Origin of the sequence: Paenibacillus intestini (genome assembly GCF_030803945.1) — a bacterium.
Classification (GTDB): domain Bacteria; phylum Bacillota; class Bacilli; order Paenibacillales; family Paenibacillaceae; genus Paenibacillus; species Paenibacillus polysaccharolyticus.
This window is the reverse complement of record NZ_JAURUN010000006.1, coordinates 115344-230686: the sequence shown is the minus strand read 5'-3', so window position 1 is coordinate 230686 and position 115343 is coordinate 115344. Positions and strand designations below refer to the sequence as shown.

At 46.7% G+C, this 115343-nt stretch carries 106 protein-coding genes (2 of these 106 cut by a window edge); 74 read left to right on the top strand and 32 right to left on the bottom strand.

Annotated features, from left to right (window positions below; all coding sequences use genetic code 11):
• Positions 1–296, bottom strand: partial view of a hypothetical protein gene (locus tag J2T16_RS17795; RefSeq protein ID WP_186809756.1) — the 5' portion only. 76 nt of this gene lie to the left of the window's left edge; the window shows 296 of its 372 coding nt (coding positions 1–296); it begins with the start codon at positions 294–296; the stop codon falls past the left edge of the window.
• Positions 297–430: 134 nt separating this feature from the next.
• Positions 431–592: a hypothetical protein gene (locus J2T16_RS17790; RefSeq protein ID WP_017690239.1), complete on the bottom strand. Its 162-nt coding sequence runs from the start codon at positions 590–592 to the stop codon at positions 431–433.
• Positions 593–736: 144 nt separating this feature from the next.
• Here J2T16_RS17790 and J2T16_RS17785 point away from each other — a divergent pair, with 144 nt between their 5' ends.
• Together J2T16_RS17785 and J2T16_RS17780 are read left to right on the top strand one after the other, a co-directional pair.
• A complete protein-coding gene (locus tag J2T16_RS17785; protein ID WP_090917871.1) occupies positions 737–1018 on the top strand; it encodes a hypothetical protein in 282 nt (93 codons plus the stop codon).
• A gap of 153 nt (positions 1019–1171) precedes the next feature.
• Positions 1172–3073: an ATP-binding protein gene (locus tag J2T16_RS17780; protein ID WP_341181701.1), complete on the top strand. Its 1902-nt coding sequence runs from the start codon at positions 1172–1174 to the stop codon at positions 3071–3073.
• A gap of 60 nt (positions 3074–3133) precedes the next feature.
• Here J2T16_RS17780 and J2T16_RS17775 read toward each other — a convergent pair whose 3' ends face one another.
• The gene (locus tag J2T16_RS17775) at positions 3134–3379 is read right to left on the bottom strand and encodes an NHLP leader peptide family RiPP precursor (RefSeq protein ID WP_123063138.1); all 246 of its coding nucleotides are present in this window, start codon (positions 3377–3379) and stop codon (positions 3134–3136) included.
• Positions 3380–3404: 25 nt separating this feature from the next.
• Positions 3405–4382, bottom strand: coding sequence for a hypothetical protein (locus J2T16_RS17770; protein WP_154890761.1), 978 nt, complete (start codon positions 4380–4382; stop codon positions 3405–3407).
• A 216-nt stretch (positions 4383–4598) separates the two neighbouring features.
• Between J2T16_RS17770 and J2T16_RS17765 the strand changes: the two genes are divergently transcribed.
• Positions 4599–5333 (top strand): hypothetical protein, encoded by a 735-nt coding sequence (locus J2T16_RS17765; protein WP_154890762.1) that lies wholly within the window; start codon positions 4599–4601, stop codon positions 5331–5333.
• 93 nt (positions 5334–5426) lie between these two features.
• Here the strand turns inward: J2T16_RS17765 and J2T16_RS17760 are convergent, their stop codons facing one another.
• Both J2T16_RS17760 and J2T16_RS17755 read right to left on the bottom strand, forming a co-directional pair.
• Positions 5427–6668: an acyltransferase gene (locus J2T16_RS17760; RefSeq protein ID WP_499018938.1), complete on the bottom strand. Its 1242-nt coding sequence runs from the start codon at positions 6666–6668 to the stop codon at positions 5427–5429.
• Positions 6669–6785: 117 nt separating this feature from the next.
• On the bottom strand, positions 6786–7811 hold the full coding sequence (locus J2T16_RS17755) for an LCP family protein (protein ID WP_154890764.1): 1026 nt from the start codon (positions 7809–7811) through the stop codon (positions 6786–6788).
• A 364-nt stretch (positions 7812–8175) separates the two neighbouring features.
• Here J2T16_RS17755 and J2T16_RS17750 point away from each other — a divergent pair, with 364 nt between their 5' ends.
• The 5 genes from J2T16_RS17750 (at position 8176) to J2T16_RS17730 (ending at position 17913) form a co-directional block, all read left to right on the top strand.
• A complete protein-coding gene (locus J2T16_RS17750) occupies positions 8176–9912 on the top strand; it encodes a methyl-accepting chemotaxis protein (protein ID WP_260510757.1) in 1737 nt (578 codons plus the stop codon).
• 337 nt (positions 9913–10249) lie between these two features.
• On the top strand, positions 10250–13171 hold the full coding sequence (locus J2T16_RS17745; RefSeq protein WP_499018936.1) for a glycoside hydrolase family 9 protein: 2922 nt from the start codon (positions 10250–10252) through the stop codon (positions 13169–13171).
• A 96-nt stretch (positions 13172–13267) separates the two neighbouring features.
• Positions 13268–16543 (top strand): glycoside hydrolase family 48 protein, encoded by a 3276-nt coding sequence (locus J2T16_RS17740; RefSeq protein WP_499018935.1) that lies wholly within the window; start codon positions 13268–13270, stop codon positions 16541–16543.
• Positions 16525–16746, top strand: a complete 222-nt coding sequence (locus J2T16_RS17735) for a hypothetical protein (protein ID WP_499018934.1) — start codon at positions 16525–16527, stop codon at positions 16744–16746. The genes J2T16_RS17740 and J2T16_RS17735 overlap by 19 nt, the downstream gene beginning before the upstream one ends.
• Before the next feature lie 339 nt (positions 16747–17085).
• Complete coding sequence (locus J2T16_RS17730) at positions 17086–17913, top strand: C40 family peptidase (RefSeq protein WP_154890766.1); 828 nt, start codon at positions 17086–17088, stop codon at positions 17911–17913.
• A 77-nt stretch (positions 17914–17990) separates the two neighbouring features.
• Here J2T16_RS17730 and J2T16_RS17725 read toward each other — a convergent pair whose 3' ends face one another.
• Positions 17991–18911 (bottom strand): ArsR/SmtB family transcription factor, encoded by a 921-nt coding sequence (locus J2T16_RS17725; RefSeq protein ID WP_499018985.1) that lies wholly within the window; start codon positions 18909–18911, stop codon positions 17991–17993.
• A gap of 182 nt (positions 18912–19093) precedes the next feature.
• Between J2T16_RS17725 and arfA the strand changes: the two genes are divergently transcribed.
• Positions 19094–20599: an arabinosylfuranosidase ArfA gene (gene arfA / locus J2T16_RS17720; protein WP_499018933.1), complete on the top strand. Its 1506-nt coding sequence runs from the start codon at positions 19094–19096 to the stop codon at positions 20597–20599.
• Positions 20600–21064: 465 nt separating this feature from the next.
• Here the strand turns inward: arfA and J2T16_RS17715 are convergent, their stop codons facing one another.
• The 3 genes from J2T16_RS17715 to J2T16_RS17705 all read right to left on the bottom strand — a co-directional run bounded on the left by J2T16_RS17715 (position 21065) and on the right by J2T16_RS17705 (position 23250).
• The gene (locus J2T16_RS17715; protein ID WP_499018932.1) at positions 21065–21928 is read right to left on the bottom strand and encodes an IS3 family transposase; all 864 of its coding nucleotides are present in this window, start codon (positions 21926–21928) and stop codon (positions 21065–21067) included.
• A gap of 11 nt (positions 21929–21939) precedes the next feature.
• Complete coding sequence (locus J2T16_RS17710) at positions 21940–22257, bottom strand: transposase (protein ID WP_482912101.1); 318 nt, start codon at positions 22255–22257, stop codon at positions 21940–21942.
• 240 nt (positions 22258–22497) lie between these two features.
• Positions 22498–23250, bottom strand: a complete 753-nt coding sequence (locus tag J2T16_RS17705) for an MBL fold metallo-hydrolase (protein ID WP_499018931.1) — start codon at positions 23248–23250, stop codon at positions 22498–22500.
• 131 nt (positions 23251–23381) lie between these two features.
• Here J2T16_RS17705 and J2T16_RS17700 point away from each other — a divergent pair, with 131 nt between their 5' ends.
• A complete protein-coding gene (locus J2T16_RS17700; RefSeq protein WP_499018930.1) occupies positions 23382–23816 on the top strand; it encodes an Lrp/AsnC family transcriptional regulator in 435 nt (144 codons plus the stop codon).
• 20 nt (positions 23817–23836) lie between these two features.
• Here J2T16_RS17700 and J2T16_RS17695 read toward each other — a convergent pair whose 3' ends face one another.
• From J2T16_RS17695 to J2T16_RS17685, 3 genes are all read right to left on the bottom strand, one after another.
• Entirely contained in the window at positions 23837–24343 is a 507-nt protein-coding gene (locus J2T16_RS17695; protein WP_499018929.1) for a hypothetical protein, read from the bottom strand.
• 216 nt (positions 24344–24559) lie between these two features.
• Positions 24560–26305, bottom strand: coding sequence for an ABC transporter ATP-binding protein (locus J2T16_RS17690; protein ID WP_499018984.1), 1746 nt, complete (start codon positions 26303–26305; stop codon positions 24560–24562).
• 157 nt (positions 26306–26462) lie between these two features.
• Entirely contained in the window at positions 26463–28205 is a 1743-nt protein-coding gene (locus J2T16_RS17685; protein ID WP_499018928.1) for an ABC transporter ATP-binding protein, read from the bottom strand.
• A 596-nt stretch (positions 28206–28801) separates the two neighbouring features.
• On the opposite strand from J2T16_RS17685, the gene J2T16_RS17680 reads away from it, so the two are divergent.
• Positions 28802–29725 (top strand): S-layer homology domain-containing protein, encoded by a 924-nt coding sequence (locus tag J2T16_RS17680; RefSeq protein ID WP_499018926.1) that lies wholly within the window; start codon positions 28802–28804, stop codon positions 29723–29725.
• A 408-nt stretch (positions 29726–30133) separates the two neighbouring features.
• On the opposite strand, the gene J2T16_RS17675 is transcribed toward J2T16_RS17680, so the two are convergent.
• The 5 genes from J2T16_RS17675 to J2T16_RS17655 all read right to left on the bottom strand — a co-directional run bounded on the left by J2T16_RS17675 (position 30134) and on the right by J2T16_RS17655 (position 33673).
• Complete coding sequence (locus J2T16_RS17675) at positions 30134–30298, bottom strand: hypothetical protein (protein ID WP_221787755.1); 165 nt, start codon at positions 30296–30298, stop codon at positions 30134–30136.
• A gap of 47 nt (positions 30299–30345) precedes the next feature.
• A complete protein-coding gene (locus tag J2T16_RS17670) occupies positions 30346–30927 on the bottom strand; it encodes a YdeI/OmpD-associated family protein (protein ID WP_499018925.1) in 582 nt (193 codons plus the stop codon).
• Positions 30928–31049: 122 nt separating this feature from the next.
• Positions 31050–31562, bottom strand: a complete 513-nt coding sequence (locus tag J2T16_RS17665; protein ID WP_499018924.1) for a DinB family protein — start codon at positions 31560–31562, stop codon at positions 31050–31052.
• A gap of 142 nt (positions 31563–31704) precedes the next feature.
• On the bottom strand, positions 31705–32628 hold the full coding sequence (locus tag J2T16_RS17660) for a helix-turn-helix transcriptional regulator (RefSeq protein WP_499018983.1): 924 nt from the start codon (positions 32626–32628) through the stop codon (positions 31705–31707).
• Positions 32629–32755: 127 nt separating this feature from the next.
• Entirely contained in the window at positions 32756–33673 is a 918-nt protein-coding gene (locus tag J2T16_RS17655) for an ArsR/SmtB family transcription factor (protein WP_090918400.1), read from the bottom strand.
• A 468-nt stretch (positions 33674–34141) separates the two neighbouring features.
• Between J2T16_RS17655 and abnA the strand changes: the two genes are divergently transcribed.
• The 8 genes from abnA (at position 34142) to J2T16_RS17615 (ending at position 43590) form a co-directional block, all read left to right on the top strand.
• On the top strand, positions 34142–35053 hold the full coding sequence (gene abnA, locus J2T16_RS17650) for an arabinan endo-1,5-alpha-L-arabinosidase AbnA (protein ID WP_499018981.1): 912 nt from the start codon (positions 34142–34144) through the stop codon (positions 35051–35053).
• Between the two features lie 139 nt (positions 35054–35192).
• The gene (locus tag J2T16_RS17645; protein ID WP_090918398.1) at positions 35193–36539 is read left to right on the top strand and encodes an ABC transporter substrate-binding protein; all 1347 of its coding nucleotides are present in this window, start codon (positions 35193–35195) and stop codon (positions 36537–36539) included.
• Between the two features lie 242 nt (positions 36540–36781).
• The gene (locus J2T16_RS17640) at positions 36782–37672 is read left to right on the top strand and encodes a carbohydrate ABC transporter permease (protein ID WP_090918396.1); all 891 of its coding nucleotides are present in this window, start codon (positions 36782–36784) and stop codon (positions 37670–37672) included.
• A 27-nt stretch (positions 37673–37699) separates the two neighbouring features.
• Complete coding sequence (locus J2T16_RS17635) at positions 37700–38542, top strand: carbohydrate ABC transporter permease (protein ID WP_090918394.1); 843 nt, start codon at positions 37700–37702, stop codon at positions 38540–38542.
• A gap of 161 nt (positions 38543–38703) precedes the next feature.
• Positions 38704–40119 carry an arabinan endo-1,5-alpha-L-arabinosidase gene (locus J2T16_RS17630; protein ID WP_221787918.1) on the top strand — a complete coding sequence of 472 codons (1416 nt, stop codon included), beginning with the start codon at positions 38704–38706 and terminating at the stop codon, positions 40117–40119.
• 105 nt (positions 40120–40224) lie between these two features.
• Entirely contained in the window at positions 40225–40419 is a 195-nt protein-coding gene (locus tag J2T16_RS17625; RefSeq protein ID WP_499018922.1) for a hypothetical protein, read from the top strand.
• A 655-nt stretch (positions 40420–41074) separates the two neighbouring features.
• A complete protein-coding gene (locus J2T16_RS17620; protein WP_499018921.1) occupies positions 41075–42055 on the top strand; it encodes a glycoside hydrolase family 43 protein in 981 nt (326 codons plus the stop codon).
• Between the two features lie 686 nt (positions 42056–42741).
• Positions 42742–43590, top strand: coding sequence for an EcsC family protein (locus J2T16_RS17615; protein WP_336120925.1), 849 nt, complete (start codon positions 42742–42744; stop codon positions 43588–43590).
• A 217-nt stretch (positions 43591–43807) separates the two neighbouring features.
• On the opposite strand, the gene J2T16_RS17610 is transcribed toward J2T16_RS17615, so the two are convergent.
• A complete protein-coding gene (locus tag J2T16_RS17610; RefSeq protein ID WP_090918386.1) occupies positions 43808–45082 on the bottom strand; it encodes an MFS transporter in 1275 nt (424 codons plus the stop codon).
• Positions 45083–45429: 347 nt separating this feature from the next.
• On the opposite strand from J2T16_RS17610, the gene J2T16_RS17605 reads away from it, so the two are divergent.
• Positions 45430–45546, top strand: a complete 117-nt coding sequence (locus tag J2T16_RS17605; protein WP_222125695.1) for a putative holin-like toxin — start codon at positions 45430–45432, stop codon at positions 45544–45546.
• Positions 45547–45872: 326 nt separating this feature from the next.
• Here J2T16_RS17605 and queF read toward each other — a convergent pair whose 3' ends face one another.
• The 6 genes from queF to J2T16_RS17575 all read right to left on the bottom strand — a co-directional run bounded on the left by queF (position 45873) and on the right by J2T16_RS17575 (position 49928).
• Entirely contained in the window at positions 45873–46364 is a 492-nt protein-coding gene (gene queF / locus J2T16_RS17600; protein ID WP_110897191.1) for a preQ(1) synthase, read from the bottom strand.
• Between the two features lie 64 nt (positions 46365–46428).
• Positions 46429–47166, bottom strand: coding sequence for a 7-carboxy-7-deazaguanine synthase QueE (gene queE, locus J2T16_RS17595; RefSeq protein WP_499018920.1), 738 nt, complete (start codon positions 47164–47166; stop codon positions 46429–46431).
• Positions 47159–47650: a 6-carboxytetrahydropterin synthase QueD gene (gene queD, locus J2T16_RS17590; protein WP_499018918.1), complete on the bottom strand. Its 492-nt coding sequence runs from the start codon at positions 47648–47650 to the stop codon at positions 47159–47161. Before queD ends, queE begins: the two co-directional genes overlap by 8 nt.
• Positions 47647–48339 (bottom strand): 7-cyano-7-deazaguanine synthase QueC, encoded by a 693-nt coding sequence (gene queC / locus J2T16_RS17585; protein ID WP_499018978.1) that lies wholly within the window; start codon positions 48337–48339, stop codon positions 47647–47649. Before queC ends, queD begins: the two co-directional genes overlap by 4 nt.
• Before the next feature lie 410 nt (positions 48340–48749).
• Positions 48750–49454, bottom strand: coding sequence for an AIM24 family protein (locus J2T16_RS17580; protein ID WP_499018917.1), 705 nt, complete (start codon positions 49452–49454; stop codon positions 48750–48752).
• A gap of 18 nt (positions 49455–49472) precedes the next feature.
• Entirely contained in the window at positions 49473–49928 is a 456-nt protein-coding gene (locus J2T16_RS17575) for a hypothetical protein (protein ID WP_221787763.1), read from the bottom strand.
• A 332-nt stretch (positions 49929–50260) separates the two neighbouring features.
• On the opposite strand from J2T16_RS17575, the gene J2T16_RS17570 reads away from it, so the two are divergent.
• The 3 genes from J2T16_RS17570 to J2T16_RS17560 all read left to right on the top strand — a co-directional run bounded on the left by J2T16_RS17570 (position 50261) and on the right by J2T16_RS17560 (position 52468).
• A complete protein-coding gene (locus J2T16_RS17570; RefSeq protein ID WP_167375691.1) occupies positions 50261–50428 on the top strand; it encodes a hypothetical protein in 168 nt (55 codons plus the stop codon).
• A 207-nt stretch (positions 50429–50635) separates the two neighbouring features.
• Entirely contained in the window at positions 50636–51331 is a 696-nt protein-coding gene (locus J2T16_RS17565) for a hypothetical protein (protein WP_154890781.1), read from the top strand.
• 165 nt (positions 51332–51496) lie between these two features.
• Entirely contained in the window at positions 51497–52468 is a 972-nt protein-coding gene (locus J2T16_RS17560; protein WP_499018914.1) for a helix-turn-helix transcriptional regulator, read from the top strand.
• 35 nt (positions 52469–52503) lie between these two features.
• On the opposite strand, the gene J2T16_RS17555 is transcribed toward J2T16_RS17560, so the two are convergent.
• Positions 52504–53178, bottom strand: a complete 675-nt coding sequence (locus tag J2T16_RS17555) for a 3'-5' exonuclease (protein WP_090918371.1) — start codon at positions 53176–53178, stop codon at positions 52504–52506.
• A 550-nt stretch (positions 53179–53728) separates the two neighbouring features.
• Between J2T16_RS17555 and J2T16_RS17550 the strand changes: the two genes are divergently transcribed.
• Complete coding sequence (locus J2T16_RS17550; RefSeq protein WP_499018912.1) at positions 53729–55465, top strand: proline--tRNA ligase; 1737 nt, start codon at positions 53729–53731, stop codon at positions 55463–55465.
• 500 nt (positions 55466–55965) lie between these two features.
• Here J2T16_RS17550 and J2T16_RS17545 read toward each other — a convergent pair whose 3' ends face one another.
• The 3 genes from J2T16_RS17545 to J2T16_RS17535 all read right to left on the bottom strand — a co-directional run bounded on the left by J2T16_RS17545 (position 55966) and on the right by J2T16_RS17535 (position 58845).
• The gene (locus J2T16_RS17545) at positions 55966–57789 is read right to left on the bottom strand and encodes a 5'-nucleotidase C-terminal domain-containing protein (RefSeq protein WP_499018911.1); all 1824 of its coding nucleotides are present in this window, start codon (positions 57787–57789) and stop codon (positions 55966–55968) included.
• 176 nt (positions 57790–57965) lie between these two features.
• Complete coding sequence (locus tag J2T16_RS17540) at positions 57966–58382, bottom strand: ImmA/IrrE family metallo-endopeptidase (RefSeq protein ID WP_090918365.1); 417 nt, start codon at positions 58380–58382, stop codon at positions 57966–57968.
• Positions 58383–58428: 46 nt separating this feature from the next.
• Positions 58429–58845, bottom strand: a complete 417-nt coding sequence (locus J2T16_RS17535; protein ID WP_090918477.1) for a helix-turn-helix domain-containing protein — start codon at positions 58843–58845, stop codon at positions 58429–58431.
• 713 nt (positions 58846–59558) lie between these two features.
• Between J2T16_RS17535 and J2T16_RS17530 the strand changes: the two genes are divergently transcribed.
• From J2T16_RS17530 to J2T16_RS17495, 8 genes are all read left to right on the top strand, one after another.
• Positions 59559–60041: an ArpU family phage packaging/lysis transcriptional regulator gene (locus tag J2T16_RS17530; RefSeq protein ID WP_221787920.1), complete on the top strand. Its 483-nt coding sequence runs from the start codon at positions 59559–59561 to the stop codon at positions 60039–60041.
• Positions 60042–60136: 95 nt separating this feature from the next.
• Positions 60137–61810 (top strand): GAF domain-containing sensor histidine kinase, encoded by a 1674-nt coding sequence (locus J2T16_RS17525; RefSeq protein WP_221787771.1) that lies wholly within the window; start codon positions 60137–60139, stop codon positions 61808–61810.
• Positions 61811–61829: 19 nt separating this feature from the next.
• A complete protein-coding gene (locus J2T16_RS17520) occupies positions 61830–62657 on the top strand; it encodes a response regulator (protein WP_221787773.1) in 828 nt (275 codons plus the stop codon).
• A 211-nt stretch (positions 62658–62868) separates the two neighbouring features.
• On the top strand, positions 62869–63435 hold the full coding sequence (locus J2T16_RS17515; protein ID WP_154958579.1) for an NAD(P)H-dependent oxidoreductase: 567 nt from the start codon (positions 62869–62871) through the stop codon (positions 63433–63435).
• A 38-nt stretch (positions 63436–63473) separates the two neighbouring features.
• Positions 63474–63932 (top strand): VOC family protein, encoded by a 459-nt coding sequence (locus tag J2T16_RS17510; RefSeq protein WP_154890789.1) that lies wholly within the window; start codon positions 63474–63476, stop codon positions 63930–63932.
• Complete coding sequence (locus J2T16_RS17505; RefSeq protein ID WP_222592185.1) at positions 63902–64639, top strand: VOC family protein; 738 nt, start codon at positions 63902–63904, stop codon at positions 64637–64639. Before J2T16_RS17510 ends, J2T16_RS17505 begins: the two co-directional genes overlap by 31 nt.
• A gap of 144 nt (positions 64640–64783) precedes the next feature.
• Positions 64784–65734: a hypothetical protein gene (locus J2T16_RS17500; protein ID WP_499018910.1), complete on the top strand. Its 951-nt coding sequence runs from the start codon at positions 64784–64786 to the stop codon at positions 65732–65734.
• Positions 65735–66142: 408 nt separating this feature from the next.
• Positions 66143–67846, top strand: coding sequence for a DUF4127 family protein (locus J2T16_RS17495; RefSeq protein WP_221787779.1), 1704 nt, complete (start codon positions 66143–66145; stop codon positions 67844–67846).
• Positions 67847–67941: 95 nt separating this feature from the next.
• Here the strand turns inward: J2T16_RS17495 and J2T16_RS17490 are convergent, their stop codons facing one another.
• Positions 67942–68418: a hypothetical protein gene (locus J2T16_RS17490; RefSeq protein ID WP_090918349.1), complete on the bottom strand. Its 477-nt coding sequence runs from the start codon at positions 68416–68418 to the stop codon at positions 67942–67944.
• A gap of 406 nt (positions 68419–68824) precedes the next feature.
• Between J2T16_RS17490 and J2T16_RS17485 the strand changes: the two genes are divergently transcribed.
• The 38 genes from J2T16_RS17485 (at position 68825) to J2T16_RS17300 (ending at position 107972) form a co-directional block, all read left to right on the top strand.
• The gene (locus tag J2T16_RS17485; protein ID WP_154890793.1) at positions 68825–69733 is read left to right on the top strand and encodes a hypothetical protein; all 909 of its coding nucleotides are present in this window, start codon (positions 68825–68827) and stop codon (positions 69731–69733) included.
• A 195-nt stretch (positions 69734–69928) separates the two neighbouring features.
• The gene (locus J2T16_RS17480) at positions 69929–70117 is read left to right on the top strand and encodes a YqzN/YkzM domain-containing protein (protein WP_499018909.1); all 189 of its coding nucleotides are present in this window, start codon (positions 69929–69931) and stop codon (positions 70115–70117) included.
• Complete coding sequence (locus J2T16_RS17475; RefSeq protein ID WP_499018908.1) at positions 70117–71580, top strand: phage tail sheath subtilisin-like domain-containing protein; 1464 nt, start codon at positions 70117–70119, stop codon at positions 71578–71580. The genes J2T16_RS17480 and J2T16_RS17475 overlap by 1 nt, the downstream gene beginning before the upstream one ends.
• A gap of 199 nt (positions 71581–71779) precedes the next feature.
• Positions 71780–72187: a phage tail tube protein gene (locus J2T16_RS17470; protein ID WP_123063182.1), complete on the top strand. Its 408-nt coding sequence runs from the start codon at positions 71780–71782 to the stop codon at positions 72185–72187.
• Between the two features lie 154 nt (positions 72188–72341).
• Entirely contained in the window at positions 72342–72776 is a 435-nt protein-coding gene (locus J2T16_RS17465; protein WP_090918338.1) for a phage tail assembly chaperone, read from the top strand.
• A 14-nt stretch (positions 72777–72790) separates the two neighbouring features.
• The gene (locus J2T16_RS17460) at positions 72791–72934 is read left to right on the top strand and encodes a hypothetical protein (RefSeq protein WP_186811683.1); all 144 of its coding nucleotides are present in this window, start codon (positions 72791–72793) and stop codon (positions 72932–72934) included.
• A gap of 25 nt (positions 72935–72959) precedes the next feature.
• Positions 72960–74774 (top strand): hypothetical protein, encoded by a 1815-nt coding sequence (locus J2T16_RS17455; RefSeq protein ID WP_499018906.1) that lies wholly within the window; start codon positions 72960–72962, stop codon positions 74772–74774.
• A gap of 56 nt (positions 74775–74830) precedes the next feature.
• Positions 74831–75463, top strand: a complete 633-nt coding sequence (locus J2T16_RS17450) for a LysM peptidoglycan-binding domain-containing protein (RefSeq protein ID WP_499018977.1) — start codon at positions 74831–74833, stop codon at positions 75461–75463.
• Entirely contained in the window at positions 75460–76449 is a 990-nt protein-coding gene (locus J2T16_RS17445) for an XkdQ/YqbQ family protein (RefSeq protein WP_429351429.1), read from the top strand. Before J2T16_RS17450 ends, J2T16_RS17445 begins: the two co-directional genes overlap by 4 nt.
• Positions 76442–76852 (top strand): hypothetical protein, encoded by a 411-nt coding sequence (locus tag J2T16_RS17440; protein WP_499018904.1) that lies wholly within the window; start codon positions 76442–76444, stop codon positions 76850–76852. The genes J2T16_RS17445 and J2T16_RS17440 overlap by 8 nt, the downstream gene beginning before the upstream one ends.
• A complete protein-coding gene (locus J2T16_RS17435) occupies positions 76845–77300 on the top strand; it encodes a DUF2634 domain-containing protein (protein WP_090918333.1) in 456 nt (151 codons plus the stop codon). The genes J2T16_RS17440 and J2T16_RS17435 overlap by 8 nt, the downstream gene beginning before the upstream one ends.
• A 4-nt stretch (positions 77301–77304) precedes the next feature.
• Entirely contained in the window at positions 77305–78444 is a 1140-nt protein-coding gene (locus J2T16_RS17430) for a baseplate J/gp47 family protein (protein ID WP_336120912.1), read from the top strand.
• Complete coding sequence (locus J2T16_RS17425; RefSeq protein WP_499018903.1) at positions 78437–79012, top strand: YmfQ family protein; 576 nt, start codon at positions 78437–78439, stop codon at positions 79010–79012. Before J2T16_RS17430 ends, J2T16_RS17425 begins: the two co-directional genes overlap by 8 nt.
• Positions 79012–80403, top strand: coding sequence for a tail fiber protein (locus tag J2T16_RS17420; RefSeq protein WP_499018902.1), 1392 nt, complete (start codon positions 79012–79014; stop codon positions 80401–80403). The genes J2T16_RS17425 and J2T16_RS17420 overlap by 1 nt, the downstream gene beginning before the upstream one ends.
• 122 nt (positions 80404–80525) lie before the next feature.
• Complete coding sequence (locus J2T16_RS17415; protein ID WP_499018901.1) at positions 80526–80945, top strand: phage tail terminator family protein; 420 nt, start codon at positions 80526–80528, stop codon at positions 80943–80945.
• 30 nt (positions 80946–80975) lie between these two features.
• Positions 80976–81221, top strand: a complete 246-nt coding sequence (locus J2T16_RS17410) for a YqzN/YkzM domain-containing protein (protein WP_499018899.1) — start codon at positions 80976–80978, stop codon at positions 81219–81221.
• A complete protein-coding gene (locus J2T16_RS17405) occupies positions 81221–82537 on the top strand; it encodes a phage tail sheath family protein (protein WP_499018897.1) in 1317 nt (438 codons plus the stop codon). Before J2T16_RS17410 ends, J2T16_RS17405 begins: the two co-directional genes overlap by 1 nt.
• A gap of 1 nt (position 82538) precedes the next feature.
• Entirely contained in the window at positions 82539–82997 is a 459-nt protein-coding gene (locus J2T16_RS17400) for a phage tail tube protein (RefSeq protein ID WP_336120909.1), read from the top strand.
• A 228-nt stretch (positions 82998–83225) separates the two neighbouring features.
• Entirely contained in the window at positions 83226–83648 is a 423-nt protein-coding gene (locus J2T16_RS17395) for a phage tail assembly chaperone (RefSeq protein ID WP_336120908.1), read from the top strand.
• A 199-nt stretch (positions 83649–83847) separates the two neighbouring features.
• Positions 83848–85926: a phage tail tape measure protein gene (locus J2T16_RS17390; protein WP_336120907.1), complete on the top strand. Its 2079-nt coding sequence runs from the start codon at positions 83848–83850 to the stop codon at positions 85924–85926.
• Positions 85927–86625, top strand: a complete 699-nt coding sequence (locus J2T16_RS17385; protein WP_336120906.1) for a LysM peptidoglycan-binding domain-containing protein — start codon at positions 85927–85929, stop codon at positions 86623–86625.
• A 13-nt stretch (positions 86626–86638) separates the two neighbouring features.
• Complete coding sequence (locus J2T16_RS17380) at positions 86639–87649, top strand: XkdQ/YqbQ family protein (RefSeq protein ID WP_336120905.1); 1011 nt, start codon at positions 86639–86641, stop codon at positions 87647–87649.
• Between the two features lie 6 nt (positions 87650–87655).
• Positions 87656–87913: a DUF2577 family protein gene (locus tag J2T16_RS17375; RefSeq protein WP_186812186.1), complete on the top strand. Its 258-nt coding sequence runs from the start codon at positions 87656–87658 to the stop codon at positions 87911–87913.
• Entirely contained in the window at positions 87910–88326 is a 417-nt protein-coding gene (locus J2T16_RS17370) for a DUF2634 domain-containing protein (RefSeq protein ID WP_336120904.1), read from the top strand. Before J2T16_RS17375 ends, J2T16_RS17370 begins: the two co-directional genes overlap by 4 nt.
• On the top strand, positions 88319–89377 hold the full coding sequence (locus J2T16_RS17365) for a baseplate J/gp47 family protein (RefSeq protein ID WP_499018893.1): 1059 nt from the start codon (positions 88319–88321) through the stop codon (positions 89375–89377). The genes J2T16_RS17370 and J2T16_RS17365 overlap by 8 nt, the downstream gene beginning before the upstream one ends.
• Positions 89374–89919 (top strand): putative phage tail protein, encoded by a 546-nt coding sequence (locus J2T16_RS17360; protein ID WP_221787798.1) that lies wholly within the window; start codon positions 89374–89376, stop codon positions 89917–89919. Before J2T16_RS17365 ends, J2T16_RS17360 begins: the two co-directional genes overlap by 4 nt.
• Positions 89919–92570, top strand: coding sequence for a hypothetical protein (locus J2T16_RS17355; protein ID WP_221787799.1), 2652 nt, complete (start codon positions 89919–89921; stop codon positions 92568–92570). The genes J2T16_RS17360 and J2T16_RS17355 overlap by 1 nt, the downstream gene beginning before the upstream one ends.
• A gap of 12 nt (positions 92571–92582) precedes the next feature.
• Positions 92583–93080: a hypothetical protein gene (locus J2T16_RS17350; RefSeq protein WP_221787800.1), complete on the top strand. Its 498-nt coding sequence runs from the start codon at positions 92583–92585 to the stop codon at positions 93078–93080.
• A gap of 219 nt (positions 93081–93299) precedes the next feature.
• Positions 93300–93842 (top strand): phage holin family protein, encoded by a 543-nt coding sequence (locus J2T16_RS17345; protein WP_260510764.1) that lies wholly within the window; start codon positions 93300–93302, stop codon positions 93840–93842.
• Positions 93843–94105: 263 nt separating this feature from the next.
• On the top strand, positions 94106–95086 hold the full coding sequence (locus tag J2T16_RS17340) for a glycoside hydrolase family 25 protein (RefSeq protein ID WP_221787801.1): 981 nt from the start codon (positions 94106–94108) through the stop codon (positions 95084–95086).
• Between the two features lie 831 nt (positions 95087–95917).
• Positions 95918–97567 (top strand): ABC transporter substrate-binding protein, encoded by a 1650-nt coding sequence (locus J2T16_RS17335; RefSeq protein WP_499018889.1) that lies wholly within the window; start codon positions 95918–95920, stop codon positions 97565–97567.
• Between the two features lie 189 nt (positions 97568–97756).
• Entirely contained in the window at positions 97757–98761 is a 1005-nt protein-coding gene (locus J2T16_RS17330) for an ABC transporter permease (protein ID WP_499018887.1), read from the top strand.
• A gap of 133 nt (positions 98762–98894) precedes the next feature.
• Positions 98895–99794, top strand: a complete 900-nt coding sequence (gene nikC / locus J2T16_RS17325; protein WP_499018884.1) for a nickel transporter permease — start codon at positions 98895–98897, stop codon at positions 99792–99794.
• A 340-nt stretch (positions 99795–100134) separates the two neighbouring features.
• Positions 100135–102018, top strand: coding sequence for a molecular chaperone HtpG (htpG, locus tag J2T16_RS17320; RefSeq protein ID WP_499018882.1), 1884 nt, complete (start codon positions 100135–100137; stop codon positions 102016–102018).
• Between the two features lie 301 nt (positions 102019–102319).
• Positions 102320–103735: a deoxyguanosinetriphosphate triphosphohydrolase family protein gene (locus tag J2T16_RS17315; RefSeq protein ID WP_499018880.1), complete on the top strand. Its 1416-nt coding sequence runs from the start codon at positions 102320–102322 to the stop codon at positions 103733–103735.
• 44 nt (positions 103736–103779) lie between these two features.
• Entirely contained in the window at positions 103780–104838 is a 1059-nt protein-coding gene (locus J2T16_RS17310) for an MsnO8 family LLM class oxidoreductase (RefSeq protein WP_499018878.1), read from the top strand.
• 292 nt (positions 104839–105130) lie between these two features.
• Positions 105131–106843 (top strand): HAMP domain-containing methyl-accepting chemotaxis protein, encoded by a 1713-nt coding sequence (locus J2T16_RS17305; RefSeq protein ID WP_499018876.1) that lies wholly within the window; start codon positions 105131–105133, stop codon positions 106841–106843.
• A 181-nt stretch (positions 106844–107024) separates the two neighbouring features.
• The gene (locus J2T16_RS17300; protein ID WP_499018875.1) at positions 107025–107972 is read left to right on the top strand and encodes a TRM11 family SAM-dependent methyltransferase; all 948 of its coding nucleotides are present in this window, start codon (positions 107025–107027) and stop codon (positions 107970–107972) included.
• Positions 107973–108122: 150 nt separating this feature from the next.
• Here the strand turns inward: J2T16_RS17300 and J2T16_RS17295 are convergent, their stop codons facing one another.
• Positions 108123–109079, bottom strand: coding sequence for a D-2-hydroxyacid dehydrogenase (locus J2T16_RS17295; RefSeq protein WP_499018873.1), 957 nt, complete (start codon positions 109077–109079; stop codon positions 108123–108125).
• Between the two features lie 199 nt (positions 109080–109278).
• Here J2T16_RS17295 and thpR point away from each other — a divergent pair, with 199 nt between their 5' ends.
• Both thpR and J2T16_RS17285 read left to right on the top strand, forming a co-directional pair.
• Positions 109279–109881, top strand: coding sequence for an RNA 2',3'-cyclic phosphodiesterase (thpR, locus tag J2T16_RS17290; protein WP_499018871.1), 603 nt, complete (start codon positions 109279–109281; stop codon positions 109879–109881).
• Positions 109882–110011: 130 nt separating this feature from the next.
• Positions 110012–110869: a cell wall hydrolase gene (locus J2T16_RS17285; RefSeq protein WP_221787810.1), complete on the top strand. Its 858-nt coding sequence runs from the start codon at positions 110012–110014 to the stop codon at positions 110867–110869.
• A 289-nt stretch (positions 110870–111158) separates the two neighbouring features.
• Here J2T16_RS17285 and J2T16_RS17280 read toward each other — a convergent pair whose 3' ends face one another.
• The gene (locus J2T16_RS17280; protein ID WP_154958554.1) at positions 111159–112376 is read right to left on the bottom strand and encodes an MGDG synthase family glycosyltransferase; all 1218 of its coding nucleotides are present in this window, start codon (positions 112374–112376) and stop codon (positions 111159–111161) included.
• Between the two features lie 409 nt (positions 112377–112785).
• Between J2T16_RS17280 and J2T16_RS17275 the strand changes: the two genes are divergently transcribed.
• Both J2T16_RS17275 and J2T16_RS17270 read left to right on the top strand, forming a co-directional pair.
• Positions 112786–113376 (top strand): TetR/AcrR family transcriptional regulator, encoded by a 591-nt coding sequence (locus J2T16_RS17275; protein WP_090918298.1) that lies wholly within the window; start codon positions 112786–112788, stop codon positions 113374–113376.
• A 158-nt stretch (positions 113377–113534) separates the two neighbouring features.
• Positions 113535–115343, top strand: the 5' portion of a protein-coding gene (locus J2T16_RS17270; RefSeq protein WP_499018869.1) for a YhgE/Pip family protein. It continues 474 nt past the right edge of the window; 1809 of the gene's 2283 nt are visible here — the first part of the coding sequence; the start codon lies at positions 113535–113537; the stop codon falls past the right edge of the window.

Here is a 115343-nt window from a genome sequence, read left to right as displayed (position 1 = left end):
GCATCGGGGTCGGGTGCGGCAGGATCAACCGGGCTGCCCGGTTGCACCAGATCTGCATCGGGTACGGCTTCCAGTGGAGTTTCCGCCAAGCGGGATTCCAAACCTTCTTCGTCTACAGCAGATGCAGGTGGAAGCTCCGAATCTTCCATCTCTATTTCAATGCGGCGTCCAGAAACTTCATCAAAGGTATCCATGTCGCCTTCGGGTACTTCGGTTTCAGGCGGAATATCACGGGACCTCTGGTAACGGTCATAATAGCGTTCACTTTCCACGTTGCTAATGGGTTTATCAGACATCATCAGCACTTCCTTTCATAACTTGTTTATAGTACGACCAATTTAAACAATGTAATGGCATCATTTCAGCATTTTATCGTTCTTCCAAGCATGATATTGTCCCCGTAAACAGACCAGATTATGTCAGGATTTCGTTAAAATTTCGGGAATACATATTTCACAAGGAAGTAGAGAAATCCGAAAAAGATAATGATATATGCGGCATATTTAATAAATGTAGAGGCGACCATACTTGAATCCGATTTGTGTTGTACATCCTTATGTTCAACTTCTACCGTGCGATGAGGCTCATTCATCATAATCATCTCCTTGTTTAGTGAGTTTGCTTTGAAAAACCATTACACATGATCCACTGGATTGAATCGTGCCAGCCGTTTTTCCAGCATTTCTTGTTTTTCCTATGTTATGATGAAGCATGACTACTCAAGGAGGGGTGCAACGTGGACTGGTATACATTAGGCAATATGATCACACGTATTCGGATCGGACAGAAAGCGTCCACACCCGGATTTTCTCGTACAGTCATTCGTCGTCCGGATGGATTGTTCTGGGTTGGCGGTATATGGTCTGGACAGGTTGTTCAGTTACGTGATTTTTTATTCTCTGATATATGGACAATTTACGATGATGAAGAAACGGAGCAGTGGTTGGAGTTTCGTACGAAAGTGGAACAGAAGGAACGTGAAATGATCGAAAACCAGTTTGAGGACTTGCGAAATTAACGGCTTTTATAACAATAAAATGGAAAAAAGACTATAAATCTACTTATATGTGAATTTTAAATTTGTGTAAGAAGGTGACATGATAAACGGTGGCGAATTGATAGGGTGAGGGAGAAATGAAGAAGCGAAAATAAAAACTTTGAGGTGCTGTGAATGAGAAATGTGCCCAAAGCTATTATCATCTTGTGGATGACGATATGCACGATTCTGTGTATGCCGCATGGACTCGTGCTTGCCGCACCAGAAGAGATTCGGCAGCCTGTAGCCATTACAGGATGGGAAGTGAAATGGGGGAACGCTGGAGATCAGGGCTTCATTAGTGAAGTTATGGGCCAGGATGAAATATGGGAGAAACGTAGTGTTGAGCGAATTGTAGACAGTACGAAAGAACCATCAGGTTCTTTGTGGACACGTTTGACAATTCCCCGTTTGCATGACGGAAGTTCAGCGATTCGTTTCGAAAATATTAAAGGTACTCATATTGTGATCTATCTTGAAGATCGGAAAGTATATGAGAATTACCATTATAATTACGACAATAATGCCGTTTTTTTACCGCTATCTGCAGAAAATTCGGGTAGTACACTCTATGTTTGGGCGCAAAATGAGAGAGGATGGTTGGGCATTCAAGGTGATGTCCAGGTCGGGCCATATGCCATGTTGCAGGAGAAGTATCTCCATAATGGGTTAATGGATATCATTTTGGGTTCAACTTTTGTATTTACCTCGCTTATTATGCTGAGTTGCACATTTTTTCTGGGTCAGTTTCATAAAGGACTATGGATATCACTGTGTGTCGTGATGGGTTCCATCGGGACAATGGTGATCACTTATTCTCAATTCTTGTACACTTTCTATCAAGTGTATGGGGACCTGTATTCTATTCTGTTTGATTTGGCCATGTTACTCGGAATGCCTGCACTTTGTTATTTCTTTGAACAAGTTATTGGCCCCGGTGTACACGGGATATTCACTAAATTAAGGAAGGCTCAATGGGCCTATTCCATCGTTTCTGTGTTTTCATTGTTTGTATATGTAGTATCGGGTGGGCAATGGGATCTATTGTACAGTCTTCTTGTACAGCATGTGGTGGGCTTTATACTGGTTATTGTGCTGACCATCCTGCTGGTTGGTACGATAGCCCGGGCGCTACAACGTAACCGTGAAGCGATCCTGTTAGCAGTTGGTTTCGGCACCTTTTCGTTGATTAGTGTCATGGAACTTCTTTGGTACTATCAGCGAAGCGGGGCATATCACCTGCTCTGGTGGAAGTGGTCGATGGTTGCATTTGTCATCTCATTGATTGCTATTCTTGGTAGCCGGTTTGCTGAAAAACATAACAAAGTGTTAGAGTACTCCAAGGAACTGGAACTATTCAACAACGAGTTGCAGCGATCTGAAAAAATGGAAATCATTAGCGAACTTGCCGCTTCAGTTGCTCACGAGGTGCGTAACCCGCTTCAGGTGACGAGAGGGTTTCTTCAGCTTATGACAGAGCAGGAAGATAACAAGAACAAAGGATATGTACGTATTGCATTGGAAGAACTCGACCGGGCTTCCGGTATTATTACGGATTTTCTGACTTTTGCAAAACCGGAATTTGATCACATTATTTCATTGAATATTTCAGATGAATTTGATCATATCGAAGGTATACTGGTACCGATGGCCAATCTGGAAGGTGGAAAAATTACAACGGATATCCCGCCTAATATTTATATTCGTGGAAATTCTTCGAAGTTCAAGCAGGCCTTTATCAACATTATTAAAAATAGTATTGAGGCATTTCAGGGAGGACAAGGTCAGATTGATATCTGGGCATACTCACAGGATGGCAAAGTTAAAGTGCATGTCAGAGATAATGGTGAAGGGATGAGTGAGGAAGCCTTGTCCCGACTGGGAGAACCGTATTTCTCTAATAAAATCAAAGGCACTGGGCTAGGTATGATGGTTACCTTCCGCATCGTGGAAGCGATGAATGGACAGATCAGTTTTACAAGCACAAAAGGGGTAGGAACAGAAGCTGTTGTATCTTTTCCCGAGTTCGTTAAATGACGGACTCGGGGAGGATATCCAGTTTAATGTTCTACCCCTGATTTTTTTATTTAGCTAAGATTAAAACGATCTCCACGGTCCGCAATTGACGTCATAATTGACTTTGGAAGGGTTAGGTGGAATGACCAGAACATAATCATTTTGTTGCTCCTCGACTGTGCGAATCTTGATATGATCAGGAATCGTAATACCAAACGCCTCGCGAAGTGCCTGCTTAGGATTAGAATGGAGTTGTTGTCTGAAGTGTTCATCTGTCCAAGCTTTCTCAATAATATCCTCATGCAACGTTTTTTCTGACACCATCATCGTCAACATTCCCTTCATATTTAAATTAAACTGAATCGGCTTGTCCCGTATTAGAAGGCCCGGATTGTGGTTCGCTGATCCAGTAGTGAAACCCACCTCGGTAAAGTCTTTTTTTACGTTGTTCTATTTCCTGAATTGCTTGTACCAATGAGTTGCACAGATAAGAATTCAGGGCAATGAATTGTGGAAACTCCAAGTTAGAAGATGCAATGATGTCATTGAAGTGTTGAGCTACGTCTGCATAACTGTTCATCAATTGTGAGTTATATACATTGTGGTGTATAGATTCGTTAAGTACATGACTCGTCGGATATTCCTGTTGGAGAGCTGTGGATAGGTGAGAGAGGTAGCTATTGTAGTTGCCGTTTACAGCATCCATTTTCGTGTCTGTAAAGTCATCTGTCATCTGTAGAGTCATGAGAACGATATTCAGTGCACCGCAGACCGAAGAGATTCGAGCCGGTTGCTCTAGTAAAATCAAGGAACCAATGACTCCTAATTGCGTTGGTGAAGCTTTCTGGGCGATGAGAAGTGGGTTATGCTGAAAATAATCCACGTGTAATTCACCATTTACGCTTACTGCCCAGTCCTGAATAACGTGTCTGAAATGGTTCCAGAAGACAGAAGAGGGTTCAAATAATGCGTTATAGACTTGAAGGGCATCCACATAGCAAAGATTCCCCAGAGATAACTTCAGCACCGCATCCTCAGTTGGCTCATCCATGACATCATCCAGATTAAGAAAATACATCATGTGTAACAGGCAAGCTGTGCTAAGCTGATGAGCTTGATCGGAGGGGAGTCCCTCTGTGTACTGCATCCATAGCGGAGTGATGTAACCGATGCAACTGTGTCCCGGATCTCCCCTGAAGGGGTTAAGCAAACGGAGTTGTTCAAGCGCATGCCCTGCCAGTGAATCAGGGTATTGCCGAAGACGCTCTTCAACGGAATCAAACACGGCCTTCACGTCAAGCATATACGGATCTAGCCATTCTCGATGCATGATATGAAAACGTCCCTCCTGCATTAAATGTTGGAATATGCAGTAAGATCAAGAAGTTAAATACAGTATAGCTTAAGTTAGTTGAAAAAAATAGGATTTTTTGTGATCATTTGTGAGAAATTTGATGACATTTTGGATTTTATAGCATAAAAAGTTGCAATTTGGGTTCAGACTAAGAAGGCAGAGGATATCGAGACAAAGAAAGGTGGATAAAGAATGAAGATAAATTGGAAATCATGGCTGGCCGCCAGCGCAGCTGTTATCATTTTTGCTGTTGCACCAGGCCAGATGGCTTTAGCTGATCCCGCTGCTCCTGCGGAGCAGCAAGATGAAAACCTGGCTGAATCTGCCGGTGGGAACCAAAAGCCTTGTATGCAGGCAGGCCATGGTCTGTTTATGATCGGAGAAACAGCCGATTTGCTCGGAATTGGACTCCGTGATTTGAAGCAGCAGATGCAACTTGGCAAGACCTTAACCCAGATCGCGAAGGAACGCAAAGGATTCAGTGAGGAACAGTTACTGCAAAAATTAAAGCCCACGCTGTCAGAGCGCTTGGATCTGGCCGTGAAAGAAGGTTGTCTCACCAAGGAACAAGCTGCAGCAGCGAAAGCCAATATGGATGTGAAGTTAAAAAAAGTAGTGAATACCCCGCTTGCCGAATTACGACGTGAATTTACGCACCATGGAAAACATCCGATGGTAGATAAAGGGGCAATAGCGAAATACATCGGGATTACACCTGAACAATTGCAAGAACAACTGCATGCGGGCAAGTCTTTGGTTGAAATTGCGCAAACGAAGGGCATCAGTGAAACGCAGCTGGTGAATCAGTTAAAAGAACAATTAACAGGTGATCTGCAAAAGTTCGTTCATCAAAAACGGCACAGTCATTCCATTCCAGTTCATCCGGGACACGTGCCTGGCCGATCCACCTCAACCGAAGTGAAATGATCAACTTCATAGAACAAGATGACTGATCTACTGAGCAAGATGAGGAAGAAATTCAAGAGCGTCCTCCGCAGGGGAGCACGCTCTTTGTTTGTTTTACACGTCTGAGGGCCTAAGGGGCGAATTTTGATTCGGGGTGCGTCTTCCAGAACCCGCTAATGGATCACTAAAAGCAGAAGCTTGCCGAGCCTTGCTACGTGTCAATCCAACCATGAAACGAGAGCCTGGCAATTTAGACAGTGTCCAGCTAATGCCAAGAGCGATCACAACGGTGACTATGAATGAGATTATCGTTACAGGCAGATGCCACCCGCTAAGGTGCAATGGTCTGGTAACATATGCTATGGCATAAATTACCAAGGCATGGACTAGATAACCGCCGAAGGAGTAGCGTCCAATCCAAGTGAGAAGACGCTGAAACCATAGGTTTTTACCATGTAGCAGAACAAGGAAACCGTAGAGCATTAACATCTGAGCCATAATACTGATGAACGTACTAGGTTTTAGGTACGTAGAGATATTGAGGTTCATCGTATCTTCTGACCCGCGCAGTACAGTGTACCCCATCCAGATATACATCGCGACAAAGACCGCAATCATGCAAGGGAGCATTCTCATCGTCCAATTCCTCCAGCTTTCCACCGTCCAGGCGCATACCGCGCCAAGGAAAAAGTAGAACCAATACATGAGCCATGAATATGAACGATATTCCAGCATGCTAGACCAGGGCTCTGGCCACCATTGTGTCCAGTCAGCCATATCATAATAAGACCATTTCATAAGCCAGAGATAAAATAGGGCTGCAACGAGTATGATGGTTAAAGTCACCTGTTTCGGCGTAAAACGCTTGAGGTTATCGAGCCTTTTACGAACAGCATGAGCCCCCGCGAGAAATAAAGGAAACAGGATATAAAATTGGAACACCATCAGCACAAACCACAGGTGATATCCTGTCTGCGGTATAAATAACTCATGTACAAAGCTTCCCAGATCCGGCATACCGGAAGTCCAGAACGTAGGAGTAAACACACGTACAGCTAACCAGTAGATGAGCGTCCATATGAAGAAAGGCATATAAATATCACCAAATCGCTTCCCGATGAAGCGGGGATAATCCGGCTTCGTATGGCGATGGTGATAGAACAACAACACACCCGACAGAAATACAAAAGTAGGTGTGCCAAACCTTGTCAAATGATAAATCATGGTCAGCATCACGGAATCAGGTTGCTCAATATCTGGCCGATAGATGTATTCAGCAATGTTATGCTGCATGACGATAGCCAGAAAAGCTAATCCGCGAAGTTCGGTCCATTCGGCTATTTTCTGCTTTTTCATTTACATTCCTCCCTTATGTAGCCAGGGTCATCATATAAGACTACCCTCCAAACATTAAGGCTGCATTAAATGGCGAAAAAAGGAATCAAAAAAAGGACGGCCTAAGCCGTCCTTTTACTAGTTATGATGTGATAGTTCCTCATTTGATTCTCCAGTTACTGAGCTATCAGAGGAAGACTGGTTATCTTCTTCAAATAACTTCTGAATGTAAGCTTGAAGCTTGGGCACATTCACACCTAATACCTGAGCAGATCCAGCCCGCTCATTTGTAAGCAACTTGTTCGGTGGAATCTGTTGCTGATCGATCTCGTTCACACGAATATCAAAGCCGAGTGAAGCGAGCTTCAGCATTTGGGTTGGGCTTAGATCTGTTTTGATATAAGGAGCAATGGCTTCCAGCATCTCAGGGATTTTAAAGAGCGAAGTGGTGCTCTGCATCTTCTTGGCAAGTTCGGTCATAAAGATGCGCTGCCGCTCTGTACGTGTGAAATCGGAGGTTGCATCATGCCGGAAACGGACATACTGGAGGGCTGTCTTGCCATCCATATGTTGCAGCCCTTTTTTCAAATCAATATCATACATGTGTTTATCCGCTTTGCTTGTGTAGTACATATCTTTTTCCACATCAATATCGATACCATCCAGCGCATCAACGAGAGCCATGAAGCCTGTAAAGTCCGTGTAGACATAATGCTGAATCGGTATACCGAGCAGATCGCTGACCGTCTGTTTGGTTAATTCGGCTCCCCCGAAGGAATAGGCGGCGTTAAGGCGGCTTTTGCCATGGCCTGGGATGTTAACGTAGGTGTCGCGAAGTACGGAGAACAGGTGGGCCTTTTTGGAAACTGGATCAATCGAAGCAACCATCACCGAGTCTGAACGCCCTGCGTCATCCCCTCTCGAGTCACCACCAATTAATAAGATATTTACTCTCTCTTTGCCGTCCCACTTCGGAATGACCACTTTGGGTGTATCGGAGCTTTCCGCGTGGTTTGAATCAAGGTTTGAAGCAGGTGAATCGCTGGATGCAGCGGTCGAAATGCTATTAGCAAAATGAACGATTGAATATCCGTAGTAGACAATGACTCCTGTTACAACAAGTGCCAAGGTCAGGGCTGTACCCCATAACCATTTTTTAAACATAATCTCACCTTTCTTATGTAGAACTGATAGATCCCCAAACTAGTTTAACAAAAAGAAAGTAAAATGTCCTCCTTGATTCCGAAAATACATTTAATTTCGATATTTTTTTACGAATAGTTTGTGAGTTGGAGTTGGAACACTCATTAAGGAGTTTCACCGCTTTCTTGAAAAATTTTCGACTTTCCACAGGCGGTGGATATCTGCTCTGTTAGCTAATTGAAATTATGGTCTGTTAGATATACTTATTTCATTGTTAAGAGAAACTTTCTTGAAATTAAGATTTTATATATTCACTCGAAGAATATCTATGTCGATATATTATACAGATGTACTAGTTATTGGGGGAAGTTGGAGGAGTGGGAACATGGAAAAAATGCGAGGGAACGCATCGGGGAAAGTGAAATTTTCAATTCGTGGCAAATTATTAACGGGCTTCTTGATTGTTTTGGCTTTGCTTATCTTTGTTAGCGTGTACACACTGACTCAGGTTTTTACAATGGCTGACCAATCAAGACAGATCGACCAGAAATCGATGCCAAGTGTAAGTTTGCTCGGGATTATGAACGGTGATGTGTCCGATGTGGAAAGGTTGGCACTAGCCATCATTGTAGAACAGAATCCGAGTGAGACGGAGAAACTGAACGAAGCGTTGAAAGTGTTGCTTGCCAAGCTTGAAGATGAGCGCAAACAATTGCTTACTTTCATTAAGGGTGATCCTCAAGCGGAGCAACTGTATGAACAGTTTTCCACCAATTATGATTCGTATTTGCAGAAAATGCCGGAGTTTGTCGATTATGGTCTGAAAAATGACTATACTACGGCCAGCATGCTACATACAGCAGCCTATCCAATGTGGTATACAGCCAACGATCTGATTACTCAATTAATCAATCTTGGCAATAGTGGAGCAAAAGAAATTGCTGCTGGATCGGTCAAGCTAGCTGAGAATGCTTTTAACATCATTTTAGTTGTAGCGATTGTTGCAACATTGTTATCCTTATTCATTGCACTTTTCATCGCAAGTATGATCTCTCGTCCGGTTAAAAAGATGAGTGAAGCTGCCGCAGCGATTGCTGAAGGTGACCTGACAGGTGAGGCAATTACATTGAAGAACCGGGATGAGCTGGGTGTCCTGGCAGAATCCTTCAATACAATGAGTCAAAATCTGCGTTCGATGATTCAATCCGTATCGGAAACATCGGAGCAAGTTGCGGCTTCATCCGAAGAACTTCTCGCAAGTGCAGAGCAAAACGCGAAAGCTTCGGAGCAAATTACTGAAACGGTGGAAGAATTGTCTGTAGGAACATCGAATCAGGTTGATATCGTGAAGCGTTCTTCGCAGGCAATGAATGAGATGGCTTTGGGTTCAGAACAGATTGCCGAACTGGCTCAAAGTGTATCCGTATCCGCTGTGGATGCGGCGAATCAATCATCGGAAGGAAACAAAATCATTCAGCAAGCGGTTGAACAGATGGGATCGGTTCGTAACTCCATCGCTTCCTTGAGAGAACTGGTTACAGGACTCGGCGAACGTTCTGCCGAGATTGGCACGATCACTGAAGTGATCAATAACATCGCCCGTCAAACCAATTTGCTCGCTTTGAATGCAGCGATTGAAGCCGCAAGAGCAGGGGAGCACGGTAGAGGCTTTGCTGTCGTTGCAGGAGAGGTGCGCAAGCTGGCGGAAGAATCCTCCGCTTCTGCACAGCAGATCACACAGATTGTACAACTGATTCAGCAAGATACGGATCATGCGGTACAAGCCGTGAAAGTAAACAGTAATGAAACAGAAACCGGCATTGAACTGGTTGCTGCAGCTGGTCAAGCCTTCGAACAGATTTCGGACGCTGCCAACAAGGTCGCTGGTGAGATTCAAGAAGTATCTGCCGGTTCTGAGGAGATGTCGGCTAGCACAAATGAGGTTGTAAGTTACGTAGGTCAAATCTCCAATATTGCTTCGGAGGCTGCGGGTTCTGTACACAACGTATCTGCTGCAACCGAGGAGCAATTAGCTTCCATGGAAGAGATTGCTTCCTCGGCTGGATTGTTATCCAAAATGGCGGAGGAATTGCAGGGACAAGTGAACAAGTTCAAAGTATAGATTGCAAAAGCAAATCGTCAAAAAGGCTGTTTCTCCCGGATATATCCGGAGAAGAAACAGCTTTTTTGTCATCTCACGCTAATCAAGTCACAACAATGTTATTTCAGAAGTCACCAATGTTGATATTTCAAGTCAAACAAACGACTATAATGGTAATTAATGGTGGAAATTACATCGAGTTACCACCATGGAGAGGAGCGAGGTCACTCAGAATATTGGGAAGCATTCATCTGGAACTTTCGAGAAAAGGAGATGAACATGATTTATGAAAGGGCGCTGGTGGAGACGCGTTGCTATGGTAACGTTATCGGCAGGACTTCTCGCAGGGAGCTTTTCTATGAATACAGGATTACGTCAGGCGGATGCGGCCGCCGGAGATCATAACTATGCCGAAGCACTACAGAAGGCTATTTATTTCTATGAAGCGCAACGCTCAGGCCCGTTGCCTGCCAATAATCGGGTTGAATGGCGGGGTGACTCGGGACTGCAGGATGGCGCCGATGTCGGTGTCGATCTGACCGGCGGCTGGTATGATGCTGGAGATCATGTGAAATTTGGATTTCCAATGGCTGCTTCGGCAACCATGCTAGCCTGGTCTGTCGTTGAGTATGCCGACGGCTATGAGCAAGCCGGACAACTGGAGGAAATCAAAGATAATATCCGGTGGGCAACCGACTATTTTATGAAAGCGCATACCAAGCCAAATGAATTATGGGGACAAGTCGGAGGTGGCAATATCGATCATGCTTGGTGGGGGCCTGCAGAGGTGATGCAGATGAACCGGCCTTCGTTCAAGATCGATGCTTCCTGTCCGGGAAGTGATCTGGCAGCAGAAACAGCTGCTGCACTGGCGGCAGCGTCCATCGTATTTGCAGATGATGATCCAACCTATTCGACGAAGATGCTTCAGCACGCGAAAGAACTGTACAACTTTGCAGATACATATCGGGGAAAATACACCGATTGTATTACCGATGCTGCTGCATTTTATAATTCGTGGACGGGATATGAGGATGAGCTTGCGTGGGGCGGAGCATGGCTTTATTTAGCTACCAATGATAACGCTTACTTGTCCAAGGCGATGGCAGCTGCAGATCGGTGGTCTACAAGCGGAGGTTCCGCGAACTGGCCCTATACCTGGACACAGGGCTGGGATAGTAAACATTACGGCGCCCAGATTCTGCTTGCCCGAATCACCTCCAGTTTGAATATGCCGGAGGCAACAAAGTTCATCCAATCAACCGAGCGCAATCTCGATTACTGGACGGTTGGCACGAATGGAGGGCGTGTGACTTACACCCCGGGCGGATTGGCGTGGCTGGATCAGTGGGGTTCACTCCGATATACAGCCAATGCAGCATTCATTGCATTCGTGTACTCCGATTGGGTTAGTGACCCTGTGAAAAAATCCAGATATCAAAACTTTGCGACTTCACAGATGAATTACATTTTAGGAGATAATCCTCGTCAGAGCAGTTATGTTGTGGGGTACGGAAAAAATCCGCCACAGCATCCGCATCATCGTACCGCTCATAGTTCATGGATGAACAACGAAGATATTCCGGCAAATCACCGTCATATTTTATACGGCGCCATGGTGGGAGGACCCAATGCGTCAGATCAATATACGGACGATATCTCGGACTATGTGAGCAATGAGGTGGCGACGGATTATAATGCGGGCTTCACGGGTGCACTCGCCAAGATGAATCTGCTCTATGGACAGAATCATCAACCTCTGGCGAATTTCCCTGCTCCTGAAGTCAAAGGTGACGAGTACTTTGTAGAGGCTGCCGTGCGGTCATCAGGCTCCAATTATACGGAAATCCGCGGATTGCTTAACAACCGCTCAGGTTGGCCTGCACGGATGGGAGATAAGCTTTCCTTCAAATATTTCCTCGATTTGAGTGAAGTGTATGCTGCGGGACGCACCGTATCCGATGTTCAAGTCACAGTATCCTCTACTGAAGGTGCAACCGTTTCTCAACCTGTCGTCGTGGATGTCGCCAAGCGGATCTACGCCGTTACAGCAGACTTCAGTAATACCAAAATTTATCCAGGCGGAGAGGGGAATTATCGCAAGGAAGTTCAGTTCCGGATTACCGGACCGCAAGGGGCATGGAATCCAGCGAATGATCCTTCCTACCAGAACCTGACGACAGGAACTCCGGTAAAAAGTGCACACATTCCTGTATATGATGCTGGAGTGAAGGTATATGGACAGGAGCCGGGTGTTACACCCGTGACCGTGCCAGTCGCTCCTATTGGAGTGCAAGCTTCGCCTGGCAACAATCAGGTGACGCTGAGCTGGACTGCCTCCGCTGGGGCTGTATCGTACACGGTGAAGCGTGCCGAGGTTAGTGGTGGCCCGTACACAACCGTTGCGACAGGTGTGAATGGATTGACTTACACCAACACAGGATTGACGAATGGCAAGGCGTATTATTACGTGGTGACCGCTGTAAACGCAGCCGGCGAATCGCCAGCTTCTGTTCAAGTGCTCGGGACGCCGCAGGCCGGTTCAACTGTGCCAGGAGCTCTTACTTTAAGTGGAACAGCTGGCAACAATCAAACGGTGTTGTCATGGACAGCAGCATCTGGAGCTGCCAGCTACAAGGTACAACGTGCCGCTGCCAATGGTACGTATGCGGATGTGGCGACCGGGCTGACTGTGTTGACCTACACGGACAACACAGCGCTTAACGGAACTGCGTATAGTTACCGGGTTGTTGCCGTAAACCCAAGTGGGCAATCGTTATCTAACGTGGTTGTACTGACACCTTCGGGACCGCCTGTGTCAACGGGTACGCTGGAAGTGCAGTATCGAAGCGGAGGGTCCGGGAATTCCAGCAATGCGGTAACCCCCCAGTTTAATGTGAAGAACACAGGCACACAGCCTATTGATTTGAGCACGGTGAAAATCCGGTACTACTTTACCAAAGATGGCACAGAGGATCTGACCTTCTGGTGTGATTACGCCGTGGTGGGTACAGCCAATGTGCAAGGCAAGTTTGTGAACGTGAATCCGGCAAAAGGAACGGCGGATACGTACCTGGAGATCAGTTTTACCTCTGGAGCGGGAAGTTTGGCAGCCGGAGCAGAAACGGGCGTGATTCAGGGACGTTTTTCAAAAAATAACTGGAGTAACTTCGATCAGAGCAATGACTACTCCTATGATGGTTCCAAGACTGCTTTTGCTGCATGGAACAAAGTGACCGCGTATCAAGGCAGTACCCAAGTATGGGGGCTAGAGCCGTAAATCAAAGAACTTTGACAGGCAAGAGGCCAAAGAACAGCATGGGCAGACCAGCAGCATCGATATTAAATTTCCACTATTCCAGGGAGGTATATATTCATGTTGAAAACAGCTGCAAAAAAGAGTTTAACTGCCATGCTGGCAGGAACCGTCATGCTGACGGGATACACGGGACTCTGGGCTGGTCCTGAAACGGCACATGCTGCCGATCAGGCGATTGAAATTCAGGCCGATGGAGTGAATGAAGCTCGCTTTTTGCAATTATACGGTCAATTAAAAGACCCGGCGAACGGATACTTTTCTCCAGAAGGGATTCCTTATCACTCCATTGAAACGTTGCTGAGTGAGGCACCGGATTATGGACATATGTCTACGTCGGAGGCGTACAGTTACTGGTTGTGGCTAGAAACGATGTATGGTCACTACACGGGCGATTGGAGCAAACTGGAAGCAGCCTGGGATAACATGGAGAAGTATATTATTCCGGTGAATGAAGGGGACGGCAAGGAAGAGCAACCAACGATGAGTTTCTATAATCCAAACAGTCCTGCAACATATGCAGCGGAAAAACCATTCCCTGACCAGTATCCTTCCAATCTGAATGGTCAGTATGCAGCAGGTAAGGACCCACTCGATGCCGAGCTCAAGGCAACCTATGGTAATAATCAGACGTATCTGATGCACTGGCTGATCGACGTGGATGACTGGTATGGATACGGAAATCTGCTGAATCCTTCTCATACAACAACGTATGTGAATACGTTCCAGCGTGGGGAGCAGGAGTCCGTGTGGGAGGCTGTTCCTCATCCATCCCAGGATGATAAATCATTTGGTAAAGCAGGCGAAGGGTTCATGAGTCTGTTTACGAAGGAAAATCAGGCTCCATCGGCACAGTGGCGTTATACCAATGCAACGGATGCGGATGCGCGTGCAGTACAGGTACTGTACTGGGCGAAAGAGATGGGCTATAACAATACGGAGTATCTTGATAAAGCCAAAAAGATGGGTGACTATCTGCGGTACGGGATGTACGACAAGTATTTCCAGAAGGTTGGAAGTGCGAAGAACGGTACACCAACCCCAGGTACAGGTAAAGACTCCAACATGTATCTCATGGCTTGGTATACGTCATGGGGCGGTGGATTGGGTCAAGGCGGGGATTGGGCATGGCGTATTGGGGCAAGTCACACGCACCAAGCCTATCAAAACCCGGTTGCAGCATATGCCCTGTCTGATCCGGCAGGCGGCTTGATTCCAGAGTCACCTACAGCCAAAGCGGACTGGAATGCGACGTTAAAACGTCAGCTCGAATTCTACACATGGTTGCAATCCCATGAAGGTGCAGTTGGCGGCGGGGCAACCAACAGCATTGGTGGTTCCTACGCATCTTACCCGGCAGGTGTGAGCACGTTCTATGATATGGCTTATCAGGAAGCACCAGTATATCGCGACCCGGATTCCAACACGTGGTTCGGATTCCAGGCATGGCCGCTGGAGCGTGTGGCGGAGATGTATTACATCTTGGCAGAGAGCGGTGACTTGACCTCTGAGAACTTCAAGATGGCTAAACAGGTCATTACAAAATGGGTGGACTGGACCAAAGATTATGTGTTTGCTGGTGAGCGCCCTGTAACGGATGCTCAAGGCTACTATTTGAATGCTGCAGGACAGCGTATTCTCGGTGGAAAAAATGTTCAGGTAGCAACAACTCCGGCTCCAGGCGAGTTCTGGATTCCAGGTGGTCAGGAATGGCAGGGACAGCCGGATAAATGGAATGGATTCAGCACCTATACGAATAATCCAAACTTCCATGCCATTACTAAAGATCCAGTACAGGATACAGGGGTACTGGGAAGTTATATCAAAGCATTGACGTTCTTCGCAGCTGGAACTGAGGCAGAGAACGGTACGCTCAGTGTGAAAGGTCAGGAAGCCAAAGACTTGGCTCAGACGTTGCTCGATACAGCTTGGGATTACAATGATGGTGTAGGTATTGTTACAGAGGAAGAGCGTAAAGATTACTTCCGTTACTTCGCGAAAGAGATCTATCTCCCGGCGAACTGGACGGGTACGTTCGGTCAAGGTAATACGATTCCAGGCACCGCAGGTGTACCTTCCGATCCGGCAAAAGGCGGGAATGGCGTGTACATCGGATACTCCGATCTGCGTCCTGCAATTAAGCAAGATCCGGCTTGGGCTTATCTGGAGAACAAGTACAAAACATCTTACAACCCGACCACGAAGCAGTGGGAAAATGGTGCACCGACCTTTACGTATCACCGTTTCTGGTCACAGGTTGATATGGCTACCGCTTATGGAGAGTTCGACCGTCTCCTTGGTGACAGCGAAACACCAGGCGTGGAAGCACCTGCCGCTCCTGCAGGCGTAACTGCTGCAGGCGGTGACAAACAAGTGGTCTTGAACTGGAATGCTGCGGCGAGAGCAACTTCCTATACCGTAAAACGTGCCGAAGTGAACGGTGGCCCGTATACTTCTGTAGCAACTGGCGTTAGCGGTTCTACGTTTACAGACACCGGACTGACGAATGGAAAAGCATACTATTATGTCATTACCGCTGTAAATAGTGCTGGTGAGTCCGCGCCATCTGCGCAGGTTACGGCAACACCGCAGGCCGGAGTAGCTATACCAGGAGCCTTTACCCTGAGTGGAACAGCAGGGGATGCAAAAGCTGTGCTGAACTGGACGGCTTCAACCGGAACGGCAACCTATAACGTGCAGCGTTCGACAGGTACAGGTGCGTATGCCAATCTTGCGACAGGGCTGACGGCACTGACGTATACCGATGCAACAGCAGTGAATGGTACGGCCTATAACTACAGAGTGGTTGCCATCAATGCCGATGGACAGACGAACTCGAATGTGATTGTGTTGACACCGATGGCTGCTCCGATTTCAACAGGAACACTTGAAGTGCAGTATCGCAATGGAGGCTCGGGTGCTTCAGGCAACTCTCTTACACCACAATTCAATGTGAAGAATACAGGTACGACGGCCGTCGATCTGAGCAAAGTGAAACTTCGTTATTACTTTACGAAAGATAGTGCCGCTGATCTGAGCTTCTGGTGTGACTATGCACAGGTTGGCAGTGCCAATGTGCAGGGCAAATTTGTAGCTGTGGAGCCGGCAAAAGGTACGGCAGATACGTATCTGGAGATCAGCTTCACTGCCGGAGCAGGTAGTCTGGCGGCTGGTGCTGAGACAGGAATCATTCAAACACGTTCCTCCAAAAACAACTGGACGAATTTTGATCAATCGAATGATTACTCCTTCGACGCTACACAAACCGCATTTGGTGCATGGACAAAAGTAACAGCATACCAGGATGGCGTGAAGGTATGGGGAATGGAGCCATAATTGAATCAGCAAGCGGAGCATGGAATGAAGGGAAAGGGTTAGTTTCAGGAATTGGGGCCGGGAACGGAAAGCCTGATCTTTTATTCCAATCTGCTGTTGATTATACTTCCGATGAAAGGCCGGGGAAAAATCCCCGGTTTTTTCTCGTGTTTAAGTATTCAAATCCATTTATTTTCATTTGTGAAAGAAGGATTCCAGATTGAAACGAAATGAAACGTAGTAATGTTTTCCAGTTAGATGAGGGGAAATATTAAAATCTAGTGCATAGGTTGCATTTGCATGTAGCAAAGGTCTGCCTGACCAAAACGTGGAAATCTAAGGTGTATCAATTAGTTACAAAAAATTAACCGTTCATTCCGTGTAGGGTATGCTCTATTTTTCCAGTCGAAGAACGTTTTCCCTGATCCTTAGTGCTCACACTTGTCTAAACCCTTGCAGGACTTTGGGCTGATGAACGTTAGAGAATGCCCGTTTACAATAAGGCGAGCCGGGAAGATGGCTTCTTGGTTAAAATTTTGTAATATCCGGAGGGACACGACATCATGAACTGGAAGAATACCATTGTTACGGCAAGTGTAACAGCAGCAATGCTGATGGGAAGTCTTACAACGGCAGCGCTCACAGGACAGGTATCCGCAGCAGCGGCAGATCAATCGAAAGTAGAAGTCATCTGGGGTGTAAACCTTCGAACCTCACCAACGTCATCTGGTAAAGTCATTCGTATGGTTTCCAAAGGAGAAACATTAACTGTGCTTGAGCAATCCGGATCGGATTGGTATAAAATCAAAGATGCTTCTAATCGGACAGGTTATATCTCGTCTTCATCCAAATACACACAAGCGATAAGCGGTGGATCAACAACAGGCAATACGGGCACGACTAGCGGTTCAAGTGGCTCGGGTTCTAGTCAGGGCTCAACAAGTCAGGGAAGTGTTGCAGTAGAGAAGGTTATTGCGGCCGGAATGAAATACATGGGGACACCCTATAAATATGCATCGGATCGCGACAGTACGGCAACGTTTGACTGTTCCAGCTTTGTAAGGCGAGCTTTTATTGACGGACTTGGCATTACACTTCCAGCAGACTCACGCCAACAAGGAGATTATGTGAAGAAGAAAGGTACGGTCACAACGAATTGGAAGAACCTGAAACGTGGTGATCTCATGTACTTTATGTCTTACAAAGGCACTTCTGCATCAGCCTACAGTGGCGTGAACAAATCTCGGGCGACGATTACACATACGGGTATTTATTTGGGGAATGGTAAAATATTGCATACATACTCCAACGCTGGCGGCGGTGTGACAGTAAGTGATATTGCCGGCAAGCACTGGGAATCCCGCTTCCTGTTCGGAGGCAGTGCGTTGTAGGACAGTGACATAAAATTAAAACACCTTTCATTTGACCGTTATTTTGGCAAATGAAAGGTGTTTTTTTGTGCTTTATTTTACAAAGGTGCTATTCCATCGTGATAGAACAATCGGAACAAAATGTCTTGATTGTAGTTACCAAATCCTTCACCATACAGGGTCATTCCGCCGACGTGACGTGCATCTTCCTCCACAGAAAGGCGCAACGTCCACTGATTGCGCTCCACCGGGATGTCAGCGAGTGTGATGCTCGACAGATGCTGTCCATCGATAAACGTGCCTTCATGGGTTATACGTAGTACTTTAAGCATGCCATATTGATTGACGATATCACTCCACCAGTCAGGCGTGAATATGCCGCGTCCATTACCGGAGTCACCCGGACTAGTCCATTCGCCCAAACGAATGCCGTTCAATGTGAACGTAATATCTGAAGGCCAGTTTGGATTCACGGATGGGGCTTCTGATCCGATCTCCAGTGACAACTCAATGGCGTCAATCTGCTGCCCGGTCAACATATAGTTTGGGATTTTATACTCGACAAATCCCCGTCCCATCCACAGAATATGAGCGTGCATCCGGTCTGGATCCAGGAAATAACGGGGATCATCATACTGGCCAATGACATGATCAGATGTCGCTAAGCCGCATGTAGGATACACGTCAAAATGCGTGTAGTGCCCGACAGGGATGGAAACCTCGTGAAACTTGCGAGATGCTCCCGTCTCTTGAGGCATGGAGATGCCAATCCAGTCAACAGCCAAGCTGTTCATTTTATGCGTGCCGCTGTCCTTACGTATCATTTTGGATTGAATAATGCCGACATCTTGAAGTTTGCGGACATGCATGGTGACGATCGCACTGCTCAGGCCAAGCGAAGCTGCAAGATCTTTCACATTCATCGGTGTTTCGGCGACAAGCCGGATAATCTGCAGACGAACCTCGCTTGCAAGTGCCTCATATAAGGGAAGCCATTCGGCATCGGTATTTGCTCTAATCACACGTGTTCCTCCAATTTTCATGTATAGAATTAAGTTAAACATAAATTCAATAAAAAGAATAACATTTTTCGAATTTCGGGTTGAAATATGTGTTGTTATCGATTTTAATATAAATATGAACGTTGATCCATAGAATATCAATTAATTTTTACATTAATCTTAGGGAGATGAGATCATTCATGGAAAAAGCGAAAATGACGGTAGATAAAGATTTTACGATTGGTGAAGTGGATAAGCGTTTGTATGGATCATTTATTGAGCATCTGGGACGTGCTGTGTATGGCGGAATTTATGAGCCAGGGCATGCTTCGGCTAATGAACAGGGCTTCCGCACAGATGTACTGGATATGGTGAAGGAGCTGCAAGTGCCGATTGTGCGCTACCCTGGTGGTAACTTTGTATCCGGTTACAATTGGGAGGACAGCGTTGGGCCGGTATCTGAGCGCAAGCGCAGGCTGGATCTGGCATGGAGAACAGTTGAAACGAATGAATTTGGTTTTAACGAATTCGTGGATTGGGCTAAGCAAGCGAACTCCGAAGTGATGATGGCGGTTAACCTCGGAACACGCGGGGCGGATGCTGCTCGTAATATCGTGGAATATAGCAACCATCCGGAAGGTTCGTATTACAGTGATCTTCGCATTAAACATGGATACAAGCAGCCGCATGGAATCAAAACATGGTGTCTGGGTAATGAAATGGACGGTCCTTGGCAGATTGGTCACAAGACCGCAGAAGAATACGGACGGACAGCCGTCGAGGCAGCCAAAGTCATGAAATGGACGGATCCAACGATTGAACTCGTCGCTTGCGGAAGCTCGAATCTGGGCATGCCGTCATTCCCGGACTGGGAAGCAACGGTGCTGGATCATACGTACGATCATGTAGAGTATCTTTCCCTGCATCAGTACTACGGCAATCCGGATAATGATACACCAACCTTCCTGGCACGCTCGCTGGAGATGGATCGTTTCATTGATACAGTGAAAGCAACATGTGATTATATCAAAGCGAAGAAACGCAGCAAAAAGACGATGTATCTGTCCTTCGACGAGTGGAATGTCTGGTATCACTCCCATGAAAATGACTCCAAGATGGACCCTTGGCAGATTGCTCCACCACAGCTGGAGGACATCTACAATCACGAGGATGCACTGTTGGTAGGTTGTATGCTGATCAGTATGCTTAAACATGCGGATCGGGTGAAAATGGCTTGTCTGGCTCAACTCGTTAACGTAATTGCTCCGATTATGACTGAAACGGGCGGAGCATCATGGAGACAGACGATCTTCTATCCGTTCATGCATGCATCTGTATATGGCCGTGGCACAGCGCTTGTGCCTCTGATTCAATCACCGAAATACGATACGAAAGAAATTACAGATGTTCCTTATCTGGAAGGCATTGCGGTGCATAACGAAGAGCAGGGAGAAGTCACTGTATTCGCGGTTAACCGCCACTTGCAAGAGTCTCTGCCGCTTGAAGTGGATCTACGCAGTTTTGGCAAATGCACTCTAATTGAGCACATCGTTCTGGAAGCGGATGACCTCAAAGCGGTTAACACAGCTGCTCAGCCAAATAATGTAGTTCCGCACAATCGCGGAGGAGCCGATGTATCTGATACGCTCATCACCGCGAGTCTGGCGAAAGCATCATGGAATGTGATTCGTTTGAAGGTGCAATAAGAGGCTGGCAGTTGTGGGTGGCGTGCAGGCCACTATAGCGTTTCGAGATCGTAAAAACTTGGTTGAGATAAGCTTGGAGCAAAACAAGGGTTAAAGTAGTCTCAAACTGAGTTACGGTGAGTCTAAAGTTGGTAAATAAGGCCAACGTACAATAAACAACGGTATGCGAATATTCGCATACCGTTGTTTGTTCCCCAGAAGAGTTCCCCAGAAGAGTTCCCCAGAAGAGTTCCCCAGAAGAGTTCCCCAGAAGAGTTCCCCAGAAGAGTTCCCCAGAAGAGTTCCTTTTCGCCATCCAATTGCGCTAACGATCACAGGAAACCTTATTTAGGCATTTAACGCCACATTTTAATTCTAACGATCATGAGAGACGTTATTTTAGTAAAAAGGGTTGAAATTCTAGGGAAAAGTGGACATTTCGCTTAAATAGGGTCCGCTGTGGACCTATGTCAAGAAAGTAGACACTTACGCGACGGATTTGTCCGTAAATTTCATTGCAAAACGAGCAGGGGAAAGGTAACCTAGCGCACCATGCATTCGCTTGCGGTTGTAATAGAATTCAATGTACTGGTAAATGGCGGTATACGCCTCTTCTGGATTCTTAAAACGAGGGTTACAGTAAATGAGTTCCTTCTTCAAAATGCTGTGCCAAGACTCGATACATGCGTTATCATAACAGTTTCCTCGGCGGCTCATACTGAGTTCCATACCATAAGATTTCAATTGCTCCACGTATTCTTTTGACGTGTACTGCGAGCCACGATCCGAGTGATGGAGCAGTCCTGGGGCGGGGCGTTTGGCCCGGTAAGCATCATTCAATGCATCGAGCACTAGGCTCGTTTCCATATGGTTGTACAGACGCCAGCCTACAATTTCACGCGTACACAAATCCAGAACACTGGCGAGATATAACCGGCCTCCTCGGCAGGGAATGTAGGTGATATCGGTGACCCATGCAGTGTTCGGTTTGGACGTTTGAAATTGCTGGTTCAGCGTATTTGGTGCAATGGGATGATGATGGTTAGAATTCGTTGTTTGGACACGATACCGTGGACTATGCACGGAACGAAGATTCATTTGACGCATGTATATACTGACGGTACGGGAAGAGATTTTGTATCCTTCCAGATGGAGCGCATACGTAATTTTCGGACTTCCACACCGCTTGTGGTGGTCGTAGAAATGAAACCGAATACGCTTCATGATCTCAGCTCTCCGGTGCTGCTGTTTACTTGTTCGATCCATCCGCCATTTGTAATATCCGCTCCGTGACACATGTAACAGGGTGCACATCTTCTCCAAAGAAAACAGGGAGCGATGGTTTTCCACAAACTGAAACCTTAGTTCTTTGGTTTGCTGAAGATGTGCACTGCTTTTTTTACGATAGCCAGTTCCTCTTGCGTGTCCGCAAGGGTATGTTCTTTCTCTTGAAGTAACCGGCGCATTTCTTGGAGCTCAGCCTCCAATTCTTTCACTCGATCTACGCTAGCTACGGGCTCATGTTTAAGTTCACGGTACTTGCCCATCCACTGGTGTAATGTACTTTTGGGAATGTTGAGTTCTTCTGCCAAGTCTCCGAGTGTCTTGGTCTGTTCTTGAATAAATTTTACTGTTTGTTTCTTGAATTCTTCATTGTATCGTTGCCGTTGTTCTCCCATATGGACACACCTCCGTTAGCCTTATTATCCTTCTGTCCGTTAACGGGTGTCCACTTTTTATTCTAGTTCCACTGTGATCGTTAGAATCTCAAAGTGGCGAAAACAGCCCCAATAGGGTCTGCTGTGATCGTTAGAAAAACCAGCGAGCAAGTGACATCATACGAATGATGATTGCAGAGGGTCAGGTCTATCTAACCACCTTACAGACGGCACCTGTGCCCCTTCGCTTACACCTGTGATTCAAAACTCGAAGCTTTCCCCATCCATTGGAATGAGTACATGATCTTCCAACTGCTCTTTTGCCAGGTAAGCGGCTAGATCCGCACGTGTTGTCATGCAGTGATTGATCGCATCCATGTGAACGGCGATGAGGTGAGCGGAAGGTGCGGCGCGTTTCACGGCAGCAACGTCGGGCCCGTCCATCGTGATGGGATCACCCTGTAAGAAACGAGCACCGCCAGCATTGACGACAATAACCTCTGGCTTGTAATGCTCGATGGCCGCCGCAGGCTCATCACACCAGATCGTATCTCCGGCAATGTAGGTGACCGGTTCTTCATCCGCTTCAAGCACAAAACCGGAGACTTTACCCATACGTTTGCCAATCTCCCCTGTACCGTGCTGACCGGATGTACGCGAGAATCGGACCGAATGATGCACATGCTCTACGTCGACAGGGGTTACATCCGTAAATCCTGCTTTTATGAAAGTAGGCTCGTCCCCCGGCTGACACAGCAATGGGATATCTTTTTGCAGTTGATTTGCGGCTGCTTCATCCCAATGGTCGGGATGGGTATGCGTTACAATCAGCAGATCAGGCTTGAGATAATCTGTTTCGGTTTCGGGGAGATTGACTCCAGGATTACGCAGCTCATTCGGCGTGTTTGGAAAAGCGGGCATACTCTCGGCATCCATTAGCATGGGGTCAACCAGAATTTTCAGACTGCCGTATTCCAGCCACAGGGTGGCATGCCGTATCAATTGGATTTTCATTTTATTTGCACTCCTTCGGGTTCTCTCTTAGTATTATCCTATATGTTATACAACCCGATTCACGTCGTACATAACCTGCTGAATGCATATCGGTCCGACTATTTTCAAGGTGAAAGGAATGCTGAGTACCTATGAACGAAATGATAGACGCCACGGATGTACGCATTTTGCAGATTCTGATCAGGGATGCCAAGCGTTCAAACAAGGAGATCGGAGAGGAAGTGCATCTGACAGGACAAGCGGTTGGGGCGAGAGTACGCAAGTTGCAGGACCTGGGGGTTATTGAAGGGTATACGGTAAAATGGAACCCGGACCGCCTCGGCCTTGGCTTGAAGGCATTTGTCACGGTATTTCTGAACTCTGGCGATAAACATTCTGCCTTTCGTGCGTTTGTGGCAGGGCGTGAGGAAGTTGTTGAAGTCCACCGTGTCAGTGGAGAAGGTTGTTACCTGATGCGGGTGCAGACAGGGACAACAGAGCAACTCGGTGAACTGCTGGAAGCACTGCTACCGCTAGGTAATTATAGGGTGAGTTTATCCATTGGAGTGGAGAAAACATCATCCTGAAGGTCCTGACCTGGACAAGTTCAATCCAGGTCAGGACCTTGATGTTCCCTTAACGTCTTTTGGAGAGTAGACAAGGAGGACTGTAGCTCTTTTTTTCCAAACAAATGGTCCGTATGAATATGAACTCGAGTGCCGTCCTTCAGATACAAGGCGTACATGGGGGAGGCGGATAATTGCCATTTGCTTCGGGCAGGGGTAGCAAGCTCGATCTTGCGAATCTGGCTCCATGGAATATGGCGCTGACCCGCATGGAGAGATTGTTCATCCCATGAGACGAGGATCGCCACGCGCTGAATGGAACGGGTCCAAAACATAAAGAAAAACGGTCCCACCATCCACATGCCGAGTATGGCAGCCATAGGGTAATAGATTTTTTCCACGCTCTCAGTCTGCCCGGCAACGATAACCCATAAGAGCAGTACACATAAGACGAGAAACAGGAAACAAACGCTCCCTTTCCAGATCGCTGTGATGCGACGATAGCGAATTTCCCCCTGATGGTGTTCCTCAGAAGTTGCAGGCAACATCATCGTCACCTCCTTTCATTGCAGATTCATATGTAAAAAATGCCGCCTGCACGAGCAGAGCGGCCTGTTTGACCTGTGCATCCTATATCAAGTTTACGAGTTCTTGCGTCATTTAGGTAGGGCAGTTTTGAACAATTAGTTAATTTAATCTTAGCGGTTCTAGGGCCGTATGTCCTGTTGAGAGGAATGTTGTAATTCAAACTAACGCTAAAAATATTACCCCAACTTACTCGATTGCTGCCCTGCTTCGCGCGCATGCTGGTACAAATCGGCATAAACTCCCTGGCTCGCAACCAGCTCCTGATGTGATCCTTCCTCGACAATGGTGCCATGTTCCATGACCAGAATCCGGTCAGCATGCATGACTGTAGACAGGCGATGTGCAATCACAATCGTTGTTCTGCCTTGAGATACGGACTCCAGTGCATGTTGCACAAGCTGTTCCGTGTGTGAGTCCAGATTGGCGGTGGCTTCATCGAGAATAAGAATTCGCGGCTGGAATACAACGATTCGTGCAAACGAGATCAACTGTCGTTCCCCGGCAGATAACCCGCTTCCGCGCTCGGACAGACGAGTATCATATCCTTGCGGCAAACGCTGAATCATTGCATCTGCGCCTACAAATCGGCATGCTTCCATCGCTTGCTCACGCGTAATATCCTCCCTGAACATTCTCACGTTATCAATAATGGTACCTGAGAACAGAAAAGGTTCCTGTTGGATCAGACCTACGATCCGGTGAAGTACAGCTTGTGGAATGTGGCGAATGTCGGTGCCATCAATTTGGATGCTGCCCTGATTAACGTCATAGAACCGATTGAGCAACGAGATCAGCGTGCTTTTGCCCGCTCCGGTTGTGCCCACAATACCGACCATCTCCCCGGGATACAGGTGCAGAGTCATATGTTGAATAATAGGGCGATCTGCCTTGTAACCGAAGGAGACATCATTAAAATCAATCTGACCCATCACATGCTGCGGTTCCAGCGGAGAAGCTTGATCAGGGGACGGATCATGTACTTCAGGCTTTGTGTTTAAAATGTTCCAGATCCGATCCATCGAAACGGTTGTCGACTGAAAGGTGTTCCATTGCATTGTAATCTGATTGATCGGTTGAAAAAACTGACGAATATAGCTGATAAACGCATACAGCACCCCGACTTGCAAAGACTCGCCGAGCACGGCGCGACCACCCAGCCACACCATCATGACCAGCGCCGCGTTACCGAGGATGTCAAACGTCCGGTTGAAAATCACATTGGAACGGGCCTGTGTAATGTTCGCCTCCAGGTGCCTTGCGTTCTGTTCCTTGAACCGTTTCTTCTGCTCTTCTTCTTGGTGGAACGCCTGAATCAGGAACATACCCGACAGGTTTTCCGCCGTAAACGCGATCAGACGGGAAAGGCGTGTGCGCGCATTCTGATAGGCACTCCGCAGTCTGCGGCGAAATAGGGCTGCAACTACAGCGATAACCGGAAGCACGATGAGCGAATAACTGGCGAGCATAGGATCGAGCTGAAACATGAAAAAGATAATGAGCACGAGCATCATGCCATCCCGGATCAGACTGAGCAGCACCTGGGTGAAGAAACTGCTGATCGTTTCTGTATCGCTGGACACATTGGTCACCAGACTGCCGATATGGAAGCGGTCGAAGAAGGACATGGACATTTTGGAAATATGTCTGAACAAATCCTTGCGAATGCGAGCGACGATGCTCTGTCCGACATGTTGCAACAGATTATTTTGAATATAGGTAAAAATAAAACTGATCACCGCCAGCCCCAGAAAAATGGCTGCAAGCTGTATGAGGAAACCGATGCTGGTTTGACCTACGGCCAGATGGTCATCAATGGCAATCTTCACCAGGTAGGGCTGTAGCAAATCGGCCGATATGCCTAGCAGGGAGCATAAGAATATACCGGCAAAGGCCCAGCGATGCGGTTTGGCATACCCCATCATTTCTTGAAAAGAAGCACGTTTACTGTGATGCTCTTTGGTGGAGGACTCCGATGTTACGTCTGTATTGTCGGAATTACTGCTATTGTCCGAGTGATCGCTACGGTTAGAATGATGGTTTTTAGAATTATGGTTATTGTGTTTAGAATTCGCATCCGCATCAGACATGATGTAACCCCTCCTCCTGCAAGCGATAGGTCGCCGCATATAACCCTTTGGCAGCCATTAACTCCGCATGCGTTCCTTGTTCAACAATCTGCCCTTCGTCCAACACGAGGATAACATCCGCATGACGGACGGCACTGATACGGTGAGAGATGATCAAGGTGGTTTTGCCTTTGCCGATCTTACGCAGACTGCGGAGAATGCCTGTTTCGGTAACGGCATCTACGGCACTCATACTGTCATCCAAAATTAGGATCTGAGCCTGCTTGATCAGCCCGCGTGCCAGACTGGTGCGTTGCCGCTGTCCACCAGACAGCGTAAGTCCGCGTTCCCCGAGCAGGGTATCGAAACGATCAGGGAAACGCACAATATTTTCATAGATCATCGCTTGTTTGGCGCTGTCTTCTACGTCACCCATAGGCGCTTCACGGTCGCTGAATGCAATGTTGTCCCGTATGGTGGTGCTGAATAAAAAGCCGTCCTGAGGCACATAAGCGATTTGAGACCTGAGACTGTCCAGTGACAGTTCCCGAATGTCTGTGCCATTGATGAAAATGCTGCCTTCCGGCGGTTCGTATGTACGGAGAAGCAGCTTGACCAGTGTGCTTTTGCCTGAACCTGTTTTACCGACAATGCCAACTGTACGCCCCGCATGAATCTGGAGCTGGATATGTTTTAGCGCAGGCGATGAGCTACCTGGATAATGGAACGTCAAATCGTTGATTCTAATTTCCTGCATGTTCTGCAGTGTCTCTGCCTCAGGGATTTCCTGTACATCGGGTTCTTCACTGAGAAGATCATTCACTCTTTCGAGCGAGGCTCCTGAACGTTGCATTGTATTAATCACATTACCAATCTGCTGAAGTGGACCCATGATGATTCGCAGATACAAGGTCAGAGCGACAAAGCTACCTAGCGTAATGGAGTTTTGCATCGTCAGAATGCCGCCAACCAGCAGCGAAATTACGAGAGACGTTGCACCGAGCAAAGGAAGTGTAGCCTGAAAAAGGGAAGATAGACGAACTAACCGTAGCTGTTTATTTTTGATATCCTCCACGGTTGCGCCAAAACGTGAACGAGCGTTATCCTCAATGGCAAATGTTTTGATGACGCGAATACCGCCAAGCTGCTCCTCCGCAGATTCCGTCATGGTGGCGAGCGCCTCTTGCACATCACGGGAGCGCTTTCGAATCCGCGGACCGAAGAACACAACCAGGAATGGAATGGCCAGCAGAGGTACAATGCTGATCAGGATCAGTGTCAGCGGAATGCCGCTAAGCAGCATCATGATCACGCAGGACAGTAACAGAAAAACGGCATTGGTCATCATCGTAACCCCGTTGGATATGGCTTCACGGACGGAAGTGACATCGTTCATGAAATAACTAAGCAGTTTGCCGTTACCTTGCTTGGAAAAGTAGTGCTCGCTCAGCTCGGAAAACTTGCGGAATATCCGCTCGCGCGTTATAAATTCAAATCGCCGACCCAGTTTCATAATCATGAACTGGCCGGTACCAAACAACAGGTTGTATGCAATCGCAATGGCGAGAAGGGATAAGCTGTAACGAATAACCGTTTGCATCTGGAGTGTATTTTGCATTAATTGATCCGTGAAGCTGCCCAGAATACGGGGCAAGGAGGCCTGACCGACATTAGACGCAATGATTAGAAGAACGGCCAGGAGATAGATGGACCAGTTGGACAACACATAACCGCGCAGCAAACCTTTTTTGGACATAGATGTGGGTTCTCCTTTGTTACGAAGTCAAGAAAAGGGCAGACACCTTATGTTAGCGTGTCATGCCCTCTTACTTTATGCGAACTTGATTGGTATTTATCCGTAACCGAAGAATTAATCTATTTATATTTTCGCGCTAATACGGTCTGTTGTCAATGAACCTGCTCATCCTTGATGTATAGGACGCAAACCATTAAAGTCTACCGTATTCCTTCATTCAAAATCATAAGATCCCGGCTTCTCAAAAGGTAGGATGGAGATTAATGAAGCAAGTGTTATGAGATCTATAGAAAATGTGATGAGACATTTTCAACAAATCTACAGGCAAAAATTGAAAGCGAATATGTTAAGGTAATATTCCAAAATTTGAATAACGAGCTAAAGATGAAATGCACGTTGTATACAGTCTACATGGGGGTTTCAGACGAGATAATATCATAAAAATACGTTACCGATACATGGCAATTCATATGCACGGTTATGAAGTTGTATTCACCAAATGCGAAAAGAACTGAAACATTTTACAAGGGTGTCCCGTCTGTAGGGATGAAAAGATGAAAAACAGGTTTTACTAATCATAATGGAGGTGCCTAGAAATGAAACATAAAAAAGGATTGGCTGCAACACTTGCACTTTGCGTTTCTCTGACAGCAGGAGGTGCTTCGGTATTTGCATTTTCCGACATTAAGGATGAAGGTCAAAAGACCGTTGTTGATTCATTGAAATCGAAGGGGATTGTGAATGGAGTAACGGCAGACTTGTTCCGACCAGATGTTGCTTTGTCCGAACCGCAGGGAGTTCAGTTGATTGTCAAAGCGTTTGGATTGAAAAATGCATATGCGGAAGCTTCCGCTCAGAATAAAATCAGTCCGAATACCTGGTATGCGGATGCTGTGCAGGCAGCTACTCAGAATGGCCTGTCCGTTCCGGTAGAAGTGAATCCGCAAGGCAAAATGACAAGAGAACAATTTATTATTTTATTGCATGAGGGTATTAACACAACTGGTAATTATCCAGTGATTATGAAGTATAATGAGGTTAAGGACGAAAATAAATTAAGTAAGGACGCTATATCTGCTGTCCAGAACCTGCTGAATATGAACATCATTGAACTGGACAAAGACGGAAACTTCCGCCCGGATCAGCCGCTTACTCGTATGGAGGCAGCAAGTATGATTTTCAATGCGCTTGAGTTTGTGGATCAGCATAGTGATGACGGTTCAACTGAACCGGCTCCAACGAATCCCGGTGAAGGTCAGCAAGCCATCGTACCTGCGGTAACGATCAGCAAAGTGGATGACAAAACAAGTAAAGTAACCCTGACGGCTGAAATGCCGCACCCGGGTTACGGATTGGAAATTGATGAAGTAAAGCTGGAGAAGGATAAACATGCTATTGTCAAATATTCCATCGTGCAGCCTGATCCGGATATGATGTATCCAATGGTTATTACCAAAGTAACGGTAGAAGCCGAAATTCCAACGGGCTACACCGCTGAAGCACAGCCTTCTGGCAAGTAAAGCATATGTAAGGTTGCTCACATTACCAGTTGCCTCCAGAAAACTAGAAAACCATCTAACTGATCGTATGCTCTATGAAAGGGTGCCAGCCAGTTGCCAGTCAAGTGATCTGATTAGCATCCAACTATGGGAAAGTTCGGTCAGATGGTTTTCGTGTGATCAGGTTAGCCAGTCATTACTGGCTGGCCTTTTTTTGCGTGGAGAGCCTGAGTGATGAGTAAGCTTGAAGCGCTAACGATCACCACAGAGCTTATTTTGGACAAAATAAGGTGTTTTAAAATCTAACGATCCTCAGAGACGCTATTTCAGCCAATTAGGCTAATTTCGCTAATTTCGCCTGAAAAAAAGCTAACAATCGGAGAATAAGGTTTCTGGTGATCGTTAGAATTCCAGTCAGGCGAAAAACAGCTAAATAGCGTTTCCTGTGATCGTTAGAAACTTAGCGACCCAGAGCCCAGCCGGTTGATTTTGGTTCAAAATAGAGCTTGAATCATACCACGCACTCTGCTGCTTGCATAACACCGGGCTAACTGCTGTTTGAATAACTTCCAACGCCTTGCTTTTGTTCGTCATTCACGCAGCATTCGACCGGCTGGCGGGCGAACCAATCCACTCATGTTTTAGTCCTGTAACAACCTCCCGTTATCATGCCACTGACCATACAGTTGATTTGCCTTCGTATGTTGGATGAACTTATCAAGTCGGCTTTGAAAGAGAGCAGGCTGCCGTTTAACGCTCTGAATCGTGTCGATACGTACCCGCTGATAGAGGAGAGGAAAAGCTACGAAATGATCATGTACTTGTCTGTCCGCAGTTAACCTCTCTTCAATCTCGGCATCCACAACAAAAGCTTCAGGATTCATGTCGGGCAGAACCTTTCTACCCGCATCTTGCATAAGACCTAGCCTTTCTAATCGGCGCACACGCTCCTTATTGAGCTCTGTCCATGAGCTTTTGCGACTACGTGGAGATAAGCGTTGTAATAACAGGCCATCGGAAGTTTTCTTTTTGACGCCATCAATCCAGCCAAAGCACAATGCTTCTTCAACAGCATCCAGATATAAAAGGGTATTCGGGAGTGGTTTCAAACTCACAGGAACCCAGCAGCAGGACTCTGTAGTTCCGTGCTCCTGTAACCAATTTCTTAACTCTTCCCTGGAGGTAAAGGTGAGTATTCGTTCAAGTGGAACAGATGGCTTCATATCCAAGACCTTTCATGTTGCATTGTATCTAACACCTTCATATTACATGATATCTAAGAGTTTCATACTACATCGTATCCAAGACCTCTTATCAGGCACAATGGACTTCAAGCATTAGAGAATTACTCTGAAGTATTGGAGTTTTCGTACCAGAATCTGGAATAGTCATTCATGACAGAAGCATGGCCGAGCTGACGCAACATGGTGGATATATTCCCCCGGTGATAGGTCCCGTGATTCACCAGATGTAAGATGATTTCCGCGAAACGGGTTTGTCGTACGCCTGCAAAGGGATTGTCAAGCAGAAGCGCCTGCTCCAAATCCGTCTGCTGACTGAACCAAGTCAGATATTGATTGGATAGTTCGGCATAACGCTCGAAATATTCTTCTATGGTGGCAAACGTTTCCCCGTTACGCGGCATGCAGATTTGTAAAGCTTCAGGCATGCTGGTTCCGGTTAGCACCAGGTACCACATCTGATCCACAGCATTCATATGACTGAGCGCATGGGCGAGGGTGGGAAAGGAACTGTTCACTTCCTGATGCAGCACAGAAGCCGGCAACTCCTGAATGCGTTGCATAATGATCTGCGAAGCCCAAACATGATAATGAACCATTTCTTCTAGGTAATTCATAAAAAAATCGTCTCCTTTATTTTAGCGAATGATAGGATGGTCTTAGTGCCTCCCTTGTTACTGAAATGAGTATAAAAAAAGAAGTATGACAACAGCGTGTCATACTTCTTCTTTCACTTCACAAGACTCCCATTATCGGGATTCAATGATTGTGTTTGTCGTAACGTCTCAGTGCATTTCGTAGTTGCGTCTCTAATACATCCCTCAGTGCTAGAGGTTCCAAAACCTCTGCGCCACTTCCCAAACTCAGCAAAAAAGACCATAACCACGGGGCATGGAGCGGTTTGTGAACCTGAACGCGCATCGTCATACTGCCGTCCTCATGAAATTGTTTGTCTGCCTGCTGAAAATGATCGAGCGCCTCCGCGAGTGCATCCGGATATACGCGAAATACCACATCTGTCATGATCTCCTGGGTGACAGGGGGAGTGGTAGATGGCTCTCCCATGGAGAGAACATGCGCTTCAAAATGACGGTTGGTCAGATGTACGTTTAACATGCGTGACAGCCGGAATTCCCGATAATCCCGCCTGCTTCGGCAATATCCATACACATACCAGCTACGGTATTTAAACTGCAATCGAACAGGTTCAATTTCTCGGCTTGTGCGCTCATTTTTGGAATTAATGTAATCAAACTGAACGACATGATGTTCCATGATTCCTGCACGAAGATGCGAAAGCGAGTCAGGCTCAGTTCGATATGTATTCAGGTCTACAGTTAAGTTTGGTCTCTCATGTTGTTCTCCAATGGTCTGCAAACGTTCGATTGTACCCTGTGCACGCACATCGTTAAATACGGTGGAGAGACTGGTCAGCACTGTAATCAAAGCGTCCACATCGTAGGAGCCGAGCAGGCTTTTATCCATTTTATACCCATCCATAATGCCATACCCGCCATTCATTCCCTGATGCGAAACAACCGGAAATCCGGCTGCGCAGATCACATCAATATCCCGATAGATCGTTCTGGGCGATACTTGATATTCCTCGGCAAGGGTAGAGGCAGACAACACCTCGTTATTAAGTAACTTGTATATGATCGAGACTAACCGTTCCAGTTTCAATAGAACCCCACCCGTCATCACTTCTTGTTCAATACAGGTCATAAGTATATCACTAAAAAAAGAGTGCAGATTCGCACTCTTCTAAAATTAGGAGCATCTTCAACCAAACTTTCCAGCCAGATCCTGTCTAGTCCTCCTGCACGTTATAAAGCACCCGTGCGAGCAAACCTTGGCCGTAATTACCGAAGTTTTTGCCGAAAATCGTCAGGCCGCGTTTGTTGACTGGGCCGTCTGTGACAGCGATGCGGAAGTGAATATCGCTTTTGTAATCGAGCCCGATATCATCCAGGGTAACGTCCGAGATTTTGCATCCGTCGATATAACTGCCTTCCTTCGTAATGCGAATCAGCTTCAGCATACCGTACTGATTCAGGTGAGGAGGCCACCAGTCCGGATTAAACGTACCGCGTGTATCGCCGAAATCTCCTGGACTCGTCCAGAGTCCGATCTTTTTGCCATTGATGTAGAAGTAAATATCTGACGGGTAGTTGTCACAGAATCCAGGGGCTTCTGAACCGAGCTCCATGGAGAGTTGAATCTCGCTAAACGTCTGGTTGGGCTTCAGGTAATTGGGAATTCGGTATTCCAGATATCCTTCCGCTAGCCAAATCATCTCGGCATCGATCCGAAGCGGGTCGGCAAAGTAACGGGGGTCATCAAACTCCCCGATAATGCTGTCTTTCGTAGCAATGCCGCATGTGGGTGCTGCCTGATAATCACTGTAATGCCCAACCTGGATTTCTACCTCGTACCGGTTGTGGATCTCCTGTGAACGCAGGTCAACCATCAACTTTTCCTCGTTAAGATAACAGATCTTCTGAATGCCGTGTTTGCCGACCGCTGTGTTAATCTCAATTAATCCGCTTTCCTCCAGCTTTTTGATATGCATTGTGATCGCGCCGTTACTAAGTCCAAGCTTGGTTGCGAGGTCATTGAGATTAAGACTTTGGTTTCTGGCCAGCAACTCAATAATCTGAATGCGAATTTCGGAGCTGAGTGCTTTGAAAATGTTCACACCTGACATCAGATCTTTAATATAAATCATAGGTGGATGTCCTTTCCCCGTTCTGAACAAAGCCTATTTACACAGACTCTTGCACATTTGACTGTTTTATTTCAGATAATTATAAATCATTACATGCTCGAAAGAAAGAGCGGAGAAAAGTGAGATATACCCTATATAAACAATGAAATTTTTAAAGGTCATATGAGATTTTATCCCCACATACTTAAAATAAAAACTTAAATTAATTCATGTATATTTGAAATATACCATTGAATTGTAATGTAACCGCTTTTATAATCCTATTATACTTAAATTGATTTAATACTTCATGAACCAAAGCAACCATTTAATCAGGAGAGGCGGCGTTCCGGTATGGAAAAGTTCAGTTCATGGAAGAAGTTGAGGAGTTTAGAGTGGAAGAAGTTGAAGAGGCTGGAGTGGAAGACAGGCTTGAACAGCTCGAAGATTTCATCCAAAAAGCGTTGGGCTTTACCTGCATTGTTGGTGATGGTGCTAGTGCTTGCAGGACAGCCTCGGGCTTTAGCCGCGTTTTGGAATCTATCGGGAGACATTGCCGTTCATGATCCGACGATCATCAAAGAGGGCAATTCCTGGTACACCTTTTCCACGGGTCCGGGTATTCAGGTGCTGAAATCCGATAACGGAACGTCGTGGTATCGTGTGCCGCAGATTTTTCTAAGTGAACCGTCCTGGTGGAATTCGGCTGTCCCTGCACAGAAAGACCTGGATGTATGGGCACCGGACGTACAACGGTATAACGGCAAGGTTTGGCTCTATTATTCCATCTCGACCTTTGGTTCCAACAGGTCTGCGATTGGGTTAGCGTCCGCAAACAGCGTTGGCGCGGGGCAATGGAAAGATGAAGGGCTTGTACTGCAATCCAATACATCGAATAACTACAACGCTATTGATCCGGAACTGGTTATTGATGCTTCGGGTAATCCATGGCTGGCCTTTGGCTCGTTCTGGAGCGGTCTGAAAATTGTAAAACTGGACAAAAACACGATGAAACCGACAGGTAACATCTCCTCGATTGCAGCACGTCCGAATAACGGGGGCGCAATTGAAGCGCCAAGTATCACGTATCGCAACGGATATTATTATTTGTTTGCTTCGATCGACTCTTGCTGTAAAGGTGTGAACAGTACTTACAAAATGGTCTACGGTCGATCCACCAGCATCACAGGTCCTTACGTCGACAAAAACGGAGTGAGTATGATGAACGGTGGCGGCACGATTTTGGACTCAGGTAATGTGAGATGGAAAGGCCCGGGTGGGCAGGACGTGGTCAACGGCAATCTAATCGTACGGCATGCTTATGATGCAACGGATAATGGCAATCCGAAATTGCTGATTAACGATTTGTTATGGGACGGAAACGGCTGGCCGACGTATTAGTATGATTTTTATTTTATAAAAATATAAAATGTTTTAATAAAGTATTGACTAAAAGGATCTGGATTTGATAAATTTAACAACAGAAATGTTGATTCATGGTATTGAATACGTTTACAAGTCCAGATCAGGAGGGGTTCATATGGTCAAGAGAAAGAGTTGGGTCACGTTTATGTTGCTAATGCTGGTCAGTGCACTGGTGCTTGCAGGTTGTGGAGGGGGAAGCGGAAGTTCGAGCGGAGATAAAGAACTGACGTTTATGTTCCGCGGCGGCACGGATGAGCAGAAGGCGTATCAGGCTGTCGTGAAAAAGTTCGAAGAAGAACATCCCGGCGTCAAAGTTAAAATCATCGTTACCGCAGCGGATCAATATGCGACAAAGCTTCGCGCGGCGATTACAGGCAATAGCTTGCCAGACGTATTTTATTTCACACCGGGTGATATGAAGGCCTATGTGAACAGCAATGTGCTCATGAATCTGACACCGTATATCGAGAAAAACAAAGATATCAATCTGGATAATATCTGGAAGTATGGCGTGGACTTGTATCGTTATGATGGCAAGATGGCAGGACAAGGTGATCTCTACGGTATGCCTAAGGATGTCGGGCCATTTGCACTGGGTTATAACAAGACCCTTTTTGAAAAAGAAGGCATTCCGCTCCCTGACAAGGACAAGCCTTATACGTGGGAAGAGTTTATCAAGGTAAATCAGCAAGCAACGAAAGATACGAATGGAGACGGTAAACCGGACGTATTCGGTACAGGTTTTAACGTACAATGGGCACTGCAATCTTTTGTATGGAGCAACGGGGCTGACTGGCTGGACGAGAGCAAAACGAAAGTCACGATTGATGATCCAAAATTTGCCGAAGCGCTACAATTCTTCGCGGATATGCAGAACAAGTACAAGATCACTCCTTCCATTGAGGAAGCACAAACGCTTGATACGTATCAACGCTGGATGAAGGGTGAGATGGCGTTCTTCCCTGTAGGTCCGTGGGATATGAGTACATTTGAAAAGCTTCCATTCGATTATGATCTGTTGCCTTTCCCGGCAGGATCAACAGGCAAATCAGCGACATGGATCGGCTCCCTCGGAATCGGTGTATCTGCCAAAACCAAACATCCGGAAGAAGCTGCTGCACTGGTAAACTACCTTACTGCGTCGAAAGATGGCATGAAACAACTGGTAGACGCGAAGGTGCAAATTCCGAACTTGCTTGATATGGCTGATGAGTGGGCGAAGGATACTTCGACCAAACCGGAAAATAAACAAGAATTCATCGATATCGTAAAAGACTACGGACGAGCGTTGCCAGGTAACTACACTTACAACGCGGAGTGGTACGACATGTTCTTCACCGACATTCAGCCGGTACTCGATGGCAAGATGACCGCCGCTGACTATGTGAAGCAACAACAACCGAAGATGCAGAAACTGCTGGATAAAGCGGTGGAGCAGGAGAAGAAATCACAGAATAAATAGATAGACAAGGGATGCCAGCAGCCTGAACCGATGCTGCTGGCATCATTTGCTCTTTAGAAGATACAGATTGAACTATTTTTTACATGTTGTACGGAGTGAACGATATAAACGTTTAGTTTAATTTTATCGCCAGATTCCATACGAGCATGTGGCATGTATTGACCGGAACAGAGCAGAAGCCATGATTCAAAAAGGCCAATCGATGTATGCCACATGCTGATCTTAGAAACAGGGGTGAACACGTGAATACGAAATCGAGTTTGTATCGCAAAGAGATGATGTATGGATACTTGTTTATTTTGCCCCCCGTTTTGGGGCTTGTGATCTTTGTATTGTTCCCGTTCCTCTATTCCCTCTATGGCTCGTTTACCGATTGGGACGGCCTGGGGCAGATGAATTTTATCGGGCTTGCCAATTTCAAAGATTTGTTGACCGATGATCTTTTTTACAAGGCCATGTTTAATACGTTTTACCTGATGCTTGGTATTCCGATTGGTCTGTTGCTGGCGCTACTGCTGGCAATGGGGTTGAATCGTAAAATTCCGGGTACGACCACATTTCGTGTGATCTATTACATACCGGTTATTTCTTCCTTGGCAGCAGTATCCATCATGTGGAACTGGGCGTACAACGGAGACTATGGTCTGGTGAATCAGTTCCTTGATCTGTTTGGTATCAAAGGCCCCAACTGGCTGGCGAATAAAGATACGGTAAAACCTGCGCTGATCATCATGACTGTCTGGAAAGGTCTCGGTTATACGATGCTCTTATATCTGGCGGCACTGCAAAGTGTATCCCGTACGTATTACGAGGCTGCCGAGCTGGATGGCGCGAATGGATTTCAGATTTTCCGCAATATCACCTGGCCGATGGTGAAACCCGTAACTTTTTTCCTCGTGGTGACAAATATCATCGGTGGTTCTCAAATTTTTACCGAGATGAATATCATGACACCGACAGGTGGGCCGGAATATGCATCCGCTTCAATCGTCTTTTATATCTGGCAGAAGGCCTTTAGCAACCTGCAGATGGGTTACGCTTCTGCGATGGCCATGATTCTGGGTATCTTCATCTTTGTGATTACGCTTATACAATTCAAACTTAACGAAAGATCAGCCTACGACGGGGATTAATGGGCGAGGAAAGGAGTGGAACGGAAGATGTCTTATAGTCAAAGAAGGAAAGTAACCAATTCCATTATATTTATCGTTCTGTCCATCGGTGCGATTGCGATGATTGCGCCTTTGCTCTGGATGCTGTCCACCTCGCTCAAGGAGAAACAGGATGTATTCGCGCTTCCGCCGGTCTGGATTCCGGAAGTGTTTCGATTCGATAAATATAAAGAGATCTGGGAAGCAGGACCGCTGCTCAGCGGGATTAAAAACAGTCTCATTGTAGCTCTTAGTGTGACGGTAGTTGGGACATTTACGTCGAGTCTTGCGGCATTTGCTTTTGCCAAGTTAAGATTTCCACATAAGAACAAACTATTTCTCGCCTTGCTGGCCTCGATGATGATTCCGTATCCGACGGTCATGATCCCGCAATTTATCATGTTCTCGAAGCTGGGCTGGGTGGACACCTTGCTGCCGCTGATTGTACCGGGACTATTCGGGAATGTGATTATGATTTTTTTCTTGCGGCAATATCTGCTTAGTGTTCCTGACGCAATTATTGAAGCGGCGAAGATCGACGGTAGCTCCTACTTCCGGTTGTATTCCAGTATTACGTTTCCGCTGATCAAACCTGCGGTCGCTGCACAGCTGATTCTCTGGTTTATGGGCATCTGGAACGATTATCTGGCACCGATTATTTATCTGAATTCACCTGAAAAGCAAACCTTGCAACTTGTCATTGCGAACTTTAACGCGACCTATGCGATTCAAACGGATTATCCGCTCATTATGGCGGCGTCGATTGTGGCATTGCTTCCGGTTCTGATCATCTTCCTGATCTTCCAGAAGCAGATTATCGAGTCGGTTGCGATTTCAGGGGTCAAAGGGTGATGGGAATGAAAAGTTGGAGAGTAAGGAAAGAACCGGAAGAACGAGAAGAGTTGAATGAAATGAAAGAACAAAAAGAATGCAAGGGGCAAAAAAAGCGGAAAGATGATAAATATTGGACAGGACTTAAGGAGTGGCATAGGGCGAGGAAAGGAGTTGCGATGTTGATGTTACTGATGCTTCTAGGTACGGTAGGCTGTGCAGATGGCGGCGACACGGCGAAACCTCCGGTTTTTCCGGAAGCTCCGCAGGAACCAAGAATGTATGATCTTTCGATTTTGGATGATGAATCCAAGTGGACGGTTAACAATGCACATGATCCTGCGATTATCAAAACGGATCAAGGCTACTATGTCTATTCCACAGACGTTCGAGTAGCAGGGGAACCGAAACCAGGCGTAATGGTGCGAAAATCCGATGATTTGATCAACTGGAAATGGGTGGGGCAGGCTTTGCCGGGTATCCCGAAGGAAGCACTCGATTGGACAGGAGCGACGAACCTGTGGGCACCGGATATTATTAAAGCCGGGGATACGTACCGCTTGTATTATTCGGCTTCGAGCTTTGGTAGTACACAGTCAGCGATCGGATTGCAAACCTCCAAGTCTCCCGAGGGACCGTGGAAGGATGAAGGACTGGTTGTGAAGACGGCTGGTCAGGAAAAGGACGGCCTGAATGCCATTGATGCCAATCCGGTGCTTGATGCCTTAGGCAACCCGTGGATGGTATATGGTTCATTTTTCGATGGGATCTATATTGCACCGCTTGACCCGGACACGGGCAAGTTCAAGGAAGAGGGGTATGGTACACGCATCGCAGCAAGGGATCGTGCAACCGAAGAGGGCGCAGTCGAGGGGCCATACATTGTGTATAATCCAGAGTTTCAAAAATATTACCTGTTCGTGTCTTATGATTCTCTGTTCGAAGACTATAACGTGCGGGTAGCTCGTGCCGACTCCATCACAGGGCCTTATACGGATATGAACGGCAATAAAATGTTGGATACGGAGCATCTGCCACAGTATGAGATTGGCACCAAAATTTTGGGCGGATACCGCTTCACCGAAGGTGAAGGCTGGGTTGCTCCTGGGCATAATTCCGTGCTGAAGGATGGCGACGATTATTACATCGTGCATCATGCGCGGGGCGAGACGGATAAAAACTGGCCGTATCTGCATGTGCGTAAAATGCTGTGGACGAAGGATGGCTGGCCTGTCGTGTCGCCTGAACGTTATGCCGGAGAGACCGCACAAGACATGCCGAAATCGATGATTGCCGGAACGTGGGAAGGCATGGCGCTTGATCCGTCTGTGAACGGGCAGGTGCAGGCTGTGCCATATACGCTGACGAGTAAAGGCAAAATTGAAAGCGAGAACGGTTCGGGAACCTGGACGTTTGATGGCAAACAAACGTTAACGCTGACGTGGAAGGAAAGCCCGTGGGGCGGTGCTTCCACGGAAGAGCTAAAGCTGCTCCCATCCTGGGATTGGGAGCGAAGCCAGCCTGCGCTGGTGGTAACTGGTCTGAACGACCGCGGCATCGCGGTCTGGGGCAAACAAATCAGCGCAGCTGAGAAGTAGACCGCTGACCCCGTAGGGTGGTTCAGCGAGGTGTGCCGGCGAGCGAATGGATCGCGAGCGTTCCACGCGTGGGCACCAGCAGTGAGAGGGAGGAAGGAGCCGCGCGTGCGAGTTTGCCATCCGATTTCCACCGCCAAGAGCGGTGAATGGAAAGAAATCGGAGGTCAAGGAGAGCACCAAGGACCTACCGCCCGCGAACGCTCGCTGTGCCTGAAGCGGAATCGGGGCACCAGCAGTGAGAGGGAGGAAGGAGCCGCGCGTGCGAGTTTGCCATCCGATTTCCACCGCCGGGAGCGGTGAATGGAAAGAAATCGGAGGTCAAGGAGAGCACCAAGGCCCTACCGTCCACGGGGAGAGTTGACCCAGCCATGCGGTCAACGCCACAAGTTATCGAGCCAACTAAAGGCTCGAAGCCCGATGTGTACTAGCGAGCGAAAATATTGCGAGCAACCAGTACAGAGGGGCACCAGCAGTGAGAGGGAGGAAGGAGCCGCACGTGGGAGTTTGCCATCCGATTTCCACCGCCGGGAGCGGTGAATGGAAGAAATCGGAGGTCAAGGAGAGCATCAAGGCCCTGCCGCCCGCGAACGCCCGCTGTGCCTGAGCAATGCCACGGGGAGAGTTGATCCAGCCATGCGGTCAACCCCACACGCTATCGAGCCAACTAAAGGCTCGAAGCCCGATGTGTACTAGCGAGCGAAAATATCGCGAGCAACCAGTACAGAGGGGCACCAGCAGTGAGAGGGAGGAAGGAGCCGCGCGTGCGAGTTTGCCATCCGATTTCCACCGCCGGGAGCGGTGAATGAAAGAAATCGGAGGTCAAGGAGAGCACCAAGGCCCTACCGCCCGCGAACGCCCGCTGTGCCCTCAAACCCTGCTCTCCATATTTTTGCAAGCACACTGAGCACATCATAGATTCAAGCCATACACACACATATGAAAGGGGTTCATTCCCATGACCAATTCCATTACATTCACCAATCCCATGCTGGAGCAGCGCGCTGACCCTTGGGTGTACCGTCATACAGACGGGTACTATTATTTTTCTGCTTCCGTACCAGCCTTTGACCGAATTGAAATTCGGCGTGCAACGACACTGGAGAGCTTGAGAGATGCCGAACCAGTGACCGCTTGGACGAAACGTGAGACAGGGCCGATGAGTGCAAACATCTGGGCACCAGAGATTCATTTTATTGATGGCAAATGGTACATATACTATGCGGCCGCACATACAAGTGAAACCAACGAAGGTTTGTTTGATCACCGCATGTATGTACTTGAGAACGATTCCGCTAATCCGCTTGAAGGAACGTGGGAGGAGAAAGGGCAAATTCGAACCAAATGGGAGAGTTTTGCGCTAGATGCCACGACCTTTGAACACAGAGGCATTCGTTATCTGGTCTGGGCCCAGAAAGATCCGAGCATTAACGGCAATTCAAACCTCTATATTTGTGAAATGGAAAATCCTTGGACGTTGCGCGGAGAACAGGTCATGATCACGACACCTGAATATGACTGGGAGATTATCGGCTTTAAAGTAAACGAAGGTGCAGCCGTGCTGCATCGAAATGGTCGTCTGTTTATCAGCTACTCAGCTAGTGCAACCAATCATCACTACTGCATGGGGCTACTTACGGCCGATGAAGATGCTGATCTGCTTGATCCGGCAAGCTGGGAGAAATCACCGAAACCGGTATTCCAGACTTGTGAAAAGAATGGACAATATGGTCCGGGACATAACAGCTTTACTGTTTCACCAGACGGCCAAACCGATATTCTGATCTATCATGCGCGCAACTACAAAGAGATTGAGGGAGATCCGCTGTACGATCCGAACCGTCACGCCCGCGCTCAGGTCATTCATTGGAATGAAGATGGAACGCCGAACTTTGGTATTCCGGTTCCCGATGGCCAGTCCGTGGCAGAGGTGAAGTAGTATTTTTTTGGATAAAGTATAAGAGATAAGAGTCTTTGGTGAGCAGATCATGCTGACAAAAGGCTCTTTTTGATATGTATGATCTAGGACAAAGTTATCTAAACAGTGTGAGTTAGAAGTCTGGATTAAGAAAGTTTAGATCGTGAAAGCAACCGAAGAGAGGCAGAAGCGTATACCATTACATCGAAAAAAATGAATTAACAAAATATAAACGGAATTGCTTATTACTTTTTGTTTTAAAGCCTTGGACGTGGTGTGCAGATTTCTAACGATCACAGGAGACGCTATTTAGCCGTTTTTCGACTGATTGAAATTCTAACGATCTCAGGAGAGCTTATTTGGTAGATTTGATGTGAAAAAGGGCATTTACCTTGCGTTTTCAGCGAAATAAGGTTTGTGGTGATCGTTAGAATTGGAGAAAGCTCGATATTGATCAAATAAGCTCATCTGAGATCGTTAGACTAAATAGAGTGTGTGCGAAACGCTTAAAACCCAAAACCCAAAACCCAAAACCCAAAACCCAAAACCCAAAACCCAAAACCAAGACCAAAGCCAAAGCCAAAGCCCCTCAGTTTAACCTGTTTCCTACATATTCTCGGTGTTTTGTTATGATGTGTTAAGCTGAGAATGAGCTGTGTCATATTCAGAATTTTGGGAGTACACTACAACCCTAAGGAGGATTACATATGGAATCACGCGAGATATTAGACGGGGAGCTTGAGCAGATTTTAAAATGGGAGAAGGAACAGAAGGATCTGTTCATATGGGATAAAATCGGACGTTTGCCATTTGCAATGCTGGATAAAGTGATGCCGAAGGCGATCAAACAGAAGATTGGCGACTCCCTGAACGAAGTGGGCCAATATTTGCAAACGGGTGGTAAGTTTCTTGTTCAGAAAAAGAAAGTGGCCAAGCTTCTGCAAGAAGAAGCCGAGCGTTCGGGTTACCCTATGACATCTGATGACATCTACCGATTAGAGCAGGATACGAACACAGAGAACACGGCCCAAATTCAGAGTGTGGAAAAACTACCGCTGGAGGTACTGGACCGCGTCGCGGATAACATCACCGAAAGTCGTAGCAAGTTTGCTGCGGCACAAGGAGCTGCGACAGGATTTGGAGGCATCGTCACCATTGCTGCGGACATTCCGCTCGTGATGGGACTTTCACTGAAAGTATTGCAAGAGATGGCGCTATGTTACGGGTATGATCCCGATGATCCACTGGAGCGTGTCTTCATCGTGAAATGTCTGCAATTCTCTTCCGCCGATATTGTAGGCAAGAAAGCCATCATTGAAGAGCTCGCCGACTATGACAATCCGGAGAAACAAGTTGAAGTGATCTCTCAAATGCAGGGATGGCGTGAAGTGTTCAACTCATACAGTGAGTCTTTTGGCTGGAAAAAGCTGTTCCAGTTGGTGCCTATTGCAGGCATGATCTTTGGTTCGGTCAGCAATAAAAATACCATTCAGGACGTCGCTGAAGCAGGCAAAATGCTGTACAAAAAAAGGCTGATTCTGAAGCGTTTGAAATAGATAAATCCGCCTAAGGCAGTTGGTTATAGGTTAATATTACTCTAGATGACTAGGGAAGCGTGTTCTAAGATAGGACTATATGATGAAAAAAAGGCTCCTGCCGATCTGCGTAAATTCAGATACGGGCGGAAGCCTTTTTGTACGTGTTTTATAAGTATACTGGAAGCAGATTTTTTAAAATCTAACGATCTCCAGAGCAGGATATAGCCAAAAGAACTTACTCCTCGCTCCCGTTTTCTTTTGCCCAGCGATGAAGCAACTTGTCAGATGGTAGCAGGAACGTAAAGATACCGATCAGTGGCAAGAAGCTGCATATCTGCATGACGGGTGAAACACCGAAGGCGTCGATCCAGTTGCCGAGCACGAGTGCCCCAAGGCCACCCATACCAAAGGCAAGACCAGTAATCAGACCAGAAACCGTTCCGATTTTGCCCGGAATGAGCATTTGAGCGTATACCACAGTAACGGAGAAGCTGGATAACATGATAAAGCCAATAATCGTCAGCAATACGCCAGTCCAGAACAAGTTGGCATAAGGTAACAGCAACGCCAGCGGTGCGGCCCCGGCCATGGAGAGAAAGATCATGTTACGTTTGCCGAATCGGTCTGCGAGCGGGCCACCAAAGAATGTGCCTAGTGCACCGGCAGCCAGGAAGAGGAAAATATAAATTTGCGCATCTTCCGTGGATAAACCAAACGTATCCTTCAGATTAAAGGCATAAAAGCTTCCGATTGAAGCCACGTACCACGAACGGACAAATACGAGCAGAATCAGAATCGTAATTGCGGCAGCAATTTTTTGACGTAACGCTGGATTGGGAGCGCGACGAGCCGCCGCTTGTTTACGCAGATATGCGCCGGATTGCAACATCTGCCCATACCAACGTGCGACATAGAGCTGTACAGCAATGCCCATCGCGGCAATGCCCGTAAAGCCGATGGCACCAAACAACCCAAACGGGATGAAAATCCAGCGTGTCAGGAGCGGTGCAAGGGATTGTCCAGCATTACCGCCCACTTGAAAAATAGACTGTGCCAGTCCACGGCGCTGGCCCGCAGCCATATGGGATACCCGGGAGCCTTCCGGATGAAAAGCAGCGGAGCCGAGCCCGACAAAAATGACAGAGATGAGCACCATCATATAACTGTCGGCAAAAGCGAGCAACAACATGCCCGTGAACGTGAAACCCATGCCTATGGGCAGGATCGACGGAGTAGGTTTTTTATCAGCAAACCAGCCGACAACAGGCTGCATAATCGATGCGGTAAAATTGATCGCAAAAGCGATCCAGCCGATCTGAGTGTACGTTAGATGCATGGAGTCTTTTAAGATAGGAAATATTGCCGGAATGACAGACTGAATGGAATCGTTGAACAGATGCACCAGACTGATGGCAATTAGTATCCGGTATACGGTGCCTTGGGCATCCAATCCGGGTGGGGCTTTCGAACGCGCTGCGGCGTCCTTGGCTAATGTGGTTTGTGTAGACATGTCCAGTTCTCCTTTGGTCGCGGTCACGAGGGATCAGCGCCTATGTTAGATTCTATGCAATTAAGCATATTGTTACATAATAGGATAGATTGCAAGAAGCGACAAGGGGAATATGAGGGAAATGGTAGCGGAATCAATATAATTGTGTAAACTATAAAAGTACAATCAGATAACAATCTGGATATACAGATTATCACTTTTTGTATATCAAATATTGTAAGGAAACAATCTTTCAGGCTTGTTTAAGTGGATAACTATGAGTTGGATTATATGGTATAATATGTTTTAACAACAGAATGGCTTGAAATGGGCGGTCGGCTAATCTCCTATGTGAGGAGGTGATGCCTGTGGAGATAAAAGATGTATTGACGCTGATGATCAGTTTTGCGGGGTTTACAGTAACCTTGATTGGACTGGTCGTAACGATCGTCATTGCATTGAATAATCAAAACAAAAAGAAATAGGCCGCCCTCGGTAAGGTAGCAGCCTATTTCGATTACCTGTCCACAGCCACCGCCCTTGAAAGCGGCTGTTGTAAAAGAGTGAGGATGTTGACGCATCCTTACTCTTTTTTATATTATCCTTATTGTCTACAGTTTATCACAACATTTCCCAAAACTCCACATTTCCAATCTGGATTTTGACCATTTACATACCGTTGTCAGTTTGTTCTGAATGGAAATTTGGGTAGAACAGGTAAGGTCTATCATTTCTATGATTTCAATTGTGAGAAAATGGGGCCTCTTCAAGTTTGGGAGAGTCCCAATTTTATCTATCCTATAATTTTGCATCAGCGATTATCAATTGTCTCCGGGTTCATATCATGGTTCATCATGCGGTGTTCGGCCATTTGCTCGTATTTGGTTCCCGGTTTGCCGTAGTTGGTATACGGGTCAATAGAGATGCCGCCGCGCGGGGTGAATTTGCCCCAGACTTCAATGAAGCGCGGGTCCATCAGCTTGATCAGGTCGTTCATGATGATGTTCACACAGTCCTCGTGGAAATCACCATGGTTGCGGAAGCTGAACAGGTATAGTTTTAGCGATTTGCTCTCTACCATTTTGATATCGGGAATATAGCTGATATAGATCGTTGCAAAGTCCGGTTGACCTGTAATCGGGCACAGACTAGTGAACTCCGGGCAGTTGAATTTTACAAAATAATCACGGTACGGATGCTTGTTATCAAAGCTCTCCAGAATACCAGGATCATACTCAAATGTATATTTCACATTCTGGTTACCCAGCAATGTTACATCTTGCATCTCATCAGGTTGTCTCATAGGGTACAAACACTCCTCTTATTCAATCGAAGCCGCAGGCCTCGTATTATCATCTCGTATATATTTAAACCCCGCGTTTATTACCCCATACCAGCGTATGAAGCTGTGGAAGCACACGCACGTTGTTCAGATCGTCCGAGGCACTTACCTGATCAATCAGCCACTCGTAACGCTCCAGCAGAGAAGCCGTCAGATCCGGCGTATCCGCCGAAGAAACATCCGGGTTCCCCGTTTGTAAAAATAAAGCCGTGCCCGGATACCGTGCATGCACACGGCGGGCATAGTCCAAGTCTGTCTGATCGAAGATTACGATCTTCAGACTATGGCTTCGATCCGCCGGGCCAGCAGCCAGGCGGCTGATCACATCGTCCAGCCCAGCCCAGTCGGTGTCCATGCCTGAGCTGGGCGGCTTGGGCGAGACGGTGACTTCGTCAATGTCCGCCAGCCAGGACTGCCAGCGCGAGCCCTGCGTCTCAACCGCGGTGCGGACGCCGTTCTCCCGCAGCAGAGCAACCAGCCCGCCCAGCGAAGCCAGCAGGGCGGGGTTACCGCCGGAGAGGGTTACATGGGAGAAACGCGTGCCGCCCAGGCGGCGCAGTTCATCCCATACCGCCTCCGGCGTCAGCATGCGAATCTGGTCCTTGCCGCTGCCGTCCCAGGTAAAGGCCGAGTCGCACCAGGAGCAGCGATAATCGCAGCCCGCGGTGCGCACAAACATCGTTTTTTGCCCGATGACCATGCCTTCGCCTTGAACCGTCGGACCAAAAACCTCCATGACGGGGATGCGTGCTTCCTTACTCATCGATCATCCACTCCCGTCTTGCTTCAGCATAACTGGTCGGAGTCTCGAAGAGTCGCACGAATTCCGTGCGTGCGCCGTCTGTAAGTCCGGCATAAGGCTCCGTTTGTAGAGCATGTTCCATCTGCTCGAACAACCAGACCACCATATTTTCAGCCGTCGTATTCATCAGAGGCAATGTTTCATTCAAATATTGATGATCCAGATAACCTTCAATCCGGCTTTTCCAGATGTCCTTAATATGTCCAAAATCAACCGTTAGCCCGGTTTCACCCGGATAACCGCTGATGCCAAAAACCACTTTATACGTATGCCCGTGCAGATTTTTGCACTTGCCTTCATAACAGTGCAGATGATGCGCCGCATCAAAAGTAAATTCTTTGCTGGCTAGCACACGTTTGCGATGATATCTCAACTGCGTGGGCAAAATATCCTGGTCAATCCGTTGCAACCGCTCAACGATGCGAAACGTTCCAGGCTCTCTCATCGCGTATCCACTCCAGTGGAGGGAGTACTTGTATGAGCAACTGTACGTTCCTCTACATAACGATCGAGTCCCGCTTTGCGTAGCTTGCAAGCGGGGCATTCGCCGCACCCGTCACCGATGATGCCGTTATAACAAGTCAGGGTACGTTCACGCACGTAATCGAAAGCGCCCAGTTCATCGGCCATTTTCCACGTTGCTGCTTTGTCCAGCCACATCAACGGCGTATGAACAACAAATGGGTAGTCCATCGACAGATTAAGCGTTACATTCATCGACTTTACAAATGAATCCCGGCAATCGGGATACCCGCTAAAGTCAGTCTCGCAGACACCTGTGACCAAGTGGCGAGCACCTTTTTGTTTTGCCATAATGGCCGCGAAGCTGAGGAAGAGCAAGTTCCGTCCATCCACAAATGTGCTGGGCAGCTCCCCTTCTTCGTGGGTGATTTCTACATCATCTCGAGTGAGCGCATTCGGTGCGAGCTGGTTCAGCAAGCTCATATCCAGAACCGTTTGCTGCACGCCCAAATCCTTGGCAATCGCTGCTGCACATTCAATCTCCAGCTTATGACGTTGCCCGTAATCAAACGTAACCACTTCAACCTCGGCAAATTGTTGTTTTGCCCAGAACAGACACGTTGTGCTGTCCTGGCCGCCGCTGAATACAACGACCGCTTTTTCTTTGTTCAACATAAAAAAACCTCTCCATCTTCTTGAGATCACCCCAGCATAGTAGCAAGGAATGTCGGAAGAACAGAGAAGTTCATGAACTGGCATCCATCAAAAAACACACCTTCTTAATAACCGCTTTAAAAAAAGCTGCTATAAGCAAGTGTCCTTAGTTTTTTACGTACATCGTGACAACGTTATTACGTCAGCCCATATCCTTTTACAACTTAAACCTTAAGCCTAAGCATATATAAGATACGTGTAATCACGGAAAGCAGTACGCAAGACTGTAGCGACCATACACAGGTCAAGTCTTGTAGAGGGAGTTCGCGAACCTCTCCCATGCCATAGGCATGGATTTTCTTCTTTAATTGTCCGGGTTCAGTATACCATATCATTTACCGGATCGGCACATTTTTTAAAATCCATATTTACTTAATAATGACGTTACCAAAAGGAATGACTTCTTTTAATATACGTTTGAATAAACCTTCGTCATTGATGTCCTGTTGCAGTCTGTAGTTTTCCCGTCCCGCTTGAAAAAGCACCGGGCCTTGTCCTGTCATTTTCCAATGATAGTTCATATGCTGGCTGGCCAGGTTGTTTCCGTATACGGTTAATTCCAGATGAGCATTCTCGGGGTAGGCGATGACGCTCCCAGCATCTACATAAAGCGGGGCAGTGGGATGCAGTTCTTGCTGACATACCTGACCTTGTGTGAGCAATCCAATGGTTCCTTTGCCTGCAAACTTCATCTTCACTGCATCCCGGGTAATCAGCATGTTTTTGATCTTCTGAATTTTGGTCTGCATCGTGACACCTTCGGAATAGAAGAACAAGTGGCGAAAATCATAAAGCAAATCACTGTTCTCCGTAAGCTGCACTTCTTTCATGGTGAATCCCGGTGGAAGGGCGGCTACAAATTGGCATGGTCCAGTAATTTCTGATTTAATCAGCTTTTTTTTGCGATACATACCCGAGATATTCATGAATTTATCTTGTCTGTTGCTGCTGGCACCGCGAAAAGCAACAATTTGCTGCGGATGCAGAATATGAAGACGGTCATCCTGAATCAGTGAAAATGTAACCACTTGTCCGACTCCGCCAGCTTCAGCATGGTTCAGATGTATATGCATGCAGTAACTCCTGTTCTTTTATAGTCGGCCAGATCGCCGGCGCATTCCCCAGCGCATCACGCGAATCAGAAGGAAGTAACCTAATATGAGAGCAACAATGGTGATCACCATCGTTTGAATTCGCTGTGCGGTGGCTGTTCTGGCATCCTGTTCAGATTGAAGTTTGCTGACCATTTCGGTCAGTTTCTGGTTCTGAGCCAGGAGTTGATCATTTTGTGCTTTGAATGCTTCGACATTCGCCTGGGCTTGTCCGAGCTGGGCGGAGGTTTGATTTAGTTGCTCCAGTGTTTGCTTGTAACTCTCCTGTAATGCGTTCACTTCCCCAGGTAGTTCCGACACACGCTCCCAACCATTATAGATATCCGAGAATATATTCGCACTCGCTGCATTTGCAGTAGAACCGAGTATGACTGTAAATAGAATACATGTGGAGATAAACACCCGAATGAAATATCCCTGAATGGATTTTGGCATGATTAACACCTCTCTCTTCGGTAGGATCGATTCAGAGCTGAATTCGTCGTCATTTGTTGAATTCTCGCTCTTTCATTATACGTCAAAAACCTGGAGTTGGGTTCAAGAGGATTACGTTTTATTACCCGAATGTTTCGTGAAGATTGATGTTAACAAATGTTTTATTTTAAAAATCAGAGGGTAATACAAGAATAGCAGTACCCCGGACAGAGCAAACACAAAGATTTACTTCCGCTCCGGGTATATCCTGTTCACAAATATGCAATATAATGCTTAAAATTAATATATTTCGATTTTGAATAAGATCGTTAATAATGAAGGAGTAGAATAATATGTACGTATCAAACCAGAGCGCGTCAACGAAAACAATCATGATTACTTTAAATGGCGAGCCAGTCGGACGCAAACTGATTATTGACAGTGTAACTTATGCACCGGTTAATCAAACGGACAGTGCACAGTACATGCACAAAATGGAGCATAATCATCCAGCTGTTTAAGTTGGGACTTGTCATAGAGAAGGGTGTGAAAAGCTTGGCTAATAGCCAAGCTTTTTCGTCGTTTATTGTCGCTTCTAGGCGGATCAAGGGGAATAAAACTAATATAATGGAAAAAATTAATGAGAACATATGTTCCGTGACAATATAGTGTCCATTCACCCTGCTAACTTAGAAGATAATACACATAAATCGGGGGAGAGACTACCAGTGAACTCAGTCTTTGAAGTATCTTATTCGTGGAATAAAGAGGCCATACCGACAGGGGGAGCCGATCCCGTATATATGATGGTAGAGTGGCGTTACGGAGCCCCTGCCAAAAGACTTAGGAAAATAGCACCCAAAATTATGTCGAGAGATTTAGAGCTTTTGCTCAAACCGGAATATGGCGTTCAGCTTAAAGGCATTTATGGATGCCGATCCAAAGAAACAGATATTGGTTGGGTACTGCGACTTGGTGATGTACTCAAGGGAGAAAGCAAACAGATTTTGCTGGAATTTGCCGTAGGACCGCATCTATCAGGAAAAGCAGCGATATGTTCTGCCTATTGGAGTACCCGCAAGTTAAAGCAAAGTCAGCGTGTGCTTCTTCGTCGGGAACAACTCTATATTCAGTATACAAGTCACCTGGGCATGCTAAGACAGCCAGAAGACCCGAAAGTAGAGAAAACGATTAAATTGAACGAAACCGTACCCTTGCTTAAACAGGCTCTACGTGCTTATGAACGAGGCCGTACCCAGGAAGGTAGCGACATGTTGCGCCGTCATGCCGATGCACTGTTAATCGAAGCTGCACGCAAACAGGATCTGGATTATTTAACAGAAGCGGAGATTGTTGAGAAGCTTCGTTATCATTATGGTATTACGTTTACTGCCAATCGCCAAAATGTGAAAGAACATTGTTAGATCAATGAAAACGTAGTCAAGTGATAACCGTACAGAGAGAACCAGTTTACATAAGTTTTGAAGGTGAAGTTAAACAATAAGTCGAATGTATATATCCATACTATATCAGTCGAGGATGGAGCTGTATCATACTATTTGAAACAACATCATGGAGGGCCTGGCCAAATGACAGACCGACTAATCCGATTAATGCGCATTATTACGCTGGTCCAAGCCAAGCCGGGCATTCTGGCTCGGGAGCTTGCGGAGAGGTGCGAGACAACGGAAAGGACGATATACCGTGACATGGAGGCCCTCAGCGCAATGCATATTCCGATCGCCAATATGGGACACGGAAGAGGGTACATGTTTATCAGCCATTTTGCCATGTATCCGCTAAATTGGTCTGACGAGGAAGCCCAAGCTTTCATACAGCTTGCAGACGTTATGGAAGATATTCGTCCGCTATTAAAGCCTGCATTTGAGAGTGCCTACGAGAAAGTAGTAGCTTCAAGCCAGAAGAACAGAACCGAGCGAGTGGAATGGGCTGAGCAGGTCAGAGGAATGTTTAAAGAAGGAGGAATCGTCTGGCAAAGTATGGACGAAGATGAACCGAGTGATTCGCTCCTTTTGTTGCTTCAAGCAGGAATTTCACAAAACAGCATGGAAGGGAACTATCAGTCTCAGGGAGAATTGGAGATGATTCGCTTTGATCCATATTGCCTGATTCCTCGGGAATATCAATTTGATCTGTTAGCTTATTGCCATCTCTCCGAGAGAATGAGAACGTTTCAGGTAAACCGGCTATACGATTTACGAATTATTCCACGTACCTTCCGCAAAAATGATTATTTAATCCAGTCTTATTTCCGTACTGCCTGGATCACGAGAGGCAGTACAGAAGAGACCGTGGTTAAAATTCGATTCTCTTCCCTAGTTGTGGACCGCGTGATGCAGGAACGCTTTTTTGTGCGCCCCGTTCTGACCAGAGAGCCTGAAGGTACCCTATTGTTTGAAACTGTAGTGAGTGATGCTGAGGGATTTTTCGTGTGGATATCCAGATACGGGCCAGAGGCTGAGATCCTGGAACCGGAACATTGTCGTAACCTGATGCAAGAACATTTGGAGCGCTGGCGGCAAGTGTACAATCCAAAATGAACTTCAGATTACAGGTTTAACGTCTGGATACCGTCTTACTCCTTGGCTTTAAAAAGATTGGCAAGATTGCCAAACGGTGATTCCTTTTCCTCATCATCCACAGCACTGGAGTAAACCACTTTGGAAGCAACGCCTTCATCATCCGCTGCGCAATTATTTTCTAATTTGAACTTGTCGAACTGGTGCATAAACACTTTAGCCGTATTGATGGCATCATCCAAAGCGCGGTGTTGTGTCCCGTCAAATTCAATTCCACAGAGTTCAAGAGCTTGGGCAAGTCCGAGTTGCCGAAACTTTCCTTCTTTGTGCATGGCCCGCGACCATTGTTGCTGTAAATCATTATGATTGGTAATCCAGGCCACATCCAAATGATGTGTTCGGCAATGGGAGATGAATTTGTTGCGGTCATCTGGTCCCCAGGAGCACATATAATAAGGCTCATTGCCCATCCAATCGATGAATTGACGCAGTGCTGCTGGGAAAAGAGGGGCTGCATCGATGTCTTTCTGTGTGATTCCTGTGAACTGAACGGTGTCGGTAGACAGGACGGATTTGTTAGATGGACGAACATACGTATGAAAGGTGTCCGTGACTGTAAGGCCTGTATCCGGGTTCTCACTCACTTTGACAGCACCGATATCGATAATTTCAGATGAGTAGCGTGTATTGCGACTTACTGTAAATTCAAGATCATATATAATATAGGACATAAGATAAACTCCTTTATGAAAGATACAAATTTCCATTCAGGGATCCGTACGTGAGATCCGTAAAATGTTAATCTCTATTCTACAGTGAACCTGGGGCCGTGTCAGCCATTGTTACGGATTTCGCCTGAAGTAGCTTGGCATAATGGTTTCGAGTGACCCCTTCGTTTAATTGTATTGATTGACAAGTTCGTCTAAATGTTCTAATGTGATCAAAAACGAAAAATAGCGTTTACCGAGGACATAATCACGTAAGCTTGCTTCAACAGAGAGGGAATGGATTGCTGTAACATTCCTGTTGCTGCTACGCAATTCCTACCTCGTTAGCTGCAAAGGGGAATGTCTGTTTTATAACAGGCTGCAACCTTCGCCGGAAGGGTCCGTTATGCCCCTAAGGACTGTATGTTAGCGCGCGAGATATGAAACGACTGTATACAGTTAAATAAGGGTGGTACCACGACGCATTCGTCCCTTGACGAATGCGTCTTTTTGCTGTTCAAGAATTCATGTGCGTAGTGCCTACCTATCTGATCATAAAAGGAGTGTATTCAAGATGCGTCAAAGTGAAATGCTTGTTCCAACATTACGTGAAGCACCCGCTGAGGCTGATGCAACGGGACACCGCCTGCTACTGCGCTCGGGTATGATTCGTCAAGTGGCCGCGGGAATATACAGTTATTTACCACTCGGGCGACGTGTGCTTCTGAACGTCGAGCGAATCGTCCGGGAAGAGATGGATCGTGCCGGGTGCCAGGAAGTATTGTTGCCCATTATGCAACCAGCAGAGCTGTGGGAGGAATCCGGCAGATACACGCAATATGGTCCAGAGTTGATGCGTCTGAAGGACCGGCACATGAGAGAGTTTGCGCTTGGACCAACCCATGAGGAGGTCGTTACGGCATTAGCTCGTGACGAGGTCAACTCTTACCGTAAGCTTCCCTTTACCTTGTATCAGATCGGAACCAAGTTCCGGGATGAGCGCCGTCCACGGTTTGGTTTGTTACGAGGCCGAGAATTTATCATGAAGGATGCCTATTCATTTGCATCGGATTGGGAGGAACTGGATCGAACCTATCAGGCAATGAATACAGCATATTGCCGCATTCTGGAACGCTGTGGCCTGGACTTTCTTCGAGTTGAGGCAGATGCGGGAACCATTGGTGGACAAGGTGAGACACATGAGTTCATGGCTCTGGCTGATGTAGGAGAGGATACCATTGTGACGTGTAAAAAATGTGGTTATGCTGCGAATCTGGAGAAGGCGGCATTTCAATCCGTAGAACCTGCTATCCTTACGAATGAACCAAAAGCTAATGAGCACATGGAAGTGTTACGGATTGAGACACCAGGTGTTCGTACTATCGCAGAATTATGCTCTTTCCTTGATAAGAAGGCCGAAGATATGATCAAAACATTGCTTTATCTGGCGGATGGTCAGCTTGTTGCTGCTCTTGTCCGTGGGGATCATGAACTGAACGATATTGCCTTGAAACAGGTGCTTGGCGCAGAGGAATTGGAGCTGGCTGACGATGCAACTATCGCCGAGCATTCCAATCTCACCGTCGGTTATCTTGGACCAGTGGGGCTTGGGCTACGTATGGTGGTAGACGCTGATGTGGCCACCATGAAGCATGCAGTGACCGGAGCGAATGAGGCTGGCATGCATCTATCAGGTGTTCGTCCAGGCATGGATTTTGCGCTGGACCAAGTCGAGCGTATCCGTTTTGCCACTGCAGGGGATTGTTGCGTATCATGTGGCGAACCGCTTGTGTTCACCAAAGGCATTGAAGTAGGGCATATATTCAAGCTGGGTACAAAGTACAGCGATGCCATGGGAGCTGCTTTCCTGGATCGCAATGGTCGTCAGTGTGCACCTGTAATGGGATGTTACGGTATCGGGGTATCTCGTTTGATGGCAGCTATTGCTGAACAGTACGCGACGGAAGAGGGCATTCAGTGGCCTGTTTCTGTAGCGCCTTATGATGTGCATCTTATCCCGGTAAGCTGGAAAGACGAGCATCAACAGAAGCTAACTCTTGAGTTGGAGCAACATCTAATGGATTGTGGATTCCGTGTGCTCGTGGATGATCGGGATGAACGGCCGGGTGTAAAATTCAAGGATGCCGAATTAATCGGGCTACCTGTGCACATTGTTGTAGGCAGAGGAGCGGCCGAAGCACAGGTAGAACTGGGCTCTCATATGCTTGCTGATTCAGGCGAAGCGAAGCGAATCAGTATGACGGCACAGGAAGCTGTGAATTACGTGAAAGAGCAAATGCGCCGAGATTAAGCATGGATTTAGCATATGAAGCGATGAAAATACATGTCATATGTGATAGATAACATTTGCCTATATAATAGGACTGAATATTGTGTCGATCTTTATTTTTAGCTGAATAAGCTAGAGGTTCCTTGGAAAACGGGACTCTAGAAGTAGAAAGAATGTCTAATCACAGAAAATAATCGTACCAAGTGACTATAGCTGGAAAATAAAGATCAGGTTAATTGTGCTTTTGCTTATAAAGACACGTTAGGTTTGGCTATTCGAAGTGATACGGGTATAAGTATGCAAAACTAGCGCAAGCGTAGTTGTGCTTCATCCGCGCCGTAAATCGCATAAATACGGATATTACAGGCATATATGTTCTAGTTCAGCAGGGGGTAGACATCAACTTTGAAGCCGAAAGCGGCATGCAAGAGGTTTATTTTTGAAATAGAAAACGAAAGGGAGTCCTTAGCCAGTGATCTGGGCAAGGACTCCCTTTGTCGTTTATTCGGAATGGTTGCAGATTAAGAAGCAGCAGGCAACTTCAATGTCTGACCTGGATAAATCCAGTGTGGGTTTTTGATTTTATTGATCTGTTGAAGTGTCTTCCATGTTGTACCATATTGTTTGGAGATCGAATACAGAGACTCGCCTGATTTTACGATATGCAATTTAGCAGGGGCTGGAGCTGGTTTGCCCGGTGCTGGTTTGACCGGTTTCTCCGGCTTTGGTTTTTCTGGTTGAGGCTTGGTTGGTGTTGGTGCTGGAACAGGGGCCGGAGCCTCAGTACCCGGTGCTTCTGGTTCTACAGCGGCTTTCTTGCCTTCACTTATGCGGCCGTCGGTTTTAATATCGACTGCGCCGAGTTTTTGCATGTAGTTGATCAATGCCTCATCCAGTGCACCGTACATACCGGTTGTTGGATACTTGGCGAACATCGTGTACTCATCACCGCCGACAGCTGTGAAGTCATTGGTTGCAAGGGTGTAGGTCGCGGCTGGATCAAGAGTTTTATCACCAACCATTACGGTATGAACACGGCTACCTTTTGCAGCAGCGGCGTCAATTTTGAATGTAATTCCGGATACTTGCGGGAATCCACCACTTGGTTCCGGGTAGGAACCTACACCGTTCTCCAAGGCTGCGAGTACATCAGAGCCTTTTACATCAAGGGTAACGACTTGGTTGCCAAAGGGAAGAACGGTAATGACATCACCTTTAGTTACGATGCCCTTTTCAATAGAAGAACGAATACCTCCGCCGTTAGTCAAAGCGATATCGGCTTTGCTGACATCACGGATTGCATCAGCCAGCAAGTCTCCTAGATTGGTCTCGCCAGCACGTACTTGTTCACGTTTGCCGTCGAGTAGAACAGCGGTATTTGCTACTTCTTCTTTCAGGATCGGTTCTTGTTTTTTCTGAATGGAACTTACGAGTGCTGCAACATTCCCATTGGGTTTAATGTCTTTGGCCCCGGTTTCATCCACTAATGTTGCTGTTTTCTTCGAAACTTTGCCGCCGTCTACCCACAGGTCAATGACACCTACATAATTGGTATATTCACCTGCACTTGCAATCAAAGTTCCATGATCAGATACAAGTCCGTTTTTCAATACGGTATGGCTATGTCCATCGATGAACACATCAATGCCCGGCACCTCTTTAACGACTTTGAAGCTTGTATCCGTACTGGAAACATCTTGTCCAAGGTGTCCGAGAACAACGACAACATCGACTTTGCTACGAATTTCATTCACAAGAACTTTAGCTTCTGCAGAAGGATCTGTAATTTGCAGACCTTCTACGTTTTTCGGGTTCGTTTTGTACATGGTTTCTGGTGTAGTCAAGGCAATAATTCCGATCTTCACACCATCCACTTCTTTAATAAGGTACGGTTCGAAGATACGAGTTCCATCTTTTTTCTTTACGTTTGCACTGAGCATAGGGAATTTCATCATCTTCGCCAGCTCCATGAGACGTTCCGAGCCATAGTTGAATTCATGGTTACCAGGTACCATCGCCTGATAGCCTATTTCGTTCATGACCTGCACAATGCTCTCGCCTCTAACAAGAGTTGCAAATGTGGTACCGTGTACCGCATCGCCTGCATCCAGCAAGAGGGTGTTAGGATTTTCGCTGCGATATTTATCAACGATGCCTGCGACTTTGGCAAAACCCATAGCAGGTGATTGTTCCACTGCTCGAGCATGCATGTCATTGGTATGTAGGATAGTGATGTGTTTACCTGTTCCTGGAGCAGAATCCGTTGCTGCTGCCGCAATGCCTACACTGCCGAACAGTAAACAAACCGTTAGCAGAAGTAAAACAACGTTTTTCCAGTTTTTCATGAATCCGAAACCTCCCAAAATAGTAATCTATTAGAGCGTTTATACAGCTCATGTAGTATTTTAACAGACTATGTTGAGGAAATCTCGTGATTTGCGTAAAAATAAGTAACCTGAAAGTGACATCTGATTCTGCCTGGAAAACGGGTTCAACACTACATGATAAAGAACGTATGTTCTTAATTACTGTAAAAAAAATGCTGCGCATCACGCGGCAGTCCGGTACGTAAGCAAAATTTCTCAAGAGATTCTTCCGGTTCCGGTGTGACTCCGGCCGTCAATAGTTGAATGGCAAAAAGATTGGCTTGTCTCTCCAATTTGCCTGGAGCGAAGTAGGAATGCTCCTCAAGGAAGAAACGGTTAATTCCTTTGTGCAGTCTGTCATGCCCCAGTTCATGTGCACATACAAATCGCTGCCATTCAGGGGGCAAGTCATTGTGAATCACAATAAATCTGCGACGAAGTTTACGGAAATACAGCCCTTTCGTCGACTTGCCCAGATTCGTAAAACGAATCTGTATTCCTACAGCACGGGCAATGCTGAACGGACAGTTGGTTCGGTGTTTGCGAATCAGCTTGGTTACGATGTCATCCATATGATCTCACCTGCAGTTTCAATAAGTTTGAACTCGCGTCCTGGTCTCATGGGCGTTGATCCGATTCGCCTGGCTTTTTCCGTTTATTCATCTGTTTGGCTTCCCAGAACAAACCAGTCAGCACGTCTTTGATCCGTTTCTTGTCCTCTTCATCCAGCGGAATACCGTCGAACATCAGATCGTCGTCATCCTCCAGCATTTTTTTAAAATCCCGGCGATCCTTGTACGTCGCCCATTCCGGTACTTCCTGAGGGTTCGCCTCAAGGCCTGTCTCCATATAACCTGCCTGTTTCATCATGTCTGAGTAAGGTACGGCGAGTGCGTCGGCAATTTTTCGGATCGTTGCTGGTTTAGGCACCCCGCGCACACCATTTTCAATCCGTGAAATCTGTGAATTGCTTATTCCAGCCGCTTCAGCGAGCTGGTTGATGCTGAATCCCTGCTGCTCTCGCAGTTGTTTCATATAAGGACCAAAAGCGTGCTCCACAACTCATGCATCTCCTTCGACTCGTCATAAGTGCTTGTGATTATAAAGAAGTTCGTTCTGCTCATGCGACGTTCTGCAAACTTACCCGTTCCGAAAGCGGATCATTCTTTCGATCGCTGTTATCCCCGGATTTCCTGTCATGTTCTCCTTAAAGGGAGAAATCCGGTGATAAAGGCGAGCGCTCCGCTTCTCCAGAATTGATTCCGCCTCCTGCACTTCGTCTGTGCGCCTGCCGACGTGGAATCATTCCCAGAGCCATGGACTTCTTCATAAAAACAAATGACTTATACGAGTTCAGTAATTATCTGTACTATATCGTATATATACCATTAGGTAAAGAGATATGAAACATTTATGCCAAAAGGTATAGAAAATGAGAGCGAAGGTTTTATTTTATCGTCTAAATGACCCAAAATGAAGGTTTACTCTTTTCTCCAGAAAGTGGTATCCTCTAATAGAAATACGAACAAAGTACGAACATAATGTAAACAGAGAGCCGTTTCCAAAAGGCAATGGAAGAAAAAAATAAAATACGTTATGTTTTGAAAAATCGGAACAATTCTATGTGGGAGACAGTCTTGGCTAGAAGATGGGGATGAGCAGAAATATCAGTATGAGTCGTCAAAATGGAATGAAATATAGAGTGAATTAACATTAGGAGGAGAATGACTATGGCAACGATGACAAATATGGAATTGATATTACCGGAATTGGATCGTCGGAAAACGCAGGCAGCTGTCGAGGCTGTATTGGAGAAGTATCGGATTTATAAAACGATTGCTTTTGAAGAACGTGAGGTGCAGGTGACTGCAAGTTATACGGAACGTTTTCATGGGGCTACCAATGTCACAGGAGATTCTACCGCGAAAACAGCAATCTTTAATGTGGATGTCCAGCGAGCGCGTCAGGCTTACTGCGATACCATTGATCATATCGTATCTCGGCTCAGTGAGAAAGAACGGGTATTGGTAAACGAGCGCTATATGAAGGACGATGATGTCTTTGACTATAAAATATACAACCATGTTTTTGATCCGCCTGTGAGCAAGGATACCTATACCAAGATTCGTACCCGTGCTTTTTACAAATTGGCGCTGGCTTTGTCTGACCGTGGGCTGATGAATATGGAACCTCTGTCATGCACAAGAAAAGAACGGAAGAAGTCTGGCTGAGCATTAGGCAAAAAGTTGAAGCTTTCATATCCCCGAAGGATTGGTTACAATGGTTTGGACAAAATCACAGACGGAGCATCTGAGGGGGAGTGCCAATGCCGGAAGAGGCTGGAATGCAGGAAATGGTGACACTGAAAACCATTGCGGAAACGTTAAACACCTCCAATGACCTTAGTCTGATGCTGGATACGGTGGTTGGCAAATTACTTGAGCTAACCGGACTCACGGCGGGATGGCTTTTTCTCATCGATGAACGCGGAGAGTATGCCTGTGTATCAGACTATAACCTGCCGCCAGCTTTAATTCGAAACGATAAAGAGCCCATGAGAACGGGAACGTGCTGGTGTATCAATCGTTTCAGGGATGGAAGGCTGCAGCATGCGGTTAATATCATTAACTGCAAACGTCTTGAAGATGCTGTGGAGTTTAAGTGGGGAGACACACAGGATATTACACACCACGCTACAGTCCCACTGCGCTCGGGTGAACGAATGTTGGGACTGCTCAATGTGGCAGCGCCAGGTAAAGAGGTTTTCAGCGATAGCGAACTCGCGCTTTTGCAGGCGGTAGCCTATCAGATTGGCAGTGCAATGGAGCGAATGCGATTGTATCGTGCGGAGCAACGACGGGCAGAACTTTATGCCCGGCTCGGAGATTTCGGTACAGCATTAAGTCTTGCGATCAATGAGTGTACCGAGTCGAATGCATTGCCTGATACCGTGGTAAGGTTACTTGGCAAGCATTTTGATTGGCCGTTCGCCGCGCTTGTACAACAAACGAATAGCACATTTCATATACATGCAATGTATGCTCATGGTGAGGTATGGACGGACACGCCAGATCCCCTTTCCTTGGACGGGACACGCCTTATGGATCGGATCGTGGATCACTATCGTGCAGCCATCCTATCCGCAGATGAACTTGCTGAAATATTCTGCCAATTCAGGCTTGAATTTCAATGGGGTGAATTTGCTTCAGGGGTTGGTGTGCCTCTCCCATATCATGCACCAGAGGAACCAGGAGTGCTGATCGTTGGTACTAAGTCACGATCTCTTGATCTGATCCGGGCAGACAAAGAAGTCCTTGAGGCTCTGGCAGAACATATCATTGCTTCACGGGAGAGCTTGAAGCTGGCAGATCATCGGCGCGAACTGGCGAGGCTTGAAGAGCGGAATCGGCTTGCTCGGGATTTGCATGATTCGGTGAATCAGATTTTATTCTCCCTATCGCTGACGGCGAAAGGTGCAGAGAGTATGCTCTCCGGTTCGGAACCGGTGCATCCGGCAGCAGAAGTGATGAGAGATATACGAGCTTTGTCCCAGGAAGCGCTCAAGGAGATGCGAGCGTTGATTATGCAACTTCGTCCATCAGGTTTGGAGGCCGGATTGGTAAGCGCGCTTCAGGAGTACGGTGCAAAACAGGGGCTTCAAGTTATCGCTGATCGTAAGGGGATGCGCTCCATACCACGTTTTATTGAAGAAGGTTTGTGGCGTATTGGTCAGGAGGCGCTGAACAATATTCGGAAGCACGCAGGGGTATCCTCGGCATGCATACAGCTTGAATTCAGTGAACGTGAAGCGAAGCTCACGATCTCCGATCGGGGGAAGGGCGGTGCTAAGCGACGGAAGCCATCATCGGAAAGTTCACTCGGATTGTCGATTATGAGGGAGCGTGCGCAATCACTCGGAGGCAAGCTCAATATATGGAGTTCTTCGCGTAAAGGAACAACCGTGACGGCAGTTATACCACTTCCGCATGAAACGGAATAGAGTCAGGAGGCAGGCAAAGATGCCGATTACAATATTACTTGCCGACGATCATGTCATGGTCAGACGGGGACTACATGTTTTTCTGAAAACGCAGGAGGATATGAAGGTTATCGGTGAAGCATCGAACGGGCAAGAAGCCTTGGAGCAAGCGCAGGACCTGGAGCCGGATGTTATTCTGATGGATCTTCATATGCCTGTCATGGACGGTATTGAAACAGCCAGGCGTTTGCGTAATCTGCTACCACATACACGGATCATCGTGCTAACTTCGTTCTCGGATCAGGATCATGTCGTTCCTGCCGTTCGTGCAGGCGTAAAGGGATATCTGCTCAAAGATATCGAGCCTGAGGATTTAGCCGTTGCGATCCGTAATGTGCATTCCGGTCAGGTCGAATTACATCCGGCGGCTGCAAGTCAATTGATGCACGTCATGGCATCGATGGATATGCTGTCAGAAGCAAGTCGAGTGGAGGGCAGGTCTCAAGAGGAAACGCTTTTCCAAGGTTCGAACCAGACTGTACACCAAACGAGTGGACCAAGTGAACGGAGTAATCCGAGTAAGTTAGATGAACCAGGTTATTCAAGTCGTTCAAATCATTCAAGTCATTCATGGAACTCTAATCCATCGAGTCCTCCGTCCGATGAAGGTCTAAATGCACTCACTCGCCGTGAACGCGAAGTGCTGGGGCTGATCGCTCAAGGGCTGAGCAATAAAGAGATTGCGGTTCGGCTTGTGATTACGGAGAAAACAGTTAAAACACATGTCAGTCATCTGCTCGATAAACTAGGGCTTGCAGACCGAACTCAGGCAGCGCTTCATGCTGTTCGGAATGGCTGGGAACTGTAATGAGTTGCAGGCTATCATTGTAGTCGCCAAATTCAGACAAAATTCAGACTAAAGTCGTATGAACTCAACCGAAAGGTTGAGTTTTTTTGTGCTGAAGTTAAGTCCATTAGCTGACGAATGCTGCCCTGCATCAAGGTAAAATAAGGATAACCAAAGTCGAGAAGCAAGAGCATGGATGACGATAATAACAGCGATCAGGAGAGTGAATGTAATGAATATTGTGATATTGGCAGGCAGCAACCGAAGAAATGCAACAAGCACACGCCTGGGTGAATATGCCGTAGAGATCATTCAAGGACAAGGACACGAGGCGAGCTTGTTTAATCTGTATGAAAAACCACTGCCATTCTATGCTCCGGATGAAAAGCAAGAGACCGATGAGAACCTGGCGGCATTGAACACCGTAATGCTTGCGGCGGATGCCATTATCCTGTCTACCCCAGAGTACCACGGCAGCATAAGCGGTGTGCTTAAAAATGCGCTGGATCATCTAAGTCAGGCCCATTTCAGTGGTAAACCGGTTTTATCGATCAGCTCCGCGGGAGGAGCTGTTGGTGTAAGCTCGCTTACCCAAATGCAAACCATGGTACGTAATCTGCACGGGATTAATGCTCCAGAATGGATCTCCATTGGTGGTGCACAGCGCAGACGATTTGAAGCGACATTTGACGGATATGAGGAATACGAAGGTAGTCAGGATATTGAGGAACGGGTGCAGCGCGTACTCGGATCTTTTCTGAATCTGGCTCAGACGTTAACGGCGGCAAGGAAAGCATAAATTCATCATCGTAATGAAATAGAAGGAGGGAATACAGCATGATTAAAGGTTTATATGAAACCCATCTGAATGTGACAGATCTTCAAAGATCACATCATTTTTACGAGAAGGTACTTGGATTACCTCTTGCTAGTGAAAACCCGGAACGCGGATACTTATTTTACTGGATTGGCGGCGAACGCCATGCCATGCTAGGGCTGTGGGAGAAAGACCCCGCGCAGGTGCAACGTCAGCACTTTGCTTTTCAAGTATCCCTGGAAGATATGAAACATGCCGTTGAATACCTTGAAAACAAGGGCATCGCCACTCGTAATTTTCTGGATGATGACATTGGAGAGCTATATGTATTTGGCTGGATGCCAGCGGTTTCTGTTTACTTTGCCGATCCGGATGGTCACTCGTTAGAATTCATTGCCGTGCTGCCGGACGAAGCGAAGCCAGAGCTTGGTTTGGTGCCGTGGAGTGAATGGGAGAAAATGCATGGGAGAAGCATATGATCATAGAGGAAGTACTGTTTTATAGCGTAAAGCTGGAGGAACTGCATCATTTCTATGGAGTTACGCTGGGCATGAGGGTATCCGAGATTAATCCTGTGGAGGAAGCCTTCACTTTGCAGGCCGGATACACCAAAATGATATTCAAACATTGGAACACTGCATCCCAAGTAGAGGGAAAGGGCCGAGCGCCGTTCTATCATTTTGCCTGGATGATCCCGACGAATCAGTTTCAGGAAGCCAAGCAGTGGGCGGCGTCACGAGTGAGGCTAAGCACAGATGGAGAGCGGGATGAAACTTACTCTAACAACTGGGACTCCCACTCACTATATTTTGAAGATCCGGCTGGGAACATTGTGGAGCTGATTGCTCATCACAGGAAAAACAACGAGCAAGAGCGCGCATTTTCGGTGGAAGATATTTTGAAGGTGTGTGAGATCGGGCTGGTTTCGGAGGATGTGCCAGCCACAGTGCACGAATTGGAGAAAGCAGGATTATCCCGCTGGGGCGAAGGAAGTGATACGTTTTCTCCTGTAGGTGATCGAAACGGTTTGTTTATTGTGGTGAGGAAGGAACGAGTATGGTTTTTCTCTAATCAAAAGGCACAGATTTTCCCGTTAGAAGCTACGATCCATCAAGTGGGCAAGCTTCAATTCAATGGAGATGGCAGCGACTCTTCAGGATATTCCGCCACTGGAGTGTCCGTATAAAATATCTTTAGATCAGATACAGCGCAAAAGGGGAATAAGTATCTGAATTCCATCATGTTATAGAAGTAAACGCTTTATTTTATTGAGATCAGGAGTAGTCCGGCTTGTAGCGAGGCTTCCATAACTTGAAGGGGGATGGCACACTTGGATCGACGTTTGTTGGAAGAGGGACTAGCGACAATTGCCTCCAGTCGGGAACGCACCGGTGATCTATGGCATGCCCATTATGGGGCAGGGGCAATTGCGGCTTACTTTTGGGTAAGGGAAAATCGTCTCACGGCCCTTGCCGCTGGCAGTGTTACCGCGGAAGCGAAAGCGATGCTTCGCCAGCATGGGACACATATCAGTCATACGGCTTCACCAAGTGAACGCATGCCGTTAGAAGAAGCCGAAGCGCGTATTGCAGACGCGCTGGAGCACACGATTGGCGAGTTGTACTGGGTAGGACACCAAGTGATCTATGGAGCGATTAGTCTCAAAGCCATTCGTGAACTGGAAGGATGGGGCACCGTAGAAGAGATTGAGCAGATTGCTCAATTAATTGAGTCGTTTGAACGCACGATTCCAGGCAGATCCTGGGTGAATACAACGGTAAAAGAGATTCGCCTTATGCAGCTGGACGAGAATGACAATTTTCCTGAGATACTGCATCCGATTCAGTTGTCTCAGTTCATTCTGGAGGAACTTGGTGCGTTTCGTACGATTTATCAAGCGGAAGCCCATCATGATCTGATTGGACATATGCTTACCTACGGTCATGCGCTGAACATGCTTTATGAGCTGGGATATCAGGCTCTTTTTTATAAAGGCATTCCGCCTTTTCTCAAAATGGTCAAGGCCTTGCGCTTGAGCCGTGATATCGATCTGACGCCGGAGGCAGCCACGCTGCAATCCCCTGTGGACATGTTACCATTAGAACAAGCTGAGCGGTCACGTGCTCTTCCGCATGAATTGGAGTACTGGTTGACGGATCGGCGCTGCCGTGACTGGTATGGCGGGCATATTTTCAAATTTCCGTTCAGCTTCTATCACCATGCCAAACATGAGGAACCTATGCCTGAAATTTGGGAGAACTTCCGTTATATTATTGCGTAGGAAGTATAACAAACAAATCACATTCTATACAATCTATATGTATCTAGTAAACCTTAGAAAGATCCATTACTCAAAATTAACGTTCATTAAATCAAGCACTTGTCCAAGCGGCAGGTGCTTTTTCGTCATTTCCATTTTCTCGCAGAAAACCAACGAGAAATCGGCGTAATTCATCCGCAATACCGTCTGTATGAGGGAGAAAAGAAGGTAAGATGATATTATCGGATCAGAAGCAAGGGAGCAACGTGTAGTGTACAGTGTACAATGTCTATACGACGTGCAAGAAACAGAAAAGTAGATCCCGTACGAAAGTCAGGCCAGCAAATGCTGGTTTTTTTTCATTTCGGTGATTGCGCCCTTGCCCTGATCGGGTATTGAAGAATATCAAAAAACAGGAGGCTACATGATATGAAAACAGTATTGTATGTACCACTCGATGATCGTCCGGCGAATCTGGATGACGTAATTGTACAAGGTAAAGCAGCCGGTCTTCACATCGTTACACCCAACCTGAAAGATATCAAGAACCGTTTGGATACGAAGAAGACGAGCGACGGCACAACGCTACTGGGCACTTCGACGCCCATTTACGGGAATCCGTCCAACATCTATGATTTCATTGTCAAACATGCAGCGAAGGCAGACGGTTTCATCATTTCAACGGATATGCTCGCTTACGGTGGATTGATCGGCAGCCGTCAGCTTCGCGAAAACGGCGGCGGAACGTATCCGTCATATGACGAGCATACGACTCATTTGCTGGACGTCATTCGAATCATTAAAACGAAGTACCCGCGCAAACCGTTGTTTGTGATGGATACGATTATGCGACTGGCAACGACTTCGTTTGCAGATGGATTGGCACTGGATGCGTATAATGAATCTCGCTCTCTGATGCAACAACCACGCCAAACCTTTACGGAATTTGAAGATATTATTCAAGGATATAACGTTTCTCCAGATGGAGTAGAATACGGGGAAACCACATATTTCGATAAACCGAAATACTATAATACAAGACAGCACAAGTTCAAAACCAACCGTTACATTCTGGATCACCTGGCTCGTACAGGATATATTGATTTCCTTGCCGTTGGTGTGGATGATGCGAATACCCAAGGGGTTCAGATCAACGAGATCAAGTATGTCGAAGCGCGGATTAACGAATGGCTTGGCGGTACGGATGGACAGAACCCGGATCGTGCGATTATTTTGCCGGATGCCGATGGATTGGGACATGCTTTGGTCGCACGGATGGCGAATCAGCTGTTCAGAGGTGGGGCTAAAACAAAATATGGCGTGAAGTATTACGGGCCACACGGTTCGACGATCATCAATACCTATGAATATATGGATGTACACCAAAACGTTGTCCACCACGTCGATATCGTCGGCGGTGTTATGATTGAGGATGGGGCAGATTCCGCAGTGGATATGGAGATCATCGCCATTACAGCACTTGATCAGGTGCAGGAGGCGGTGGAGCGTTTGGCAACGAATGGGGAGCAGGGGTTGCCTTCGATCCTGATTGATTTTGTGGGTAAAGGGCCTGCGAACGTCGATGTGGCTGAAGTATTGCTCAATAGTCCATATACCGGACGTGTACTTGGATACAGTGCCTGGAATACACCGGGAAACAAAATTGGTCTTGCGGTTGGCATGGCACAATCAAGATTTGCGCTAATCACTACGGAAAAGCATAAACATAAGTTGCGGGATGCCATGAATGCACACGGCTCACTATTGTTCAAACGTTTCCTGAAGGACTACAGCTACAAAGCGGTAGCCATTGCCGATGTTCGCACCTATTCGCGTGCGCATGCCCTGTATACCAATGTGGCAACACTGGCGGATCAGAATATGGTGCTGTTTAACTCGGAAGAGGACTATGCTCATCTGCAAAGCTTGTTACGCGATCTCATGCAGACACACACCGCTGAACTGGCGAGCAAACCGGCTTTCGGGCAAGGTAATCCGGCCATCCGCCAAATCTGTGACGGGCAACTGACGTACGCCACGTATAACGGTGCACTTCTGGAATACAATAACCCTGATTTCATCTGGGGACGCGCGTTCGAAATTACGCTGAGCCCGCAGGTGAGGATGAATTAAAATCATGTTTTAGAATGACAGGAGAAATGGGCTGTAGTTTAAGTTGAGAACGAATAAAGCGAGCTACTCATGAACGGTAGCTCGCTTTCCTATTCTCAATTCCAAGCAACTATGATGACGAACATCATAGCTACGACAAAAGAAAGTATGAGAAATGATTTATTATTGTGACGCTTATGTGCGATCCATAACCCATAAGAAGACATGAGAGATGAGATAAAGAAAAATAGGTAGAACAACATTCCTTCTGGAGAAAATAGAAAAGCACTGCTTGTAAAGTTCCAAAATCCAGGAAGAATAGGGATAGAATATACGGGGACAATGGCTGCAAGTGTGAATAACAGCGTTTGTGTCCAAAGAAAGTACTTATTCATCAATTTCAATAGAAGAATGGATAAGAGAAATAATAGCAAGGTTACTGTGAAAAAAGAGGGGGCTGTCCACATGAGAAGTTGTCCCCAACCACTCATTTTTTCATCATAAAGTAGAAATAAACTCAAAGTATAAGCAACTACACCTGCCAAATAACTTGAGATGAACACCCAGATGTAAAATAGATCAGATTTCTTCATTTAATCGCCTCCATTCTAATAGAACACGATCACTTTATTAAGGGTATGTTTTTATCATGTAAATGTCTATCTTTATGAGAAAAAAATCACATAAGAAGTGTCGTCTTTTTACCTCCCAAGCTCCGCCCTTATTCGCGCACAAGTCAACCCAATCACCATCCGCGGTAGGGGAAAAAGGCTGTAAGATAGTATTATCGGATCAATTGCCGAGGGACACACCGAAAGCACATACGCTAATGTACAGACCAGCCAATACGGCTGGTCTTTTTGATGCGGTGAGATTGTCCCTGCATTTTGATCCGGTTTCTACTTGGAGTGTGGAAAAAGGGGGAGTCCCGAACTGCCACATGGTTGCTGTAACATGCGGGCAGTATTCATTTTTACGGCGGAAGGGGGCGAAATGAATGTGTCTATTAGCACACGTATTAAAAAGACGTTAAAGCAGAAGCTTGCGGCTCTTATACCTGCTTGGGAAGGCCGCGTGCAGGATATTCCCGCTTCGGGTGAAGTATTGTCAGGTCCATGCGCAGTTGTTGCTTTTGCCGAAGAAGTACCGAAGTCAGCTTGGGCAGGATACAGGCGAATCATCAAGATTTCACCGTATGCCCGATCGGAAGACGGGGGTGCAGAGCTGGTGGAGGTCTGGTCAGCATCGTTAATCGCGGGCTTGCATCAGGTGCGGCTGGAGGATGAGGAAGGTGGAGCTTTTACTTGCCTCTATCTGGGTTCTACGGACAGCGACCGTGCAGATGTTGCCTCAGGTTTGATCACACGTAGTTTGCGCTTTGGTGTGTACGTTCCTGAACCGCAAGGTGCCGCCGGGAATAGCCCTGTGATGGATGACCCTTGGCTTGTTGCACTGCAGCTTTGGACAGCGAACATGCTAGGATCGAACTGGTCTGTGTATGCCAATAGTTGGCCAGGTGGGTATAGGATGCCGTCTGTACTGTGGCGATTAAACGGGAACAGTACCGCGGTGGCGGGAACCTCGGCGCTTGAAGTACGCAAACAGTGGATCGGGCATGTTCTTACCGATGATACAATTCTGACGGATCAGGCGGCAAGTTATCTGGTCAAGCAATTGGCACTTCAATCGCGGATTCCAATGACTCCATCGGATAGTGAGGAAGCTGGAGCTAACACGATGGGCGAGAGTCACACACGTTATGTGACAGTAGATGAGGTAACAGCGGATTTGCAAGCCGATGCGTATCTGAATGGACAGATTCGTCTAACGTTAACACAGCGAATCCGTCGTCCGGTTACAAGTGCACCTCTTATGCGTGAGATCCACCATAACAAAGGAATCGAGTAAAAGTAAGCCCCAGAGAAGTTATCACTAAGGGATAGTTTCAGATCGTTTTATACCTTAGCTTATGTAGACTCATAGCTTTAGTAAGACTGCTTCTTCGTAGAAATTTTATAGATTACAGGATCAAAAATTCATAGGTGAGACGAGATCATTTGAACTTTGTTAGATCAACGAGGTGAGAGATACATGGCAAGCTTTTTGAAAAAAAAGTTACCGGTTCTCCCGCAGTATACGCGGGCTGAACTGATGAATCATTCGGAAGCCCTCTTTGCCGTGAAGGCAGAGGTGCTGGCTGGTGCGCTGCACGAAGCGGCGCACCAGACGTTTTCCATTGAAGAAGCACAGGCAAGAATCAACCAATTTTTGAAAGCGAAGGTGAATGAATAATGGCAGGTGGAACTTGGGAACAAACAAATCGTCCGGTCCTTCCGGGATTGTATATGAATTTTCAGGCGGCGGCGTCTTCGGCTATTCAGGCGGGCAGTCGTGGAACGGTCGTTGTGCCGGTCAAGGCTAACTGGGGTCCGGTGGACACGTTTGTGGAAGTAAGCAGTGAAACGGCAATTGAACGTACATTTGCGGCAAATGCACTGGATAACGGCACGGCCTATGCGTCTTTGAAGCTGGCTTTACTTGGCGGACCGAAGAAACTGCTCGCTTATCGGGTGGCAAGTTCGGTAGCGAAAGCAGCTACGCTGACGTTGAAAGACGGTGGTGGTGCGGATGTGCTCCAACTCGATGCAAAGTATCCAGGCGACCGTGCGAATGGCTTCTATGTAACGATTCAGCCAGGTGTGATCGACAATACGAAGTTTGAAGTGCGTTTGTTTGAAGGCAACCGCATGTTGTATGCGCTCTTGACTGCAGATGTTACTGCTGTAACTCTTGCCAAAGAGATCAATGCCGATGAGCAAAACCTGTGGATCACGGCTCAGGCGATTGGAGAAGGGACTGGGGAGGTTGCGAACGTATCGGGAGCGGCTTTCAAAGGCGGCGTAAGCGGCAATGATGCACTGACGAATGCAGAGTACATTACTTTGCAGGGCGCGCTGGAAGGCGAGCAGTTTGATGTGCTTGCCTTGGATCATGCGGCGGATGCAGCGTTGCTTGCGAGCTTTGCGGCGTGGGTCAAACGGGTTCGCAGTGAAGGCAAGCCGGTCATGGCTGTATTCGGTGGCTCCACAGCAGACGATACGTCCGCTTCGGCAGCTCAGAAGGCTGCAACGCGCTCCCTTACGCTGAACCATGAAGGTGTGATTAATGTGGGCACGGGCGTGCGTTTGGGCGATGCTTTCTATAGCTCCGCACAGACCTCGGCTTATGTTGCAGGTCTTATCGCCGGACAACGTCTGAACGAATCCACGACATATGCGGCAACACCGTTCGATGATGTTACACGCCGCTGGACACGCGCCGAACAGGAGCAGGCTGTACAGAATGGCGTATTTATTTTCTTCCACGATGGACGCCGGGTTAAAGCTCTCCGTGGCGTGAATACTCTGGTTACCCCCGCTGCCGGACAAAATAATGCGTGGAAAAAAATCCGGTCGATCCGGGTCATGGATGCGATTAATACAGATTTGCAGCGCTCCGCAGAAGATACGTATATCGGCAAAGTGAACAATACCGAAGAAGGTCGTCAGGCACTGATTGGTGCGATGAAGGCTTATCTGGCGTTGCTCGCACAGAGCAATGTTATCGAGGCCGAAGGGTATGATGTTGTTCTCGACCCGGCATATTACGGTAATGCACCCGTGCTGAAACCGGAGACAGATCAGGTATTCCTGCAATGGAATGTGAAGCTGACGGACGTGATGGAGCAGTTGTTTGGTACGTTTTACGTGCAATAAGGTAAAAGGCTTGAAAGCAGGCTAACAGGCTAGTAGATCGTTTTGTGAAAAAAGTAGAAGGACATGTTGAGTGGTTGGTTTATACAAATAACGGAGAGGCCAGCGAAATTCTAGGGATACAGTGATTCGGAGGATTTCTGACGGTATCGTTATGATGTGTGAACAATAACCACTCAACCATAATAAGGAGGAAATATACATGTTGGATGCGTCAAGAGTAATTCTCGGTACCCACGGTCAATTGCATATGGATGGTGTGTGGCAGACCAATATTAACAAGCTGGAGGCCAGCGTAGAGATTGAGAAACGAGAGCTGAATCTGGTCGGCAACGAGTGGAAGGTTCACAAAAACGGTGCTAAAAAAGGTACAGGTACGATGACAGGTTACAAGGTTACGTCCGATATGATCAAGCGCGGCTTCACCAAATTTCAGATTATCTCCAAGCTGGACGATCCCGAGTCGTACGGACATGAAAGTGTGCTGCTGAAAGGTTGCATGGTAGATAAAATTCAGCTGGCGAACTGGACGGCAGGCGAGGAAGTGCCGGAAGAAACGGGCTTTACCTTTGAGGGATTCGAATTGCTGAATCCGATTGTAGCGAATTGATTTTTATGAAACGTTACTGAACTTGTTAACAGCAGGCAAGGGCACTGAAGCAGACCGGGAACCTCTCGGTCTTTTTGGTGTCTGGAGATGATTATAAAAAACACGGAAGCACATCGAATTCAGAGAATACATGAGAAAAAGGAGATTTTAACCGATGAGTATGAACGAAAATTTGTCCGAAGAGCAGATTTTGGATCAGTTGTTTGAGGCGGCAGAACGTCTGCCAGAAGAAAATGTGCGTATCCAGCGTCTGGATCTGCTACTCACCTTGCGTGGATTGACTTCTTCCAAAGTAGACCAGATTCGCGAACGCTGTACGATTCGCAAAACGACAAAGGGGCGCACCGAAGAAAAGGTGGATACCGAAACGTTTAATGCCCTGCTGATCTCCGAGGCCACGGTGAAAATGAGTGTACGCGGACTGGAACTGTCCGGCTGGGGAGACAACCGCATCACGGGACGTATGAAGTTGTCAGGTGGAGAGCAGGCGGTGCGCCGTATGTTGCTGGCTGGTGAACTGGATGCGGTTGGTGACAAAGTGCTCGAACTCTCCGGCTTCGGCGTGGAGATTGAAGACCTAAAAAACTGATTCACTCCGGCGGGATGACCACGTTCCTGTATCACATGTGGGTGCGTCATCATCTCCGTCCCGGAGAGTTCTGGTCTTTGCCACGGGGGGAGCGCTCGCTTTTGCTTGCTTTCTCGGAAGAAGAGATGGCGGCCATATCCGCTCAAATGAATCGTTAAGCCAAACAGGCAGGAGGTGAAACAAATGGCAGAAATGATTATCGGGTTATCCCAATCCAACACACAAATGAAGACGACCCTTCGTTATCTGGATCAGATTCAACGTTCCACAGATCGTTTAAACCGGGTGCGTTATCAAGGGTTGATCAAAGTGAATGATGAGCTGAGAACCACCGGACGCAGACTAGAGAGCATCTATAGTACTGCTGTCCGCCTGAGCCGCTTGCGAATCACACCGAGAATTAGATTGGATGATCAGCTAAGTCCGGCGTTGGATCGTGCTTTGATCAAACTAAACAGCTTCCGCAATCAGTTAGTGAAGGCTTCGGGAACAGTATCGGTTGAGGTGAAGCAAAAGGTTGAAGTGGCGATGGGGAAAATGACCCCGGCTAGCGGGCCTTCATTGGCGTTAAACATTGGGAACAACAACAATACAGTTAAGAATGTGGCGAAAGAAGAAGATAAGAGTTGGCTTGATAAAGCCAATGAATATGTAGAAATGGCTAATAATTTTAATGATCTCATTGATAACTTCGTGGATAAATTCGAAAAAATTAAAGGCCTATTTACTAAAAAGAAAGGGAGTAATACAACTGATCCAACCACAAGTCCTGCAGCTAAATGTTGCTGTTGCTCTGGCGGTGGTCGAGTAGGAAGTGTTCGAAGAACAGCAACTAAAGGTAACCGTCAAACACGTACTAATAGTAGAAATGGCGGAGACGTTTCTAGAAATGCAGCCACTCGGAGAGTGGCTGGTGGAAGAGGAAGAAGATCTGCTTCGAGAGCACCCAGCCCTGCGTCTGTGCCAAGGCCAAATGTCCCAAAAATCCTTACAGACACTTCAGATCGTGCTGTAAATGAAGCAAGAAATATGAATCGAAACCGGGGAATTGGCGGTGGCAGAAGATCCAACCTGGTTTCTGGGATCATGTCCTCTTCACCAATGGGAATGTCTAACTTGTTTTCGGGAGATGGCATGTTAGGCAAGTTGGGTGGCGGCTTTGCCAAAGGTGCAAAGAAATTGCTAGGCCCAATCAGCATGCTGGCAGACGTGGCTAATATCGCCAATGCACCTGCCGTTGAGAGGGGCAGGGCAGTTGGCTCTATGATTGGCGGAACGGCGGGTACTGCGATTGGTAGCGCCATTGGTAGTTTTATTTTGCCAGGAATCGGTACTTACATTGGTGGTGCTGTTGGTGGTTGGGCTGGTGGTGAAGTGGGAGGCTGGATTGGAGATAAGGCGAAGGATATCGGTAGCTTTGTATCCAATGCATCGGAAGGTTTAGGCAACGCGTTATCTGGTGCTGCTGACTTCGTCTCTGAGAAAGCAAAGAGTCTCACTGAGGGATTTTCTGATTTTTTCGGTTTTGGATCGAAAAAAGAAGAACAGACTACTCCGCCTGCAACCGTTGCTTCAACCTCTTCCGTACCTGCAGCGCCGCAAATGCCGCCAGCGTACAGGCCAGAATTTTTATCGATCACCGGACCCGAAGCTTACATGAACAATCGATTGAGCTCACCGACGGCTGCGGGTCTCATGGGAACAAGTGTGATGCAATCTCAAGCGATGGCGTTAAATCAAACGGGACAGCAGAGCGGTAAAGCATCGCCACTCACAGTAAGTATCTCCGAAGAACAGATGAGCAGTTTGGCAGGTTACCTTAAGGATTTTAAAACGGAAACGACCAACCAGATTTCGGTGAATGTTGCACCAGGCACAGTGCAAGTGACCGTTTGGGAGAACGCGATTGATTACGACGCTGTGACTCAACAAGTGGGGCAACGGATCTCGAACGAGCTCCGCCGGGCGATGCAAAATCGCAAAACGATTATGGCCTAAGCAGAAAGGAGGCCGCAGATATGTCTGTACTTCAAGATGAAGTTGGTCCTAATAAAATGTCGTTCACGTTGAAGGACGGCAGTACTTCGTTTGTATTCCCGGTGAACCCGGAAGAAGTCAACATTTCCAGATCCAAGGGTTACGAAACGATTAATATGCTGGAGCATGGCGAGTTTGATTTTGCACAAGGGGAGAAGGTGAAGGAGATCACCTTCTCTTCTTTTTTTCCCAAACAATATGATCCGTCCTATTGCATGGACGAGAAGTATTTTCTAGATCCACGCGTGGCGCTGAATGTGCTGAACACCTTTCTCATCTCCAAACAACCGATGCGTTTTATCATCTCGGGAACCGGAGTGAATGTACCTGTGTTTCTGATTTCACTCAATTCGAGTTTTCGCGGCGGGGAGCCGGGAGATATATATTTCGACGTGACCCTGCGAACGTGGCGAGATTCCAAAGTGGAGAAGATGGGTTCAGGCGCTACTGGGAGTAAGGCTAGTTCACGTACTGATCTGAAAAAAAGTAGCAAGACATACACCGTCAAAGCCGGGGATTCCCTCTCCAAAATAGCCAAGTTTGAGCTTGGAAATAGTTCCAAGTGGAACGAGATTTACAAGCTCAACACGAAAATCATCGGCAGTGATCCGAACCGGATCAAGCCGGGGCAAAAGCTGGTGATGCCATGACTTACAAGGTCATTGTCGATGACAAATATGATATCACCAAGCTTGTCGAAACGATTACGCTGAAGGACTCGCTTGATCAGATTGCCTATCAAGCGAACATCCGGCTGGCCGTGTCTGCTTCTTCAGGTCTGCCTTCGATTTCACCAGGCATGGCGGTGCGGATCAGTGGGGTTCCTTTTGGCGAAAAATCAGTGGTCTACCTGCTCCATCCAGCGGTCATCTGGGAAGCGGAAAGCTCGAACAGCGGCACCAAGCGTTTGTCCCTCACGGTCTACGACCGGATGATTTATCTTGAGAAATCGGAGGACGAATTCCTGTTTCCCAAGGATCAGACGGCGGTGCAACGGCTTAAAGCGTACGCTAAGGAATGGAAAATTCCCTTGGCTACGTTGCCAGAGATCAAGACGAAGCTGGGTAAGGCGGTGTATCGGTCACAGACGATTTTTTCGATGATATTTGCCGATCTGAAAGAAACGGCCAAGTCCGGGGGAGACATGTATCATCCGCGGATGACGCCTGGCGGGTTGCAGTTGTTCAAGGTAGGTAGCAACACGAAGGTACACGCGCTGGATCGGATAATCGATCTGACGCAGATGCGTACACTCGAAGGCGCGGTCACGAAAGTAAAGGTGATGGCAGCGTCTGAGTCCGGCGGTAGCGGTAAAGAGGTGCCTTCCAAAGTGTTAGCGATTGAGCAGAGTGATACAGAGCAGTTAGGTACATTACAGAAACTGGTCGAAGACGATCAGGTAAAAACCGCGGCCGCCGCAAAAAAACTGGCAAAAAGCAAACTGACAGGTATTCAAGAGACGTTTACGATCTCGGCTCCGGATATCAATACGATTCGCGCAGGAGATGCGGTCACGTTGAAAGGTCTAAAGCTGATCGTCATGTCGGTGAGCCGGGATCTGTCAGCCGGGCCGGGCACGATGACGCTGGAGCTGGGCACGGCGGAGCTGGTGAAAAGGAGGTTTTACCTTGAATAAAGAAGATCCGTACGGGCAGTTTGCCAATGTGATGCGGGGAGCGATGAGCACACATTCCCGTCAGGCCGTGAGCGGTTTGGGCGCGGTGCTTGGTACGATCACGGCGTCCGGTGTGAAGCTGGACGATTTCAAGCACGAAGTTCAGGACTATCTCGTGGCCGAGCTACCGGGCACGCTGGGGTTGCCGGAGCGCGAGCAGGCTGGCGCGATTTCCGGGATATCTGACGTGGCTGGCGGCGGTACGACGGGCACGGGACGCTTTCTTTTGCAAAAAGAGGAAGTGGAAGAAGCAGTCTGGTCTTTGGGCAAAGGTTTGAAAGCCGGGGATCGCGTGCTAGCGATGCGGGTGAATGGAGGGAACGATATTGTGGTGCTGTGTAAGGTGGTGAGTGCGAGTGCCTAGTTTGTTTCCGGAAACGGGTATGGTCTGGGGAGATGAAGAGGACCTGTCGGGTGCGGCTTCGGAAGAAGTGCGTTTTGGGCGAAGCTGGCGCTATGACTATGATGCTGGTGATTTTGTGTTGACTCCAAGTGGCAAGGTGGCTACAGCAGACGCGCATGAAGCGTGGGTGCAATGGTGTATCAAGGCGGTGAAAACTCCGCGGTACAGACATGTGATCTACTCTCGGGACTACGGTTCGGAGCTGGAGGATCTGATCGGTCAGGGGGATAGCCGCGGTGTGATGGAAAGTGAGATTGCCCGGATGGTGACGGAAACGCTGCTCGCTGATCCTCGTACGGATGCGGTGGACCAGTTTATATTCGATTGGGACCGGGAGCAGTGCGGGTTTACGTGCCGGGTGATGAGTGTGCAGGATGAGATGTTTATTCTGGAAAGTGAGGTGATCTGACGGGATGGCTGAGATTCCGCGTTATTTGGAGGGCCAGACGGAGGAACAGATTATGCAGCGCATGCTGGATCGTCTGCCCGCGGATCTGGACAAGTCGGAAGGGTCGTTTTTGTGGGATGCGGAGGCTCCGGTAGCTTTTATGCTGTCCGAGGCGGCGCTTTGGGCGCAGGAGCTGTTGCGGCGCGGATTTGCCAGTACGGCGGCGAGCCGTGATCCGAATTTTCGTTCGGAGGAACTGGATTTGCGCGCGGGGGAACATGGCATTACACGCCGGGCGGCGGTGGCGGCACAGGGCACCGTGAAATTTACGGGTGAGCCGGGGAAAGTCGTGCCAGCAGGTACGGTTGTAGCTACGCTCGCAGATGAGGTGTCCGGTGAAGCGTCGCTGGAATATGAAACGGTGGGCCGTGTGGAGCTGGATGAGGATGGTCTGGGAAGTATAGGGGTACGTGCGCTTGTCGCCGGAAAAGAGAGCAATGTACCCGCAGGCACGTTAACCGTGCTGTCTACACCGGTAAGCGGCGTGACGTCCGTGGTGAATACGGACGTCATCAAGGGCGGTGCGGACATCGAGGCAGATACCGCGCTGCTGGAGCGCTTTTATGCCAAAGTCCGCAATCAGGGTACAAGCGGCAACAAGGCACAGTATGTGCAATGGGCCAGTGAAGTGCCGGGCGTCGGGGCCACGCGGGTGATCCCGCTATGGCAGGGGCCGGGCACCGTTGGGCTGTATCTGCTCGATACGGACAAGCGTGCTGCGGGATCTGATCTGGTGGCTGCGGTGCAAAAGTATGTTGACCCCACGCAAGATGGACAAGGCGAGGGCGTTGCCCCGGCTGGACCTGTTGTGACGGTGATGCCGGCAGAGGAAGTGCCGATGAACATTCAGGTGAAGCTGACGCTGGCAAGTGATGCCACGCTGGCGGATGTCCGGGCATTAATCGAGCGCGGCGTGACAGCGTATTTGAAGCAACTTGCTTTTGCCGATCCACTCGTACGTTACACTCGTATTGCTGCGATTCTGCTGGACATCCCGCCGATTATTGATTATTCGGAGCTAACCGTGAACGGTGTAAGCGACCAGAATATCGAGATGACCGCCAGCCAAGTGGCTGTGCTGGGGACGGTGGATGTGCATGAGTAGTGCTGGACTAACGAGTGAAAAGGGGCGAGAGATGTTCTCGTATTTGCCCCAATATTATGAGACTTCGCGTGTGATGCAGGCCGATATGCAGGCCAAGGGCAGTGAGATGGATTTGCTGTACCAGGCTCTGGACGAGACGCTGGAACAGTTTTTTGTCCGCACGGCGACATGGGGGCTGGACTTCTGGGAGCAGGAGCTTGGTATTGAGACGGATCGTCTCAAACCTGTAGAGCAGCGGCGTGCTGTGGTAGAGTCGAAGCTGCGCGGAGCAGGTAAGTTTTCGGGCAGGCAGGTCGCAAATGTGGCCGAAGCGTATGCCGGGGGGAAGGTGGATGTAACTTTTCAGCCGGAAGCGTGGAGCTTTATGGTGAGTTTTGTAGATACGATGGGTATTCCGCCTAATATCGATGATCTGAAACGAGCCATTGATGAACTGAAACCGGCCCATATGGCAGTAGAATATAAATACCGTTATTTGGTCTGGGACGACCTGGACAAGAAGCAGAAAACATGGGATGAACTTGATGCCGCGTCCCTGACGTGGAATGAACTGGAGGTGTGGGCGTAATGCCACAGGAAACCGATCGTTTGAAATTACCTCTTCCGCTAGGAAATGAAACTGTGAGTCGGGAGAGCATTAATGCAGTTTTTGAAAAGATTGACGCAGGCGTTGCCACAAAAGCGGATTTGGACGCGCTTCGTGAAGCAGTGAGCAAGATGGACATTCCTGATGCGTCCTTGATACAAAAAGGGAAGGTGCAGTTATCGAACAAGACGGATGGCACGTCCGAGACGGTGGCGGCGACGGAGAAGGCGGTTAGGGATGCGAGTCGGGCTACTGTTAATGCGGCAGCTACAGACGCCACTTCAAAAGCAAATGCAGCTGAGGTTAATACGAAAAACTATGCAGACGCGAATTTTCGCAAACCATCAGAGGTAATGAGCTCCAATCTAATTAAAAATTCATCAGGAATGTTGAATCTTGATTACTGGAAGAATTCGGGCCAGGCCACTTTTCTAAGATTCCAGAATCAAACCGTAGGAGCATTTTTTGCAGTTAATTCATCTGTTTCCCCTACTAATTATGGCGTACTTGATAATGAGCCCGTGGGAGTTTCACCAGGAGGTAAGTATCTGTTACAAGCTGTATTCCATACTCGTGAAACTTATTATAATTCTGCCGTATTGATTGAGGTGAAGAACGCTTCAGACAATGTGACAATTAACAGTTTAGTAGCTGACAATCAAAAATGGTGGCATAGGAAAGCACAAGTTATTACTATTCCAACGGGTGTAACAGCTATTTACCTAAGATTAGTTGTTAATAATGTCCCAGTCGGTACGCATGGATTTGCTCGGATTAAACTCAGTGAAGTAATGGACGATGCTGGTAAGGACATGCCTTACTCTGTGGAAATGGATACTCGTGCATTGTATGAGGGAATTGACTCGGTAAAGCAATCTGGCGTTGATGCAAAAAACGGTATTGTGGGTGCCATTAACGCCAAGGGTGGAAGTGCATCCACAAGTGATACATGGGCACAATTGGCTACGAAGATAAAGGCGACAAAGTCAGAATTCTCACTGATATCAGGTAAAGTGTCCGCAGCGGAGGGGAGAATTGACATCCCGGGATACAAACCACAGGTGTTTATACTTCATCCAATCGCATCTCGCAATGCTCAAATCTGGTATGATTCTCTGCAAAACCAGAGTACAGCTTGGATATACTCTTCTGGCCCTTTAGTTGCAATTCGTCAATCTGACACGAATAATACAACAAAAAATCTTGGTATTAGAGACTATGTTACTTTTGGAAATTACTACATGTCTACGGGTGCAGAATTTAAGACTTTAGTTTTCGGAGAAAATTATGTTGAATTCAAAGTATCATCTTCAGGCGATGGCTATATTTCTCAAGAGAAGATTGATTACACGATACTAGCCGTACCTTTGTAAGTAATACTTAATTCAATATAAGGTAGTTAATTAATAAAAAGCAGCCTTAATGTAGAAGTAAATGCTAAGATAACATTTATTTTCATTAGAATTAATATGAAATTATCCAAAGGAGGTGAACCATGACCACAACTCAACTTACCAACGCCATCGCAACAACACTATCACATCATCTCCCTAATATACCAATCCAGCCTGCTACAGGAGCAATTGCTCCAGACACCCAAGGGCTAACTTACCGCTTACTTGCTGCCAAACTAACTCGTGAGCGCAGTGATCGATTCGTGCAATCTCACATCTTCGAGATTCGGTGGCTGGATGGGAGCAACATTCCCGAAGACTTGCCAGACAAGCTCATTGAAGCATTGGAAACCATTGATGTGGAAGGCACGCCCTATCGAGCAACGGAACTGCGATGGAAAGCGTGGGGAGAGACGCCCAAACTATGGGTGTATTACACGATGCGAACCACCAAATTGTCGGAGTCCTCCGGTCCAATGAATCAGCTGGAACAACGACCACCTGCTTTGAAATCATCATAGCAGGATTAACTTATTTTAGGAGGACTTATTATGAAAGGAATAGGAGGCGCGCTCGCGATGTTTACCAAGAAAGAAACCGATCAAAAGAAGAACCTGGAAGAAACAGAACGACAGCATAACGATACTGAATATAAGAAAGAACAGTTTGCCGACGCCCGGCAGTTTAGCCGGTTGGAAAAAGATATTTTGGCAGCCGTTCTATCGAAAGAAAAAACGTACACCGTGCGAGCAGCACAGCAACACATCCAACAATTTATGAATGGGGAGGCACAATAATGGCTGGAGGAACATGGACAACTCAAAATAAGGTACGCCCCGGCGTATATATGAACTTTGCATCAGAGGGTACTTTGCCCGGTACAGTGGGAGAGCGGGGAACGGTGGCTTTGGCACTTCCGCTGTCTTGGGGACAAGCAGGTACAATCTTGACAGTACAGGCAGGTGATGATGTACAGGCGAAACTTGGTTATGACTGGACAGCACCACAACTTTTGCTGATTCGTGAAGCGTTGAAACGTGCACAGACCTTACTTTTATATCGTCTTAATGAAGGAACGAAAGCCAAAGCCGCATTGGACACTCTTACAGTAACTGCTCAGCATGGCGGCGTTCGAGGAAACGACCTGGCTATTGTCATTTCAGCAAATATGAATGAGCCGGAACAATTTGATGTATCTACTTTGCTGGCAGGTAAAGAAGTACACAAACAGACGGTGTCCAACATCGGTCAACTGCATTCCAATGCATTTATCACCTTCACTGGCCAAGGCACGCTAACGAATACGGCTGCTCTTCCACTAACAGGTGGTAATGATGGTACATCTACGAACCAGGAGCATGCCGATTTCCTGAGCAAACTGGAGGTGCTTGATTTCAACACCGTTGGTCTGATCTCGGACGATGCTACATTGAAATCCGTTTACGCTGCATATATCAAGCGTTTGCGCGATATTGAGGGTAAGAAGGTACAACTGGTGCTTTCCAATTATCCGGCCGCGGATCATGAAGGTGTCATTAGTGTGAAAAATGGAGTTGTGCTTGCGGATGGTACCGCGCTTACACCGAAACAAACGGTAGCTTGGACTGCAGGTGCAACGGCAGGGGCTAACTTGAACGAATCTCTAACCTTCCGTGCGTATGACGATGCTGTGGATGTAAACGGACGATTGACACACACCGAGACAGAGGCAGCCCTGCGGAGCGGCGAGTTTGTATTTACAGCGAGTAGCAACCGTGCGCTAGTGGAGCAGGATGTGAACACCTTCCGTTCGGTGACACCGGATAAGGCGCGTCATTTTGCCAAAAACCGTGTGGTTCGTGTTCTGGATGGCATCGCCAATGATATGAAACGTATTTTTGAATCTTATTACATCGGCAAAGTAAACAACAACGAGGACGGACGTAGCCTGTTCCGCTCTCAATGTGTTACCTATCTGAAGCAGCTTCAGGATATTGGAGCGATTCAGAATTTTGACTCCAAAACCGATATTACCGTGCTTCCGGGTAATGAAACGGACAGTATTTTGATCGAAGTGCAGGTACAACCTGTGGATTCCGTTGAAAAAGTGTACATGAAAGTGAAGGTGGTTTAAGATGACATTTTTGAAAGCAAGCGACACGATCTCCGGCCAAGAGGGCCGCGCATACGCAACCATTAACGGACAGACGGAAGAAATGTTTTACGTGAAGACGCTCGAAGCGACGGTGGAGAAGCAAAAAGCAGAGGTTAAAACCTTGGGTCGCCGTGGCGTGCAACACAAAGCAACAGGCTGGTCTGGTTCAGGCTCCATGACGATTTTCTATACAACTTCCCGTTTCCGCGAGCTGATGCTTCAGTACATGCAAAATGGCGTGGACACCTACTTCGACATTCAAGTGACCAATGAAGATCCTTCGTCCACTATTGGCAAACAGACTGTGACCCTCAAGGGCGTCAACCTGGACAGTGTGATCATGGCATCTCTGGATACCGAGGCGGAGGCGCTGGAGGAAGAAGTGAGCTTTACGTTTGAAGATGTAGAAATGTCAGCATCCTTTGATCTTCCGAAGTAGGCAATATATGCAGTTCACGTGTCCACCAAGATAAATAATAAATAATGGAGCATTGGTTTTTTGTAAAAGAAACCGGTTCAACTTGCCTGTGTTACGGGCTATTTGGCGTGTCCAAATTTTTCAGGCAGTTGCTCTGAACATACCGAGCTTTGCTTGTAAATAACCCAGATAAATGCTCTTCGCCGCTCTATGCGGCGGGGAGCCCTAATTTAAGAGGAGGAACTAAACATGAGTGGATTGAGTATGTTTTTTGCACAAAATGCAGTAGTGGATACAACGGAGGAATTTATCGTCTCTCCTCGTTTCAAAGATGACAAAGGTGCACCGGTTGCCTGGAAATTGCGAAGCATGACCGAGGACGAGAACCAGGAATGCCGCAAGGCCGCTACCCGCAAAATCAAGGGCAAGAATGGTGTCTACACTCCTGATATTGATGCCAATGATTACATGGCTCGTTTGATGACGGCAAGCGTGGTCTACCCGGATTTGAAAAATACCGAACTTCAGCGCTCCTATAATGTGATGGGTGCAGAGTCGCTTTTGCGCAAAATGCTGTTGCCTGGTGAATTTGCTTCGCTGGGTGAACAGGTACAGAAGCTGAATGGTTTCAATCAGGACATGAACGAATTGGTGGATGACGTAAAAAACTAATCAAAGAGGGCGATTCCGAGGCCAATCTGGCTTATTACGCTCTCCATGAATTAAAGATTTTGCCGCATGATCTAATGGCTTTCTCCATGCGAGAACGAGCAGCCATCTATGCGATGATCCAGGTCCGGGTGGAGGAAGAGAAGAAAGAGCGGGCGAGAAGCCGCATGCGGAAGAAATAGTGGAGAAAGGAGGGAAATGAATGTCGGACACGAGCATAACGGTAATCAATCCTCCGACGATTAATAATCTGATCAATAATTTGAATCTGGTCCAAGTGAAAACGACAGAAATTATCAATAATTTCAACCAGATGAATCAAATTAACTTGAATCAGTTTAATCAAACCAATATTGCCAATCACTTTAATCAAGTGAATCAACAGATGAATGTAACCATTAACTTGATGGAAAAGTTGGAGGATACAGCTGATGATACAACGGATAAACTCGGAGATAACTTAAGTAAGCTCTCCAAGTGGCTGCAGATGATAAAGTCGGCTGGAAGCATCGTGTTAAAAGCGGCCGCTGAAGAAGAAGACTTTAAATATCGTTATATGGTAGCTGCTCAAGATCCGGAAATTGGTGAAGGGATTTATCATAAATTCCGAGATCAGGCTTCTAAAAAGGGGCAAAATGTGAATGATTCACTTAAGGCATCCCTTGGTTATTTGCCAATGGCACAGAATACAGGACAAGTAGAGCAGTTAAATGACCTTACGCAACGCCTAAGTATGTTGTCACCAGATGGCAAAAGTCTGTCGGATGCTTCTGGTGCCATCCAAAGCGCTATGAATGGAGATAACGGTGATTTGGCAAGTCAGTTTGGAATCTCCGAGAGCACATTGAGTGGTGCAGGTTTGGAAGGATTTATTCAAACGAAAGATTTGGATGGTTTTATCCAGGGCTTGCAATCGGTTCTTGAAATGCAAGGTTATACTCAAGAAGCATTTGATACGATGCTGGATTCTCCATTACAAAAATGGACCGCTCTGGTGAATCAGTTCAATGGCATCCTATCTGAGGTCGGTACAAAAGCGTTGGAGGTACTTTCTCCAGTACTTGATCGACTGAACGAAGCGATGAGCTCAGGACAGTTCAGCAGTTTTATTGAATGGATCAGTGGAGCATTTGCGATCATCGCTCAGGTCATTGTTTTTATTGTTGATGGATTCGTAAATTTCGCCACAGCTGTGCAAGAAAACTGGGATATTATTGCGCCTATTTTGACTGCAATCGCTGTAGTTCTGCTAGGTAATCTTATTATTAAACTTGGTGTTGTTATAGCTCAGTTTTTGATGTTGGCAGCAGCTAATTGGCCTATATTACTTATAATTGGTGCTATTACAGTACTTATCTATATTTTGCAAGCGTGTGGATTCACCGCTGGAGATATGGTTGGAACGATAATTGGTTACTTTTACATGGTATATGAGCATATGAAATCGATTTTCGCATCCATCCTGAATTATTTCATGTCTTGGGCCGAGTTCGTCATTAATGTTTTCAAAGAACCGACTTACGCTTTTAAAAAGTTGTTTGCTGACATGGGGCTTATTGTTTTACAAATCTTATACAACATAACAAAAGGGGTAGAAGATTTCGCAATAGGATTCAAGGATCAAATCAATTGGATAATTGAGGGTATTAATACAGTTATACCTTACCTGAATAAAATTTTTGGTACAGACTGGGGTGGAATTGAACTTGTATCAGATGACAATATTCACTCGATGAGTGAGAAGATCAAAGGACTAATGAATGATCTTGAAGATAGTGTTCCTGAGAATAAAGAAGATGTTGTTAAATTATGGAGAATGGATGCATCAGCAGATTATAAGAATTCATTTGACCAAGGGTTTAAGAAAGGCCATGACTTAGTGGCTAACACTAAAAATCCATTTTCCCAAACTTCCGATGAATTGCCCGGCGGCTTTGGCAAGGACTATAAACCCAAAACACCTCCTATGCCACCGATACCAACAGCACCTGCCCCCACAAACATGAACAATATGAGTAACCTCAACAAGATTAACAATATCGGACAGGTGGACAAAATCGGTGATGTGGATGGCACGGTGGATGTAACGAGTGAGGACTTGAAACTGATGCGTGAGCTTGCCGAGATGCAGGCCATTCAGCGCTTTGTCAGTCTGACGCCAACCGTGCAGGTGACGACAGGCGATATCAATAGCGGACATGATGTGGACAGTATCATTAGCAAAATTACCGAAGAAATGAATAGTCAGATCGTCTCCAGTGCCCAGGGGGTGTATGGATAAGTGAGCTATTCGATACAGCTTAGCTTTAACAACCGCGCCGAATATATATTTTTTCCGGTTATACCGGAGAGTATTGAGTTTTCAGATGCAGGGGATGGGAGCACGTTTAACGTTAGTCGTCTAGGGGAAATTAATGTGATCAAGTCCCCCAAACTACGTGAAGTGAGCTTCAGCGGCATTTTTCCGGCAGATTACAGTCCGTATCATTACAAATATGACGTAAAAGACCCGAAAGTAAAGAATGAGTTTTACCGTGATCCCTACGAGTACGTGAAAGATATCATCCGCTGGATGCAGACAGGGCGCCCCGTCAGGCTAATCTTTTCGAGTGAAAGATATACGGTTAACATGGCCGTCTCCATTGAGAGCTTCGATTGGAAGGAGACAGCGGGAACGGTGGGCGACGTGCAGTATGATATCAAGCTGAAGCAGTATGTTTTTTATGCTGCCAAAAAAGTAGTATCACTGAAGAACAGTCAGAACAAGGCTGATGCTTCAAAAACGAAAACCAAAGCCTCCCGGCCGGATGAAAAAGTAAAACCGAAAACCGTCACGCTGAAAGCCGGAGACTCCCTGTGGTCTGTTGCCAAAGCTCATCTGGGTGATGGAGCACGCTGGAAAGAGTTGCAGAAGCTGAATGGCATCAAGGACGCACAGCTCAAGAAGCTGCCCGTTGGGCTTGTCATCAAGCTTCCGTGAAAGGAGAGGTGATATGCAACAGGAAATCCATCTGGACAAGAGGCAGATTGGTGAGAAGGAACAATTATTGCTGGATGATAAACAGGGAAACATCTGGGACATCCGCGACATTGCTGGCGAAATTACGTACAAGACTTCACGTATCGGCAAGCCATCCTCTCTCGAATTCACGTTGATTAAGGGCAGTGTGTTTCAAAATCAAAAGTTTAGTTATGAGAATGGTTATGTAGTGAGGTACATCCATGGAAATCAGGGAGTATTTTACGGATATATCTTTTCTGTCGACAGCGGCAAGGACGAAAAAGTAAAGATCAAAGCCTATGACCAGACACGATATCTCACGGCGAATCAAACGTATCAGTTTGTTAAAGCGACGGCAGCGGATGTCATCAAGCGGATTGCAACGGATTTCCAATTGAAAACGGGTGATTTGAAGCAGCCCAGTTATGTTATTCCACACATGCTTTTTGATAACAAAAAGTTGATTGACATGATCTGTGAAGCCTTGGACAGAACGCTGGTTTATGGCGGGAAAAATTATATTTTTTACGATGATTTTGGCAAACTCGTCCTTCGAGATGTCGAAGAGGTGCCCTATGGCTTTGTGATCGGGGACCATAGTCTGCTGACGGACTACAGCTATACACGATCCATCGACGACCAGACTTATAACAAGATCAAGTTATACCGGGATAACAAAGATACGGGCAAACGGGAGACGTTTGTGCATCAGGACTCAAACAGCATCCGTCAATGGGGGATGCTTTTTTTGTACCAAAAAGCGGACGATGGTCTGAATAAAGGTCAGATTGATGACATGCTGAAAACCCTGATGACCTTGCGTAACCGTGAGACACAGAAGTTAAAGGTGGATGCCCTTGGCGATTTCAAGGTGAGAGCCGGGAGTTTTGTCAATATTCAGATCGATGAATTGAAGATCAATCAATATTTTCTGGTGGACGAGTGTACGCACAAGGTACAGGGGGGTGTGCACACCATGTCTCTGGATTTGAAGGTGGTGTAGCCATTTATGATGCTTGATGTGATTAAAAAGGCGGCAGTCGCCGCCGTAGATGCTAAATCTCCCGTACAAATTATGTACGGAACTGTAACGAATACACAGCCTTTGGAGATTACCGTGGAACAGCGGCTTGCGCTAAGTGACCCTTTTCTCGTTGTCACGGAATCGGTGGCACAGAAAAACTGGATGATCGGTGACTCGGCTGTATTGCTACGTGTGCAGGGCGGGGACAGTTATGTGGTACTGGATCGGCTGGTGAAGCCATGATTCCTCAAGGTTCTCAGATCGGTGTAGAAGATAATCTGGAAGAAGTTTCGGTGCTTCCAAGTTTGACCTACGTGTTGCAAGCTTCGGGACAACGGATCGGAAGGCTTCAGTTGGATGGAAAAGAGGCCGTTAAACAGGCGGTGTACAAAGCTTTGTCCACACGTCGTTATGAACATCTGATCTATTCATCTGATTATGGAATGGAATGGTCTTGGGAAGGCATTTCCGGGAGATCCATGGTTGAATCCGAACTGGAGCGCTGGATTCAGGAAGCATTGCTTCCGGACGACCGGATTTCGGAAGTAACCCAATTTGAGTATGCCCATGAGCCGGCTGGCGTTAAGGTTTCTTTTACCGTGATAACGGATTTTGGTAACTTCAGGCAAGAGACGGAGGTGAATATGAATGTATGAACAGGAGACATTTGAGGTCATTTTGAATCGGATGTTGGATAAAATTCCGGATGGTGTGGATAAACGGGAGGGTAGCATCATCTATGATGCCCTCGCGCCAGCAGCCGTGGAGATGGCCCAGATGTATATTGAGTTAGATATTAACGCCAATCTGAAGTTTGCTGATACCGCTTCAGGTGAATATCTGGATCGTGCAGTAGCATGGTCAGGTATTACTCGTAAACCACCTACGAAGGCACGCTGGTCTGCCAGCTTTCAGGATCAAGAGGGCAAACCTGTGGAGGTTCCATCGGAGAGTCGTTTTTCGACAGGAGAACGGGTGTATAGAACGGTGGAGCCAATCGCAGCAGGGCAATATGTGCTCGAATGTGAGATTGCTGGTGCGGAAGGTAACGAGTATACCGGGACACTGTTACCCATTGATTATATTGCAGGCCTGACCACCGCGAGATTAACCAAACTGCTTGTTCCAGGTGAAGACGAGGAGACGGATCAAGCTCTGTATGATCGTTATCAGGACAAAGTTTCCCGTCCGATCACAAGTGCCAACAAGTATCAGTATGAGCTGTGGGCGCGGGAGAATTCGGGAGTTGGCAAAGCGAAGGCCTTTCCGCTCTGGAATGGTCCAGGCACAGTCAAGGTAGCCCTACTTAATAATGAGATGCATGCTCCTGCGGAGGGAGTGATCGAGGCCGTGCAGCAATACATCGATCCTTCGCAGGATGGCATGGGGGAAGGGGCAGCACCCATCGGTCCGGTTGTCACCGTTGTAGGGGCGGAAGAAGTCCCGATTCATATCGAGGTGCAGGTTACGCTCGCATCAGGATCAACGTACGATGGGGTGAAATCCTTGATTGAGACAGGGGTGACAGCGTATCTGAAAGAGCTGGCGTTTGCTGATCCGCTCGTTCGCTGGACACGGATTGCCAATGTCATTCTGGATATTCCGCCCGTGATCGATTATAGCAATCTGCTGGTTAACGGTGGCATGTCCAATCTGGAGATTACATCGGGAGCTGTTGCTGTGCTTGGGACGGTGAAGGTGACGTGAGTAAAGCAGATGTACTGATGAACCTACTGCCCCCGCTATATGAAAATGTGCTGGAGATGCAGTTGCTGACACAGACAGAAGGTGCTGAACTGGACCAGCTTGCAGCCGGTGTGGGAGATGTATTGCAGCAGTTTTACCCGGAATCCGCAACGTGGGCGTTGGAGCGATATGAACATGATTTGCAGATTCCGACCAACCGTGCCAAACCGGACGATCAACGAAGGTCCGTCATCATCTCCAAAATGCGTGGCAGTGGCAAAGTTTCAGGTTCCATGCTAAAAAACGTTGCTCAGGCGTACGAAAACGGGGGCATTGAAGTGTCGGTTGATTCAAGTGAGTATCGCATCTTGATCCGTTTTATCGACACATTGGGACTGCCACCTAATCTGGACGATCTGAAAGAAGCGATTGAAGATATTAAACCGGCTCACATGACTGTCGAGTACCGTTTGCGGTATCTGACCATCGCCGAGGTTGAAAGCATGACTCTGAGTGAGATGGAACAAACCCGGCAGGATAAACTAGCAGGAGGTGGAGCGTAATGAGTGAACCAAAAACACCCAATCTGGGTTTGAATAAAATCGATCGTTCCTCGCCATCAACAACCTACTTTGATCTGGACAAATATCTGGATCAGAACTGGGAGAAGATTGATGATTTTGCAGAGAAGATAGGGGAACAGGCCGAAGAAACAGCAACGAAGGTAAGTAGTTTGCAAGAGAGGTTGGATACAGATAAACGAGGAGCTGCTACATTACAACCTGGCGTAAATGTAGTGAGTGCTAATCAGGAGGCAACGTTTAATCTTTCGAGCATTAAGGGGAGAACATTGGTTAATTTGCTGGGGCGTGCTGGAGGTTGTGAACAAGCAAGCTTAGTAAACTCCTATCAATCTACGATAACGGCTGATACATCTAACAAAGTACAAGGAAATCAATCTTTGAAAATTACGACAACAGCAACGCCAGCAGGAGCATTATCGATATCCCCTATTAATTTAAAATCAGGGAAGTATTATATTGTTCTCTCTTCAGCAAAGCTGATATCTGGAGAATTGGTAGGTATGTACTTAAATGAGCTTAACCCGAACAAAGGGAATGTTACTTCAAGTAATAGTAAAAGATTCAGTACGTTATGGGGAGCATATAGCATTTCTACCGATATTAGCACTTTTTTTGTTAGTCAAGTTGTTGGAGCATCTGGAAGTTCAGGGTATATTGATGCAATTAGACTTTACGAAATTAGTGCCTCAGAGTATGTTGCACTCGAAAATATGACAACGGAGCAGATTGCACGTAATTACCCTTACGTTGATAGTGTCCAACCAGTTTTAAATCCGTATGCCATTCGCTATGGACAAAACTTATTACCGCCATTTTATGAGTGGAGTGAGACAGCAATAGCAGGTCCAAGTGAGATCGAGGCACCCTACCAACTGAAAATGACAAAGGCAAGCGGTACGGTGGGTTTTAGTAATTTCATTTGTACTGTAAACGTGGCTCCCTCTACGGCATATACATTTTCAACTACTGTAGACGTGACTAACTTTGGTGGTAATGGAGTAGCTGGAGTTTATTGGAATGGATGGTACTACGATGAAGATGATAATGCCATAACGTCGTTTAATAAGCCTCCCTATGCAAAGGCAAACGGGAAGTTCACATTAGGGAATATCTTTAAAACCCCTGATAACGCGAAGAGTGTACGTATTGTTATCGGTTTTGATAGCGAGACAACAGGAACTGCAATTTTTAAGAATCCGTGTTTAAACTTAGGTACGTCAGCAATGACGTTTAAACCACGCGAAGACTCTTTTCTCGCACTACAAACTGAGCTACACGCCAATCCAGATACGGGAGAAAACCCGGATAGCGTTTTTGAGCGTGATGGTCAGTATTATAAATTGGCGAAGTGGCGTAAGGTTACGTTGGGTCCTGACATCAATTTTTCATTGTGGGGAGGGCAGAATGGTTTTAAGGTTGTTAATGCAATGCTTCCGGGACCCCCAGCCGTTGACGGATCAGGTACGCTGACGAAGTATCAAGGTAAAGTGATCAAAGAGACAGATTTCGTTACTGTAAACAGCGCAACGGATAATCTAAATATCGGTTCATCTGGTGCTAACGGGGTATTCGATAATTTTCAGATTTCTATTTCAAGCGCGGATAGTGGGTGGGGAGACAGCTATACTAACCTGACCTCTGATGAAATTAAGGCTTATTTCATGGGATATTTTATGTATACAGCTGGACAAGACCCGAATAACAATGGAGCCGGGTATAATGGGTCTGGAACTAAGGTATGGACACCATTACTATCCAAGAATTCACAAAATTTTTTTACGAAAGTGCCAACAGTTCCAGCACCAAACTGGACCTCATATCAACTTCTATACCAACTAGCTAAACCAATCGTTGAGCCGATCACGTCTGAGGGGCAATTGACGTTTATTGACGGGGATAATCAGATTGAAGTGGGTACGGGGATTGTATTACGCGAAGTAGCACCTACGCCGATTAGGGATGGTTACGGACGTTGGAATATTGGTAACATTTATGCTGGTCCAGGTGCTCAAGATTTTAAAAATAAATCAAAATTAGTTCTTAATGTATACAAGAATGGGAAATTGGATCCAATGTGGTTTAAATTTTCTGCCGCGCAAGAATCAATACTTGGAGTATCATATGATCCTACTGCAACCTACAGCGTCACATACCTGATGTTAGACAAGTATCCGGCTGTGGACATCACTGGTACGTATGCAAAGAATGAAAAGGCTCTGCTACTGGATACCGTCAAAACGTTGCAAGAAAACACTACACGCATATCCGTCCTTGAAAGTAAGAAAGCTGAGAAAGATAATCCTGCATGGATAACGCCGACATTGCTTAATGGCTGGATCAATTATTCAGCAGCATATCAACCTCCTGGTTATTACAAAGACAGCCAAGGGGTAGTCCACTTGCGCGGTTTAATTAGTAGCGGAACAAGCGGTACTGGAACATTCATTTTTAATTTGCCTGTAGGATACCGCCCCAAAAGGGCAATCTTATTTAACACACTTACATCCAACGGAACTACACTGGTGGTTGCCACATTGGAGATTGCGTCTAATGGAGTCGTGTACTTGGGATTCGCTGGAGGAAACACGTGGCTTAATCTAGAGAATATCTCTTTTCTAGCTGAACAATAAAGGAGGTTTACCATGAAAGCCGTACCTAAAGTAAATACAGACGGACTCTATTTAGAGGACGAATTAGTGGACGATGCCTTTAGTGGTATCGTCCCTTTTTATGCCAAACCGGAGCCTGTGGTATTTGACCCAAATCAGGTTGAGCAACCGGATGGTGTGAACGAAGAGGAACAGAAAATTGCTGGGTATCTGGTTGGCGTACCTGTTCCTGCTGGTCTGTTCCGGCCGCGCTTTGACTTGGCGGCTTGGGAAGCATACCAGGACGCTATGCAAGAAGCACCACAGGAAAGTTTGCCTAAGCTATGGGTGGAAGGGCTGAGCAAGGAAGAAATTGAAGAATTGACTAAGCCGCAGCCAGAAGAAGCGTCCGAACTGGACATTTTAAAACAGCGTCTTGCAGAATCAGAATTGGAAAACAAACGTTTAGCTGAGGAAAGTAATGCCAATCAACTGGCTTTAATGGAATTACACATGCTTGTGCTTAGTGTGGTACCGCCAAATCAGGGATAAGTTTGAAGGTTTGCGATCCACTAGCCTGTGATGTTTATAAGGAGAGGTGAGACTATGTTAGCTGTATACGTAATGATGATTAATAAAAAATTGATTGAGCTACACCAAGTTCCAGAGAGTAGTCGAAGTCAGGTGGCTGTACTATTGGAATCAGCCAATACAGACGATTAAGGATAAGATAAGTCGTTTTATGAATACAAAACAAAAGGAGGTGAAGCCATGGAACGATGGGACACCCTATGGAAATGGGGGATTGCGGTGATGAGTAGCTCGGCATCCTACTTCTTTGGAGGCTGGTCAGGGGTGCTCGGTGTATTGCTAGTCTTTGTCATCTTCGATTACCTGACAGGTATCGCGGCGGCGGGAATGACAGGCAAGCTTGAGAGTAATATTGGATTGTTTGGCATTGCACGAAAGGTATTTATATTTGCAATGGTATCGGTGGCTCATCTGGTGGACGGTGTTCTGGGAGACGGACATTTGTTCAGGGATGCGGTCGCCTTTTTTTATATTGCGAATGAGTTGTTGTCCATCATTGAAAATGGGGGCAAACTGGGTGCTCCGATCCCTCCTGTCATTCGGCAGGCGATTCAAGTGCTCAAAGGAAAGGCGGGGGAAGATGTGTTATCTTCTCCGTTGCCACATCCCCCTCCGTCGTTGGATCATTCCGAAGGCGAAATTGATCATCCTCCAGAAAATGAGCAATCCAAAGAAAAAGCCACGGATCAAGAGAATTCAGATAATAAGAAAAGCACAGCGTAACAATAAGAAAAGCACCCAACGGGTGCTTTCTTTACTTTCAGTCGTCACTCTGTATTTATCTTGCTTACAGATTATTGGTTCAACTTAATAATAAGATCGTAGTAGTATTTGAGCTGTTCCAAATAGGAGTTTTCTTTCATAAGGCTAGCTCGGTATTCTGGGTCATACATCGTACAACAAGGGACACGCACACAAGCAATCTTCAACCCGTCCGCATTTACTAAATACAAACGGCAACTAGCCGAATAAAGGGTGTGAGAAATTTGCAAAATAGAACCCAGGGCAATACGCAGGGCATTGATGTCTCCAGGTATCAGGGCAATATCGACTGGGCGAAGGTAAAGGCAAGCGGCATGACCTTTGTGTTTATCAAAGCAACCGAAGGGCGGACATATATCGATCCGAATTTTCAGAAAAATGTAAACGGTGCGCTTACGGCGGGCATGATGGTGGGAACCTATCATTTCTTCCGCGGAACGACTGTCGAGATTGCGAGGGCAGAAGCGGCACATTATGCCAATACGCTGAACCAGATCGGGGGAGCCAAGGCTCTGCAATTGCCACCGGTTATGGATTACGAGAACAATCCCGGCAATCTGAGCAAAGCCCAGATGAATACGGTAGCCAAAGCCTTTTTAACAGAATTGCAACGTCTCACAGGTGTAAAACCGATCATATATACAGGCAATTCATTTGCTAGCAATTTCGATGCTTCTTTGGGCTCGTACGATCTGTGGGTTGCGCGTTACAGCACGACACGTGTACCGGATGCTCAGCCGGCATGGAAGCGCTGGACGTTCTGGCAGTATACGGATTCAGGTAAGGTGAACGGTATTAGCGGAAATGTAGACATGAATGAATTCGAGGGAACAGCAGCGCAGCTTAGAGCGAGATATGCGGCGGCTACGCCAAACCCAAGTCCTACGAATCCAACCAATCCGACTAATCCTGGTAACCCGTCGAACCCGACTACACCACCGAATCCGAATCCACCAACTGTACCACCGAAAGGAGGCGAACCAATGACAGCCGAAGAGAAAGCTGCGTTTGATGCGCTGAAAGCACAGGTTGATCGTTTGCAAGCGCGTCAGCAGATGGAGGTCCCTGTCTGGGCGAAGGCTGCTGTAGATGCTGCTCTGGCCTATGATGCCAAAAATCCGTTGTTTAGCATCGATAACGGTGCGAGCTACGATTTTTATCGTTTTATTACCGTGATGCACCGTAGAGGTTTGTTTAAAAAGTGAATCAAATCAGGTTATAAGCAAGACTGATTATTTACACAACAATGGTTATTCCGTTATCAGGTGCTTAGTGTAAGCAAATTTAGTTTTACTTCAATAGAACAGATTTGACTGTGGAGGAAAAGCAGGGAACATGAGCTATTTTGTCGAGCTATGTTCCTTTTTTTGTACATAATGTCACTAATTCTGACGCGTGTGATAAACTTAAAAACGTATGTCTGTAAAGTTCTTGTCTAATTGGTAAATGTGATGTAAAGTAAGTTACACGAAAATGTTTTTCACCACGATTTAATACTCAAACCTCCTCATCATGACAAAACCATAACATGAAAAGTTATTGTAGTGTCGATCTGTTCTATTCTTTTTTCTACCCATAAATCGAATTAAATCTAATTCATACTTCATGAAGACAAACTCACGGAACAAAGTCCCAAGGCCAACATTTGTGTTCTATTTTTGTACCCATTCAAGGGCAGATTTGCTGTTTCGAATTGACCTTGGTTCAAATAGATGCATCGCCCTATCTCAGAATGCTAGAAGTTTTATACTCTAACGCTGCTGATCCGTTGATCTGTGTTTTTCAATGGTTCTACATCTATGGTACGCTCTCACTCTGCTAATTAACTTGTGTCCAAATTCTCAGCACTCTAACACAGGTATCACAGGCATATAAAGCCTTTAATAGATGATACAAGAATTTAAAGATTATAACTAGGGATAATCTGATGACTAGCTAGCACCACCACATCATCGCACGCACGGCCAGAGGTACCGTTTTTCGGTCGCAATCATCACACACATTATGAGACAGGGAAGGGTGTTGTACGTATGCGAATGAGAAAAAAATGGATGTCCGGTTTTCTGACTTTGGCACTGAGTACCGTACTTGTGTTATCTGGCTGCTCCAGCAGCAAAGATGGCGGGGAAGGAACGCCGGCACCTGCGGAAGGTAATGAACCTCCAACAGAAGCAGCCGCCCAGGATACGATGATTATGGGACGCGGAGGAGATTCGGTTGCGCTTGACCCTTCGATTGTAACGGATGGAGAATCCCTCAAGATCGGGCATCAGGTATTTGATTCGCTCCTCGATTACAAAGAGGGCGGAACCGAAGTGGTTCCGGCGCTGGCCGAGAGCTGGGAAATTTCCGCGGACGGGCTGAAGTATGTATTTAAGCTAAAATCCGGGGTGAAGTTCCATGATGGAACTGACTTTAACGCAGATGCCGTAGTGTTTAATTTTAATCGCTGGAGCGATCCGGCAAGTGAATATAAATTCGAAGGTGATTCCTTCGACTATTATGATTCCATGTTTGGGCCAGATGGCGCGCGTGTGATCAAGGAAGTGAAGGCACTCGATGAATCGACAGTAGAGTTTACCCTGAACCAGCCACAAGCTCCTTTCCTGCAAAATATTGCGATGACTCCGTTTGGCATTGGCAGTCCGGCCGCCATTCAGGAGAAGAAAGAAAACTTCAAGAGTGAGCCTGTCGGCACCGGCCCGTTTGTCTTCAAAGAGTGGAAGCGGAACGACTCGATCACGCTGGAGAAAAATGCAGACTATTGGAGGGAGGGTTTCCCGAAGCTGAACAAAGTGATCGTACGCTCCATCCCGGATAACACCGCTCGTTTCAATGCATTGCAAAATGGCGAGATCGATATTATGGAAGATCTGAATCCGGATGATCTGAGCATTCTGGAGGGCAACAGCGAATTGCAGAAGATTGAACGTCCGCCGTTCAACGTGGCATATATCGGGTTTAATTTCAAGAAAAAACCGTTTGATAACGTGAAAGTCAGACAAGCCCTGAACCACGCCGTGAACAAACAAGCGATCATCGATGCGTTCTTTGCCGGACAGGCAGAGCCTGCGGTGAACCCGATGCCACCTACGCTGTGGGGTTACAACGATGAGATCGAAGATTACGCCTATGATCTGGAAAAAGCAAAAGCGTTGCTGGCCGAAGCCGGCTTCCCTGACGGATTGCCAGATCCGGTAACATTTTATGCCATGCCGGTATCCCGCCCGTACATGCCTGATGGCAAGAAGGTAGCAGAAGCGATTCAGGCTGATTTTGAGAAAATCGGTGTCAAAACAACGATCGAATCTCCGGAGTGGGCGACCTATCTGGAAGATTCCAAAGCCGGGGAGAAGGATGATATGTACATGCTCGGCTGGACAGGGGACAACGGTGACCCGGATAACTTCCTGTATACCCTTTTGGACAAAGATGCCATTCCAGGCAACAACCGCAGCTACTATGTCAACGAAGAGTTACACACGTTGCTCACGAAAGCGCAAACAGAGACGGATCAGGGTAAGCGCGCCGAACTGTACAAACAGGCTCAGGTGATCATCAAGGAAGACGCACCGTGGATTCCGCTTGTGCACACCACACCGATTCTCGCTGGGAAAGCGAGCCTGAAAGGTTTTGTAACCTCCCCGCTGGGAACGGAATCGTACGTGGGGGCTTATTTTGAATAAATTTCTTGAGTGAAAATAAATGAAACGCAAGTGTTAAACCAAGTTATGCGCTGGCGGACATGCAATGCTTATTAGATTCTACATCCGGGTCGTGACGAGCCAAAGCATACGTGTTTGCCAGCGCTATTTCTATGATTTAGCCAAAGTTGAAATCATGCAGATGAACCCTTTAGGGCAGGTGATCTGGAAGTGAACAGCTATATTGTCAAACGTGTGCTGGTACTGCTGCCCGTTTTGCTGGGCATGACGTTGATCGTTTTTTCCATCATCCATGCAATACCCGGTGATCCGGCCGAGACGATTCTGGGGCAAAAAGCAACGGAACAATCCAAGCAAGCTCTCCGGGATCAGCTCGGACTGGACAAACCCTGGTTCCAGCAATATTTCGCCTATCTAGGCGACTTGCTGAAAGGAGATCTGGGCACATCTATTCGCACCAAGGTAGCTATTGCCCAGGAAATCGTGCCTTATCTGACAGCGACACTCGAACTTACGATGGCAAGTATGTTGTTTGCTGTCATTATTGGTGTGAATGCAGGGATTGTCAGTGCTTGGAAGCACAACTCCTGGTTTGATTACTGCTGCATGGTAATTGCACTTGTAGGGGTATCCATGCCGATTTTTTGGCTCGGGTTGATGGAGCAATGGCTGTTTGCTAACAAACTGCAATGGCTACCGTCCATTGGACGAATGAACGCACGTGATCCGGTGGATGCGATTACAGGTTTGTATGTGCTGGACACGATGCTTGCAGGACGCTGGGATCAGCTGTGGACGGTGACCAAACATCTGATTCTGCCAAGTGTAGCACTGGGTACCATTCCGATGGCTGTGATTGCGCGCATGACACGTTCCAGCATGCTGGAAGTGATGAGTTCCGATTATATTCGTACCGCCAAGGCGAAAGGATTGGGGCCGTTTTTTGTCGTATACGGGCACGCGCTGAAAAATGCATTTATCCCCGTGCTGACTGTTATCGGCATTCAAACGGGGTCTCTGCTGGGTGGAGCTGTGCTGACGGAAACGATTTTTGCCTGGCCGGGTGTAGGGCGTTACATATATGAAGCGATTAGTTCACGGGACTATCCTGTGATTCAGAGCGGAATCCTGATCGTGGCTTTCTTTTTTGTATTGATTAATCTGATCGTAGATTTGCTCTATGCGGTGTTTGACCCAAGAATCAGTTACAAGTAGGGAAGATAGCGTAGCATATCGAAGCAACCTGCGATACAACGATAAAGCCCCCGGTGGCTAGATTACTTTTCTGTTCTGTATAAGTAATCTGTTCATCTCTTTCATTATCTAAGTTCAGCAAAGGAGAACCTGTATGGCCAAATTGTCGACCAATACCGGACAAACCGTTGACCCAGTCAGCGCGAGTAGATCGGGTCCCTGGCGTGAGGCGTGGAGGACGTTTCGGCGGAATCGGCTTGCGTTGGCAGGCTTAATCATTATTCTTTTTTTCATCGTATTAGCCTTCCTTGCCCCCTATATTGCGCCCTATGATTACAAAGAGCAGGTGCTACAGGACAGGCTTCAAGCTCCGTCGGCTGAGCACTGGTTCGGAACGGATGACCTGGGACGGGATGTGTTTTCCCGTGTAATTCATGGCGCAAGAATATCGTTGTGGGTTGGATTTTTCTCCGTCATTGGGTCTATTGTTGCTGGAGCACTTCTTGGACTGGTTGCGGGCTTCTATGGAAAATGGGCGGACATGTTGATCTCGCGTCTGTTTGATATTTTGCTTGCATTTCCGGGCATCTTGCTGGCGATCGCGATTGTCGCGATTCTGGGCCCCTCTTTGCAGAATGCGTTGCTCGCCATTGCGATCGTGAATATTCCAACGTATGGACGGTTGGTGAGATCGCGTGTACTTAGCTTGCGGCAGGAAGAGTTTATTACATCGGCACGGACATTGGGAGCGGGGAACGGACGAATCTTGTTTCGACACATTTTGCCAAACAGTCTGACGCCACTTATTGTGCAAGGTACACTCGGAATCGGTACAGCGATTATCGAGGCAGCGGCGCTCGGATTTCTAGGTATGGGGGCGCAGCCACCGGACCCGGAGTGGGGCAAGATGCTTTCGGATTCACGTCAGTACATCCAAAAGGCTCCGTGGACGCTCATCTTTCCCGGTCTTTCCATTATGCTGACGGTACTTGGTTTCAATCTGATGGGCGATGGCCTGCGTGACACTCTTGACCCAAAGATGGCGAAGAAATAACCGATTTCACCCAACCGTCCCGAATTTCAATTCGTGGCGGTTTTTGTGTTGCTGGAGTAAGTACGTTACACTGGGAAGAGTGGTTGTCCGTATAGAAGTTTAATCGGTTTTTTACAGAATGAAATCCATGATTTTGTTAAAATAACCGTCTTCGTATTGACACCCAATTTTCCCATATGTTATATAAAAAGAAGGGTTTAGCACTCTGAGTCTTTGAGTGCTAACAAATGAAGCTAATATACACCACTACATATGGAATGGTTCAGTCGTATATGGCTCAGCTTGCCTATGTACTCAACTGAATCATTTGATACCCAAATTCGAAAGGAGCACTTCATTCATGGCGGTTAAAAAAGAATTTCAGGCAGAATCCAAACGTTTGCTGGATATGATGATCAACTCCATTTACACACAGAAAGAAATTTTCCTCAGAGAACTGATCTCCAACTCCAGTGATGCCATCGACAAAATATATTACAGAGCATTGACGGACGACACGCTCGTTTTCAACAAAGAGGACTACTATATCAAGCTTACCATTGACAAGGAAAACCGCACACTTACCCTTACCGATACCGGGATTGGTATGACACAGGAAGAGCTGGAGAACAACCTCGGAGTCATTGCGAAGAGTGGTTCCCTGGCATTCAAAAAAGAAAACGAAGCCAAAGACGGCCATAACATTATCGGTCAATTCGGGGTAGGTTTCTACTCGGCGTTCATGGTGGCGGACAAGCTTACGGTAACGAGTAAAACGCTGGGCAGCAACGAAGCTTGGAAATGGGAATCCGAAGGTGCTGACGGGTACACGATTACACCTGCGGAAAAAGATACCGTGGGTACAGAAATCGTTCTAACGATTAAACAAAATACCGAAGAAGACTCATATGACGAGTTTTTGGAAGAGTACCGCTTGAGATCCATCATCAAGAAATACTCTGACTTCATTCGTTATCCAATTAAAATGGATGTGACCAATCACCGTCCGAAGGAAGGTACGGAGAACGAGTTCGAGGATTACAAGGAAGAACAAACGGTCAACAGCATGGTGCCGATCTGGCGTAAAAATAAAAGCGAACTGACCGAAGAAGACTACACCAACTTCTATATGGAGAAACGGTACGGTTTTGACAAACCGCTGAAACATCTGCACATTAGCGCGGACGGCGCTGTAGTGTACAATGCGATCCTGTTTATTCCGGAGAATACACCGTTTGACTACTATACAAAAGAGTATGAAAAAGGTCTGGAGTTATACTCCAACGGCGTATTGATCATGGATAAGTGCGGCGACCTGTTGCCAGATTACTTTGGTTTTGTCAAAGGGATGGTGGATTCCGAGGATCTATCTCTGAACATCTCACGTGAGATGCTTCAACACGACCGCCAGCTTAGCCTGATTGCGAAGAATATCAAAAACAAAATCAAAGGCCAACTGCAAAGCCTGCTCAAAGACGAGCGCGAGAACTACGAGAAGTTCTATCAAGCGTTTGGTCGTCAGCTGAAGTACGGCGTATACAGCGATTATGGCGCAAACAAAGACACACTGCAGGATTTGTTGCTGTTCACGTCTTCTAAAGAGAGCAAGCTGGTGAGCCTGGACGAATACGTCTCCAGAATGCCGGAAGATCAGAAGTACATCTACTATGCTGCGGGTGAGTCCATCAGCCGAATCGAGAAACTGCCTCAGATCGAGGGTGTATTGGAAAAAGGGTACGAAGTGCTCTACTTCACCGACGATATCGATGAATTCGCGATCAAGATGATCACGAATTACAAGGAAAAAGAGTTCAAATCGATCTCCAGTGGCGATCTCGGTATTGAAGACAGTGCGGAGAAAGAAGAGACTGAAGCGCAGGACAATGACAACAAAGAATTGTTCGAAGTGATGCAGGCACAGCTGGAGGGCAAAGTTAAAGCGGTGAAAGCGTCCAAACGCCTTCGTAGCCATCCGGTTTGCTTGTCCACCGAGGGTGATTTGACGATTGAGATGGAGAAAGTATTGAAAGCTATGCCGAACAGCGGCGATGTTCAAGCGGACAAAGTGCTGGAGATCAACGTGAACCATGATGTGTTCAAATCGTTGAAAGACGCTTTTGCACAGGATAAAGAGAAGCTCAGCCTGTATACCAGCCTCTTGTATCACCAAGCGTTACTGATTGAGGGATTGCCGATTCAAGACCCGGTAGAGTTTACGAATGATATCTGCAAGGTGATGGTGTAAGTCTGCTAGATTTAAAACTTCATTTGAAGTCTAACCCGACAAGACGTTATTCGTCTGTCGGGTTTTCTTTACTATTCTGGTGCCAGTATACCGGATGCCATTCACCGGCTCAACGATCGACGTACAGTTCTTCATTCTATGCACAGACAGTAGTCTTGCAGGGTATAATATACATAGAGAGGACTGTGCATCGTATGTTGATGTAAGAAGAGATGACATGACAGACGGATTTTGCTTTTCGAAACCGCAGATGTTGTGTATAATCACTCAAAATAGAGACAGTCGGCTAGGAGTGATCTACATGCAATGGCATGATCTGAGAGAACATAGACAATACCCTGAACTTACCAAGCTGGAGGGCTCTCGTGCAGCGTATGAGCGAGACTATTCCCGATTGATTCATTCCCCAACGTTCCGGAGACTGCAAGGCAAATCGCAAGTGTTTGGCGCAGGTACGGGCGATTATTACCGGACACGTCTGACCCATTCCCTTGAGGTGGCACAGATTGCGCGAGAAGCGGCGAGAAGCCTGTTGCGTCATTACCCGGAGGTAGATTGGGGCCGGGCAGAGAACCCCGGTCTGATTATCGATTCGGAAGTTGTAGAATGTGCAGCGATCGCACATGACTTTGGTCATCCACCTTTTGGACATAAAGGGGAAGAAGTGCTCGATGGCATTTTGGATGATCTGATCAACAGTGAGACGAAGAAGATTATGAAAAAAAGTCGGGCCGCCAAAACACCTAAGGCTGAGTCTGACGTACGAGCGGAGCTCAAACGGAAATATGAGCATTTTGAAGGCAACGCACATAACTTCCGCCTGATCATGTATTTGGAGAAACGTGAAGATATCGACGGACTGAACTTGTCGGATGCTGTGCTGCTAGGGATTAATAAGTATCCGTACCCTGGAACAGAGAGCAAGAAAGGCATGTATCACCACGAGTGGCAGTACATTCGTGAGATTCGGGAGCGCTGGAACATCCCGGCAGGCAAGAAAACGCTCGAAGCACAACTGATGGATCTATGCGATGATATTGCGTACTCCGCACATGATCTGGAGGATGGCATCAAGGCAGGCAAAATCGAGGTGCATGAGCATTTTCTGCAAGACCAGCATATTAACCGGCTCATCGTAGACAAAATTACTACACTTGAAGATCTGTTCTGGAAGGGCTGGGCAAGAGAGGCAATCGCGGAAAAAGTGGAAGAAGTTCTCGCATCGTTTCTGCGCATCTGGAATGAGAAAATGCCTTTCTGCGAGCATGATTACTCGCGTACTCGTCGTGAGGTGAAGGCTTATTGGGTCAGTCTTTTTGTAGGAAGTCTAGGAGTCATTGATGACGGGGATTGGAAAAAGGTAACCTTTGTCCGCGAAGGCGTAGAGGACCTCGACATGCTACGCACCGTGAGTGTACTCAAGAGTTTCGCCTGGGTGACGATGATTCGGGATTTGCGCGTGCAACGCCTGCAGAAGCGCAGTGAGTGGATGATTAAACGGCTCTGGGATGCCTTTCTCGATCCGGAAACGTCAAAATCCATCATTCCTTCCGATTGGTTGCAACGATATGAGAAGGATCAAGCCAAAGCGCAGCCGATCTGGACTTGGGAGCATATGGTGATTGATTATATTGCAGGCATGACCGATGCATTCGCCGAGAAAATTTATAATGAGCTTTACGGCCTGAAGGTCGGTTCGATCTACGATCTGGACTAGGTGCAAAATCAAAGAGAGGCAAGAGATCAAAGGAGTTGTACAGTGTGGTTGCAAATTTAAGTGAAACCTTTACTGAGAGCTTAGGTGCCAGCACACAAGATTGTTCTGGAGAAAAATTCAGTCTCGGCGTGCTGGATCTCGTTCCTAGACTGAACGGTGCATCCGCAGAACAAGCACTTCAGCAAGCATTGCTTTTGGCTCAACATGCTGAGGCATGGGGTTACACACGATATTGGACGTCTGAGCATCATGATATGCCTGAACTTGCTTCGGCTTCTCCTGAGGTGTTGCTATCTCATATTGGTGCAAAGACAGATACCATTCTGCTTGGGTCGGGAGCTGTCCTGCTTCCGCATTATAGTCCACTCAAGGTTGCAGAGTCGTTCCGTCTGCTGGCTTCACTCTATCCGGGACGGATCGAGCTCGGGTTAGGACGTGCTCCTGGCGGAGGGCCTCATGCAACGATGGCGCTCAGTGGCAATTATTTGCAACATGTCTCGAACCTTCCCGCCAAACTGGCTTCGCTTACCGAATTGCTGGAAGACCGTTTTACGTATGAGGATGTTCCGGTTACAGCGCGTCCAGTTCCAGAAATTCCATTATCCTTATGGATGCTAGGGACCAATGTCAAAAGCGCAGTATATGCTGCGAAATTTGGTATGGGTTATGTTTTTGGACAGTTCATGAGTGATTCGGATGGAACTCAGGCTGTACGCCGCTATCGTGAGGAATTCGTGCCTAGTGCTGGGCTGAAGGAACCAGAAGTGATGGTGGCGCTCAGTGCAATGTGTGCGGCAACGGAGAACGATGCTTTAAGGTGGAGTCGTGAGATTGAGAACCAGCGTCAGGAAAGTCGTGAAGAGCACACAAATGAGCGAGATACCAACGTGGGTATTGTCAAGGCTAACCCTCAGAGTTTTTTTGTCCATAAAGAGGACAACGAGGTGAAGCGGCATATTGCTGGCACACCCGAACAAGTATGGCAGTACATTCGGCAAGCAGGGCAGAGGCTTAATACCAACCAGATACTCTTGGTAACGGCTGGTCCTGATTATGAACGTAGGCTGGAGTCCTACCGCTTGTTAAAATCTAGAATGAGTTAAAGGGCAAATTGAATCTAACTAAACCTGATCAAGTGTTAGGGGGATGTTAAGATGGCGATGAGTTGCAGATCTGAATCATACAGATGTTGCAGCTCATTTTTAATTCGATAAAGTTCAACAAAATTTCATAGATTACAGCGTTTACCGACAAAAGAATGCTATAATACTTTATCGCTATAATGCAGATAAATATAGAAAAGTGTAATTTGCAAGGGGCCAATAGATGGCTTTTATTTGCGAGAAAAGCACTAAATTGTAAATGTGGCGAAAGTTGTCATGAGGGGGAAATTATATGTTTAGCCGATTTAAAATCAAGAGCATCGGTCTGCGTATCAGCATCGCATTTTATCTGTTAATCCTCTGTTTAATTATTCTGAGTGTTACCATCATTGGCCGGATGAATTCAATTGAGGCTAACACAAATGACATTACAGGTAATTGGATGCCTTCGATCCAGAAGATCAACCAATTAAATTATTCAACCGAACATGTTTTGTCACTGAGTTATCGTTACTTTGACGCTGAGGAAGCGGACAAGTCCAAAATTAACGAAGAGCGCACTAAATATATTCGTGAAACTGCACAGACGATTGCCATCTACGATAAACAGGCGAAGTCTGCAGAAGAGAATGAGCACTGGACAGCGTTTAAGAGTAAATGGGAAGACTATCTTAAAATGAATGCACAAGCCATTCGGGTTAGTGACGAAGGACAGACTCAGCTTGCCAAAGAAGTAGCTGACAAAGGATCTGCTTCGTTTGATTTGATGCAGGTTGATCTGGATTATCTCGTCAATTACAACCAACAGCAATCCGATATTTCGGCAGCTCAAACCATTCGTTCTGTTCAAGATGGTAGGTTGTCTGTGCTCATAGGTGTGCTTGCGATGATTATCATCACTGCGATATTTGTTCCAATCATCCGCACACAGGTGGTTAAACCGTTGCTTCGTGTCATCAGTGCTGTTAAATTGATCGCGGAAGGTCAATTAAACGTGCAGGATGTACATACCAAACATGAAGATGAAGTGGGCGCTCTGGCGAAAGCAGTCAATGAGATGAAAGGTAACCTGACCTCAATGGTGATCAATGTAAGGCGTGTAGCTGAATCGGTGAATCGTCAGAGTAGCGAACTGGCCATTGCTTCGGAAGAAGTGAAGATCGGCAGTCAGCAAATTGCGATCACAATGGAGGAATCGGCTAAGGCGGCTGAGAGTCAGGCTCAGACCGCTGTGGAGTCGGCTCGCACAGTGGAAGATTTGAATAATCATATTCAGCAGCATGCGGAACAGGGGAATCAGCTTCGTATGATGTCCGATCAAGTGTTGGAGCAAGGGCAGAGCGGCCGCAAAGCGATGGAAGAATCCGTGCAACAGATGCAACAGATTGCTAGCGCAGTGTCTTCCTCAATGAGCAAAATGGAGCAGTTAAATCACAAAAATGAAGACATTTCCAAACTGGTTCTGGTAATTCATGACATCGCTCGTCAAACGAATTTGCTGGCGTTGAATGCTTCGATTGAGGCGGCACGGGCAGGAGAGAGTGGACGCGGTTTTGCCGTTGTCGCATCCGAGGTACGGAAGTTGTCTGAAGCCGTGCAGGCGTCTGTTGAAGAAATCACGACCATCACGCAAGATATTCAGCAGGATTCTCAAAGAGTAGTTAATGAACTGCGAGTAGGTGTTCAGGAGACAGAACTTGGGCAACAGCATGTGCTCACGTCAGGGGAGTTGTTCAGAACTATCAATACATCGGTTGAAGGTATGGTGGAGGTTATTGGTACCATGTCAGAAGGACTTTCAGGTATGGAACAGAGCAGTGGTCTGATGAATGACTTCAGTCAGCAGATTTCCGCAGTATCTCAACAATCGGCGGCCAGTGTAGAGGAAGTCTCTGCTTCGGCTGAGGAACAAGTCGGTTCTATGGAGACCATCAGCAGTAATATTCAAACGTTGAAGGAACTGTCTGATGATCTGCTCACATCCATTGAAAAATTAAAAGTATAAGCCGTTCTTTATAATAGAAGAAACAGGGTAAAACGATTGTTTGAAAAGGTGGATTTGTGTCCGGATTTCGAGTTTAAGACCAGGTCCTAAAATTAAAGTTGAAAGGGATATCCAGCAATGGGATCCCTTATTTTTTTGATTCAAACTTGAAAAGTACAACCAAGAAATGAGGATGATTATGATGGCAGCTACATATATATACATCTTTGCCTGTCATGAAAATGAACGTGAGTTATGCCATCTTGAATTGAGTACATTGCTTAAGTTGGATTCAGAAATACGCATTACCAGTGGTTCTTATATTAGGTCTGAGCGGTATATCCCGCCGGGAAGAAGTCCATTTATACATGGACGGCTGAATGTATTGGGTGAAGGAGACTCGATTACGGAGCTGCTCCCTATAGCTCGAAACATTCGTTTGCAGCAGGATGAGACATTTAAGGTAGTTTGTCTAAAAGCAGGAGATACGCCACCTGACTATGCTCAGGCACGGAAGTTTGAAAAAGAAGTCGGGATGTGCATCCATGGAAAAGCGCAGATGAAACAACCTAAAGTGACTTTCGGACTAATTAAAATAGGTCTAAAATGGATCTTGGGTCAGTGGACAGAAGCGGAAAAATCGTGGCAAAACCATCAGCAGAAGCCGCAAAACTACTCCACAGGCTTCGGTGTAACCTTAGCAAGGGCGCTGGTGAACGTTGCTGTTCCAGAGACGGAAAATCATCGTTTGCTGGATCCATGCTGTGGAATGGGAACGGTGGTCATTGAAGCTTTATCCATGGGAATTGATGCAGTAGGCAATGATCTTAATGCAATTGCTGTGCGCGGAGCAAAAGTTAATCTACCTCATTTCGGGTATGACGCCAATCGAATTACTTTGGGAGACATGAGGGATCTGGAAGGTGAGTATGATTCGGCAATTTTCGACATGCCCTATAATCTTTGTTCGGTTCTTCCCGATCAAGAACAGCGAGAGATGCTCCGGAAATTACGCAAGTTATGCAAACGAGCTATCGTCGTTTCCACAGAGTGGGTACAGGCTCACTTGCTGGAATCCGAATGGACGATAGAAAAGTACATAACGGTGCGTAAAGGCACATTTGTACGTCATGTCTGGGTGTGTATGTGATGATCTGGATGTGCATGTAATTATACGTTAGAGTGCATAATAAACACTCCACGAAGGAAGAAAGAATCCTTCGTGGAGTGTTTTTGTTCAGAATTCATCCAGAATGATCAAACATCATTTTGACAAGTTGCATGGGAACGGGTGTTTGTGTTAATATTTATGACTATAATCGACAAGATTGAGCGGAAGAGTTTTACCCGCAACGTAGGCTTCCAGATTTTTGATGAAAATATCGAGAGCGCGCTGCGTATATTGTTCTGTGCTTCCTGCAATGTGAGGTGTAATTAACACATTATCCATGCCCCATAGCGGGTGGTTTGCTGGAAGGGGTTCCTCTTCGAATACATCCAGAGCAGCGAAGGCAATTTTGTCGCTTTGCAGTGCGGCCAGCAATGCCTCCGTGTTTACGCTAGGGCCACGACCTACATTGACAAAACAGGCATCAGTCTTGAAATGGTTAAAGGTATTCTGATCGTAAATATGCCGGGTTTCATCGGTCAATGGCAGAATGTTAATCACATAGTCACCTTGGCTTAGAGCTTCATGCAGTCCAGACATATCATACATACGGTCAACATGGGGCACGTCTTTTCCTGAGCGTCGTACTCCAATTGTACGCATGCCTAGTGCTTTGAATACACGGGCTGTTTCGGTCCCAATCTCGCCGACTCCGACGATAACAGCTGTCTTACCATGTAACTCTGGCAGTGCTTTGCCGGGATTCTTCCATTCAGCCTGCTGCTGATACAGCATAGCTTGTCTTAGCCAGCGACTGTGGGATAACATCATGCCCAGAATGATTTCTGTAATGGGAATGGCATGAACGCCGTTGGCACTGGTCACCTGAATATTTTTTTGTTGTAGCTCCGCGAATGGGAGATTATCTACACCGGCTGACCAGACCTGAATCCATTTCAAAGGGCTGTCCTGATGCAGAGCATGTTCAGTTACAAGAGGAGACCAGCCCAGTATAATTTCGGCTTCTTTTAATTCGCTCGGATCCAGATCCTTGGCTTTACCCACTTTGATCGTGTATCCTGGCGCAGCCTGCTGGATCTGTTGCTGTTGTTCTTCGGATAGAGATGGAAAACATACGATTTTACCCATAATGTGTGTGCCTCCTGAGATCGATGAATTAGTCTTGTCAAGTGTATCAGATTCAGTGTATCCTGTGCATGTAAATGGAAAATTCAGGAACGGAGTCTGATATGCAAAATCTATATTGTGTGTCACTCTATGTTTACCCAGCTTGAAATGATATGCATAGTTATGGAATAATAGAGCGAACTTTAGAGAGGTGTATGCAATGAATGCCCCAAAAATTCAAGAACATGCATCCAGACGGGAACGTCTGTTTATTGCTGTGCGTCTGCCTGAATCTGTTCAGCAGTTTCTTCATATGCAGGCCAAGTTAATACGGAACAAGCTTGATTTTCGTAAGTGGACTGACCAAAGAGACTATCATATTACCTTGCAATTCCTGGGGGATACGTTGATGAGTGATGTCGGTCATCTTCGAGTAGCTTTGCACAACGTAGCCGCTGATTTTCATACGTTTGACCTGCAGCTATCGGAATGGGGAACGTTTGGTCTGGAGAAAACACCGAAAGTTCTCTGGAGAGGTGTTAACGGAGATGTAGAGCGATTACATCACTTACAGCAAAAAATTGTAGAGGCTACAAAAGATCTGGGTTTTGAAGCCGAGTTAAGACCTTACCGTCCACATGTTACTGTAGCCAGAAAATATCTTGGATCGCTTCCTGGTATGGATCATTCCGGAGTTTCCGAAATCGTTACAGAACATGCTTCTCATGGAAATTCATGGTCAGTAGACGGTTTTGTACTTTATGTGACAAGGCTTGGACAAACGCCAATGTATGAGACAGTGGATACGTTTTCATTTTCCTGAAAAACTTTTTAATACCATAAACTCACATTGACATTGTGTTTATCCCTATGTAATATTAGCCATCGTTATTCAAATTCTTTTTTTTTGGTTACTAAGATTAGGGAATTGTTTCGATAGGAGGAATCTTCGAATGGAAATTATAAGCAAGAATCGTTGGGTAGCACCGATGTTATCAGTGCTGCTTGTATGTATAGTGGGGGTAAATGTCGTTCAGGCGACGGGGAAATGGAATGAAGCGAGTGATAGTAAACAGATGACGGAGCTTGCGTCTTCGGCGCATAACAGCCCATCATTGCCGCAAGACCAGAGGCGAATGATGGAAGATGGGACAAGTCTATCTTCTGACACGTCTGGACAATCCGTAACATGGACTAATGCTTTGCCAGCAAAAAACTGGCTTTTGACTGCTCAGGAAGAGCGCGAGCAACAGGAAGCTGCGGCTAAACAAAAAGCCCAAGCTATCGCTACAGCCAAAGCCAAAAAAGAAGCTGCTCTGAAATTGGCTAAAATGGAACATGCCAAAGCGGCGGCTGCGATGTCAACTCCCCCCCAACAACTTTACTTTACGCGGACCAAACTTTTGAATCAGGAAGATGCGAAACTCGCAACCTGGTCTTACAGTGTGTCCGATAAAGAGCTGCATCTGCTACAAAAAATTGTCATGGCAGAAGCGGAAGGCGAACCGTACAAAGGCAAAGTGGCAGTTGCCAACGTTGTCTTAAACCGGCTGCGGTCAGCCAATTTTCCCGATACCATTTACAAGGTCATCCATCAAAAATCACAGTTCAGCCCTGTGGCGAATGGACGACTAAAACGGGTAACCCCGAATGAAGATAGCATCAAAGCTGTGAATGCTGCGCTGAACGGCCAGAAGGAAGTGTCTGATGATACGTATTATTTTTTATCTTTGACGCTTGCTGATGATCTGACAGTGGCTCGTACGAAGAAGGAAGTAAAAACGATTGGGCATCATACTTTTTACAAGTAAAGCACCTTAAAATTCTGCAAACAGGCAGGGTAGTTAACAATGTGAGTGTCACATAAACCCTGAATCATGTAAAAACGCAGTTTTATTTCGTCGTTTTTTTAAGTATCTTTGATTGTAATTTACCCATTTTTTTGGTAGATCATACGATGAAATGCAATAGAAATAAAAAAGGTTCCCTTTCATTTTCTGAAGGGGAACCTTTTTTGCTTTTTCGTATTCGTTTAAGCACTTGATTGATCGTGTATTGAATATTGCGTCCTGAGACCGATCCTAAGGCTCCTTAGAGGGATTATAAAGGCAGTCTGGTACCAGACAAAGGTCTGCTTGTAATGCCCGCTGAGAAACGCTCTAGAGACGTAGTTGTAACTTCTGTTGTTGCAGGGAAGAGTAAATCGTGAACAGCTTGAGCACAACAGGTTGGATCATAAGCTGGTGAATGTCCTGTTATATACCTTTTGTTCTTCTTAGGTAGACTACCTTGCTTGTGCTGATTTTCAGACAACTCCCGGAATCGATTCGTTATGACATCCTTAGAGTGAATGATCTCTCCATATCCGGCTTGTACAAAATATTCACAGTTCTCCTCTTCCTGTCCTGGCAGTGGAGGGATAAACAGCATCGGAAGGCCTTTAGCCATCGCTTCCGTACATGTCATGCCTCCTGGCTTGGTGATCAGGACGTCTGAAACATCCATGAGTCTGCTGACTTCCTTCGTGTATCCCAGAATACGGATGTTGGGATGCTGGAAGCAAGGAATTTCTTTCATTTTGTCGATCATCTTTTGGTTGCTTCCGAGGCAGAAGATTAATTGAACCCGGTCTGCCCAGGATGCGAGAGTTTTCATATGTTCCTCGTCAAAAGAAAGCCCCCAACCTCCCCCCATAAGCAGAGCTGTTGGCATATTCTGCAGTCCCATCTCTTCTCTGAGCTTGACCTTATCCCCGGACTCCCAAAAATCCGGATGCACAGGAATACCTGTAATCTGGATCTGCGAGGAAGGAACCCCCCGAATCTCTAACAGGGCTTTAACTTGCGGAGTGGATACGAGATATTTGTTTACCTCAGGGTTAATCCACGTTCCATGTACGTCATAATCAGTGATCAACGTGTAAAGCGGAATATTCAGTCCTTGACGTTTAAGTCTGGAAATAACCGCATTAGGAAACGGATGGGTACAGATTACAATATCCGGCTTCAACTGGGATACGACCTGCGCCGTCTGGGTATAGAAGATACGGTGCAACGCCAGTTTGGTTAAGCCGTTTAAAGATTTGTTGTACTGTGTGCGGTACAACAGGCTGACAAGTTTGGGTTGAACCGATAGTGTCTTTCGATATGCAGAAAAGATCAGTGGAGCGACGGTAGGATTCAAAAATTTCCCAAGTTCAATAACACGACTGTGAACATGAGGACTTACTTTTTTGATGCCATGTGCCAGAGCATGAGCCGCCTGTGTATGACCAGTACCGAATCCTTCTGATAATAAGAGCACTCTTGGTTTTCGCATGAGTTCACCTTTATTCATAAGTTTGAGTTAAAATTAAAATTTGAATGAGAACAGTTTCGTACGTTTTAAGTAGGGACAGTTATGCTAGGTTTGTTACTAATGAATATACAGCAAAACACGGAATCATGTTTCATCCAAAAATATTTACACCGTATAACCTGATTTGATACAACAAACTTCAGTTATATGCGGATTGTTTGAGTCATCTTACACTATAGACGACGACGCTGACAGTTTCCACTGCATTTCGGTTAAAAAATATTAATACATTTTTTTATTGTTAGGCTTGCATTCTTATTTTCAAGGTGATATTGTAGTTTTTGACCGAATGACCAATTTGTATTTTTGGTCATTTTATAGAGAGCGATGGAATTACCCGTCACATTATATGAAGCAAGGAGGGGATAAAATGGCTCCGATCGACAGGAGACAGCAGGTGATTCATGCAGCCGCCCAGTCGTTTGCCATGTTTGGATACAAAGCGACTACGATGGATCAAGTAGCCAAGATCGCCAATGTAGGCAAAGGCACGATCTACACCTTTTTCACCAATAAAGAACAGCTGTTTGATCAAATCCTGGTGGAAGTCATACAGGAGATGAAAAACATTGCGCAGCGTGAAGTGCATCAGGAAAGTGCTTTTTTTGATAATCTGTTTCGTGTGCTCGATGCGCTGTTGGAATTCCGCCGTGATCACGAGTTGCTCGTGAAGTTGTCACAGGAGTTGAAGGATTTTGGAACGTTACAGGCCAAAGAAGGTCTGGAAAAAGTCGAGAAGGTCATTTCCGATTTTCTGTCCCGTGAACTGGAGAAAGCCAGAGCTGGGGGAGAAATACGCGATTGCGATCCGCAAGTTGTTGCTTTTATGATGATTCGATTGTATATTGCATTAACTTCGGACTGGAGTAAACATCATGATCCGCTTAGCAAAGAGGAAATCAAGAACTACTTTCGTCTTTTCTTAATGGAAGGCATAGCTGCGATCAGTTCTGTTGATTGAAACTTGCTTGTCGAAAGACAAGTTTGTTTTTTGCTCTCAACTGACCGTTTGAGAGATTTGGTCATCACGTATTTCGGTAAAAATACCAGAGTTTTTCATTCTGTTTTCATATTGGTTATTCCTGCTGTCTAGCAGAGAGATTAAGGGGAGAAAATGACATGAAATCATTAAACGTGTTTTTCAAGGATTTGGGATCAGCCGTGAGAAACCCGAAGGTGTTGATCCCTGTAATTGCGATATTATTTATACCGATCCTGTACAGCGGCATTTATTTGGCGGCTTACTGGGACCCATACGGTCGTGTTGATAAACTCCCGGTAGCCGTAGTTAACCTTGATAAAGGAGCCGAACTGGAAGGGAAGTCACTTCATGTAGGTAAAGACCTTATTGACGAACTGAAGAAAAATAAAGATTTTAAATGGGACTTTGTGGGTGCTGCTCAGGCAAAGGACGGCATGCAAAACGACAAGTATTACATGCAGATTACGATTCCAGAGAACTTCTCGTCCCAAGCCACAACATTGCTGGATGATAAGCCTGCACCAGCGGACTTGATCTATGAGCCGAACGGTAATTACAACTTTGTAGGTGCGCAAATCGGTAAAACGGCAATTAAAGATCTGAAGGCTAAAGTTTCGGCCAAAGTTACAGAGTCTTATGCAGAGACGCTGTTAGATAAGTTCTCCGAAGTGTCGGATGGCTTGGCTGAAGCAGGCGACGGTGCCGGAGATTTGAAGACCGGTGCTGGAAAACTCGACGACGGTGCTGTGAAACTTAAAGATAATCTGGCTAAACTTGCATCCGGCACGTTGAAACTTCAGGATGGACTAGCTCCGTTAAGTGACGGAGTTACTGCGCTGCATAATGGAGCTTCCAAACTTGAAAATGGAACGACAAGTCTAGTTTCAGGTTTACAGCAACTTCATGAAGCAGCTACTGGGCAGCTTCAAAGTGGTGCTGACCAGTTGAAAGAAGGAAGCGACAAGCTGGCCTCCGGCCTGCAATCTTCATTGGATGGCACAAACAAGCTACAAGCAGGTCTGCAATCATCCGAACAAGGCAGTGCGAAGCTGTCTGACGGTCTGCAATCGGCAGTTCAGGGCAGTGGGATATTGGCAACCGGTCTGCAATCCGCTGTGGATGGTAGCAGTAAAGTTGCCGATGGCGCACAGGGAGTAGCAGCCGGATTGAAACAATTGGCCGCAAGCAACCCGGAACTGGCAGCAAGTGCCGATGTTCAAAAGCTGATAGCAGCGAGTCAGGCTGTTGCTGACGGCAGTACACAGCTACATGAGAGCGAGCAGAAGCTGGCACAAGGCGCGGATCAACTCCACCAAGGTAATCAGCAGCTGGCTGCTGGCGCAACTGAACTGCATGGAGGCCAACAACAACTGCTTGCAGGTGCAAGTCAACTGGTTGATGGACAGAAGCAACTGCTTGCAGGTGCTGGACAGCTTAGTCAGGGCGGAGCCAAACTCTCAGGCGGCTTGCAACAATTCAGTAGCAAATTAGGTGAAGCAGCTACAGGCGGTACACAACTGGCAACTGGTGCGAAACAGCTAGGTACAGGTACAGCAGCATTGCAGACAGGTGTTGGTAAACTTAGCGGCGGTGTTTCATCTCTGGCTGATGGTTCCAAGCAACTGGGTGACGGAGCTGGTAAACTGGCTAATGGTCTTACAGAACTGAAAGACGGTTCTGGTGAACTGGCAACGAAGCTTAAGGATGCTGCTCAGAAAACATCCAAAGTGAAGAAAACAGATGAAGTTGTCAATATGTTTGCAGAACCGGTTAGCTCTTCCGAGAACAAGGCAGAGAACGTAAGTAATTACGGAACAGGCATGACACCATTTTTCCTGTCCATCGGTCTGTTTGTAGGATCACTGATCTCTACCATCGTTCTGAAAATGCGTGAAACGTCTGTACCTGGAGCAACAGGCTGGAATCGTTTCGTAAGCCGCACACTG

Excerpts from the sequence above, each read along its gene's own strand:
- J2T16_RS17390 (WP_336120907.1), top strand. The coding sequence starts at position 83,848 with ATGTCGGACACGAGCATAACGGTAATCAATCCTCCGACGATTAATAAT.
- J2T16_RS17745 (WP_499018936.1), top strand. The coding sequence starts at position 10,250 with ATGAATACAGGATTACGTCAGGCGGATGCGGCCGCCGGAGATCATAAC.
- J2T16_RS17655 (WP_090918400.1), bottom strand. The coding sequence starts at position 33,673 with ATGATTTATATTAAAGATCTGATGTCAGGTGTGAACATTTTCAAAGCA.
- J2T16_RS17680 (WP_499018926.1), top strand. The coding sequence starts at position 28,802 with ATGAAACATAAAAAAGGATTGGCTGCAACACTTGCACTTTGCGTTTCT.
- J2T16_RS17740 (WP_499018935.1), top strand. The coding sequence starts at position 13,268 with ATGTTGAAAACAGCTGCAAAAAAGAGTTTAACTGCCATGCTGGCAGGA.
- J2T16_RS17350 (WP_221787800.1), top strand. The coding sequence starts at position 92,583 with ATGAAAGCCGTACCTAAAGTAAATACAGACGGACTCTATTTAGAGGAC.
- J2T16_RS17445 (WP_429351429.1), top strand. The coding sequence starts at position 75,460 with ATGACTTACAAGGTCATTGTCGATGACAAATATGATATCACCAAGCTT.
- J2T16_RS17375 (WP_186812186.1), top strand. The coding sequence starts at position 87,656 with ATGATGCTTGATGTGATTAAAAAGGCGGCAGTCGCCGCCGTAGATGCT.
- J2T16_RS17770 (WP_154890761.1), bottom strand. The coding sequence starts at position 4,382 with ATGCATCGAGAATGGCTAGATCCGTATATGCTTGACGTGAAGGCCGTG.
- J2T16_RS17780 (WP_341181701.1), top strand. The coding sequence starts at position 1,172 with ATGAGAAATGTGCCCAAAGCTATTATCATCTTGTGGATGACGATATGC.
- J2T16_RS17365 (WP_499018893.1), top strand. The coding sequence starts at position 88,319 with ATGTATGAACAGGAGACATTTGAGGTCATTTTGAATCGGATGTTGGAT.
- J2T16_RS17400 (WP_336120909.1), top strand. The coding sequence starts at position 82,539 with ATGACATTTTTGAAAGCAAGCGACACGATCTCCGGCCAAGAGGGCCGC.
- J2T16_RS17505 (WP_222592185.1), top strand. The coding sequence starts at position 63,902 with ATGGGAGAAAATGCATGGGAGAAGCATATGATCATAGAGGAAGTACTG.
- J2T16_RS17700 (WP_499018930.1), top strand. The coding sequence starts at position 23,382 with ATGAACGAAATGATAGACGCCACGGATGTACGCATTTTGCAGATTCTG.
- J2T16_RS17555 (WP_090918371.1), bottom strand. The coding sequence starts at position 53,178 with ATGTCCTATATTATATATGATCTTGAATTTACAGTAAGTCGCAATACA.
- J2T16_RS17670 (WP_499018925.1), bottom strand. The coding sequence starts at position 30,927 with ATGAAGCCATCTGTTCCACTTGAACGAATACTCACCTTTACCTCCAGG.
- queE (WP_499018920.1), bottom strand. The coding sequence starts at position 47,166 with ATGAGTAAGGAAGCACGCATCCCCGTCATGGAGGTTTTTGGTCCGACG.
- J2T16_RS17580 (WP_499018917.1), bottom strand. The coding sequence starts at position 49,454 with ATGCATATACATCTGAACCATGCTGAAGCTGGCGGAGTCGGACAAGTG.
- J2T16_RS17430 (WP_336120912.1), top strand. The coding sequence starts at position 77,305 with ATGGCTGAGATTCCGCGTTATTTGGAGGGCCAGACGGAGGAACAGATT.
- J2T16_RS17285 (WP_221787810.1), top strand. The coding sequence starts at position 110,012 with ATGGAAATTATAAGCAAGAATCGTTGGGTAGCACCGATGTTATCAGTG.
- J2T16_RS17540 (WP_090918365.1), bottom strand. The coding sequence starts at position 58,382 with ATGGATGACATCGTAACCAAGCTGATTCGCAAACACCGAACCAACTGT.
- J2T16_RS17410 (WP_499018899.1), top strand. The coding sequence starts at position 80,976 with ATGAAAGGAATAGGAGGCGCGCTCGCGATGTTTACCAAGAAAGAAACC.
- J2T16_RS17420 (WP_499018902.1), top strand. The coding sequence starts at position 79,012 with ATGCCACAGGAAACCGATCGTTTGAAATTACCTCTTCCGCTAGGAAAT.
- J2T16_RS17405 (WP_499018897.1), top strand. The coding sequence starts at position 81,221 with ATGGCTGGAGGAACATGGACAACTCAAAATAAGGTACGCCCCGGCGTA.
- J2T16_RS17730 (WP_154890766.1), top strand. The coding sequence starts at position 17,086 with ATGAACTGGAAGAATACCATTGTTACGGCAAGTGTAACAGCAGCAATG.
- J2T16_RS17575 (WP_221787763.1), bottom strand. The coding sequence starts at position 49,928 with ATGCCAAAATCCATTCAGGGATATTTCATTCGGGTGTTTATCTCCACA.
- J2T16_RS17490 (WP_090918349.1), bottom strand. The coding sequence starts at position 68,418 with ATGAAGAAATCTGATCTATTTTACATCTGGGTGTTCATCTCAAGTTAT.
- J2T16_RS17460 (WP_186811683.1), top strand. The coding sequence starts at position 72,791 with ATGACCACGTTCCTGTATCACATGTGGGTGCGTCATCATCTCCGTCCC.
- J2T16_RS17765 (WP_154890762.1), top strand. The coding sequence starts at position 4,599 with ATGAAGATAAATTGGAAATCATGGCTGGCCGCCAGCGCAGCTGTTATC.
- J2T16_RS17760 (WP_499018938.1), bottom strand. The coding sequence starts at position 6,668 with ATGAAAAAGCAGAAAATAGCCGAATGGACCGAACTTCGCGGATTAGCT.
- J2T16_RS17705 (WP_499018931.1), bottom strand. The coding sequence starts at position 23,250 with ATGAAAATCCAATTGATACGGCATGCCACCCTGTGGCTGGAATACGGC.
- J2T16_RS17470 (WP_123063182.1), top strand. The coding sequence starts at position 71,780 with ATGTTGGATGCGTCAAGAGTAATTCTCGGTACCCACGGTCAATTGCAT.
- J2T16_RS17695 (WP_499018929.1), bottom strand. The coding sequence starts at position 24,343 with ATGTTGCCTGCAACTTCTGAGGAACACCATCAGGGGGAAATTCGCTAT.
- J2T16_RS17675 (WP_221787755.1), bottom strand. The coding sequence starts at position 30,298 with ATGACGAACAAAAGCAAGGCGTTGGAAGTTATTCAAACAGCAGTTAGC.
- J2T16_RS17355 (WP_221787799.1), top strand. The coding sequence starts at position 89,919 with ATGAGTGAACCAAAAACACCCAATCTGGGTTTGAATAAAATCGATCGT.
- J2T16_RS17750 (WP_260510757.1), top strand. The coding sequence starts at position 8,176 with ATGGAAAAAATGCGAGGGAACGCATCGGGGAAAGTGAAATTTTCAATT.
- J2T16_RS17425 (WP_499018903.1), top strand. The coding sequence starts at position 78,437 with ATGAGTAGTGCTGGACTAACGAGTGAAAAGGGGCGAGAGATGTTCTCG.
- queD (WP_499018918.1), bottom strand. The coding sequence starts at position 47,650 with ATGAGAGAGCCTGGAACGTTTCGCATCGTTGAGCGGTTGCAACGGATT.
- J2T16_RS17450 (WP_499018977.1), top strand. The coding sequence starts at position 74,831 with ATGTCGTTCACGTTGAAGGACGGCAGTACTTCGTTTGTATTCCCGGTG.
- J2T16_RS17305 (WP_499018876.1), top strand. The coding sequence starts at position 105,131 with ATGTTTAGCCGATTTAAAATCAAGAGCATCGGTCTGCGTATCAGCATC.
- arfA (WP_499018933.1), top strand. The coding sequence starts at position 19,094 with ATGGAAAAAGCGAAAATGACGGTAGATAAAGATTTTACGATTGGTGAA.
- J2T16_RS17665 (WP_499018924.1), bottom strand. The coding sequence starts at position 31,562 with ATGAATTACCTAGAAGAAATGGTTCATTATCATGTTTGGGCTTCGCAG.
- J2T16_RS17550 (WP_499018912.1), top strand. The coding sequence starts at position 53,729 with ATGCGTCAAAGTGAAATGCTTGTTCCAACATTACGTGAAGCACCCGCT.
- J2T16_RS17295 (WP_499018873.1), bottom strand. The coding sequence starts at position 109,079 with ATGGGTAAAATCGTATGTTTTCCATCTCTATCCGAAGAACAACAGCAA.
- J2T16_RS17525 (WP_221787771.1), top strand. The coding sequence starts at position 60,137 with ATGCCGGAAGAGGCTGGAATGCAGGAAATGGTGACACTGAAAACCATT.
- J2T16_RS17790 (WP_017690239.1), bottom strand. The coding sequence starts at position 592 with ATGAATGAGCCTCATCGCACGGTAGAAGTTGAACATAAGGATGTACAA.
- J2T16_RS17645 (WP_090918398.1), top strand. The coding sequence starts at position 35,193 with ATGGTCAAGAGAAAGAGTTGGGTCACGTTTATGTTGCTAATGCTGGTC.
- J2T16_RS17530 (WP_221787920.1), top strand. The coding sequence starts at position 59,559 with ATGGAATTGATATTACCGGAATTGGATCGTCGGAAAACGCAGGCAGCT.
- J2T16_RS17735 (WP_499018934.1), top strand. The coding sequence starts at position 16,525 with ATGGGGAATGGAGCCATAATTGAATCAGCAAGCGGAGCATGGAATGAA.
- J2T16_RS17345 (WP_260510764.1), top strand. The coding sequence starts at position 93,300 with ATGGAACGATGGGACACCCTATGGAAATGGGGGATTGCGGTGATGAGT.
- J2T16_RS17635 (WP_090918394.1), top strand. The coding sequence starts at position 37,700 with ATGTCTTATAGTCAAAGAAGGAAAGTAACCAATTCCATTATATTTATC.
- queF (WP_110897191.1), bottom strand. The coding sequence starts at position 46,364 with ATGAGACAACCTGATGAGATGCAAGATGTAACATTGCTGGGTAACCAG.
- J2T16_RS17560 (WP_499018914.1), top strand. The coding sequence starts at position 51,497 with ATGACAGACCGACTAATCCGATTAATGCGCATTATTACGCTGGTCCAA.
- J2T16_RS17415 (WP_499018901.1), top strand. The coding sequence starts at position 80,526 with ATGACCACAACTCAACTTACCAACGCCATCGCAACAACACTATCACAT.
- J2T16_RS17370 (WP_336120904.1), top strand. The coding sequence starts at position 87,910 with ATGATTCCTCAAGGTTCTCAGATCGGTGTAGAAGATAATCTGGAAGAA.
- J2T16_RS17455 (WP_499018906.1), top strand. The coding sequence starts at position 72,960 with ATGGCAGAAATGATTATCGGGTTATCCCAATCCAACACACAAATGAAG.
- J2T16_RS17520 (WP_221787773.1), top strand. The coding sequence starts at position 61,830 with ATGCCGATTACAATATTACTTGCCGACGATCATGTCATGGTCAGACGG.
- J2T16_RS17380 (WP_336120905.1), top strand. The coding sequence starts at position 86,639 with ATGCAACAGGAAATCCATCTGGACAAGAGGCAGATTGGTGAGAAGGAA.
- J2T16_RS17620 (WP_499018921.1), top strand. The coding sequence starts at position 41,075 with ATGACCAATTCCATTACATTCACCAATCCCATGCTGGAGCAGCGCGCT.
- abnA (WP_499018981.1), top strand. The coding sequence starts at position 34,142 with ATGGTGCTAGTGCTTGCAGGACAGCCTCGGGCTTTAGCCGCGTTTTGG.
- J2T16_RS17775 (WP_123063138.1), bottom strand. The coding sequence starts at position 3,379 with ATGATGGTGTCAGAAAAAACGTTGCATGAGGATATTATTGAGAAAGCT.
- J2T16_RS17300 (WP_499018875.1), top strand. The coding sequence starts at position 107,025 with ATGGCAGCTACATATATATACATCTTTGCCTGTCATGAAAATGAACGT.
- J2T16_RS17465 (WP_090918338.1), top strand. The coding sequence starts at position 72,342 with ATGAGTATGAACGAAAATTTGTCCGAAGAGCAGATTTTGGATCAGTTG.
- J2T16_RS17690 (WP_499018984.1), bottom strand. The coding sequence starts at position 26,305 with ATGATGGGGTATGCCAAACCGCATCGCTGGGCCTTTGCCGGTATATTC.
- J2T16_RS17685 (WP_499018928.1), bottom strand. The coding sequence starts at position 28,205 with ATGTCCAAAAAAGGTTTGCTGCGCGGTTATGTGTTGTCCAACTGGTCC.
- J2T16_RS17610 (WP_090918386.1), bottom strand. The coding sequence starts at position 45,082 with ATGTCTACACAAACCACATTAGCCAAGGACGCCGCAGCGCGTTCGAAA.
- J2T16_RS17335 (WP_499018889.1), top strand. The coding sequence starts at position 95,918 with ATGAGAAAAAAATGGATGTCCGGTTTTCTGACTTTGGCACTGAGTACC.
- J2T16_RS17315 (WP_499018880.1), top strand. The coding sequence starts at position 102,320 with ATGCAATGGCATGATCTGAGAGAACATAGACAATACCCTGAACTTACC.
- J2T16_RS17515 (WP_154958579.1), top strand. The coding sequence starts at position 62,869 with ATGAATATTGTGATATTGGCAGGCAGCAACCGAAGAAATGCAACAAGC.
- thpR (WP_499018871.1), top strand. The coding sequence starts at position 109,279 with ATGAATGCCCCAAAAATTCAAGAACATGCATCCAGACGGGAACGTCTG.
- J2T16_RS17535 (WP_090918477.1), bottom strand. The coding sequence starts at position 58,845 with ATGAAACAACTGCGAGAGCAGCAGGGATTCAGCATCAACCAGCTCGCT.
- J2T16_RS17495 (WP_221787779.1), top strand. The coding sequence starts at position 66,143 with ATGAAAACAGTATTGTATGTACCACTCGATGATCGTCCGGCGAATCTG.
- J2T16_RS17475 (WP_499018908.1), top strand. The coding sequence starts at position 70,117 with ATGGCAGGTGGAACTTGGGAACAAACAAATCGTCCGGTCCTTCCGGGA.
- J2T16_RS17280 (WP_154958554.1), bottom strand. The coding sequence starts at position 112,376 with ATGCGAAAACCAAGAGTGCTCTTATTATCAGAAGGATTCGGTACTGGT.
- J2T16_RS17615 (WP_336120925.1), top strand. The coding sequence starts at position 42,742 with ATGGAATCACGCGAGATATTAGACGGGGAGCTTGAGCAGATTTTAAAA.
- J2T16_RS17755 (WP_154890764.1), bottom strand. The coding sequence starts at position 7,811 with ATGTTTAAAAAATGGTTATGGGGTACAGCCCTGACCTTGGCACTTGTT.
- htpG (WP_499018882.1), top strand. The coding sequence starts at position 100,135 with ATGGCGGTTAAAAAAGAATTTCAGGCAGAATCCAAACGTTTGCTGGAT.
- J2T16_RS17710 (WP_482912101.1), bottom strand. The coding sequence starts at position 22,257 with ATGGGAGAACAACGGCAACGATACAATGAAGAATTCAAGAAACAAACA.
- J2T16_RS17395 (WP_336120908.1), top strand. The coding sequence starts at position 83,226 with ATGAGTGGATTGAGTATGTTTTTTGCACAAAATGCAGTAGTGGATACA.
- J2T16_RS17275 (WP_090918298.1), top strand. The coding sequence starts at position 112,786 with ATGGCTCCGATCGACAGGAGACAGCAGGTGATTCATGCAGCCGCCCAG.
- nikC (WP_499018884.1), top strand. The coding sequence starts at position 98,895 with ATGGCCAAATTGTCGACCAATACCGGACAAACCGTTGACCCAGTCAGC.
- J2T16_RS17545 (WP_499018911.1), bottom strand. The coding sequence starts at position 57,789 with ATGAAAAACTGGAAAAACGTTGTTTTACTTCTGCTAACGGTTTGTTTA.
- J2T16_RS17570 (WP_167375691.1), top strand. The coding sequence starts at position 50,261 with ATGTACGTATCAAACCAGAGCGCGTCAACGAAAACAATCATGATTACT.
- J2T16_RS17510 (WP_154890789.1), top strand. The coding sequence starts at position 63,474 with ATGATTAAAGGTTTATATGAAACCCATCTGAATGTGACAGATCTTCAA.